The organism is Luteibacter aegosomaticola, assembly GCF_023078475.1.
Lineage (GTDB): Bacteria > Pseudomonadota > Gammaproteobacteria > Xanthomonadales > Rhodanobacteraceae > Luteibacter > Luteibacter aegosomaticola.
This window is the reverse complement of the sequence record NZ_CP095741.1, coordinates 2,008,439-2,123,781: the sequence shown is the minus strand read 5'-3', so window position 1 is coordinate 2,123,781 and position 115,343 is coordinate 2,008,439. Positions and strand designations below refer to the sequence as shown.

The following is a 115,343-nucleotide window of genomic DNA, read 5'->3' as shown; positions in this document are numbered from 1 at the left end:
GGCGAAACTGCGCAGCACGCGCATGCCAACGCGGACGTCGTCGCTTCCATCGCCACCCACCACGGCGACCCGCAGCGGCGGCGCATCAGCGAGCAGCGCCTCGAGCTGGAACGCATCGCGTGCACTCAGCAGGACGAAGCCGCCTTCGGTATCGAGGGCATCGAAAACCGCCCGGCGCGTATCGCGCTGGGGCGTGAAGATCAGGACACCACTAGCATCAGGGATCGACATCATGCCTCAGACCACCCAGCGGCCATCGCGGAGGCGCGGCGCCACGGCGCGCGCTCCACGATCGGCATCCACGCGGATGATGTCGTCATCGAAGGTCGCCAGCAGGCTGGCGCTGGCTCCCAGCAGCACCACGCGGCGGACATGCCCGGTCTGCGCCTTCGCAAGTTGCCGTAAAAGTGCACCATCGGTCGCGCTCGGCACGCCAGCCGGCATGTCCAGCAGGTACACACCGAAGTGCAGGCTTTGCGAGATGTAGCGGAGCGCATCACCCAGGCGGGTGCATCCCGGCACGCGCATCTGCGCATCGCGCAGGCTGGTCAGCCCCTCGCCCCCGCGCCACAGGTACACGGCCTGCCCGGTACGCCGGGCCACCAGGCGAAACTGGTCGATCAGCGTGGCCTGCTCGTCTGCCTTGAGTGCGACGAGAGGGCCGCCGGCCGATAGGATTCGGTCGAAGACATCCGTTCCTGCGATGGGATCCACTGGCATCGGCCATCTGGCTACTTGACTGGACGCGCAGTATCGGGCCATCCGGGGTCGCGGCGCCAGATGCATGCGTCACTTCGCACATCTCCATACGGCGGGGTATCTCGCAATCGTCCCGATGGGAAGGTATGGTGATGCGCTCATTCGCCACCGCACGACCGCCATGTTCGAAGGACTCCGATTCAAGCACTGGAAGACCAGCGAAGGCGACGATGGCATCGTCGTCCTCACCCTGGACCGCGAGGGCAGCAGCGCCAATGCGCTCGCCCGCGAGGTCCTGGACGAACTGGGCACCCTGGTGGAACGCCTGGCCATCGAAGGCCCGAAGGGTGTGGTGATCCACTCCGCCAAGCCGTCGGGCTTCGCGGTGGGCGCCGACATCCGGGAATTCGTGGAATACGCGCATACCGGCACCGTCCTCGAGAACATCGAGAACGGCCAGCGCATATTCGAATCCCTGGCACGCCTGCCCTTCCCCACCGTGGCCGCGATCCACGGCGCATGCATGGGCGGTGGCGCGGAACTGGCGCTCGCGTGCCGCTATCGCATCGCGGCCGACGACGACAGCACGAAGATCGGGCTGCCCGAAGTCATGCTGGGCATCCACCCGGGCTGGGGCGGCAGCGCTCGCCTGCCGCGCCTCATCGGCGCACCGGATGCGCTCCCGGCCATGCTCACCGGCAAACCGTTCAACGCACGCCGCGCCAAGGCCGTCGGCCTGGTTGATCGCGTCGCCCGCCCGGATGAACTTCTCGCCGAAGCCCGCCACCTCGCCAAGCGACCCTCTCCGCGCCCGTTCACGCAGCGCGCGAAGGCCTGGGCCACGAATACCCTGCCCGCACGCCTGATCCTTGCCCCGATGGTGCGCAAGCAGACCGCGGCCAAGGTGCGCAAAGAGCACTACCCCGCGCCCTTCGCACTGATCGATGTCTGGGCGAACGGCGGCAGCAATATTCAGCAGCGACTCAAGCTGGAAGCCCGGTCGGTCGCGAAGCTTGCGACGACGTCCACGGCACGCAACCTCATCCGCATTTTCTTCCTGCAAGAGCGCCTCAAGGGCCTCGGCGGCGGCGTCGACCACGGCATCAAGCATGTCCACGTCGTCGGTGCCGGCACCATGGGTGGCGATATCGCCGCCTGGTCGGCCCTGAAGGGCTTCGACGTAACCCTGCAGGACCGCGAACTGCGCTTCATCGAGCCGGCCATCAAGCGTGCGCGGGCCATGTTCGAGAAGAAGCTCAAGGCGCCGGCCAAGGTCGAGGCAGCCAACGCACGCCTGCGCGCCGACGTCGAAGGCAAGGGCGTGGCCGACGCCGACCTCGCCATCGAAGCTATTTACGAGAACCCCGAGGCCAAGCACGCGCTCTATGCGGCCATCGAGCCGCAGTTCCAGTCCGACGAGATCCTCGCGAGCAACACGTCGTCCATTCCGCTCGACGAACTTCGCCAGGGCCTCAGCGCGCCGCAGCGCTTCCTCGGCTTGCACTTCTTCAACCCGGTCGCGCAGATGCCGCTGGTGGAAGTGGTGCGCCACGACCAGCTCGACCCTGCCATCGAAAAGCGCGCCCTCGCCTTCTGCAAGGCGATCGGCAAGCTGCCGGTGCCGGTCAAGGGCACGCCGGGCTTCCTCGTCAACCGCATCCTCATGCCTTACCTGATGGAAGCGATGCGCCTCTACAACGAAGGGGTACCGGGCCCGGTGCTCGACCGTGAGGCCAAGAAGTTCGGCATGCCGATGGGCCCGATCGAACTGGCCGACACCGTCGGCCTCGATGTGTGCGCCTCGGTCGGCAAGGAACTCGCGCCCTTCCTCGGCCTGGAAGTGCCGGCCGGCCTGGAAGAGAAGCTTGCCGCCAACAAACGCGGCAAGAAGGATGGCGAAGGCCTGTACGTGTGGAAGGAAGGCAAGCCGGATAAGCCGGATGTCGATCCGGACTACGTGCCGCCGGGCGATCTCCAGGACCGCATGATCCTGCCCATGGTGAACGAGGCCGTGGCGTGCCTGATCGAAGGTGTGGTCGACGATGCCGACCTGCTCGACGCTGGCGTCATCTTCGGCACGGGCTTCGCCCCGTTCCGCGGCGGTCCCATCCAGTACCTGCGCACCGAAGGCGTAGCCGTGGTGCGCGAGCGCCTGGCCAAGCTGGAACAGAAGCACGGCGCGCGCTTCGCGAAGAAGGAAGGCTGGGACAACCCCGAGCTCGCCACGCCGCCGGCGTAAGCCACGGCGCGGCGTGCTTTTTCGGTGCGCCGCGCCGCATGCTGTGCCGCACCGGCGCTCGCTTCTGCGCGGCGCGCTGTACCCGCTCTTGTAGGAGCGCGCTCCTACAATGTCAGCGGGTCACCACATCAGATCGTCGGGCACGCCGTCATCGGATTCGTTCGGTGCATTCGGGTCGACCATGAGCGCGATGAACTCCGGCGCGATCTCGCGCAGGCCATCGATCACCGCCTTCTCAACCACGAGATAGCGGCCACCCTGCTGCACGACACCGAGCTCACCCGCATTGATCGCGGCAAGCTGCTTCGCATCGACGTGCACGCGGCGGATCTTCTCGCCGTACGGAAAGTGGCGAACGAGGTCAGCCTCGGCCAGGTTGAGTGACTTACCCTTAAGCAATTCCTCGACCTTGCGCTTCTTTTCCTTGCGCAAGCGAGCTACCTCAGCCGCCTCGGCCTCGGCCTTGCGACGCTCACCTGCCTCGGTCTGCGCGCGCATGGCGTAGGCCTTCGCCAGATCCATCTCGCCATCCTTGCGCGGCGGACGCTGTGCGTTGCCCTGGTTGCCGCCCTGGCCGCCGTGCGGGCGACCGCCCTGCGGCCGACCGTTGTTGCCCTGGGGACGGCCACCGCCGCCCTGACCAGGCCGATTACCGCCCTGGCTGCCCTGCCCGCCCTTGCCAGCGCCCTGGCCGGACCGATTGCCGCCTTGCGGCCGCTGGCCGTCCTTGCCGCCCTGACGCGGCGGCGCGGATTTGCGCGGCTCCTCGCGAACCTCCTTAACGAGGCCGCTCTTCAACAACTGGTCACGCAGGGACTCTGCCATGGTCAATAAGGCTCTTTAAGCTGGATCAGTAGTGCGGCGGCGGCGGTTCGATAGCCGTGTCGCCGCCGGCACCGGTGCGCATGGTGGCGAGATCGGAGCGCATTTCGCGCACGGCGCGCTCAAGCGCATCGAGTCGGCGCGATATGTCGGCGTCCGCCGATGAGAGGCCGTTTACGGTGTCATCGATGAAGGCGAGGCGTACCTCGAGCTCCATCAGGCGGTCGTCGGCGTCAGACACGGCGCGGGCTTTTCATGGGAATCCTCAGGAACACGGGCGCAAGCGCCGCAGCCGCCGATTGTAATCTCCCGCGCCCGGGGAGCAAACCGGGGTGGGCTTGCAGGTCTCTACGGCTCGCCTTCGGCTTCGCTCTGGGCGGGCTCGCCTTCGGCATCGCGTTAGCGCTCGGACGTCTCCGGAAAGAGCCCTTGGCGCCCACCCTCGCTGCTCAGACAAGTCTCCAACGTTCGACAGGGATGCCCCTCCGGGGCCATGTATCTGATTGGCCTACGGCCGCGAACCGGCGTGCGGACGGGGGTTTGAAACTCGCCTTCCCTGGCTCGGTTTCAAACGACCGGCCCTCCATGGCCGGCCCCGCCTGCGGCGGCTGTTCCCGTCCGCCCGCCTCGTCTCCGACAACTCGCCTCGAGGGTGGGCGCCAAGGGCTCTCGGACACACTGAGGCTGATCGGTGGGAAAGCCACCGCCACCAACACGGCCGACCTCGCGGCGCCCCACACCTGACAAACGGCCGTAGGAGCCCACCCTGTGGGCGACATCTTTCGCCCAAACGCTCAGGCCCTCTCGTACGGCACGATCGATCAAGGGCCAGACGCCGCAAGATCCGAAGGCTGCCGCGAACGGCGTCGCCCACAGGGTGGGCTCCTACGGGGGTGGGCGTTGGTTTGTCGGTGGGTTTGTACCTCGGGCGACAAGGCCGGCCGCCACGACCCTGTTGCCGGCTCTCCCATCACACGCCCTCAGTGCCTCGGAGAGCCCTCGGCGCCCACCCTCGAGGCGAGTTTCGCAGGCGAGGCAGTCGGGCGGGAATAGCCCCGCAGGGGGGACGCACATGGATGTGCGTTCCTTTTCGACGAGACAGGGACGTCTCGTCGAAAAGCCCCGCCTGGCTGCCGGTTCGCGGCCGTAGGCCAAATAAGTACATTTGCCGCGTTAGCGGCACTCCCTTTCGAACGACGAGGACCTGTCTGAGCAGCGAGGGTGGGCGCCGAGGGCTCTCCTGCGACCACGTCCGAGCGCTAACGCGATGGCCAAAGGCCGAGCCAGCCCAACGCGATGCCAAAGGCGAGCCGTATCGAGCGGGCAACAAAAAAGGCCGCGATTGCTCGCGGCCTTTTTTGATTGCTAGGCGTTGCGGCTTTGCCGCTTCGCCTGGCGTTTCGCGTAAGCCGCTTGCGGCTTACTTGCCGCCCGGAGCCGGGGCGCCAGCGCCCGGGCCCTGGCCAGCCGGGGTCGGGCCGGTCTTCAGCAGTTCGACGTCGAAGATGATCGTCGCATTCGGCGGGAAACCGTTTTCCGGCTTGGCGCCGTAAGCGATGTTCGACGGAATGAACAGCTTGTACTTACCGCCGGTCTGCATCAGCTGCAGGCCCTCGCGGAAGCCCGGGATCACCGCGGCGAGCGGGATCTGGGCCGGACCAGCCGGCTGGTGGTCAGCCGACGAATCGAACTTCTCGCCGTTCACGAACGTACCGGTGTAGTTGATCGTGACCGTATCATTCGGGCCCGGACGCTGGCCGGTACCGGCCTGGACGACCGTGTACTGCAGGCCCGACGCCGTGACCTTCACGCCAGCCGCCGACTTGTTCTTCGCCAGGAAGGCATCGCCTTCGGTCTTGTTCTGCGTGGCAACCTTGTTGTACTCAGCTTCGGCCTTGACCTTCAGCTGGGCCACGAAGGCTTCACGCGTGGACTTGGCTTCCGCCTCGGTCATGGTCGGCTTCTGGCCCGACAGGGCAGCCTGCAGGGCCTTGGCGACGGTCGCCGGATCCACTTCGCGCGCGACGAGCGGCGGAAGCGAGCTGGCAAGGTCCCAACCCACGACATAGCTGGCCTTCTGCTTATCGACGCCGCCCGCAGGGGCAGCTGCCGGCTTGGCAGCCTGGGCGGATGCGCCCGCGGCCGCACCCAGCGAAACCGCCAGGGCGACGGCCATCATCGTGGGACGCAAAAAGTGCTTCATTCGTTACTCCCTCTCTTTGGAGAAAATCGGCGAGGCCGCCGTGGTACCTCCGTGTGGAGGCGAATCGCCATTGTGCTGTGGTTCGCGCCCGGCTTGCAATGACGGGGGCAGAGACAAGGTTTCATACAAAAAGTTCATGGACCTTTCGTGAATTCGTCCAGTTCACTCCTCGTGACCCTGCCCCGGCTTATCCAGAGTATCCCGCAGAGCCGCCTGCAAACGGGCGTGCACCTGTACCAAAACGCGCCAAAGAAGCCATGTCAGGCCGATGCCGATCAGTATCAGCACCGCTGCGACCTCGCGCGGCGGCAGGATCGTCGAGGCCAGCGCCGCCACCAGCAGGCCAAGGATCAGCATGACCACCAGCGGAATGATCCGGCCCAGGACGGCACGGATCCGATAGGTTCGCGCCCCGAACCGGTCAGGAATGCTTAGCTCGGCCAGCAGCATGCCGAGCGCCCCCGCCTTACGGTAGGCCGCCACGATCATCGGCAGCGAGACCAGCGCCGCGGCCGACCAGGCCAGGCTGCGCCTCACCACCGAGTTGTCGCTGAAGAGATCCAGGTGCATGAAGCCGCGGCGATAGGCGAAGGCCGTGATGATGAACACGGCGATGACCAGGACCATGTTGATGATCACGTGCCAGACCAGGCGCCGGATCATCTTCATGACGATCGCGCCCTGCCCCTGCAGCCCCAGGTTACCCATCCACTCCGTATAGGCGCCGAACACGCCCGTGACCCGCGCAGGCAGCGCCCGCCCCAGGCCGGTGGCCAGCGGATCGGACAGCCGGATGAGATACGGGGTCAGGAAGGTGGTGATCGCCGAGACCGCCACCGCTACGGGATACAGGAAGTTGCTCGTTACCTTCAGGCTGAGACCCAGCGTGGCGATGACAAACGAAAATTCGCCGATCTGGGCCAGGCCCATGCCAACCCGCAACGAGGTGCGGCCGTCGTTGCCCGCCACGAAACTGCCGAAACTGCAGGTCACCACCTTGCCCACGACCACGGCGATCGTGACGATCGTGATGGGCCATGCGTACTCCGCCAGCAGCGCTGGATCGATCAACATGCCGATAGCCACGAAGAAGATGGCACTGAACATGTCGCGCACCGGCATGATGATGCGCTCGATCCGGGCGACGCTTTCCGACTCAGCGACGATCGCGCCGATCATGAAGGCGCCCAGCGCCACGCTATAGCCCAGCTCCGTCACCAGCAGGCAGAAGCCGAAACAGATGCCCAGCACCGCGATCAGCAGCACATCGTTGCGGCTGACCTTCGCGATGTAGTCGACGACGCGCGGCACCAGCAGCAGGCCCACGACGAGCGAAACCGCCATGAAAAGCCCTAGCCTGCCGACGGCGGCCAGCGCCTGGTCGGCCTCGAGGCCGCCGGTCTTCGCGATACCCGTGAGCAACGCCATCAGCACGATGGCCAGCAGGTCCTCGACGATCAGGATCCCGAACATCAGTTGCGCGAACCGCTCGCGCTTGAGATTCAGATCCTCCAGCGCCTTCATGATGATCGTGGTGGACGAGATCGAAAGCATGGCGCCCAGGAAGAGCGAATCCATGGCGGTCCAGCCAAAGAAACGGCCAATCTCATAGCCGATCCACACCATCAGCACGATTTCCGCGAACGCGGCCACCAGCGCGGCTCCACCGACGGCGCGCAGCTTCTTCAGGCTGAACTCGAGGCCGAGCGCGAAGAGCAGCAGGATCATGCCCAGCTCGGAGAGCGTGCGGATCGTGTCTTCGTCGTGGATGAAGATGAAGGGGAACGTGTGCGGGCCGATCAGCAGGCCAGCGATGATGTAGCCCAGCACGACCGGCTGGCGCAGGCGCTGGAAAAGCACCGTGGTGAGACCCGCGACCAGCATCACGGTGGCCAGGTCCTGGATGAAAACGATGCCGTGCATGCCTGTCCCTGTGATTTTGAGCTGACAGGTTAACCCGCACGAACTCGCGAAAACATCGCCGCGTCTACTCAGTGGTCAAACAGTGACCAGACCCCTGAAATCCAGATGTCACGCAAGTCCGCGTCATTCATCATTATTCTGAATTTGTCGAAAATAAATTCAAAAAAACTGTAATGAACGCTTGACGGAATCGGGGTTCGGCCCTAATCTTTGCGGCTTCCAGCAGGGGGCCATAGCTCAGCTGGGAGAGCGCCTGCATGGCATGCAGGAGGTCGCCGGTTCGATCCCGGCTGGCTCCACCAACTTCTAGTACGTCCCCATCGTCTAGAGGCCTAGGACATCACCCTTTCACGGTGGCGACCGGGGTTCGAATCCCCGTGGGGACGCCACTTTCCGGATTGCCGGATAGTGTAATGGATGTAGAAGTTGGTAGTTGTTGGAAGAGTTGGAAAACTAGTGTGGAGCGGTAGTTCAGTCGGTTAGAATGCTGGCCTGTCACGCCGGAGGTCGCGGGTTCGAGTCCCGTCCGCTCCGCCACTTTCCAAAAAGAATCCGCCATATGGCGGATTTTTTTTGCCCGGAATTTGCCGCCTCCGGTAGGAGCCCACCCTGTGGGCGACATCTTTCGCCTCAAAGCATCAGGTCCTGCGGCGTTATCGCGAACGGCGTCGCCCACAGGGTGGGCTCCTACCGAGCGCGGTCAGGTGCCTTCGACCCTCACCAATGTTCCGATCGAATGGCCCTGCTCCGCCAGGTATTCCAGCCAGCGGGTGAGGAAGCCGTTCATGCGCAGGCGATGCTGCAGCACCGTATCCGCCGGCGGAAAAGGGCCGAGCACCTGCCAGAGCTTGCGGCCAGGATGGCAATGCAGGGCCTCCGCCACATGGGCATCGGTGTACATGCGCAGCTGCGCCGAAGGCGACGGCTGCCCGGTCGCCTCATCCACGAAATCGTAGGTGAGCTCCAGCTCCAGCGTGTACGGGTGCTTCTCCTGGATTTCCAGGCGCACGTTCAATCCATCGTCGATATCGGACAGGTACACGCCCGGCGCCAGCCGCTGCGGTGCGAACAGGCGCGCGAGCCGGTGGTAGTTCTCCGAATACAGCCCCATCAGGAATTCGAAGCGTCCCGGAATGAGCGAGGCTGGGCGTTCGAGAATGGCAGTCATGGGTCGCGTCGGTCTCCGTAAACGTTCTCGTACTAATACATGTGCCGCTCGATACCGAGGTACTCGAAGATTTTGCTCGAGATTTCCTCGATCGAGGTGTGCGTTGTGTTGAGGACCGGGATGTTTTCCCGGCGCATCAGGCGATCCGCCTGCTCCAGCTCCCATCGGCACTGCTTCAGCGTGGCGTAGCGGCTACCGGGACGGCGCTGCTCACGGATCTGGGCGAGGCGGATGGGGTCGATCGTCAGGCCGAACAGCCTGCTGCGGTAAGGGCGAAGGCGCATCGGCAGCTCAAGCTTGTCGAGGTCATCGTCCGTGAGGGGGTAATTGGCGGCGCACACACCGTAATGCAAGGCCATGTACAGGCAGGTCGGTGTCTTGCCGGATCGGGACACGCCCACCAGGACCACGTCGGACTGGTTGTAGTCCACGTCCAGGCCATCGTCATGGGCCAGCGCGTAGTTCGTCGCCTCGATGCGGGCTTCGTAACGCGCCGAATCCACCAGGCCATGGGAGCGGTTCACGGCACCCGATTGCTTCACTCCCAGCTCGTGCTCGAGCGGGTCGATGAATGGCGCGAACACGTCAAGCATCAGGGCCCCGCTGCCCGCGACGATATCGCACAGGGCCTTCGAGGTCATGGTGTTCACCACGATCGGGCGCTGGCCGTCTTGGGCGTATTTGGTCTTGATCCTCAGCGCGGCCGCCTCGGCCTTGGCCGGGTTATCGATAAACGGCAGGCGATGGGTATCGAACTCCACCCCGTCAAACTGGGTGAGCATGCTGTTACCGATGGTTTCCGCGGTGATGCCGGTGGAATCGGAAATAAAGAAGACGGTGCGCCGCATCGGACGTTTCCCTGAGGTTGGTTCCATGACTCCCACCTTAAGACCAATACGCCGTCATAACCATCCACCCCCCATTATCACGAGGGAATTGATGCATCACCCCTTGTGCATCGACCATACCACCGCGACAATGCGCCGGTTTTTATACCAGCGCGGCCCGCCGCCCAACCGATGTGAGGATCTTCCTTTGAGCGACCTGGTACTTTGGCTCGACGCGCTACGCATGACCGACCTTGGCAAGGTAGGCGGCAAGAATGCCTCCCTTGGCGAAATGATCGGCAACCTGGCGAAACTGGGTGTCTCCGTCCCGGGTGGCTTTGCCACCACGGCCGATGCCTTCCAGACCTACCTTGAAAAGAGCGGCCTCGCGAAGCGGATCCAGGAGCGCCTGGCCACGCTCGACGTGGATGACGTGGATGAACTGACCCGCGGCGGCAAGGAAATCCGTGGCTGGATCGTGGATACCGCCCTGCCCGCCGACCTCGAGCAGGCCATCCGCGACGCGTACATCAAGCTCTGCAAGGATGCCGGCGCCACCGATATCGCGGTGGCCGTGCGTTCTTCCGCCACCGCCGAAGACCTGCCGGACGCCTCGTTCGCCGGCCAGCAGGAAACTTTCCTCAATGTCGTCGGCATCGACGATGTGCTGCACAAGGTGAAGGAAGTCTTCGCCTCGCTGTACAACGACCGCGCCATCGCCTATCGCGTCCACCAGGGCTTCAAGCACGAGGACGTGTTCCTCTCCGCCGGCGTGCAGCTCATGGTCCGTTCGGACGTGGGCGCCTCGGGCGTGCTGTTCACCCTCGACACCGAATCCGGCTTCCGCGATGTGGTGTTCGTCACCGGTTCGTACGGCCTTGGCGAAATGGTCGTCCAGGGTGCCGTGAACCCGGATGAGTTCTACGTGTTCAAGCCGACGCTGCGCGACGGCAAGCCGGCGGTGCTTCGCCGCAGCCTCGGCGCCAAGCAGCAGCGCATGGTCTATTCCGACCAGCCGGGCGAGCGCGTGCGTATCGAGGAAACCCCGTCCGCCCTGCGCCACCAGTTCTGCATCGTCGATGCGGACGTGGAAGAACTCTCGCGCCAGGCTCTCATCATCGAGAAGCACTACGGCCGCCCGATGGATATCGAGTGGGCGAAGGATGGCAACACCGGCAAGCTGTATATCGTGCAGGCTCGCCCGGAAACGGTGAAGTCGCGCTCGCACGCCACCACGCTCGAGCGTTTCCAGCTCAATGAAAAGGGCAAGGTGCTCACCGAAGGCCGCGCCATCGGCCAGAAGATCGGCTCGGGCAAAGCCCGCGTCATCAAGTCGCTGGCCGATATGAACAAGGTGCAGCCGGGCGACGTGCTCGTCGCCGACATGACCGACCCCGACTGGGAGCCGGTGATGAAGCGTGCCGCGGCGATCGTCACCAACCGTGGCGGCCGCACCTGCCACGCGGCGATCATCGCCCGCGAGCTGGGCGTGCCGGCCGTCGTCGGCTGCGGTAACGCGCTGCAGACCATCCCCGATGGCGCCGACGTCACCGTCTCGTGCGCCGAGGGCGATACCGGCACGATCTACGAAGGCATCCTGAAGTTCGACCGCATCACCGCCGACCTCGGTGCGATGCCCGAAGCCCCGCTCAAGATCATGATGAACGTGGCCAACCCCGAGCGCGCTTTCGATTTCGGCATGCTGCCGAACGGCGGCATCGGCCTGGCCCGCCTCGAGATGATCATCGCCAGCCACATCGGCGTGCACCCGAAGGCCTTGCTGGAATACGACAAGCAGGATCCGGAAACGAAGGCGCGCATCGATGCCCGCATCGCCGGCTACAAGGATCCGGTGTCGTTCTACACCGATCGCCTGGGTGAAGGCATCGCCACCATCGCCGCATCGGTGTACCCGAAGCCGGTGATCGTGCGCCTGTCCGACTTCAAGTCGAACGAGTACGCCGGCCTGCTCGGCGGTTCGCGCTACGAGCCGCACGAAGAAAACCCGATGATCGGCTACCGCGGCGCCAGCCGTTACGTCTCGGCGGATTTCGCCGAATCGTTCGCGCTGGAATGCAAGGCGGTGAAGTACGTGCGCGAGACCATGGGCCTCGACAACGTATGGGTCATGATCCCGTTCGTCCGTACCCTGGACGAAGGCCGCAAGGTCATCGAGGTGCTGCGCAAGAACGGCCTCGTGCAGGGCGAGAACGACCTGAAGGTCATCATGATGTGCGAGGTTCCGTCCAACGCGCTGCTGGCGGATGAGTTCCTCGATATCTTCGACGGCTTCTCGATCGGTTCGAACGACCTCACCCAGCTCACCCTGGGCCTGGATCGCGATTCGAGCATCGTGGCCAACCTGTTCGACGAGCGCGACCCGGCGGTGAAGAAGCTGCTGGCGCTGGCCATCAAAACGGCCCGCGAAAAGGGCAAGTACGTCGGCATCTGCGGCCAGGGCCCGTCCGACCACCCGGATCTTGCCGAGTGGCTGATGGAGCAAGGCATCGAATCGGTATCGCTGAACCCGGATACGGTCGTCGATACCTGGCTGCGCCTGGCAAAGAAAAAGGCGGGCTAAAGTCCAAGGCGCCGGCCCGTGCCGGCGCCTTCTTGTAGGAGCCCACCCTGTGGGCGACATCTTTCGCGATAACGCACAGGACCTGTGGCCGTGCCGCGAAAGGCGTCGCCCACAGGGTGGGCTCCTACAGGTGTACGGCTACTCCGGCGGCCTTGTATCGGGTGATCGTCATTTGATCCGTATCAGCGGGCACCACCAGGTGGGTGATCGCCGTGATCGGCACCGTGTGGTGCGTGGCCGATGCCACCAGCTTGTCGGGCGTGGCGATGGCGACGGTTTCACCGCTCGCCTCGATGATCGCCTGCTTGAACATCGTTTCTTCCTCGTCGATGGTCCACAACCCGCTACGCGGGTCGATGGCGCATACGCCGGGAAAGCAGAAATCAGCGCGGATATCCTGCGCCTGGCGCAAGGTACGCGAACCGATGGCGCCGCCGATGCGCGGATCGAGCTTGCCGCCGAGCAGCACCACATCGAAACCCGGGCGTCCCAACACGGCCAGCGCCACGTCAGGCGCGTTCGTCACCACGGTCAGGCCACGATGATCCGGCAGTGCCTTCGCCAGCGCCGTGTTGGTGGAGCCGGCATCGAGGAAGAGGATCTGCCCCTCCCCCACCAGCGATGCCGCGACGCGACCCAGGTTGCGCTTCAGTTCCACGCGTTCGTTGTGGCGCTCGCCCAGCGGCGCCACGTGCGGGGCCAGCAAGGCACCACCGTATACACGGCGGCATAAGCCCTGCGAGGCCAGGTCACGCAGGTCGCGACGGATCGAATCCTCCGAGACCTTGAACTCCTGGGCGAGATCGGCAGCCACGACCTTTCCCTCCCGCTGCAGGCGCTCAAGGATCAGCTGCTGGCGCTCACGCGGCAGCGTGGTATCCGGCAGGTTCATTTCGGCAGGAAGCCCAACGCCACCAGCTCGCTGCGCAACTGCGCCGGCGAATGGAAATGGATGCCATGGATGCCGAGGGCTTCCGCCGCATCGACGTTCGCCTTGTTGTCATCGATGAACACCGCGCGCTTCGGGTCGATGTCGTAGCGCTCGAGCAGCGTTTCGTACAACTTCGGATCCGGCTTGATCATGCCCTCGTCGCCAGAAACCACGATGCCGTCGAACCAGTTGAAGAAATCGTAGCGCGCGCGGGCGATCGGGAAGGTTTCACCCGACCAGTTGGTAAGCCCGTACAGCGGATGCCCGGCCTGCTTCAGATCGTGCAGGATGGTGATGCTGTCGTCGATCGGACCTTTCAGGGTTTCGTCCCAGCGTTCATGGAACGCGGTAATGAGATCGACCTGGCTCGGATGCGCCGCCGTGAGTTCGGCGACAGCCTCCTTCCACGGGCGCCCGGCGTCCTGGCGAAGATTCCATTCCGGGGTGGTGACCTCGGCGAGGAAACGCTCCATGCCCGCCTCGTCATCGCCGAACAGCTTGCGGTACAGATGGCGGGGGTTCCAGTCGACGATGACGCCACCGAAATCGAAGATCACCACATCACGCTTGGCATACATAAGGAAAGCTCCGGATCAGCGACGCGCGATGGAAGCGCAGAGGGAAACAACGACGAGCAGGCCGGCAACGCCGGTCAGTGCGATGGAAAGCGTGCTCAGGTGGGCGACAAAGCCGATCCCTGCCGGGCCGGCGAGCATACCGGCGTAGCCCAGCGCGGTGACGATAGCGATGCCCACACCAGGCGAGGCGCCGCCCAGCCGGCCCGCCGCACTGAACAGCACGGGCACGATGTTGGATGCGCCGATACCGACCAGGACAAAACCCAGCAACGCCGCGGGCCCCCACGGAATGAGCGTGGCGGCAAGGAAACCCGCCGCGGCGATCAGGCTGCCGCCGCGCACGATGGCGACCGGGCCGACGTGCGCGGTGATGCGATCGCCCATGAGACGGCACACCGCCATGGCGATGGAGAACGCTGCGTAGCCCAGGCCCGCCGACGATGCGTCGAACCCGCGCGAGAAACGCAGGAACACGGCGCTCCAGTCGAGCATGGAGCCCTCGGCCAGGAACACCACCATGCACAGGAAGCCCAGCAGGAAGATGGCGCCACCAGGCATGCGGAACGGTGCATGGGCTTCGGCGTGCGCGTCTTCGTGACGTACGAGGAAATGCTTCCACTGGGTTAGCACGATAACGAGCAGGCCCAGCGATACCGCGATGGCACTCCCCGTAAGCGGTGCACCCGCCTTGAGCAGTGCCGCCATGCCGGCGGAACCGACGAGGCCACCGACGCTGAAGAGGCCATGGAAGCCCGACATCATCGGCTTGCCACGCAGCTTTTCCACATCCACGGCGTGGGCATTCATGGAAACGTCGATCACGCCGAGCGATGCACCGAAGAACAGCAGCGCGCCCGCGAGTGCCCACGCATCCGGAGCCAGGGTGAGCAGCGGCAGCGCAAGGCAAACCAGCAAGCCACTGACACCAATGACATCGCGATTGCCGAAGCGATGGGTAAGAAAGCCGGCCAGCGGCATGGCCGCAGCGGCGCCACAGCCCATGCACAGCAGAATGAGGCCCAGCGTGCCGTCATCGAGCCCCAGGCGAGCCTTGGCGTACGGCACCATCGGCGCCCAGCTGGCCATGCCGATGCCGGATAAAAGAAAAATCAGCCGGGTGGCTCGCGTGGGGTTCATGCACATTCCATGGGGAGGGGGAATGAGCACCAATGTACGGAAACGTGCACAAACGTGCAAGCCATGCAGGATCGTGCATTAAATCCAGTGGAAGCCCTTGGCCATCATGCCGGCCAGACCAAGGCCAAACGTAATCAAGGTGCCGAGCAGAAACCGGAAATCGGTCCGTAGCTCGCGAATCTCCACGCGAAATTCCGCACGTAGATCCTTTAGCTCGAGCCGAAGGTTACGGATATCTTCCCGGATGAATTCCATAGCGGTTTCAAGCCTGCTGACGCGCATTTCGAGCGCGACATACTGACTGGCCGGGGTATCGGGTGCAATTTCGCTCGCCGAGTCAGGCGATGCGGGAGCATGGTGGACCGTGAAGTTCATATGGCGAGGGCCTCCCTAAGCGTTGGATGGCCTTAGGATTGCGCGTTGTCGAGCACAAGGCGATTGGCCCCAGCCCACTTTGTTGCGTAGGAAAATCCCTTCAATCTCAGCGACTTTGTAAGGCTTCTTCACCTGAGAAACCTCGTAAGCGCACAAGCCACTTGCACCCCGGCCCGGCCTTCTGTACAAATGTACACATGACGACGCCGAACCTCACCGAGCGACAGCAGAAGACCCTGGACTTCCTGCGGGAGTACCTGCAGACCCAGGGCCTGCCGCCTACCCTGCGCGAGATCGCGGATGCCCTCGGCTTCCCGAGCCACAGCTCCGCGCAGGCCTGCGTGGAGTCACTGGTGCGCAAGGGTGTGCTGGAGCGTTCGCCGCAGCATCGCGGCCTGCGCCTGCCGTCGGGTAACGCCGCCGCCATCCGTGCCGCCCTGCTCAACGAGCTGCCGCTCATCGGCCGCGTCGCCGCCGGTTCGCCCATCCTCGCCGAGGAAAACATCGAATCGCAACTGGAGATCGACCCGGCCATGTTCCACCCCCGCGCGGACTACCTCCTGCGCGTGGTGGGCATGAGCATGCGGGATGTCGGCATCCTCGATGGCGACCTGCTTGCCGTGCACCGCACGGCTACCGCCAACGATGGCCAGATCGTCGTGGCCCGCCTGGATGACGAAGTGACGGTGAAGCGCCTGAAGCATGAGCGCGATCGCCTGCTGCTGCTTCCCGAGAACCCGGACTTCAGCCCGATCGAAGTCGACCCACGCCGCCACGCCTTCGCCATCGAAGGTCGTTACGTCGGCATCATCCGCAGGACCTGAGCCATGAATGCCATCGCCTCCGCTTCGCACAATCTGGCCCAGGTCCTGGATCATCCCGGTATCTGGCGCCGTTCCGCCGACCGTCAGCCGCGTGTCCGCGCGCTGTCCACTGGCTGGACTTCGCTCGATGCCCGCCTGCCCGGTGGTGGCTGGCCGCAAGGTGCCGTCAGCGAAATCCTTTTCGAACACGATGGTCTGGGCGAGCTCGACCTGGTGATGCCTGCGCTTGCCGCGCTCACCCAGGAGCACCGCCGCGTCATCTTCGTGGCGCCGCCCTACCAGCCGTACGCGCCGGCGCTGGCCGCCGCCGGTGTCGACCTGCGTTTCCTGCATGAGATTCATGCCGGCTCCACCGAGGCAGCGTGGAGCATGGAGCAGTGCCTGCGCTCGGGTTGCTGCGGCGCTGTCGTTGGCTGGCTTCCGGATATCGACTACCGCAGCCTGCGCCGCCTGCAGCTGGCCGCCGAAAGCGGCGATGCCTGCGCCATGATCTTCCGTTCCGCCGAACACGCTGCACAAAACAGCCCGGCGGCACTCCGTCTCAAGGTCAGCAATAGCGATGAGGCCACCTACGTGGATGTCCTCAAATCACGCGGTTTGCTGACCACCACCGCTCCGCTGCTCCGCATGCGGGCCTGAGGTCTGTCCGGCATGGTGTTGTCCTCATCCGCCGCCATGCCGGACGCCTCTTTTTTGCCCCGTTATCGCAGCCATGCTTTGGGCCTGCCTCCGTTTTCCCGGCCTGGCGTTCTCCGCCGCCTTCGCCGCGATACCGGAGGCAGGCCCGTCTGCCCTCCTCGATAGCCACGCTCGCCAGCGGCTGATCGCCAGCGCCAATGATGAAGCGCGCGCCCACGGCATTCGCCGCGGGCAAAGCGTGGCTGCCGCACGGGCGTTATGCCCGGCACTGGAAGTCCGCCCGCGCGATCGCGAGGCCGAGAAGCGCCTGCTCGCCGAGTTGGCCGCCTGGTGCTACCAGTTCAGTGGCCACGTCAGCCTGGTACCGCCCAACGCCATCCTCATGGAGGTAGGTGCCAGCCTGCGCCTGTTCGAAGGCTGGCCCCCACTGGCCGAGCGGGTAAGCTCGGGCCTGCGTGAGCAGGGCCACGCGCATACGCTGGCCGCCACCCCCTTCGCCTCCGCGTCATGGGTCTTCGCCGCCACGGCGGATGGCATGGTGCTGCCCACGCGCGAAGGCGTCATACGCATGCTGGGGGCATTGCCGCTCACGCAGAGCGGCCTGCCTGGCACGGCCATCGCCGCACTGCATGCCATGGGCTTCCGCCGGCTGGACGAGATCTTCCGGCTGCCGCGCCCCGAACTCACCCGGCGTATCGGCAAGGCGGGCGTGAACTGGCTGGATCGTCTCCGCGGGCAGGCCTCGGATGCCCTCCCCGCCTGGCAACCTCCCGCCAGCTTCCAGCAAAAGATCGAATTCGATGCCGAACTGGATGGCAGCCAGCCACTCCTGTTTCCGTTGCGCCGGCTTACCCGTGCGCTGGCCAACCTGCTGGCGGCGCGCGATGGGGGCGTACAGCGCTTCACCCTCACGCTGGAACACGCCCGCGGTGAAACCACGCGCATCGTGGTGGCCATGGCCGCACCGCAACGCGATGCCGAGCGCCTGTTCGAACTGGCCCGTACACGGCTCGAACGCGCCACGCTGCCCGCCCCCGCGCGCACGCTGGAACTGCATGCCGATGAGCTCCCCATGTTCCGGCCACCGGTGCGTGATCTGTTCGAACCGATCCGCGGCGATGGCCTCGACTGGCCCACGCTGGATGAGCGCCTGCGCGCCCGCCTGGGCGATGCCGCGTTGCGCCAGCTCATGGTGGTGAACGACCACCGGCCCGAACGCGCTTCCCGCTACGGCGCACCGGCTGGCGCGGTATCGCTACCGCGTGGGCGGCGCCCGTTGTGGCTGCTGCCACGCCCCCTCCCCATGCGCCCCGATCCCGTGGCCGTACTGGCCGGCCCCGAGCGCATCGAAAGCGGCTGGTGGGATGGCGCCGATGCGCGCCGCGACTATTACATCGTACGTACGGTGCACGGCCAGCAGGCATGGGCTTACCTGCCGCCGGGCACGCTGGATGGGTGGATGCTGCATGGCTGGTTTGCCTGACCTTTCGGCGAACGACGGTGATATCGAACCTCCCGCCTACGCCGAGCTGCACGCGCTAAGTGATTTCAGCTTCCAGCGCGGAGCATCGAGCGCGCGCGAGCTTTTCGAACGCGCGAAGGAGCTGGGTTATGGCGCGCTGGCCATCACCGACGAGTGCTCGCTATCCGGCATCGTGCGTGCGCTCGAAGCTTCGCTGGAAATGGAGCTGCCACTCATCGTGGGCAGCGAATTCCGCCTTGCCGATGGCACCACCCTCGTCCTGCTGGTGGAGAACCAGGCGGGCTATACCGAATTGTGCCGGCTGATCACGCTGGGGCGTCGGCGCGCCCGCAAGGGCCATTACGAACTGCATCGCGGCGATATCGAAACCCTGGGCGAAGGCCTGTGCCTGCTGTGGGCACCCGGCCCCTGGCTGGCGGCGAGCCGCGCCACGCACGACGAACGCGCCGCCTGGGTGGCCCGGCATTTCACCGGCCGCGCCTGGCTGGCCGTGGAACTGCACCGCGGCCAGCACGACGAGGCCGAGCTGACCGAGCTTCGCGAACTGGGCGCGCGCCACGCACTCCCCTGCGTCGCCGCCGGTGATGTGCACATGCACCTGCGCCGCCGCCGCGCCCTGCAGGATGTGATGACCGCCATCCGCGTGAACCGCCCGCTCGCCGACGCGGGCGCCGCCCTGTTCCCGAATGGCGAGCGCCACCTGCGCCAGCGCGAAACCCTGGCGCGCATCTACCCACGCGACCTGCTCGATGAAACCCAGGTAGTGGCCGCACGCTGCACCGGCTTCGATATCCGCGGCATCAACTATGTCTACCCACGCGAGCTGGTACCCGAAGGCATGGACGCCGCGGCGCATCTTCGCCAGCTCACCTGGGAGGGCGCCGCCACGCGCTGGCCGGAGGGCATCGACGACGAACAGCGCGAGCGCATCGAAAAAGAGCTATCCCTCGTCGCCACCATGAAATACGAGGCGTTCTTCCTCACCGTGCACGATATCGTCCGCTTCGCACGCTCACGGCAGATCCTTTGCCAGGGGCGCGGCTCCGCGGCCAACTCGGTGGTGTGCTTCTGCCTGGGCATCACCGAGGTGAACCCGGTTCAGATCAATACCCTGTTCGAACGGTTCATTTCCGTCGAGCGCGATGAGCCGCCGGATATCGACGTGGATTTCGAACACGAACGGCGCGAGGAAGTACTGCAATACGTCTTCAACAAGTACGGCCGCGAACGCGCCGCGCTAGCCGCCACCGTCATCAGTTACCGGCGCAAGAGTGCCGCACGCGATATCGGCCGCGCACTGAGCCTTTCCGAGGACCAGCTCGATCAGCTGAGCCGCGCCTATTCGCATGCCCATGGTGAAGTGCCCATCACCGTGCGCCTGGCGGAACGGGGTTTCGATATCACTAGCCGCACCATCCGCCAGCTCGTCGTGCTGGTGGAAGAACTCAACGGCATGCCCCGGCACCTTTCCCAGCACGTGGGTGGCTTCGTCATTTCCGATACACCACTGCACCACCTGGTGCCGGTGGAGAACGCGGCCATGGATGAGCGCACCATCATCCAGTGGGACAAGGACGACCTGGAAACCATGAAGCTGCTGAAGGTGGATTGCCTGGCGCTGGGCATGCTCACCTGCATGCAAAAAGCGATGGATCTCCTGCGGGAACATGAGATCAGGGATTACCCGCGCCTGGCCGACATCCCCATGGATGACGAGGCCACGTACGCGATGATCCAGGAGGCCGATACCGTCGGCGTGTTCCAGATCGAATCGCGCGCGCAGATGTCGATGCTGCCTCGCCTGCGGCCCGCGTGTTACTACGACCTGGTGATCCAGGTAGCCATCGTGCGCCCCGGCCCGATCCAGGGCGGCATGGTGCACCCCTACCTGCAACGGCGAAAACTCCCGCCTGAAGAAATCACCTACGAACACAACGTGCGTCCGGTGCTGGAACGCACACTCGGCGTGCCGATCTTCCAGGAACAGGTGATGCATATCCTGCAGGTCGTAGCCGATTTCTCCCCTGGCGAATCCGATGAACTACGCCGCTCCATGGCGGCGTGGAAGCGCCGCGGCGGCCTGCAGAAGTTCGAACCGAAGATCCGCCGCAACATGTCGAAAAACGGCTATTCGGCCGAGTTCACCCAGCAGATCATCGACCAGATCCAGGGCTTCGGCAGCTATGGCTTCCCGGAATCGCATGCGGCGGGCTTCGCGCTCATCGCCTACGCCTCCTCTTACCTCAAGCGGCACTACCCGGAAGCGTTTACCTGCGCACTGCTCAACAGCCAGCCGATGGGTTTCTACGCCCCCGCGCAACTGGTCGCGGATGTCCGCCGGCACGGCGTGGAAGTGCGCCCACCCGATGTCACCGCCAGCGCCTGGGATTGCACGCTGGAACCCCTGGCGAACAAACCCCGCGCCCATGCCCTGAGGCTGGGCCTGCGCATGATCGGCGGCCTGTCGGCTGACCTGGGCGCACGCATCCGCGCCGCTCGCGAACAGGCGCCGTTACGTGACCTCGCCGACCTTGCCGCGCGTGCGCACCTCAACAGGTTTGAACGCGAGCGCCTTGCCGATGCCGGCGCCTTGCGCACGCTCAGCGGCCATCGCCATCGTGCGCGATGGGAGAGCGCGGGCATCGAACGCTCACTCCCCTTGCTCGATGCCGTGACGGAAGAGCGCACGACGTTGCGACCACCCACGCAGGCAGAAAACGTTTTCGCCGATTACGCGACGCACGGGTTATCGCTAAGCGGCCATCCACTCTCGCTGGTTCGCAAGAACTTGCTATCGCGCCGCGTACGGCGCGCACGCGATCTTGCCTCTGTCCGAAACGGTGCATGGCTACGCCATGCGGGTCTGGTTACCGTGCGCCAGCGCCCGCAAACCGCCAGCGGTATCACCTTCGTCACACTGGAAGACGAAACCGGCCAGGTCAACGTCATCGTGCGCCCCAAGGTGGCCGAAGCCTGCCGCCAGGCCTTGCTCGATGCCGTGTTATTAGCCGTGGATGGGCAGTGGCAATCCATTGATGGCGTACGCCATCTGGTGGCGCACCGGCTACTCGATTTCAGTGACCTGCTTCCGGCTTTTGGATCGGTATCGCGCGATTTCCAGTAGGCCATGCACCCCATCACTTAACGAGTTGTAATTTCCACCTGAACGAATGCCTAGGAACCGCAGAAGCAGATTCACTTTATTCATGCAAAAAGGAATAGCTTCTGCACCGACCGCACCATTCCGGTCTGAAGCGAGCCACGCCGCCGCGCCCGGCGTTGCCGCCAAGAAGCCCAAGGCGCTCACTAAAGTTCCAAGGAGAGATTCGTCATGCGCAACACGAAACTGATCCTCGCCCTGCTCGCCGGCTGCACCATCATGAGCGGCGCCGCCTTCGCGCAGGATGCTGCTTCGAAGAGCTCGGCTGACCCGGCCGCCGCATCGACGTCGGCCAGCAAGGCGGGCAGCGAGAACGGCTCGATGAAGTCGACCCACAAGAAGCACAAGGCCAAGAAGAGCACCGAGACCTCGGGTACCGAGACGGCTCCGGCCAAGTCCTCCTCCGCCGGCGGCATGTAATCGCCAGCGCATGAACGAAAAAAGCCGGTGCCGCGAGGCACCGGCTTTTTCTTTGCCCGAAGGGCGGCGGGTTCAGACGACGCGGATCACTTCATCGTCGATGGACACCACCTGCCCCGCGCGGATCTTGCAGGTCTTGCGCAGCTCCACCACGCCATCCACGCTCACCAGGCCGTCGGCCACCAGATGCTTGCCTTCGCCACCACTGGCGGCGATGCCGGCAAGCTTCAGCAGCTGGTTGAGTTCAACGTACTCGCCTTCGAGTTCAAACGTTTGCGCGGGCATGGGCGGGGTATTCACGAACGAGGGGCGCACATTAAAGCGCAATCCGGCCGCCGATGTTCAAAAGCATGAATTCATCGGCCGACATGCCATGCTCCGCCAGCGCCTCGCCGAGCAGCCGCGGCGGCTCGTCCAGCTGGTCGTCGGCCAGTTCGAAGACGCCCCAGTGGATGGCAATCGAACGGCGCACGCCGATCTCCCGATGCAACTGCACCGCCTGGGCCGGGTCCACATGCTGGCCATGCATGAACCAGCGCGGCGCATAAGCACCGATGGGCACCGCCGCCAGATCGATCGGCCCCGCCCGGCGGCCGATCTCGGCCAGCTTCTCCGAGTAGCCGGTATCGCCCGCGAACCAGAACCGGTAGCCCTGCTGATCCATGACCCAGCCGCCCCACAGGGAACGGTTGCGATCCCATAGCGTGCGCGCACTCCAGTGCCGCGCCGGGACAAAGGTAAACACCGAGCCACCCACTTCCGTGGAAGCCCACCAGTCGAGTTCACGCACGTTGCCGATGCGTTCCTTGTCAAACCAGCGCTTCAGCCCCAGCGGCACCAGGAACACCGCCTTGGGAAAGCGGCGTGCGATCGCGTGCACGCTGGCGCTGTCCAGGTGGTCGTAATGGTTATGCGAGATCACCACCACATCGATATGCGGCAGCGCGGCTACCTCAGCCGGCGTGGGCGTGCGCCGTAGCGGCCCGGCAAAGGAGAGGGGCGAAGCGCGCTTGCCCAGCACCGGATCGGTAATGACGGTAAGGCCGCGGCGGCGCACGAGTACCGTGGCATGGCCCAGCCACCAGGCGGCGTCATCGCTGCCGGCAAAGTCGGCCGGCTGCCACCAGCGGCGGGCGAATGCTTCGTAGCCTTCGGTGGGTGGACGAGGGAGTTGTTGTTCCTTGCGCTCGCGTCGCCAGCGCTTCAGGCCGCCGGGTTCGCGTGTTTCGGGCTCGAGGTTGCGGAAGCCCTCGGGCGCGTGGTGAGCCTTCGTGGCGTCGAAATACGGGTTGGTCCAGGCCATGCCTTGCCTTGGTGGTGGGGGTCACGGGAAGACCTGCGGCCCCACCACCTCCGGTTCAAGGTCAGTCGACGTCGATACGACGCACCTGGGCCAGCCAGTCCTCGAGGTTGTAGTAGTTGCTGACGCGGGTGATCTTGCCACCGGCCACGTCGAAGAAGGCACCGCCCGGCAGCACGTAGGTCTGGCCCTGGGCCAGCGGCAGGCCGTCGTCGGTGGCTTTGTATTCGCCGTGCACGACGTACTCGGCCGCCGCGCGGTCACCCTTCTCGTTCGCCATGATCACGATGTTCTTCAGCTGCTCGCTGTAGCTCACGTTCATGCGATCCAGGAAGGCGGCGAAGCGGGCACGGCCGGTTTCGCGGCCGCCCTGGTTCACGTCGTGGGCCACATGCTCATCCAGCAGGTCGAGCATGCCGGCCCAGTCGCCGCGGTTGAAGGCGTCGTAGTAACGGCGGATCAGGTCGATCGTTTCGTTCATCGGGGCACTCAGTAGAGAATGACGGAACGGATGGCCTTGCCTTCGTGCATCAGGTCGAAGGCGCGATTGATGTCATCCAGCCCCATCGTATACGTGATCATGGGGTCGATCTTGATTTCTCCACCCATGTAGCGGTCGACGTAACCCGGCAATTCCGTGCGGCCCTTCACACCACCGAATGCCGAACCGCGCCAGACGCGACCGGTCACCAGCTGGAAGGGACGCGTGCGGATCTCCTGGCCGGCACCGGCCACGCCAATGATGATCGACTCGCCCCAGCCCTTGTGGCAGCACTCCAGCGCCGAACGCATCACATCGACGTTGCCGATGCATTCGAAGGAATAATCGACACCGCCATCGGTCAGGTCGACGATGACCTGCTGGATCGGCGTATCCGGGTAATCACGCGGGTTCACGAAATCCGTGGCGCCCAGCATCTTCGCCATCTCGAACTTGGCCGGGTTGGTATCCACGCAGATGATGCGGCTGGCCCTGGCCATTACCGCACCCTGCACGACCGACAGACCGATACCGCCCATGCCGAAGACCGCGACGGTCGCGCCCGGCTCCACCTTGGCCGTGTTCAGCACCGCACCGATGCCGGTAGTGACGCCACAACCGAGCAGGCACACCTTGTCCAGCGGCGCATCCTTGTTGATCTTGGCCAGCGAGATCTCCGGCAGCACGGTGTATTCGCTGAAGGTGCTGGTGCCCATGTAATGCAGCAGCGACTTGCCGCCCATCGAGAAGCGCGAGGTGCCGTCCGGCATCACGCCCTTGCCCTGGGTGACACGGATCTTCTGGCAGAGGTTGGTCTTGCCCGAGCGGCAGAACGAACACTCGCCACATTCCGGCGTGTACAGCGGAATGACGTGGTCGCCGACCTTGAGCGAGGTCACGCCCTCGCCCACTTCCTCGACGATGCCGCCGCCTTCGTGGCCAAGGATCACCGGGAACGCACCTTCCGGGTCCGCGCCCGAGAGGGTGAAGGCGTCGGTATGGCAAACGCCCGTGGCGACGATGCGCACGAGCACTTCGCCCGCCTTCGGGCCCTGGACGTCGATTTCTTCGATGGACAGGGGCTTTCCTGCTTCCCAGGCAACAGCGGCGCGCGACTTCATGCTCGGTCATTCCTCTTACAATGGCGATCGATACCGGCCCAGGGCCGGGTGGATCGTGGATTCTAGCCAGCCTTGCCGTCGCCGATTAGTCACGCGTACCGACAAGCATCTTTTACCGGGAGCAATAATCGATGCGCGCATGGGACGGGATGGACGCCTTCGTCGAGGTGGTCCGGCTGGGGAGCTTCTCCGCGGCGGCCCGCCATCTTGGGCTTTCCACCGCCTTCGTCAGCCGTGCGGTCAGCAGCCTCGAGCAGCGCCTCGGCACCCAGCTCCTGCACCGGACCACCCGCAAGCTGGGCCTGACCGATGCCGGCCGCCTTTACTACGAGCACGCTCGCCACCTGCTCGAAGGCTTCGATGCCGCCGAGCAGGCCATCGCCGATTTCCAGGAAGGCCTGCAGGGCAGCCTGCGGATCAGCATGGCGACCACCTATGGTGAACGCTACGTCGCACCGCTTATCAATGAGTTCCTGGCCATGCACCCGCAGCTGGGCGTGGACATGGATTTCTCCAACCGCACGGTGGACCTGATCGAGGAAGGCTACGACCTGACCGTGCGCACCGGCCTGCTGGCCGATTCCAACCTGGTGGCCCGCCGCCTGGGCGAGCGCCGGCTGTTCGTAGTGGCCTCCCCAGCCTACCTGGCCGGCCGGACGGCACCTCGCACGCCGGAGGAGCTGGTCGACCACCAGCTCCTGCTGGGCTCGGCCAACCACTGGATCTTCCTCGAGGACGGGCAACCGCGGCAGCGCCCCGTCCGCGGCCGTTACCGGGCCAGTTCGGGGCAGGCGCTCCTGGACGCGGCCCTGCGCGGGCTGGGCATGGCCCAACTGCCCGACTTCTACGTGGAGGCCGATCTGGCGGCTGGCCGACTGGTCTCCCTGCTGGACGCCTGGCGCGATGAGAACGGCGCCGTCTGGCTCGTGTACCCACGCAGCCGGCACTTGTCTCCCAAGGTCCGCCAGCTCGCGGACTTCTTATATGAACGGTTGCAAACACCGCCGTGGCAGTTACCTGCCGGTTGAGTTAAACTATGGTTAACGGATCGGCTCACTCAGGTGAACGAAAGCCGGATGAAGGTCCCAGGCAGGCAACGCCTCTGAGACTTTTCGGAAAAAAAGATTGAACCTTTTCCTTACATCCGCGGTCCAAGTTTTTAATCATTGCAGCCCTTGAAAGGGCTCGATGGGCCCCTACTAAGGGAATACGAAACTCAGCGGTTCAGTAATGTGGTACAATCACCTCATTACGAAAGCCTAACGAGTCGATTGTTCACCAAACGATACGTATTCCCCACCACGCAAGAGACCGGCGGCGTGGCTTGATGGAACCAACCGGTCACACAAGAAGACTGGGAGACACAACCATGAACGAACTTCGCAACGATTACGGCATTACCACTTTCGAATACACCGCCGGCCGCATGTCGGATGGCAACGGTCTCGACCTCTTCGGCGGCGAGATGGATGGCTACGACTGGCTGGGCGAAGTCGCCAGCCGCCTCAGCGCTGACGCCTGATCCGCGCCTCGCCGTAGGGGCGCACCTGGGCGCGGCCGCATCGGGCGGCTAACCACCCAGTCCACGCTTCCCCAAGGCTGCGGCCCTCCGTCCGCTCCTACTTCGAGATAGCGCCACAGAAAAGGCCCGCGATCGCGGGCCTTTTTGTTGTTCACGCATTCCGGGTTCGCCCGCTGTACCACGCACCGCGATCGGTTCATTCGCGGTCGCGAATGCATGTGTTGAGCGGCTTGCGCCGCCTTAGGCTGGATGTCCTCGGCGGTCGGAGGCGGTCAGGCCCTGGGGGCCGCCAGTCGCGGACCTTCGGACCGGGCCGTAGCTCCCTTGCCGCAAAACGCATGGCGCTCGGCGGCCCTCCGCTCATGTCGGCCCCCAGGGCCTGACCGCCTCCGAGTCCATACGTCCCGTTGCGTGTCGCACAAGCCGGGCCGCCGATGCCTCGCTCTTGTAGGAGCGCGCTTGCGCGCGATCACTGCGGGGCACTGAGCCGTGTCGGTCGCAAAGACCATGCGCCGGATCGCGCGAAGAAGATGAAGGTCTGCCGCATCACCGCTTCGTAGGCTGATCGCGCGCAAGCGCGCTCCTACAACCCACCTCACCGCTGGTTGCCGGGTGGGCAGGCCCTTGGGGCCGACATGAGCGGAGGGCCGCCCGGCGCAACGCTTTTCGCGAAGAGGCGCTACGGCCCGGTCCGAAGGTCCGCGACTGGCGGCCCCAAGGGCCTGCCCACCCGGCGTCTCCTCGACCCACCAAGGGCACGGCGGCGAATGCCGCTAGATACACGCATTCGCGCAAGCGAATGAACCGCCTGCACGGCACGGTGCAGCGGCTCCCGGAAAGGCGCGAAGACCTTTTTCGTCAGGCCAGCCCAACCACCTGCGCGACCAGCCACGCATTGGCGGCGGAGATCGCCACGAACAGGGCCCACGCGCTGACCGATACCAGTCGGCTGTTGGCGAACGCCCCCATCAGGCCGCGATCATCGGTAAACCGGATCAGCGGATACATGGCAAACGGAAGCTGCACGCTCAACACGACCTGGCTGGCCACCAGCAGCGTGCCGATCGCCCGGTCTCCCATGACGCAGACGCCAATGAATGCCGGGATGATGGCCAACCCACGCGTGATCAGCCGCCGCTGCCAGCACGGGATCTTCATCTGCAGGAAGCCATCCATGATCACCTGCCCCGCGATGGTGCCGGTGAACGTGGAGCTCTGGCCGGACGCGAACAGGCCGATGGCGAACGCGATCGATGCCACCGTCGTACCCGCGATCGGCGCCAGCAACTGGTAGGCATCGCCGATGTCGGCGACATCGCGCCGGCCGCTCGCGTGGAACGCGCCAGCGGCTACGATGAGGATCGCGGCATTGATGAGCAGGGCCAGGCTCAGCGAGCAGATCGTATCCACCCGGGTAAGCCGGATCGCCGACCACTTGCCCTGCTCGCCGGCGACGGCGCGCGTCTGCACGATGGACGAGTGCAGATAGAGGTTGTGCGGCATGATCGTCGCACCGAGGATGCCGATCGCCAGATACAGCGGCTCGCGGCTATCCAGCGCGTGCAGCGACGGGACAAAGCCCGCGGCCACGGCATGCCAGTCCGGTCCCACCAGGAAAAGCTGCACCACGAAGCAGATACCGATGGTGCCGACCAGGCCCAGGATGATCGACTCCACGCGGCGGAAGCCCTGGCCCTGCAAGCCCAGCACGATGAAGGTATCGAGCGCGGTCAGCGCCACGCCCACGGGTAACGACACCCCGAACAGCAATTTGAACGCAAGCGCGCTGCCCAGCACCTCGGCCAGGTCGCAGGAAATGATGGAAATTTCCGCCAGCACCCACTGTGCACGCCCCAGTGCTTTCGGATAGCGCTGGCTGGAGAGCTGCGCAAGATCCTGGCGCGTGGCGATGCCTAGGCGTGCCGCAAGGCATTGCAACAACATGGCCGCCAGGCTGGAGAGCAACACGACGAACAGCAGCTGGTAGCCGAAGCGTGAGCCTGCTTCGATATCCGTGGCCCAGTTGCCCGGATCCATGTAACCCACGGAAACCAGCAGGCCCGGGCCCGCGAAGCGCAGGGCTTTCTTCCACCAGGGCAAGGCCTCGGCCACGACGATGGAGCCGGCGACTTCGGAAGGGCAGAACGGCGCCGTGGCCGTCTTCGGTAACGGAAAGAACATGCGGCCATCGTACCGCCTGGCGGGGCCATGGTGAACGCTGCCTCGCATGCGCTTCACGCACCTGTAATGCCAGAAAACGGTACACCGTGTGCGCTGCGAATGGCGCAGAGCGACGAGGGATCCACCATGGACAAGAACCGTACCGAAGGCATGAAACACGAGGTAAAGGGTGCCATGAAGGAAGCCGCCGGCAAGCTCACCGGCAACCACGCCAAACAAGCCGCCGGCAACATCGAGAAAAACGCGGGCAAGGTGCAGAAGGAAGTAGGCAAGGCCGCTGACCAGATGCGCGATCGCGACCGTCACCATTAAGCAAGGATGGGCGGGGCCCCCTGGGGCTCCGCCCCTTTGGCATGCGCTTTCGACGCTGGTTCGAACTGACGAAAACATCGGTCGTTACCGCGACCAACGGCTTCAGCGATGACGAGCTGATGACCCGCGCTGCCGCCCTGTCGTTCTACTCCGCGCTGTCTTTCGCACCACTGCTGGTGCTCCTGCTATGGATACTTTCCGCGCTGGGCGACCAGTGGCAGGCGCAGTTGGTGGAGAGCCTTACCAACGTGATCGGCCAGCAAGGCGCGGCGGCGGTGAAGCTGGTGATCGACAACGCGCAGCAACGGCCCAAGTTGGGCAACGTGGTCGGCATCATCGGCCTGTGCGTGACGATCTTCAGCGCGTCGGCCGTCTTCGCCCAACTCCAGTCCACGATCAACCGCGTCTGGAAGATCCGCGCCAAGCCAGGCGAGGCTGTCGCCGGCTGGCTCAGCACGCGGGCACGGGCGTTCGGCCTGCTTATCGGCATCGCCTTCCTGCTGATCATCTCGTTCGTGGTGAGCAGCCTGATCCAGGCGCTGATTCCCGGCGACACCGTCACGTGGCAAGTCGTCGAGGCGGTCATTTCATTCGGCGTGTTCGTCATCGCCTTCGGCGCGATGTACCGGATCCTGCCGGATGCCGAGATCGCCTGGCGCGATGCCGCGCGCGGCGGGATCCTCACCGCCCTGCTCTTCGTCGCCGGCAAATTCCTGATCAGCCTGTACATCGACCGCGCCAGCATCGGCGGAGCCTACGGGCCCGCCGGCGCGATCGTGGTCCTGCTCACCTGGGTCTACTACGCATCGATCATCGTCCTGCTCGGCGCGGAACTCACCCACGGCCTGGCCGTGGCGCGCGGCGCGAAGATCCGCCCTGCCGAGCACGCCGAGAGCTTCGCGGAAGCGGTACCCGCTACGCCGCAGGCGCCGTCGCGGAAGCAGGCCTGAGCAAACGCCGGCGCAACGCGCGGTTGGCGGGCTCGGAAAAATACACCGACACCAGATGCCCCAGCGCCCACGCAAGCAACACGGCCGGTGCATACCACAGCCACCCCCATGCCTTGTCCGTCGCGGTCATGCGGGCGATGCCGACCAGCGTAAACACCACGAACATATGCGTGAGGTAGATCTCGTAGCTGGCTCGGCCCATCGCTTGCAGCCATCCCGTATAAGGCACCGCGCGGCCATCTTCGGGCGATGCGACGACCAGGGCCACGGCCGCGCCGATCAGGATCAGCATGTAGCCCTCGTGGACCGCCCGCCATAGCCAGCCGCCGGAAAACATCACCAGCACGAGGCCGGCGATGCCTGCCGCCGCGAGCGCCCAGCGGGCACCGCGGCAAGGGACACCGGACCGTGCACGCGCCAGCGCCGCCAGCACGCCTGCGGCGATCGCGCCCATGCCCGGCAGATAGGCCTTCTCCTGCCAGATCTCGTTATCTGTGATCGCTGCGCGCGTGAACGGTACCGACAGCACCAGCAGTGCCAGCGCAGGCACCAGCCAGCGGGTGCGCCCCAGGGTCAGGCAGACCAGGGGAAACGCGAGGTAGAACACCTCCTCCACCGACAGCGACCACAGCACGTCCCAGCCACCCGGGAGCCAATCGGTGCGCCCCTCGTACACGTTGAGCGTGAAGGTAAGCGCGGAAACGGTCGCGCCCAGCGGCGATTGCCCGGGCTTGTCGATCACGTAGTTCGGCACGCCCATCGCGTGGCAGGCCAGCAACACCCCGATAAGGCCAAGCAGGCAGGGCGCGATGCGCGCGACGCGGCGTTTGTAAAACGCGCGCCAGTCCACCGTCGGAAGCGCGCCATCGCGCTCGAGCACGTGCCGGGTAATCAGGAACCCGGATATCACGAAGAAAAGAAAAACGGCCTCGTAGCCGTTGTAGATGAACCCTTTGAGCAGGAACACCGGCAGCCAGAGCGCGGCATCCGTCTTGTGCAAGGGCAGACGCAGGCCAAGGTGGTGGACCACCACGAGGAGGATGCTGGCGCCACGCAGCAGGTCGATGCCAGGGCTGCGCGGGAGGGTGCTATGCGACACGGGGCGGCTTCCATCCGGGAAGCCGCCAGCTTAGCCGCCTCAGGTACAGCCGCGCACCAGCGCGATGAGGATAAGCACGGGGATCGGTACGCCCAGGATCCACAGCAGTACGTAACCGATGCCGCCCTTCTGCTTATCCGCGACCGGGGTCTTCTGTTCGTCCATCGCACACCTCCGCACCTGTGGGTGTGACCAGCGTCCGGTGCCCGGCGTGCAGCAGGCGTGACAATGGCGCCAGTAACGCATTCGCAACCACATGCCCTTCGCGGATCGTGCATTATCCGTAACGGGCTACCCGACGCTTTAAAGGATGTCCCCATGGCTTTCCACCGACCGCTGCTCCTCGCCACCGCCCTGCTCGCCGCCGCGACGGGGGCCCAGGCCGCCACCGTCATCCGCGGGGCCCGGGTGATCGATGGCACGGGCGCGCCGCCACGGGATGACGTGACCCTCGTGGTCGATGGCGACCACTTCTCGATCGTGGGTCCCGGCCTGCGGGTGAAGATGCCGGACGGCACCCGGGTCGTCGACTACACCGGCAAGACGATCATCCCGGGCCTCGTTTCCGACCACGGCCACATCGGCCTCGTCGATGGCACGAAGAGTGGCCAGCCTGCCCTCTATAACCGCGACAACGCGCTGCGCCAGCTTCGCCAGTGGCGCGCGTACGGGGTCACCACGGTGACGTCCCTGGGGCTGAACAACGCCGATGTGTTCTACCCGCTGCGCACCGACCTGCATGCCGGCAAGGCCGAGGGCGCCGATCTGTTCGGGGCGGACCACGGCATCGGCGTCCCCAACGGCGCCCCGCCGGCGAAAATGATGCAGGCCGGTACCAACCAGCTCGACCGCCCCGCCACGCCCGACGAAGCGCGCGCCGCCGTGGATGCCGCCGCGGCCCGCGGCACCGATCTCATCAAGGTATGGGTGGACGACTTCAATGGCAGCCTGCCGGTGAAGATGAAGCCGGAGATCTGGCGCGCGGTCATCGCCGAGGCACACTCGAAGCACCTGCGTGTCGCCGCCCACATCTACTACCTCGCCGACGCGCGCCAGCTCGTGGACGATGGCGTCGATATCCTGGCCCATGGCGTACGCGACAAGCCCGTGGACCAGGGCTTCATCGACGCGATGAAGCAGCACGGCACCTGGTACATCGCAACGCTGGATCTCAACGAGGCCGCCTTCATCTATGCCCGGCACCCGGCCTGGATGGACCAGCCGTTCTTCGCCCATGCGGTGCAGCCCGCGCTGGCTACGCAGTTCGCCGACGGCGCATGGCGCGACAAGGTGCAGAACGATGGCTCCACGCCGGTCAACGAGGCGGCACTGAAGACCAACGAACAGAACCTCAAGGCGCTCTACGACGCGGGCGTGAAGATCGGCTTCGGCACCGACGCCGGCGCCACGCCGCTCCGCATCCCGGGCTTCGCGGAGCATCGCGAACTGGCGCTCATGGTGGACGCCGGGCTTACCCCGCTGCAGTCGATCCAGGTAGCCACCCAGCGCGCGGCCGAACTGCTCGGCCTGGAGGATCGCGGCGTCATCGCCAACGGCAAGCGCGCGGATTTCATCGTGCTCGACGGCGACCCGTCCAGGGACATCGAAGCGACCACGCATATCCGGGCTGTCTGGCAACGCGGTGTGCAGGTATCCGGTAGCGTGGACACCTTCACGCCCTGAGCCGCCCATGACCGCCCACGCCGATCGCTACGCATTCCTGCCGGACGGTTCGCAAACCGCCGCGGAAATCCGCGCGTTCGACTGGACCCGCACCGCGCTGGGGCCGGTTGAAGATTGGCCACGCGCGCTCAAGGTCATGCTCGCCACCATGCTCGATACGCCGCGGCCGATGTTCCTCGCCGTGGCTTCGACAAAGCTGTTCTTCTTCAACGACCTTTACCGCGACATGCTCGGCCGGCGCGTGCAGGGCGCCATCGGCAAGACCTTCCCCGAACTGTGGCCGGAGGTCTGGGATGACGTGGTCGCCACCGTCGAGCGCGCGCTCGCCGGTGAAGGCACGCTGCACGTCGACATGCCACTGCGGATGACCCGGCACGGTTTCGATGAAGAAACCTGGTGGACCTTCTCGTATGCCCCGCTGCGCGACGAGCACGGCGAGGTGTACGGCATGTATGCCATCACCAACGAGACGACGCGAGCCGTGCGCACCACGCAAGCCCTGCGCGAGCTCAATGCGTCGCTGGAAGTGGAAATCGACCAGCGTACCCGCGAACGCGACCAGGTCTGGGCCATCGCTCGCGACCTGTATGTCGTGATGACCCGCGATGGCCACTACCGCGATCTCAACCCGGCGTGGCGTACGGAGCTGGGTTATGAGCCGAACGAACTGGTTGGCGTGGGCTTCGAAGAGCTCATCCACCCCGAGGACCTCGACCGCGCACGCGATGCCGTCAGCCAGATGGTCGAGGGCGAAGTGGTGGAAGACCTCGAGCTGCGCCTGCGCGGCAAGGATGGCAGCTACCGCTGGTTCGCCTGGACCGGCGTGCCCGATGGCGACGTGATCTACGGCATGGGCCGCGATACGCAGCGGCGCCGGCACATGGACGATCAGTTGCGCCACGCGCAGAAGCTCGAAGCACTCGGCCGCCTCACCGGCGGCATCGCCCACGATTTCAACAATATCCTGGGCGGCATCGGCGGCGCGATCGAAGTGGTGACCGAGCGGATCGAACAAGGCCGTGTGGAAGGCTCGCGGCGCCTGCTCGATGCCGCGAGCGGCGCCGTGCAGCGCGCCGCGGGGCTCACCCACCGCCTGCTCGCCTACTCGCGCCAGCAAGCGCTCTCGCTTTCGGACGTCGATGCGAACGCCATCGTCCACGGGCTCGACCTGCTGCTGCGACCGCTACTCGGCGAACAGGTACGCCTCGATGTGCGGATGATGGACGGCTTGTGGCGCACGCTATCGGATGCCAGCCAGCTGGAAAGCGCCATCCTCAATCTTGCGATCAATGGCCGCGATGCCATGCCGCACGGGGGCAACCTCACCATCGCCACGCGCAACGCCGCCCGCACCGACATCGGCAAGGGCCCGGCGGATTACGTCGTCGTCGAGGTCACCGATACGGGCACGGGGATGTCCGCCGCCGTGGTCGAGAAAGCGTTCGATCCCTTCTTCACAACCAAAGCAATCGGCCAGGGCACCGGCCTTGGCTTGTCCATGGTGGATGGCTTCGCCCGGCAGACCGGGGGGCGCGCCATCATCACCTCGGCCCCGGGGCGCGGCACCACCGTAAGCCTGTGGTTGCCCCGCCATGTGGGTGCACCGGCCGCACGGCATTCGCATATCGAAAACCCGGCGCGACGCGGCGGCGGCGAGCACGTGCTGCTGGTGGAAGACGAAGACATGCTGCGCTCGCTGACCCGCGAAGTGCTCGAAGAGGCCGGCTATACCGTCAGCGATTGCGCCGAGGGCGACGAGGCGCTCCTGTTGCTGGCAGCCGACGACCGGCCCGACGTGCTCGTCACCGACGTGGGCTTGCCAGGCATGGATGGCCGGCGTCTCGCGCAGGCTGCGCGCGAGCGCCAGCCCGGCTTGCCGGTGCTGTTCATTACCGGCTACGCGTGGGAGGCGTTTTCGGATAGCCCGGTGCTACCCGAAGGCTGCGCGATCCTCAGCAAGCCGTTTTCGGTGCATGCGCTGGTGGATGCCGTGGCCGATCTGCTGGACGGCACGCCGGCGTAACGCGCGCATTCCATTTCCTTGACCCGCGCGCGCGGACACTGCGCGCATGAAGACCGAAGAGCCCATGAAGCGCACGCGCTATTACGCCCTCATCGCGTTGATCGTGGCGATGCTCGCGATCTTCGTCATCGGCGCCATCCGCAAGGGCGGCCCGGCGGGCGACGTACCCGACGACGGCCGCGCACCCGCGACACAGCCCGCCGCTCGCTAGCCAGTCGGCCGCCTTCTCGGCTTACCGCGCATTTTTCGGTCATCCCCTGCACCACGCCCGGTGATCGGTTCATTCGCTATTGCGAATGCGTGTGGCGAGCGGCTTGCGCCGCCTTAGGCTGGATGTCCTCGGCGGTCGGAGACGGTCAGGCCCTGGGGGCCGCCAGTCGCGGACCTTCGGACCGGGCCGTAGCTCCCTTGTCGCGATTAGCGCTGCGTTCGGCGGCCCTCCGCTCATGTCGGCCCCCAGGGCCTGACCGCCTCCGAGCCCACACGTCCCGTTGCGTGTCGCACAAGCCCGCACGCCGATGCCCCGCTCTTGTAGGAGCGTGCTTGCGCGCGATCAGCCGACGAAGAACGGAAGCCGTGTCGGTTGGGTGTAAAGACCACGCGCCCGACCCGCGCGAGCAAAATGGTCTGCCGCATCACCGCTTCGTGGGCTGATCGCGCGCAAGCGCGCTCCTACAGGTGGGCCGAACCTCACCGCTGGTTGCCGGGTGGGCAGGCCCTTGGGGCCGACATGAGCGGAGGGCCGCCAAGCGCCACGATTTTCGCGAAGGGGTGCTACGGCCCGGTCCGAAGGTCCGCGACTGGCGGCCCCAAGGGACTGCCCACCCGGCGTCCCCTCGGCCCACCAAGGACAAGGCGGCGAACGCCGCTGGATACACGCATTCGCGCAAGCGAATGAACCGCCTGCACGACACGGTGCAGCGGTTCCCGAAAATGATGCGAGGAGAACCTCTAAGTCAGGCCGGTTCGGCTTCTTCCGCGGCGCGCGTGTTGGCCTTCGGGCCGGCGGCGCGCTGCATGGCGACTAGGAAATCCACGCCATAGCGCATCACGAACGGTGCGACATGCCCTGGCATACAGCCATCCGGCAGTGCCTGAGCGTGGGTGGTATCAAGGTGATCGGACAGCGACGAACGACTTGCCATGGCCTTGGCGGCCCCCTTTACTGGTATTCCCCCGCTGCCTTGTTAGCGGAAATCCAACAATTCGTCAATACAGCCCGCCCCTGCGGCATTTGGGCGCACCCACCTGACCGTCCCGATGGCGCAGATACCTGCGACCTAAAATAGGGCCTGCGCGCCCGAAGCGGGCGGGAGGTTCATCCGTGTTGCATTACGCCCCCGATGTCGCCCTGCCCCCGCCGGCCCTGCGCCGTGGCGCGGCCTGCTGCAATGATTCGTGCCGGCACGCCCACGCCTGCCAGGCCACCCGCGGCGGCGCTGCGGAACTGCTGGCCATGCGCGATATCGTCGAGCGCGTCGGGCCGTTCTCCGATGGCGACCGCCTGGTGCAACCCGATGCGCCACACCTTGCTTCGTATGCCGTGCTTTCCGGCCTGGCCATGACCGTGGCTGGCGGCCGCGTGCTTGCTTTCCACCTGCCCGGCGAACTGTTCGCGCTGGATACCAACCGCCAGGGACAGCACACCGCCTCGGTCGTCGCAGTGGGCAAGACGTGGTTCTGCCGCTTCCCGCGCGCGGCCACGGACGCCTTGTGCGAGCACGACGACGCCATCGCAAACCACCTGCGCGGCCTGCGTCGGCAGGAACGCCGCGCGGCCACGCCGGGCGGTGATGCGCCTGCCCTTGCCCGCGTCGCATCCTTCCTGGCCGAACTGCTCACGCGGCGCCGCCAGGTCGAACCCGATACCACCTTCCTGCCCCTGCCGATGTCGCGCGATGACATCGGCTCGTACCTGGGCATGAGCGCGGCCACGGTGACGCGCATGCTGGCCCGCCTGCGCGCCGATGGCTGCCTGGCGGTAAGGAACGACGGCGTCGAAGTCACCGACGCCGCCGCCCTCGCCGCGCACGGCCTTACAGCTTGACCTTGACGCCCACGGTGAAGAAGCGCCCCACCACGCCCGCCTGCGACCAGGTCGGGTTGTAGTTGAACGAGGCGTAGTTAAGCGGATCGAACGGCGCCTTGCGGTCGAACGCATTCAACACCGACGCCGTGATAGCCACCTTGTCGTTGATGTCGTAACGCCCGGTGAAATCCACCTGCGTATACGACGACATGCGGCAGGATGCGGGGAAATCTGCCCCCGTCAGCGTGTTGGTGGACTGGCACCCCGGCCCGACATCCGGCTCGGTCAGCTTCAGCCCGCTGGTGTAGTAGATGGTGCTGGTGATGTTGAGCTTGCCCATCTGCAGGCTGTTCGCCCACGAGCCACGGTAGCGCGGCGTGCCCGCGCCCGACGACACGCCATACGGCCCATGCGTGCCGACGAACTCCTCGTTCGTACCATCCTGCAGGGTGAGCACCCACGAGATGATCTTCGTGAGGTTGATCTCGCTCGTGAACCGCGTGTTCTCGGTGAGGTTGAAGCCACCCTTCACGTCGAGATCGATACCCTTCGTCTCCAGCGCGTTCTGGTTCACGTACGGCGCTACGACCACAAGGGGACGGGCCAGCGCACCGGGCGCTGCCGGGTCAGGTACGTCCGCCACGATGCTCGATGCCTGCGGCAGCGGCTCGCCCGCGTAGTACGCGGCCAGCACCGCCGCCGGGTCCTGCTGGCTGATCACGCCCGTCTTCTTGATCCGGTAGTAATCCAGCGTGGCGCTGATGTCCTGGGTGGGCTGGAACAGGATGCCGAACGTCCAGCTCTTCGAGCGCTCCGGCTTCACCTTCGGATTGGCTGCGGTGAGGTAGGCGATCGGGTACGGCTGTACATAGCCGCTGTTGTTATGCGCCGCCTGGAAATCCGCAGGGGGCGTATACGTCGCAAACCCTTCCGACTCGCTCGAACCATTCTCCGAGAAGCTCGGCGCACGGAACCCTTTCGAGAACGTGCCACGGAACGCCAGCTCATCGATGGGTTTCCACTTCAGGCCGATCTTCGGCGAGAAGCTCTTGCCGAAATCCGAGTAGTGGTCGTAGCGGCCAGACACATCCGCTTCCAGCGATTCAAGGAACGGCGCATCGAGTTCGACGTACGCGCCGGTCACGGTGCGATTACCCCGCGTATGTGCGACACCCAGACCCTGCGCCGCGAGGTTCGGATTGAGATCCGGGTCATACTGCTCTTCGTGGCGCACGTCGATACCTGTGGCGAGACCCAGCGAACCACCAGGCAGATCCATCAGCGGGCGGCTCACCCTGAAATCCAAGGATTGAAGATCACTGGTCGAGGTCTTCTTCAGCGTGGGCCCGAGCGCACGGATCAGCTCCGGCGAATTCGCCGACGGATTGAGGAAGTTGTACGTGCCATTGGTGACCGCCGCGATCAGCGCATCGTAGTTGAGCAGGCCAGGGATGCTCACATCCAGCGAGTCGTGGCTGAAAACGAGCGCCGTGTCATACGACCAATCGCCCCACGTGCCGGTGACGCCGCCCGTGATCCGCAGGTTGTGGTTCTTGTTGTCGCCGCCGCCCGGAATGCCGGGGAACGTGTAGTTGATCAGGGCCGCCTTGCCTTCCGCCGCGAACGGGTTGTTCGGGTTGAGCGAACCATCGGGCAAGGTCGCCGGCAGCGCGATCGCATTGGTGTTGTTCGGCGTGCTCGCCTGGATCTGCGGAGGTGGCCCGCGGAACTCCGTGCGCACCTGGTAGTAGCTCGCGTCGATATAGGCCGTCGCGCTATCGCTTATCTTGAGGTTGAAGCGGCCATAGAGGCCCTGCCGCTCCATCAGCGGCGCGATGTCGAAGTAACGCGTGCGGTTGAACGCGCAATAGCTGCCTGGATTGCTCGGGTCGTTGGTCACCAGCGAACTGCCGGCCCCGCACGAACTGAGCGGCTGCGACAGTGCACCTGCGTCGGCGACGCCCGAGGTCACGTCACCCGGACGGCTCAGGGTGCCCGGCGTGACATTACCGTACGGCGAGCCGGAGTTCTGCGAAGGCTGGCCACCGATCAGGTTATTGCCGCCGCTGCGCGTGGTGTCGGTGGTGTTGTACGGATAGCCGCGGTCGCCCACCTTGATCCGCTCATCCTTCTGGTACTCCGCACTGAAGTACGCGTTCCAGCCATCTTTCTTCAGATCGCCACCACCGAACAACACCGTAGCGCGCTTCGTCGTGCCGCCGCCGTGCTGCGACGTACCCAGGTCGGCACTGAGTTCGGTGCCCTGGTAGCTCGGCCGCAGGATGATGTTGACGACACCAGCGATCGCATCCGCACCGTACAGCGACGATGCGCCATCCTTCAGCACTTCGATACGCTCAATCGCGTTCGACGGAATGGTGTTGAGATCGACGAACGCGCGCTGACCGTCATCCGCCAACGGATAGTTGGCCGCGCGCCGGCCGTTGATCAGCACCAGGGTCGAATTGACCGTGAGGCCGCGCAGCGCCACGCCCGAGGAACCGGCGGCGAAACCACCGGTGAATGCGGGCGGGATGGAACCACTGTTATCGGCCGACACGGCGCGAATCACGTCGGACACGGTGGTGAGGCCGCTCTTCTGGATCTGCTCCGCCGTGATAGTCGTTACGGGCGACGGCGTCTCCACATCGATGCGCGGCAAGGCCGAACCGGTGACGGTGATCGCCGCAAGTTCCGTGGTGCCCTTCTGGTCACCCTGGGCGGGAGGCGGTGGTGGAGGCGCGCCCTGCGCCGGTTGCGGCGGGGCGTTCTGCGCGTGGAGGGTGCCGCAGGCGCAAGCGAGTGCGGCGGCGATGGACAAAGCGAGCCCGTGGCGCCTAAGCGCCCTGTGTGCGTGCGTTCTCATTGTGAGTCTCCGAAGCCTTTAGGGGAGTGGGGCTGGGACTGGCGGCAGGGAGAACATGCGAAAAACGCAACATTCACGGGGCCGCAATGAAAACCTACGCCGTGTAAACGGCGGGCACCATCGGCCATTCGGAATAGTTTGCGCCGCGTTGCGCGGCGCTTTGTGGCACGAGCTATGCAGCGCCGGGCGGGGAGCTACTCATCTTCACCCGGGTCAAACCCTTCGCGCTCTTTCATCAACTGGCGCGCGGCGGCGATACCGAGGCGCATGCCTTCGGCGCACGCATCCTCTTCATTATCGTGCAGGGTGACGCACAGCTTTTCCTTCAGCTCGTCGCCGTCTTCGCTGATGACATATTTGCCGCGCCAACGGCCGGGCTTGGCCACGTAGCACGAGCCTTCGACGTCGAAATAACCGATTTTGCGATGTGCCATAGTCGGGTGGATCCTCCTCGATCCTCCCCATCGTATGCATCGCGCATCAACGCTATGTGGAGCGCCTACTGAAGGCTTTGCACCGGGCGCTTGGCGTTCGACTCGAATTCACGCCAGACACCATCCGCGCCTTCGACGGAAACCAGCACCTGGACCTGACCCTGCCCCTGCGTGCCCAGCAGCTTCGATTGCTGCACCGCATAAGCGATAGCCGCCACGCGGGAATCGAAATTTTCCGTCGGCACACCGTTCAACTGGACGTGCCACAGGCCGGCCAGGTCGGGATTGAACGGGATGTCGTAGATCACCAGGGCCATGGGGACGCGAATGCTCCAGCGCGCGTGTTATGCCGCCGGCCCCATGTCGTTGGGTTCTTACGGTCGGACGGCAAAGCTTAGCGTTCCCGCAACGGCTCCACAACGGAAGAACGCTTGTCAAAACCTTCACGGCGCGTCGACGTGAATGCGAGGCGAGTAGGGTTCCTTGCGGTCATCATCCCTCCCCCTGCGCTCGGCTAGACTTCGCGCATGACCCGACGCCTACGCCTCCCCCTGCTGGCCTTCGCTTCCGCCCTGATCATCGCCCCTGCCCTCGCCTTTGGCGGCACGAGCGCCGATCCCCAGGTTCCACCGCCGGCGACGAGCATCCCCACGCTCGATGCGGTGACGGTCAGCGGCGTGCAACCCGGCCCCGGCCTGTGGAAGGCAACCCGTGGCGACCATGTGCTGCTGATCCTCGGCACGCTCTCGCCCATTCCCGGCAACATCACCTGGAAAACGGACGACCTCGACGACGCGCTCGCCCATGCCGGGGCGCTTATCCTGCCGCCGCACACGGAGATCAAACCCAACGTCGGCTTCTTCGGCAAGCTCGCGTTGCTGCCCTCGCTCATTGGCGTGCGCAATTCGCCCGATGGCAAGACGCTCGAGGAAAGCGTGCCGCCGGATGTCTACGCACGCTGGCTCGTAGTGAAAGCGCGCTACATCGGCGACGAACGCAAGGTAGAAAAATACCGCCCCATCTTCGCGGCCATCGAACTTTACAAACAGGCGGTGAAGAAATCGGGCCTGCGCAAATCGGGCTACATCACCGATACCGTCGTGGCGATGGCCAAGGCACACAACGTGAAGCAGGTGCCGGTGGAATACACGCTGATGGTGGACGATCCCCGCTCGGTGGTGAAGGAGTTCAAGCGCTCGACGCTGGATGATCTCTCGTGCTTCACACAAAGCGTCGACAACATCGAGCCGCAGCTGGCGGCCATGCGGGAACGCGCCAACGCATGGGCTACCGGCGATGTCGCCGCCCTGCGTGACGAGCGCCGTGCGAAGCAGATTTCCACCTGCCTGGATGCCGCCACCGAAAGTGGCCTCGCCCAGCGCATTGGCCTCACCGACGTGCCCGCGCAGGTACGCACGCGCTGGCTCGCCGCCGTCGATACCGAGGTAGCCGCCAATCCGCAGACCGTGGCGATCGTGCCGCTGGATGACCTGTTAGGCGCCCAGGGCTATCTGTCGGCGCTCGCGGCGAAGGGTTTCAAGGTGGAATCCCCGGATGACGGCGATGCCTCCGATGGCGGCGCGTCCGGCAACAGCACCGCCGGTGGCACACCCTGACGGATCACCGCGGAGAAATCGTCGCCCGGCTGGCTTGCCCGGGCGCGGTCGGTGATACGCCCCAGCCGGCGCCATTCGTCCACGGGCATGCGGTTATCCAGCGCACCGTTATCCATGAGGTATTCGGGCAGGTAGCCGGTGAGCAGCAGGCGGATATCCATCGGTAGGCCGGTATCGATGCGGCGCGCCATGCGGTACACGATCGTGGTGCAGTTCGAGGTAATCGTGTTGTAGAAGCGCGGTTCGTCGACCAGCCGGTTGGCGGCCTGCACGTACGACACGAACAGCGAACGCATCGCCTCGGGCGGCATGCGCAGCGGGAACAGGTAATCGTCTTCGCCGCGGACATTGGTCCGTACGCGGATGATGTCGCGCTCGTCGGCGGCGATCAGCACGAGTTCGAATTGCTTGAAGAAACCGCCCACCTCGGAAAACGCCTCACCCTTCTCGCGGCGGATCTCCATCGAGAACACCACGTGCCGTCCGTCCGCAAAGCCAAACGAGAGCATGGCGTGCGCAATCGCCTCGCTCGACCAATACGAAAGCACGGCGTCGGCCGAAACAAGCTGGCTCAGGTCGTACTCACGGGTTTCCCAGTGCGCATCGGCGTCGTCATCGGTGCGCCAGGTGAAGTCGCGCACGTTGTGCAGGGTGACCCGGTCGCCATGGATCTCACCCGAAAGCAGGCGGGCCACGTCGGGCGCCCAGACCCGGTCGTTGCGCGGCTGGATGGTGGTCCACCATGCGATCAACACGCCAAGCATGGCGACGAGAACCATGGGCGCCCACGCCACGCGCCAGCCAAGGAAGGCCACGAGTAGCGCGAGATACACCGCCGACCACACCACCGCGCCCGTCACCCGGACACCCGGCGGCCCCGGCAACTGGTAACTGAGTGCCAGGGCACCCCATGCCCCCGAAAGGAACAGCAGCAGGCCGGCAGCACCACCAGCCAGGGTACGGGCAAGCATCCGACGTTTTCTCATCATTCCCCTAGCGTGGACGGACACCGCCCCGCTTGCAATCCATGCCCGCCAGCGGCTGGCCTAACAGGGCCGCCCGGCGCTGGCCTCGCGAATCGCCTGCTCAAGCTGTTGCGCGCTGTACGGCTTGCGCACCATGGGTGCCCGGTACCGGCTGGGGATATCCATGGGCCAGGTGCCCGTGGCGATCACATAGGGGATACCGCGCCGCTGCAGCTCATCCAGTGCGGGGTACGCCATCACCCCCTGCAGATCCAGGTCCACGACCGCCACGTCACAACGCTCGACGTGCGCGACGCGCAAGGCTTCTTCGATACAACCCGCACACGCCGCCACGTCGTAACCCAGCCGCGCCTGCAGCAGGTCGGCCAATGCGGACGCCAGCCCGCCGTGGTCTTCAAAAACGATGGCTCGCGGAGCGATGGAAGTTGTGGCCATAGCCAAGCTCACGTCAGTGGTTTCGGACTCCCCGCGGCCGAAACTACTACCGAATTTGCATGGTTGCCATATCCCAACAGGCCGATGGCAAGCCTTTACGCCTGCGTAGTTTCACGCAGGTGAAAGGCCGCTCATGGGTGGTCATCCGGCTCGACGATGAAAGGCGGCGCGCCACCATCGCCCTTGCTGCGCGTACCGACGTCATCGGCCACGCGCGAGAGGCGCTGGGCGATGCGCGCGCTGTCACGACGCAAGGCATCACCGGGCTTGCCGGCCTCAGCGCTGGCGATCATGGCAGCCTGCGCCTGCTTGAGCCTGACGACGCCCAGGTTGTACTGCGCTTGCGCATAGCCGGGCCGCACCTGGATCGCGCGGCCATACGCCACCACGGCTTCGTCCGGCTTCTGCAGGCGGAAGCGCGCATTGCCGAGGTGGAACCACGCATCGGCGTTGTCGGGCTCGGCATCGACAATGGCCTCGTACAACCCGGCGGCGTGCTCCATGTCCCCCTTCGCGTAGGCTTGCCGCGCCTCCTGGGTGTCGCGGGCCACATCGATCGTGGGTTTGGGCGGTGGGAGGGTGCCGTGGCCGGCGCAGCCGGCGAGCATCGCCACCGCCACACCCAGGGACCAACCGGACATCACACGCTGCATAGGACGCACTCCTCGGGTGCAGGTTCATTCCACCGACATTGCCCGCCTCGAAGCCCCTCGTCAAATATCACAAAAGGTCGAAGTCCTTCAGGGCATTGCGCAAACGGCTTGAGACGAGGTCGAGAAGTTTGCGGCGCAGGTAGAAACGCCACGCCAGCCACGTGGCAAAGCGGCCGCCGAACGTCGCGGTAGCCGCCTTGTAGAGTCGCTGCATCCGGCTCTCCACCTGCGGCATGAGCGATTCCACCGCGAACGTGCCGCGAGGCCACGCCGGCACAGGCTCGTGCAACGCCTGGCACCCACCGACGAGCGGGATCACCGGGGCGAAAAGCTCGCCATCGATCTCGCGCACGTAGTCTTTCAGGGCCGGATCATCGATCCACCCCGCAAAGATCGGGTTGGCCGCGGGCACCAGCAGGCGCTCCGCGAGAAAGCGCTGGCAGTTGCGCCGCCCCAGCAGGAAGTCATGGTGGCGGTAGGCCTCGGCGAGGAAGCCGGAAAAGCCGCCCAGCGCACCGGCCGCGAGGGCACGACCACCAATCCAGCGCGGCCCGTTATCCACCCCGGGACGACTGGGCGCGATCATGAAGCGGCTGTACACCGTGGTATCCAGCGCCAGGGCGACTTCTTCGGGCTTGAAGCGCGCCTGCTGCTTCCATGCACCAAACAGCGAGGCCATCGATTCGATCAGGTTGGTCGTGGCCGCCTCGGCAGGCCCTGGCGCCTCCGCTTCGGGGAACGGATCCAGCATGATCACGATGCGATTCACCTTGCCGCCTTCGCGCGGGTTCCGGCCCAACGTGCCTGCCAGCTCCGTGCGCGCCAGTTCAAACGGCTCGTTGTCCATGGCCCCGCCATCCACGGCCACGAAGCGGTAATCGCCCTGCTCGCCGTCGCCCTCCGCCCAGGCCGGCGGCAGCGGCACCGGCGTCGCCATGCCGTCCTTGCCGGGCACGATCACGACGCGCTGGTCGTAGTCCGTCCATGGCCGGGCTACCTCGCGAAAACGCAGGCCAGCGGGAAACGCCGACGAGGCGAGCGCGCCTTCCATGAAGGCCTGCCAGGCCGGACCGCCGGCATGGCTGGGGCCGGCGACGACGCGCTCATCGGGAAACATCCACTCGCCGTCGCGATCACCCTGCCCCGAATCCACCGCGAAGCGCAGCCAGTCGGCGTGCGCCATCATGCCGTGGCCCGGAATCTCCGGGTTGCCCTTGAACTGCACCATGTAGGGCACGCCACGCAGGTTGGTGACGGTGAACACGCACTTCAGCGGGTTGGCCACATAGGGGCGAGTCGCCGGTGCCCCCGTGAACCCAAGCATGTCCTTCGCGATCGTATCCAGGCAGGTGGAATCGAGCAGCGAAGCGATCGGTTGCGCCGGGTCGGCCAGGTCGGCGCTGCCCAGCAATTCGCGCACATCGATGCGCTTCACCCACGCGTCGTAGAACGGGTTACCCGTGACCTGCGCCGGTGGTGGGCCCGCGTGCACATGGGGAAAGTGGTACGGCAAGGCGATGCCGGACAGCACGCCGTTGATACTGCCCGCCGAGGCGCCGGAGATGACCCGAAGCAACACATCGTGTCGCGGCACGGGCAGGCCTTTCGCCCTGGCGTCGTACCAGTGGTCCAGCGCTTCGTAGAGGAAATCGAGCACGCCAGCGGCATACGCGCCGCCCGATACGGCACCGGCCAGGGCCAGGCCCAGTTCGAAAGTGGCAGGACGGCACGCAGGGGTCTCCCTTGGCCGCGCCAGGGGCAACTCGTTATCAGCCATCAATGGATCCCGTCAGGTCGCAGGACCGCGCCGCCCCCTCGGCACGTCTCGTGGAACGTTGCGACCTTACCGTGCCATCCATTGCGCGACGAAGGCAAGCGCAGCGGGCAAGGCCTGCACATAGAGGATCCGGCGGCTAGCGGTGAAACCACCCCAGAGCCCGGCCACCACCACGCAACCCAACCCATAGAAGAGGAAGGCCGTGGCATACGGCTCGGCCATCAGCAGGCCAAGCAGCAAGGCCACGACCAGAAAGCCGTTGTACAGGCCCTGGTTCGAGGCGAGCGCCGCGCTTTCCTGCGCGAAGGCCGGTGTGATGCCAAACACCTTCGGCCCGCGCGAGCGCCACAACACCATCTCGAGCACCACGATATAGACATGGATCAGCAAGACGATGGCGGTCAGTACGGTAGCAAGCAGGCTCATGGCGGTCCTTCGTTAGTGGGCGTCTCGCGCAGCATAGCGACGGACGGCCAAATGTGAAGAGCCGTGGGTTTACGTAGGCCGATAGGTGGATTGCGCGGGCGCGCCCAGCCGGGTCTTATCATGCGATGCGTAATGTCATGGCAGCCCAGGAGATATCGCTGGAGGCCCTCGGGCTTCTCCAGGCGCTGCTGCACCACGATTATGACGAGGCGCACTTTCGGGCCGGCCATGTCGCGCGGCACGCCACGCTGCACGAGCACCTCCCCGTCGCTGACGCCGCCGAACGCATCGAATCCCTGCTACAGACCGGCACGCCCGATACCGACGCCTTGCACGTCGCGCTGCGCACCCTTGCACATTCGGTCGATCGTATGCAGCTGGTTGCCCTCCGTCGCGCCGGCATGCTGTTCTGAGGATGGTGCTCGGGTAGGATCGGGAGAGACCTCCCGGAGCCACGCCCCATGAGCCATTCGTCCGAATTCATCAACCCCGCCGTGCCGCCCAGTGGCGCCGGCTGTGCGGAGTGCACGGCTAGCGGCGACTGGTGGTTTCACCTGCGCCGCTGCGCCCAGTGCGGGCACGTCGGGTGTTGTGACGATTCACTCAACCGCCACGCCCGCAAGCATTACGAAGAGACCGGCCACGAAATCATCCAGAGCTTCGAGCCTGGCGAAGGCTGGTTCTACGATTACCGCACCGATGAAGAAATCCGCGGCGCTCCCCGCCTCGCCGATCCCCAGGCCCATCCGCACGATCAGCCCGTCCCCGGACCGAGGGGTGTTGTTCCGCGCAACTGGCAGGCGATACTGATGGCACGAAATGAGCGGGAACAGCTGGAACGCAATGACCGAACTGATTGAGTGGGATGACTTCACCAAGGTGGTGATGGTGGCCGGCACGGTGACCCGCGCCGAAGCCTTTCCCGAGGCAAAGCGCCCGGCCTACCGCATCTGGGTGGACTTTGGCCCGCTGGGCGAGCGTAAGACCAGCGCAAAGGTCACCGGCGTCTACGCGCCCGAAGATCTCGTGGGCAAGCAGATCATCGGCGTCGTCAATTTCCCCGAGAAACAGATCGGCCCCGTCCGTTCGCAGTTCCTGCTGACCGGCTTCCACACCGACGAGGGCGTCGTCATCGCCACGACGGAACGCACCGTGCCCAACGGCACGCGGCTGGCGTGAGGCACTAAGGCATGAATATCTGGGTCGATGCCGACGCCTGCCCCAACGTCATCAAGGACATCCTGTTCCGCGCCGCGGAGCGCGAACAGGTCGAGGTCACCCTGGTCGCGAACCAGTGGATCCGCACGCCTGCCTCGAAGTTCATCCGCTCCATCCAGGTGCCGGGGGGCTTCGACGTCGCCGATGATGAAATCGTCCGGCGCGTGCAGCCGGGCGACCTCGTGGTCACGCAGGACATCCCGCTGGCCTCGTTCGCGATCGAGAAAGGCGCCCTCGCCCTGCACCCTCGCGGCGAGCTGTTCACCCGCGACACCATCGCGGCGCGGCTTTCCATGCGCAACTTTATGGAAGAACTGCGCGGCGCGGGCGTGGACACCGGTGGCCCGGCGGCCATGCATCCGCGCGACCGGCAGAACTTCGCCAACGAGCTCGATAAGTGGCTGGCGCGGCGGCGCAGCCAGGCCGGTAGCCGGTAGCCGGTAGCCGGTCAGGCTGCCGTGGGCAACGTCGGCACTGGCGGCACCGTGCGCGGCAGCTCGGCGGCCGACACAGGGCTACCGAGCAGGAAGCCCTGCAAGGCATTGCAGCCGAGCCGGGTCAGCAGCTCTTGCTGCTCGACGGTTTCGACACCCTCGGCGACGATCTTCAGGCCCAGCGTTTTGCCGAGCGCGATGATCGCGGCGACGATCGCTTCGTCATCGTTGCCCTGGGCGAGTTCGGTCACGAAACCGCGATCGATCTTGAGCTCATCCGCCGGCAGCTGCTTCAGGTAAAGCAGGCTGGAGTACCCGGTACCGAAATCGTCGATCGAAATACCCACGCCCAGCGCGGCCACCTGGTTGAGGATGGCGAGGCTCGTCTCCGCATCGCGCATGGCGGTGGATTCGGTGACTTCCACGGTGAGATGGCGCGGCTCCACGCCGTGCCGGGCGAGCGCATCGCGCAGCGTATCCACCAGGCCGGCGTGGTTGAGCTGGGCGGTCGAGACGTTCACGGCCACCGTCCATTCGTCATGCCCGGCATCGCGCCATGCACGCATCTGCCGGCAAGCCTCGTCGATCACCCAGTTACCGATGGGCACGATCAAACCGGTGCGTTCGGCCACCGGCAGGAACTGATCCGGGGGCACCAGGCCTTCGCCCGGCTTGTTCCAGCGCAGCAGCGCCTCGACACCGACCATCGGGCCGTTCGGCGAGACCAGCTTGGGCTGGTAATGCAGGATGAATTCGTCACGATCGAGCGCGCGGCGCAGGTCCTGCTGCAGCTTCAGCTGCTGGTGGACGTTTGCGTTCATCGCGGTTTCAAAGAAGCGGAAGCCACGACGGCCCTGCTCCTTCGCGTGATACATGGCCGCATCGGCATTGATCATCAGATCGTGGCGGCTGCGGCCATTTTCGGGATACAGCGCAATGCCGACGCTCGCCGAGACATGCGCCGTCACACCGTTGATCAGGTACGGCTCGCTGAGCAGGTCGACCAGTTCTTCGGCCAGCATGGCCGCATCTTCCGGGCCATGGATATCGACCACTACGACGAACTCATCGCCACCGAGACGGGCCACCGTCTCATCATCCCGTTTGCATGCGAGGATGCGGCGCGACACATCACGCAGCAATTCGTCGCCGACATGGTGGCCGTAAACATCGTTGACCGCCTTGAAACCATCCAGATCGAGGAACAGCACGGCGAAGCGACGGCCGCTTTTCGACGCGTTGTGGATGGATTGGTCGAGACGATCCTCGAGCAGGACGCGATTGGGCAAGCGGGTAAGGTTGTCGTGCATCGCCAGCTGGAGGAGTTCGCTATTCGCGCGATCCAACGAATTCGCCAGCATGCTCGCGCGGGCATCCAGCATGGCCACCGCGAGGGCAATCGCGAACACGGACAGGGTCACGACGATCACCACGACGGCGAGGTATTTCACGTCGATCCCGCCGGCAACGGCCGCGCCACACCAGCTACCTTCGGGGAAATTCGCCGCGGCCATGCCGGTGTAATGCATGCCCACGATGGCGCAGCCCATGACCAGCGACGCGCCGAAACGGGCCACCCACACCCGGCTGGTATCGCGACGCAGGCGGAAGGCAATCCACAATGCCGCGCCGGAGGCGAGCACCGCGAACACAATGGAAAGCGAAAAGAGCAGCGGATCGTAGACAACGCCCGGCATCATCCGCATCGCGGCCATGCCGGTGTAATGCATGGCGGAAATGCCCGCCCCCATCAGCAGCGCGCCCACCGCGAGGCGCCGCCGCGGCAGTTCGTTCTGGCAGACCAGCCATAGCGCGAATGCCGAAGAGCCCACGGCAATCACCAGCGACAGGATGGTCAGGTCGATGTCGTAGCCCAGCGTGATCGGCAGGCTGAAAGCCAGCATGCCCACGAAGTGCATGGCCCAGATACCCAGGCCCATGGCGAACGAGCCGCCCACCAGCCACAGCAACGAAGCCCGCCCCCGCGTACCCGCGACGCGACCAGCCATGTTCAGCGCCGTATACGAGGCCAGGATAGCCACGACGAACGAGAACACGACGAGGACATTGCTGTAACTGCTTACAAGCATTGAAAAACCACCTACAGAAGAGGAGCAGGCCGGGGATGCCCACACGGCAGCCCAACCCCTGACGACGAGCGGTTCGCCGCATCATATGAAACGGTTTCGGTATTTTCGTCGATTTCTTAAGCCGTCTGGCCGGATCTGCTTCAGCTACGTTTCATCCGGGCGATACGACAGGCACAAAAAAACCCGCTTTCGCGGGTTCCTTTGCGATCCGGTTGAGGTTGTCCGGATCTATGTTGGTGCCCAAGGGGGGACTCGAACCCCCACGACCTAAGCCGCTACCACCTCAAGGTAGTGCGTCTACCAATTCCGCCACCTGGGCATAACTTTGAAAACTAGGGTGTTGCTCTTACTTCTTGGCCGTCGAAGCGGGTGCCGGGTTGGCTGCCTGCTGCGGGGCCGGAACTTCGTTGTTTGCCGCCGGAGCCGTGGCTGCCGGGACATCGGTGGCCGGAGCCGCCGTATTGGCCGCCGGCGTTGCCGGAGCCGTGGCGCCTGACATCACGCCGAGATCTGCCGCTGGCTGGGGATTACCCGTACGGCCCAGGTAGATACCCATGCCGAGGCTCAACAGGAAGAACAACGTGGCGAGGACCGCCGTCGCACGGGTCATGAAGCTCGACGAACCGCGTGCACCAAACACGGTAGCGGACGCGCCACCACCGAAGCCGGAACCTGCCTCCGCACCTGCACCGCGCTGCATAAGAATCAGCACGATCATCGCTGCGGCGATCAGGATATAGAAAACGCTGAAGAGAATGAACATATCTTCTTGTTTTTGCCGTGTCGCGAATTATCGACGCGCCGCGGCGCATATATCCAGGAAATCGGATGCCACGAGAGCCGCGCCACCGATCAGTCCCCCGTCTACATCCGGCTGGGCGAAAAGTTCGGCTGCATTAGCCGGCTTGACGCTCCCGCCGTAAAGCACCCGGGTCAGGAGCGAGATATTAGCATCCTTTTTTGCCAATTGGCTACGGATGAATGAATGAATTTTTTGGACCTTGTCTGGCGTGGCCGTCAGGCCGGTGCCAATCGCCCAAACGGGCTCATACGCAATGACTGCTTCGCGAAAGGCCTCGATCCCGTTGTGGTCGAGGACAGCGGCCAGCTGGCGGCCGATCACCGCTTCGGCCTGCCCGGCTTCGTGCTCTTCCTTCGTTTCGCCAACGCACAGGATCGGGGTAAGCCCGGCCTGGCGGGCCGATTCGAACTTCTTCGCCAGCAGCGCGTCGGTTTCATGCTGGTACTGGCGGCGCTCGGAATGACCGACCAGCACCCAGGTGGCACCCACGTCGCGCAGCATGGCGCCCGAGATTTCGCCGGTAAACGCGCCCTGCACGTGGTGTTCGGAAAGGTTCTGCGCGCCGAAACCCAGCCCGCGATCGCCATAGCGCTCGGCGAGCTCGCCCAGATAGACATCCGGGGGGAATACCAGCACGTCCGTGCCGTCCGGCAGGTCTTCCACGATGTCGCGGACGAGCTTGTCGGCCATGGCACGCGAGCCATGCATTTTCCAGTTTCCGGCGACGAGCTTCTTGCGCATGGCGGGCTTCCAGGCGGTAGTAACGGGGCGGCAGGATAACGGCGGGCTGGTGAAGGGCAAAGCTGCAATGCCGCATCGTGGCCGCCGCATGCGGCGTTCACCGAGGGTAACGCATGCTACGGGCCATCGAGCTTGTCGGTTCCGACCTATCATTGCCCCATGCGCATACTGAGAATCCTCTTAATCTCCCTGCTCCTCGTGGCCACGGGCACCGCCTTCGGCCAGGACGGGGACGCCGCCGCCACGCCGGCCCAACAGCTGGACGATCTGCGAGGCCAGCTCGATAGCGTCGAGAAGGCCATGAAGGCTGCGGACGTCACCGACGGCCAGATCGACGACCTGCGTGCCCAGGCCAACGACGTCGGCAGCAAATCCCAGAAAGTCTCCAGCTCGCTGCAGAGCGGCCGCGACGCCGCCAAGGCCCGTGTCGACCAGCTTGGCCCCGTGCCCACCGGCGGCGCGAAGGAGCCGCCGGAGGTCGTTCAGGCCCGCAAGGACGCGCAGAAGGCCTTTGATGCCGTCGATGGCCAGATCAAGCAAGCCGACGCCATGGCCCTCGAAGCCACGCAAACGGCCAACGCGCTATCCGACCTGCGCCGCACGCGCTTCCAGGAACGGATCTCCCGTCAGAGCTATTCGCCACTGTCCCGCCCCTTCTGGTCGGAACCCGCCAAGGCGTTTCCGCGCGACTCGGCCAACGTGCGCGATTTCGCCAGCCAGGCCCAGGCGGATATCGCGAACAGCTGGACGAACGGCAACCGTGCGGCACTGATCAGCTGCATCCTCGTCGGCCTGCTGCTGATGACCGCGGTGCGCTACTGGATCGAGTCGCGCGTACGCAGCCTTACAGCGAACCGCATGCCGCCCGGGCGCCTGCGTCGTTCGGCGCTCATTGTCGGCATCACGCTCACGTCGGCGCTCACCACCGGCATTGGCACACAGTTGTTCTATGTGGGCCTGAACTGGCGAGACACCTTCAGCGATGAAACCAACGAGGTGGCGAAGGCCATCGTGCACCTGGTGTTCTTCGGCGCGTTCATCGCCGGGCTCGGCCGCGCGCTGATTTCGGCAAAGCGGCCTTCGTGGCGCTTGCCGGCGATCTCTGACGAAACCGCACTGAGCCTGCGCCGCTTCCCCATGCTGTTCTCGCTGGCGGTGGTGGTCTTCTACTTCCTGCGCGTGCTTAACCGCGTCATCGGTACCAGCCTGGCTGCGGAAGTACTGACCAGCAGCCTGCAGGCCGTCGTACTCACCTTGCTCACCGCCCTCGCCCTCATCCGTCTCAGCCGCACGCACGAAGCGCCGGAGGAAGGCAGCACCGAACCGCCGCGCCCGGTGTGGGCCAGCCTGTTCATTGCCGCCGCATGGGTTGCCATCGTCGCCTCGTGGATCGGCCTGCTCAGCGGGTTCATCGCGTTCGCCTCGTGGATGGCCGGCCAGGTCGTATGGACCCTGATCGTGATCTCCGCGACGTATCTCGCCATGCGTCTGGTGGACGATCTCTTCGAGACCCTGCTTTCGGAAAAGGGCCCGATGAGCGCGCGGGCGCAAGCCCTCTTCGGCACCCATCCCAAGCTGCTCGACCAGGCCGGCGTGCTGTTGTCCGGCGTGTCGCGTCTGGCGTTGTTCCTGTTCGGCCTGACCGCCGTCATTTCCGGATTCGGCGCCGGCACCTCGGACATCATCGATCTCGCCAGCAAGGTGCAGCAGCTGAAGATCGCGGGCGTCACGCTGCAGCCGGCACAGATCCTCGGCGGCATCGGCGTGTTCTTCGCCGGCCTGCTCGCGGTGCGCATCGTGAAGAGCTGGATGGCCGAGCAATACCTGCCGCGCACCAGCCTCGACCCGGGCATGCGCACCTCGCTTACCACGCTGCTCGGCTACGTCGGCATCGTCATCGTGGTGTCCATCGCCCTGCTCTCGCTGGGCCTGTCACTGCAGAACATCGCGTGGGTCGCGTCCGCCCTCTCCGTGGGTATCGGTTTCGGTTTGCAGGCGATCGTGCAGAACTTCATCTCCGGCCTGATCCTGCTCGCGGAGCGGCCGGTGAAGGTGGGCGACTGGGTGGTGCTAGACGATGCGGAGGGTGATATCCGCCGGATCAACGTGCGCGCCACGGAAATCCAGGTGGCCGACCGCTCCACGATCATCGTGCCGAACTCGTCGTTCATCACGAAGCCCGTGCGCAACATGACCATGGCCAACCCGCAGGGCCGCGTGCTGATCAAGCTGCCGATGCCGCTGGATTCGGACCCGGTAGCCATTCGCGACCATGTCCTCGATGCGATGAGAGAGCACCAGGGCGTGGCAGAGACGCCTGCGCCTTCCGTCACGCTCGATAGCATCGACCGCGCGGCCATGACGTTCTCGATCACCTGTTACGTGGGCAGCCCACGTGATGTGGGCGGCGTGAAGAGTGACCTGCTGTTCGAGATCATCGCCCGCCTGCGTGGCGCGGATATTCCGCTGCTGCGGCCGCAGGATCTGGTGCTGCGTTCGGGCGGGAACATGGGGGACCTGATCGGGCCGACCGGGGCCGGGGCGCCCAAGGCGTCGACGGATCCCGAGAGCTGAGGCAAAGCCTGCCCCGGTAGGAGCCCACCCTGTGGGCGACGCCGTTCGCGATAGAGCCGCAGGGTCTGTGGCGCTTTCGCGAAAGATGTCGCCCACAGGGTGGGCTCCTACGCTGGGGGTCTCTTAGTTCTTGACCGGCGCCAGGCGCAGGTCCTGGAAGTCGAAGCTGAAATCGGTGAGCGGCGAGACCGGCTCCATGCGCACTTCGCGCACCTTGCCATCCGGATCCAGCGCGAAGTTCACGAACGCATCGCCATTGAGCGAGCGGTCATTCCAGTGCGCGATGAACGTATCGTGCTGCCACGGCTCGAGCGTGCCGGTGAGCTGCGCGGTCTTCGAAAAGCTCATCACCAGCTTGCCACCCTGCTTCGCCACCTTGACGTCGCCGTACCAGGGATCGCGATACGTGCCGACGTAGCCGTCCAGCGGCAACGACGGCTTCGCGCCCTTCATGCGATCGGCCTCGTGCTTCTTCATGCTGTCGTCGGCATTGCCTTCAGCCTTCTTCACCGACGCGGCGTAAGCGGCGATCCAGTCCGTCTTCGGCGCATCCATGAAGGCATCGAGCGCGCGCATGGTCACAGCCTGAAACGCGGCACCGCTCTCCTGGTTGGTCAGCACCACGATACCCAGGTGCAGATCGGGCACCATCGTCAGGCGCGAGACCATGCCCGGCCAGCCGCCGGTGTGCCACACGAGCTTGTGCCCGCGGTAATCGGAGACGAACCAGCCCTCGCCGTAGCCGGAGAAGTTCGGCACGGCCGCCTTCAACTCGGGCACGCTCGGCTCGCCGATACGGATGGGCGTGATCAGCGACCACATCTCTTTCTGCCGCGCGGACGAGAACAGGCGCTGCTCCTTGCCGCTCGCATCGGTGTACACGCCACCGGCAAGCTGCATGTTCATCCACTTGGAAAGGTCATGCACGCTGGAGTAGATACCGCCCGCGGACGGGTTGTTATTCCAGGACATCGGCTCGACCGGCTTCAGGTCCTTGAAGTCGAACTTGGCGTGGCCGATCGCCGTGTCGTCGCCCGGGTTGATATGGTCGGGCGCGCTGGTGATCGATTCACTCATGCCCAGCGGCTGGAAGATGCGATCGCGAACGAAGTCGGCCCAGGGCTTCCCGGAGACCTGCTCGATGACCAGGCCGGCCACGGCGAACAGGATGTTGTCGTAGTTGTACTCGGCGCGGAAGCTGTTGGTCAGCGGCACGTAACGCAGGCGCTCGACCACTTCCTTCGTGGTGTAGGTGGTGGCCGGCCAGTACAGCAGGTCACCCGCGCCCAGGCTCAGGCCGCTGCGATGGGCCAGCAGGTCGCGCACGCGCATTTCGCGGGTCACGTAGGGGTCCGACATCTGGAACCACGGAAGGCGGTCAACCACGCGGTCGTTCATGTCGAGCTTCTTCTCGTCCGCCAGGATGGCGAGCGAGGCAGCAGTGAACGCCTTGGTGTTCGAGGCAATAGCGAAGCGCGTATGCGCATCGACCTTGGCGGGATCGCCCAGCTTGCGCACGCCCGAGCCCATCTCGAGCACGATCTTGCCGTCCTTCACGATAGCCACCGCGATACCCGGCACATCGAACTGCTTGCGGGTGGCGTCGACGTAAGCGTCGAAATCGGCCAGTGCGACCGGGCGCGCTTCGGCGCTGGTGGCGCCCGGGGCGGGCGTAGCATCCTGCGCCTGCGCGGCGAGCGCAAACACGAACGAAGTGACCCCGAAAGCGAGGAGAGGACGAAGGCGCGACATGGGAAACCCCTGCTGGAAAAACGGTGTTCCAGACTATGCCGCGCCCGGGGCGCAGAAGGAAGGGACCGCTTAGGCCTTGCTTTTCTGGCTGAAGATGACGCTGCCCAGGATGATCGCGCCCGCCAGCGCCATGGTCGGGGTGAGCGGCTCACCCAGGAACATCCACGCCCAGGCCACGCCGAATAGGGGGACGAGGTAGGTGGAAGTGGCCGCACGGGGTGCGCCGATCTTCTGGATCAGGCGGAAGTAGAACGCATAGGCCAGGCCCGTCGACAGCACGCCCAGCGCGATCACGCAGGCCCACGACTTCGCCGGGATCGCCGCTTCCGGCCAGGTAGCCCATGCGAGCGGCGCGGTGAGCACCGTGGCGCCGAGCAAGCATCCTGCAGCCACCGCGGTAGGCGCGATGTCCGAGAGGAATTTCTTGATGAGGTTGGCTGCCAGGCCATAGCAGAACGAAGCCGTGGCACCGGCCAGCGCCGCCAGGCCTACGTTCTCGCCAGCCGTCTTGCCGCTGGCCAGGATCACCACGCCAACAAAGCCGGCGACGAGGGCGATCGCCTTGCGCGTGCCGATCTTCTCGCCGAAGCCCACGAAGGCCACCAGCGCAGCGAACAGCACGGTCATGCTGTTGGCGATGGCGCCGATACCTGCGGGCGCGCGTTCCGCACCCCAGGCGAACAGCGTGAACGGGATAGCCGCGCTCAGGCCGCCGAGCAGGAGCATCTTCCACAGGTGTGAGAAGCGGATCGTGGCGCGGGCGCGCCATAGCAGGGGCAACAGGATCAGCGAGCCAAACGCGAGCCGCGTGCCCACCAGCGGGAACGGACCAAAGTCCTTCGCCGCGATGCGCATGAAGAGGAACGAGCCACCCCAGACGGCGCCCAGTGCCACCAGTTCGGCGCCGGTGCGCCAGTCGCGCTCCGTGGCAGGGGCGATGGGATCGATGGGGGCATCGGCAGCGGCGGACATAGGAACCTCTCGGGGCTGTGGCTCCCTATTGTCGCCGGAACCTCGCCGCCCACAAGCGCAATGTTTACACCCTAGCCTACAAAATCCTTCAACCCAGCCACCGTAGGAGCCCACCCTGTGGGCGACATCTTTCGCGATAACGCTACAGGCCCTGTGGCGTCATCGCGAACGGCGTCGCCCACAGGGTGGGCTCCTACAGGGGGGGACGGAGTCAGTCGACGCCGACGAAGCCGCCGGTCTGGTGCGCCCAGAGGCGGGCGTAGAGGCCTCCGTGGGCGATCAGCTCGGCATGGGTGCCGGTTTCCACGATGGCGCCCTTCTCCATCACCACCAGGCGATCCATGCGGGCGATGGTCGAGAGGCGGTGGGCGATAGCGATGACCGTCTTGCCCTGCATCAGGGTTTCCAGGCTTTCCTGGATCGCGGCTTCCGCTTCGGAATCCAGCGCCGAGGTCGCCTCGTCCATGATCAGGATGGGCGCATCCTTCAGCAGCACCCGCGCGATGGCGATGCGCTGGCGCTGGCCACCCGAGAGCTTCACGCCACGCTCGCCGGCGTGCGCGTCGTAACCCGTGCGCCCTTCCCCATCGGAAAGCAGCGGAATGAACTCGTCCGCACGCGCCTTGCGTACGGCCTCGGCCATCTCCGCCTCGGTGGCGTCCGGCCGACCGTAAAGGAGGTTGTCGCGGATCGAGCGATGCAGCAGCGACGTATCCTGCGTGACCACCCCGATATGCGAACGCAGGGACTCCTGGGTGACCCGCGCAATGTCCTGGCCGTCGATCGAAATGTGGCCCTCTTCGAGGTCGTACAGGCGTAGCAGCACGTTCACCAGCGTGGACTTGCCTGCACCCGACGGGCCAACCAGGCCAATTTTTTCGCCCGGCCGCACGATCAGATCGAGCCCGCTGATGATGCCGCCGGCCTTGCCGTAGTGGAAATGGATGTCGTCGAAGCGCACCTCGCCGCGTGTCACACGCAGCGGCAACGCATCGGCGCGATCGACCACCGTGCGCTCCTGCGAGATGGTGGTGATGCCATCCTGCACGGTACCCACGTTATCGAAGATGCCGTTCACCACCCACATGATCCAGCCGGACATGTTGTTGATGCGGATGACCAGGCCCACGGCCAGCGCCACCTGGCCGGTGGAAACGCTGCCGCGCGTCCACAGCAGCAGCGCCAGCGCACTGGTACCGGCGATCAGGAGACCGTTGATCGAGGTAATGGAGAAATCCATGGCCGTGACCATGCGGTTCTGCGCGCGCAGCTTGTCGGTCTGCTCGTTCAGCGCTTCCTTCGCATAGAGTTCTTCGCGGTTGGTATGGGCGAAGAGCTTCAGGGTCATGATGTTGCTATAGCCGTCGACGATACGGCCCATGAGCTTGGAGCGTGCCTCGGAGGCATGCCACGAACGGTCTTTCACCCGCGGCACGAAGTACACGAGCATGCCGATATACGCGGCGATCCACAGGACCAGCGGCAACGCCAGCAACAGGTCCGCCTTGGCGAACAGGTACACCGACGTGCCCGCGTAAACGGTCACGTACCACATGGCGTCCGCCACCTGCATGGCGGATTCGCGCAACGATGGCGCGGTGGTCATGATGCGGTTCGCCACGCGGCCGGCGAAATCGTTCTGGAAGAACGACAGGCTCTGCTTAAGCACGTAACGATGATGCTGCCAGCGCATCATGGCGGTCATGCCGGGGTTGATCGCCTGGTTCACCAGCAGATCGTGCAAGCCCAGGAACAACGGGCGCAGGATGACCACCACAAAGGCCATCCACAGCAGTGTCTGCCAGTGGGTCTGGAAGAACACCGCCGCCGGCGTCTTCTGCGCCATGTCGACGACGCGGCCGAGGAAATCGAACAGCGCGACCTCGATCAGCGCCACGATCAGGCCCACGAGCAGCGCCACCACGAATAGCTTCCACACCTGACGCAGGTAGTAGATGTAAAAGCGCGTAACAGTCTTCGGCGGCGCGCTGTCAGGCGCGTCGCGGAAGATATCGATAAGGGATTCGAACCAGCGGAAGATCATGCGGGAAGTGTACTCCCTGCCGCGAAGGGATCACGCAGTAGGAGCCCACCCTGTGGGCGACATCTTTCGCCTCATGGCCACAGGCCCTGCAGCGTTGTCGCGAACGGCGTCGCCCACAGGGTGGGCTCCTACGCCAGGCGGCGGTCTATCGCGACGTAAATCAGGCCGAGGATCAGGAACAAACCACCGACGATGCCGGTATTGAGCAGCACCTGGCCGTAGCCGAGGTGATCCACATTCATGAAGAGATACGGGTATTCATGGACCACCGCCCCGCGCAGGAACGTCCAGGCGGCGAACAGGCCAGGAAAAACGAGCCAGCGGAGGGCGTCGGACCAGCGCAACTCCCCGTGTGGCAGCAGGGCCAGCCACCAGAACACATACAACGCCGGCACGACGTAATGCACCGCGCGGTCGGCGATCAACTGCGGGCCCTGGGGGTGCCATTGGCCCTGCAGCACCGTGGCGTAGACCAGGCAGGTCACCGTGATCGAAAGCGCCGCCAGCCCACGGATGCGCGGGCTGCGCCATAAGCGCAGGAAACGCCAGTTACCGCCCGTGGCCGCCGAACCGGCGACCAGGGCGACAAGCAGGTTGGACAGGATGGTGAAGAAGCTGAGGAACCGGACCGTGGCCCAGAGCGCCGGCCCGGACCACAGGATCAGCCAGTACTGCAGCAACAGCCCCGACCAGGCGACGGCCGCCACGATCACGGCGAACAGGTTGGCAAGGGCGGCACGCGAAGGCATGCCGCGCAGTATCAACGAGGCCAGCTGTTATTGGAACGGTCGCGATCGGGCACCTTGTGGTCCGGATCGATCACCGCCGCCACCACCTTGTGGCTACCCGGCACGGTCACGTCAAAGCTCTTGTGCTGTTGCCAGGTTTCCACCGGGATGCGGATGTCCTTCGTGGATTTGTCATCCAGCGTGACCCGCAGCGTCGCCGGCATCACCAGCTGGTCACGGTTTTCGATCGTAACGACCTGGCCATTCACCTTGGTCACCGCCAGGTCCAGCTGCCAGTTGTTGGCGTACCAGCCGCGCCAGAACCAGCCGAGATCCTCACCCGACTCGCTTTCCATCAGGCGGAAGAAATCCGACGGCGACGGGTGCTTATAGGCCCACGTGGCGATGTACTTGCGGAACGCCGGGTCGAAACGCTCCGGCCCGATGATCTCCTCACGCAGCAGTACCAGACCCAGTGCCGCCTTGTAATAGGTCGCGGGGTGGCGGTACTTCTCCTTCACCATGTCCGCACCGATCAGCAGGTTCGGTGCGTCCGGATCGGCCAGCAGCGGCAGGATGCCATCCACCGGGTTGCCACCCTTCGGCGCGTACTCACCATCGCGCTTCGGGCCGAACTCACCGTGATTGAACGCGTCCATTTCGTAAACGTCGATGAAGGTATTGAAGCCCTCATCCATCCACGCGTTGCGCCGTTCATCGCTGCCCACGATCATCGGGAACCAGGTGTGGCCGATCTCGTGCGCGGTCACCATGTGCAGCGGCTTGGCCGGTGCTTCCGCCGGGTCGAAGACGATGCCCGGGTATTCCATGCCGCTCGCGGCGCTACCACCCTCATTGATCGCCACCGGGTACGGGTACGGGTACCACTTGGTCGAGAAGTACTCGACCGACGCCTTCATGAACTCCGTGGAGCGACCCCACAGCTTCGCCGTGGCGCTTTCCACCGGGTACACCGACATGGCCAGGGCCTTCTTGCCCTCCGGCAGATTGATCCGCGCGGCATCCCACACGTACGCCGTCGACGCGCCGAAGGCCACGTCGCGCGTGTTATGCATGCGGAACTTCCAGGTCAGCGTACCGCCCTGCTTCGGCCGGCTCGCCGGGTCCGTCACCTCTTCCGGGGTGCGGATCATCACCGTGGTATCGCTCTCGCGCGCCTTGGCCAGGCGCTGCTGCTGGGTCTTCGTGAGCACGTCTTCCGGGTTCACCAGTTCACCGGAGCCCGCCACGATCATGTTGGAGGGCACGGTGATCGCGTAGTTGAAATCGCCGTACTCGAGGTAGAACTCGCTATTGAGGTACGGCGCGGTATCCCAGCCGCGCTGGTCGTCGTACACGCACATGCGCGGGTACCACTGGGCCATCTCGTAGATGTTGCCGTTCTTCGACGGATCGAAACCGGTGCGGCCGCCGAAATCACCCGGCAGGTCGTAGGAATATTCGATCGTGACATCGACCTTGCCACCCTTGGCAGCCAGCGTCTCCGGCAGGCGCACCTGCATGCGGGTATCGGCCACGACATACTGCGCCTTCTGCGCCTTGCCGCCCTGGCTCACCGTGACCGATGCGATCCGGTAACCGTCCGTGTGCTGCTTCGGCATCTTGTCGCCGGTGAAGTTGCCACGAGCGTCCTCCGTGAAGCGGTTCTCGTCCATCTGCACCCACAGCACGTCCAGCGCGTCAGGGCTGTTATTCGTGTAGTGGATGGTGGCCTTGCCCACCATGGTGTTCTTCACCGGGTCGAGCGTCGCGGCCAGGTCGTAATCGGCGCGGTTCTGCCAGAACAACGGGCCCGGCATGCCGCTGCCCGATCGGTAGCCGTTCACCGGCTGCGGGTAGGTAAACGGGGCGAAGGTCTCGCGGGGGTCGAAGGTGCCGGCGGCGGCACCCAGCGTGGTGGCCATGGCAAGGCCAGCCAGGGTAAGGCGGATCGTGGGGTTCATGGAAACGCTCGTGGGACGACCCATGGAGACTACCCGTGGGCGCCACATGCCCCCAACCGTGCCGAAAGTCAGGGGTACGGCCCCTCACATGACGAAATCTTCCCACCTGCCCCGGCATCATGGGCGGATATCCGGAACAAGCCTTCCATGGTCGATCGTTTACAATAAAACGAGCCATCCCCGCGGGATCATCGGTGTCATCCGTTTGTATACCTTGCATCCCGCCCGGGCAGCCGCATATTCCCCACGTTGTTTTTCCACGAGGACCCCACGCATGAAAATCGGTTTGATCGGTCTGGGCCGCATGGGCGGCAATATCGCCCGCCGCCTGATGAGGGATGGTCACGAAACGGTCGTGTTCGACGTCAGCGCCGACGCCCGTGCCACCCTGGCAAAGGATGGCTCGCAGGCCGTCGATTCCGTCGAAGCCCTGGTCCAGGCCCTGCCTTCGCCGAAGGCTGTGTGGGTGATGCTGCCCGCCGGTGAGATCACTGAAGCCACCATCCAGCAGCTGGCTGGCCTGATGGGTAAGGACGACATCATCATCGACGGCGGCAACACGTTCTATAAGGACGATGCGCGCCGCGGTAAGGAACTGGCCCAGAAGGGTATCCACTACGTGGACGTCGGCACCTCCGGCGGCGTGTGGGGCCTCGATCGCGGCTACTGCATGATGATCGGTGGCGACAAGCCCACGGTCGACCACCTCGATCCGATCTTCAAGACCCTCGCCCCGGGCGCCGGTGATATCCCGCGTACCGAAGACCGCGAAGGCCGCGATCCGCGCGTCGAGAACGGCTACATGCATGCCGGCCCCGCCGGTGCCGGCCACTTCGTCAAGATGATCCACAACGGCATCGAGTACGGCATGATGCAGTCGTTCGCGGAAGGCTTCGATATCCTGAAGAACCGCAACGCTTCGTTCCTGCCGGAACACGAGCGCTACGACCTCGACATGGCCGATATCGCCGAAGTCTGGCGCCGTGGCAGCGTCGTGTCGTCGTGGCTGCTCGACCTCACGGCCAGCGCGCTGGCGAAGGGTTCGGAGCTGGATAACTACTCCGGCTACGTCAACGATTCGGGCGAAGGCCGCTGGACGGTCAACGCGGCGATCGAAGAGGCCGTGCCGGCCGAGGTGCTCACCTCCGCCCTGTTCGCCCGCTTCCGCTCGCGCCAGGACCACACCTACGCCGAGCGCCTGCTCTCGGCGATGCGCATGGGCTTCGGCGGCCACATCGAAGGCCGCGGTACCCCGCCCAAAGAAGGCGAGCACTCGTAAGCAACACAAAAAACGCCCCGAACAACGGGGCGTTTTTTTGCCCCCGTAGGAGCCCACCCTGTGGGCGACGCCGTTCGCGAAAACGCCACAGGACCTGCCACGTCATCGCGAAGAGATGTCGCCCACAGGGTGGGCTCCTACGAGGCCGGCGTCAGAGTGTCTGCCAGTCGCCACTATCCAGGCGATTCTCGCGATCCTTCCACTGCTCGGGCGTCTGCGGCTTGACGAACAGCGCCACGATCGGCAGCTCTGCATCGCGTGTCGCGGCTTCCATGCGGCGCACGCACTCCTCGATCTGCACGGTCGTCAGGCCGTCCTCGAACTCCGTGGACAGCGCCGCCATCACCTGGTCCGGCCCGAGCTGCAGCGTCAGCACGCCGTTGACCTTGCGTACGCCCGGCACCGTCGCGGTGATCCGGCACACCTTGTCGAGCAGATGCGGGGTGGCCGATTCGCCAATGAGCAACGCCTTGCTCTCACGCGCCAGCAAGGCCGAGGCCAGCGCCAGTACTACCGCAATGCCGATCGAAGCCCAGCCGTCCATGCGCGGATCGTTCAAGGCATGCGAGAGGTAGATCCCGAGCCCGGCAATCGCCAGGCCCAGCAGCGCCGCACTATCTTCGAACAGCACGGTGAACGTCGTCGGATCCTTGGAGCCGCGGAAGGCTTCGAAGTAACCCATGCGCCCCTTTCGGCGTTGCACGCTCTTGAGTGAGAGGTACCACGAGCTGCCTTCGAACAAAGCAGCGATGCCAAGGACGAGATAACTGGCCTTCGCGTCGCGCAACGGCTCGGGTTGCAGGATGTGGTTCACGCCTTCGTACAGCGAGAAGCCGGCACCCAACGCCAGCACGAGCAGCGCGACGATGAAACTCCAGAAATACAGCTCGCGTCCGTAGCCCAGCGGATGCTCGCGATCGGGCGGCTTACGCGAGCGGCGCAGCCCGTAGAGAAGAAGGATTTCGTTGACGCTATCGACGAGGGAGTGAACACCCTCGGAGAGCATCGCGGCGCTGCCGGTCAGGGCGGCGGCGATGAACTTGGCCACGGCGATGCCGACATTGGCGGCCAGCGCGGCGTAGACGATGAGCTTGTTATCGGTGGCCATAAGGGATGCTGGCCAGCATGGCGTGTGCGCCATGTAAAAACTTGCACGAACCCATTCCCCGGGCGACACCCGTAGGAACCCACCTGTGGGCGACACCCGTAGGAGCCCACCCTGTGGGCGACATCTTTCGCGAAAGAACAACAAGACAGGACCCCACCCCGTGAGCGACACCGCTAACAGTAGGAGCCCACCCTGTGGGCGACATCATTCGCGAAGAAGCAACAGGAATAAGAGCCCACCCCGTGCAGCAACATCTCCCGCGAAAGAGCAACAGAACCTGTTGCCCCAACGCAAAAAGATGTCGCCCACAGGGTGGGCTCCTACGAACGCCTTACTTGGCGAACAGGTGCTCGACGCCGGCGCGCTCTTCGCGCAGTTCCTTTTCGGTCGCGTCGATGCGCGCCTGCGAGAACGCGTTGATCGCCAGGCCCCGGACGATGGCGTACTTGCCATCCTTCACGGTGACCGGGTAGCCGAAGATCACGCCCGGCTCGACGCCGTACGAACCATCCGACGGGATCGCCATGGAGACCCAGTCGCCTTCGGCGGTGCCGAGGGTCCAGTCACGCATGTGGTCGATGGCGGCCGAGGCAGCCGAAGCAGCCGAGGAAGCGCCGCGCGCCTTGATGATCGCCGCGCCGCGCTGCTGCACGGTCGGGATGAAGTCGGCTTCGTACCAGGCCTGGTCGACCTGCTCCAGCGCCGGCTTGCCCTTCACCGTGGTGGTGTGCAGGTCCGGGTACTGGGTGGAGCTGTGGTTGCCCCAGATGGTGAGCTTCTTGATGTCGGTCGAGTGCGAACCGGTCTTCTCGGCCAGCTGCGACAGGGCGCGGTTGTGGTCCAGGCGCACCATGGCGGTGAAGCACTTCGGATCGAGGTCCGGAGCGTTCTGCTGCGCGATCAGCGCATTGGTGTTGGCCGGGTTACCGACGACCAGGACGCGCACGTCGCGCTTGGCGTGATCGTTCAGGGCCTTGCCCTGCGGGCCGAAGATGGCGCCGTTGGCTTCGAGCAGGTCCTTGCGCTCCATGCCCGGGCCACGCGGACGCGCGCCGACGAGCAGGGCGTAATCGACGTCCTTGAAGGCGACGTTGAGGTCATCGGTGGCGACCACGCCCGCGAGGGTCGGGAACGCGCAATCGTTGAGCTCCATCACCACACCCTGCAGGGCCGGGAGGGCCGGGGTGATTTCGAGGAGGTGCAGGATCACCGGCTGGTCCGGGCCCAGCATGTCGCCAGCGGCGATACGGAACAGGAGGGCATAGCCGATCTGGCCGGCTGCGCCGGTCACGGCAACGCGAACGGGTGCTTTCATCTTTCGACTCCTCAGGAATACTGCTTGGAACGGACGATTACTTCAGCTCGGCAAAGAACTCGACGATGCGGGCCATGCCCTTGTCGAGTGCTTCATCCGGGCACGAATAAGAGATGCGCAGCGCACGCGGCTCGCCGAACGCCGAGCCCGGCACGCAGGCCACGCCCTTCGCTTCGAGCAGCACGGCGCAGAAGCTGACGTCGTCGGTGATGGCGACGCCGTTATGCGATTTGCCAAAGGCCACCGAGATATCCGGGAACGCGTAGAACGCGCCCTGCGGACGGGGGCAGACCACGCCGGGGATCGAGACCAGCGCGTTGTAGACACGGTCGCGCTTGGCGGCGAACTCCACGCACTTCTGTTCCGGCACATCCTGCGGGCCGCTGAGCGCGGCGACGGCAGCGGCGGTGACCACTTCCGGCAGGCTGGTGATGTGGTTCGAGTTGAGCGTGGTGACGGCCTTGGCCACCACTTCCGGCGCGGCGATGAAGCCCACGCGCCAGCCGGGCATGCCGTACGTCTTCGACAGCGAATCGACGAAGATCACGCGGTCCTTCAGCTCCGGACGCACGTGCACGAAGTTGTGGTAACCCACGCCGTCGAACACCATGGTGTTGTAGATGTCGTCGGTGATGACCCAGGTTTCCGGGTACTTCACGATGACATCGGCCAGCGCAGCGATTTCATCGCGCGTGTAGACCATGCCGGTGGGGTTCGAGGGGTTGTTGAAGAGGAACACGCGCGGCTTGCGCTTAAGGGCCTCTTCGAGCTGTGCCGGGGTGAGCTTGTAGTGCTGCTCGGGCGGGCACGGCAGGATGTTGATCTTCGCGCCGACGATCTCGGCGATATCGAGGTAGCTGGTCCAGTACGGGGCCGGGAAAGCGATTTCATCGCCTTCATCCAGCAGGGCCTCGGCCAGGTTGTACAAGATCTGCTTTGCACCGACGCCCGTGCTGACGTTCTCCGGCTTGTAGCCGGTGAGGCCGAGGGCTTCAATGTGCTTGAGGAAGGCATTGACCAGCGCATCGGCGCCGCGATTGCTGCCGTACTGGCCCGAGTCCTTCGCCAGCGCCTCGCGGGCGGCGGCGTAGACGTGCTCGCCGGGGAGGAAGTTGGGAACGCCGATCGAGAAGCTGACGATGTCGCGCCCCTCGGCTTTCAGACGCTTGGCCTTCTCGGCAATGACCATGATCGCACTGGGCTTGGCGCGACCCATACGCGTAGCGAGCTGCGGCATCGTTTCCTCGTCTCGGGGACAGAACAAAGGCCGCCATTCTACCACGCCAAATCGGAGCCCACCCGCCGTAGGAGGCCACCCTGTGGGCGGCACCTTTCGCCTCACCGCTACAGGCCCTGTGGCGTTATCGCGAACGGCGTCGCCCACAGGGTGGGCTCCTACGCAAAAGAAAACCCCGCCCCGGAGGGCGGCGTTTTCGGCATCGAGGCTAGTCCGCAGGAATTAGCGGGCGTCGAGCACTTCGTTCCATTCCTTGACCTTGGCGGCCTGCTTCTCGAGCAGCGCGTCCACGTCGCCGGAGACTTCCACCTTCTCGATGGTGTCGTCCTGGCGGACGGCGTCGACCACGGCCTGGTCGGCCGGGCCCACGATCTCACCGAAGACGCTGTGCTTGCCGTCCAGCCACGGGGTCGGGCCGTGGGTGATGAAGAACTGCGAGCCGTTGGTGCCCGGGCCGGCATTGGCCATGGACAGGATGCCCGGCTTGTCGTGCTTCAGGCTGCTGTCGAACTCGTCGCCAAAACGGTAGCCCGGGCCGCCACGACCCGAACCTTCCGGGCAGCCGCCCTGGACCATGAAATCGGCGATGACGCGGTGGAACGACAGACCGTCGTAGTAACCACGCTTGGCCAGGTTCACGAAGTTGGCCACCGTCATCGGGGTCTTGTCGTCGTGCAGGCGCAGGTGGATGTCGCCCTTGTTGGTCTTCATGGTGACGTTAATGGTCATCGTTTTTCCTGTAACTCGTTGATAGTCTGGGCTAAACGCTCAATGCGCCCAACCCGGGGGGATGCAAAGGCTAACGAAGATGGCGCCCGCGGCCCAATAACTCAAGCGGCACTGCGTGATGAAAGGATTAGCCCGGCGGCAAGGCCAGTGTCTTGGCGGTGAGCGCCCCGGGGCCACGGGGCTGGGTATCGCGGACCAATGCATCTTCGGGCAATGGCCGGCCGGAGGCGATATGGGCCCACGCCCGGTCCAGCGCCGCGTAGCCAAAAGGCAGCAGTGGCACGTGGCGGTCGCCGAAATCCGGGAAGGCCAGGAAGGCATCGAAGTGCTGGGCGTGCGGCACTTTCCAGAACACCGGCGAGCGGCCGGAAGCGCGCAGCCACGCCACGTAGGGCTCGGAACTGAAGGCGGCCGGGATCAGGCCATCCTCCGCGCCATGGACTACGAAGACCGGAAGGCCCTCCCGAGGAAGCGCCGCCGCCGTTGCCGCAATGCCCTCACGCAGCCGCGCGTTGTCCGTACCTTCGTCGTTATCGCCCTGCGTCCAGAGATCCCGTAACGACAGGCACCCCGGCAGGGTCGGGTCCAGCGAGAGATCGATCCCACCCTCCAGGGCGATACCAGCATGCGGCGGCACGCCCGAGCCGTCGGCCCACCAGGCGGCACGGAGCACAGCATCGACCGGCGCGGGCACGCCGGCGGGGTGCTGGATCCGGTACGAGAACCCACAGGGCATGTGCCCCGCCTCGCGACGGAGGTAGGCCGAGGCGTAGGCCACCGAAACGGTGCGCCAGAGGTCGAGCGAGGTGGACGATGCGGCGACCTTCAACGCCTCGTCGCGCCAGCCACCCGCACGGAGCATGGCCAACGCCTCAGCGGCCTGCGCCTGCGGCGTGTTGCCGGAGAGCTTGCCGTGCGCGCGCAGCGACGCGCCGCGCAGCACCCAGGCAGGCGGCGCCGCGATGCCGACACGGGCGAAGGGGACGCCATCGAACTCAGGGGCAGCGAGTGCGGCGGGCAGCAGGAGCGCCGCCTCGGTCGCATAGTCGAAGAAGGGCCTGCCGTGGCCTTCCACGTGGATATTGGGTTCGAGGGCAACGACCGCATCGAGGATGCCATCGACGTCATCGCCGGCCGCGCGCAGCACCGCGCCGCCGCCGTTGGAAATGCCGGTCGCGATGATGCGCGTGTTCTGCGCGGTGAACGGTGCTTCGTCCGGGAACGCGCGATCAAGCATCGCGAGGCCGAAGCGCGCAGCCTGCAAAACGTGCCTTCCCCAATCGGCTTCAGGGTTATCACCAGAGTGCGCGTGCTTCGTGGCGATGCCTGCATCGGCGCGCACACCCCTGGGCCCGAATTCGAGCAGCGCATCGCCCACCTTCGCACGCGAGCCATCAAGCGCGACACCCGTACCATCCGCCGTATCGAAGTACCCTGCCCCCGTGCCTTTATCGGTGTATGCAACAGCGCAACCGCGAGACAGGCCCCACGCCCCCGCCAGCGCGATCGAGCCATAAATCCCACGCGAACCGGAAGACGCCGTTACAACGAGGCAGCGCTTCGTGCGATCGAATGTATCCGGCACCTGCGCAAGCACGCGATGCGGCTGCCGTGCACCGGGCAGCCACGCGAACGTGGTGAACTCACGCCCCGGCACATCGGGCACATCGCCATACACCGTGCCGTAGCCGCCACGCGGCCCGAGATCGGCGATACCACGCCAGCTGCTCTGGATCGCACGCCGGCGCAACTCGGATGTCGTCGGTGCCGCGGGATTCACGAACTTCGCCGGCGCACCCGCAAGCGCACGCAAGCCAAGACCCGCACTCAGCAGGTCATCGCCCTCGCGATGCTCCGTCACCCGCACGTCGCCAAACGTATCCATAGCCCTCAAACCCGAATCCGCGATGCCCCACCATAACCCGCAGACCGCTCCTACAGGGTGCTGTTACTCGCCGAAGGCGCAGAGATCGACGCAATCGGTGCCCATGAAGGCCCGGTCGATCTTCTGGAGTGTTCCCTGGTCTTCCGGCGCCGCCAGCACGCGCGCCTGGAATGCCTGCCGCCAGACCTCCTTACGTTCCGTGGTCGTCAGCGAACCTGCGATGACCGGCGCCGCATCGACGGCGGCGTGCAGGATGGCCTGACGGGCCTTTTCGTCGGCACCCTCCACGGGCCAGGTCATGCCGAACACTTCCGAGAGCAACCTGATCGCGCCACTGCGGATGGTGCGCACCACGGGCATCTTCGCCGCGCGCTGATCCTGCGGGACCGTTTCCAGCAACGTCGTGAAGCCGGCAACACTTCGCGCCATCGTTGTTAGCGAGAAGGCAAACAATGGGCCGGACACGCCGTGATACTTGTTTCCGTTAGCGACAGCCCTGGCCATGATATTCGCCGGCGGAGGCGTGGCTGCCGGTGGTGGCAGATAGCCGCCGAGCACCTCCGCCGTCTTGGTAGCGACATCGGCCACACGGATCACATCTTCGCCCGACAACGACTTGCTATCAGCGATCGATGAACGGCCAAACACTTTGCGATCCGACGCCATGGCGACCAGCGCCTGCACGCGCGGATCCGACTCAGGTAACGGCGCGCCCGCCTCGTTCCGTGCAGCAATGACCACATCCACAAGGCGCAGGTACTCGTCGACGCCAGGCAATTCGCCCGCGGCGGCACACCCGGGTGCGCTGACGATCGCCAGCGCGCCCAGGAAAAGATTTCGTGTGAAACGCATGAACATCCCCTGTAGTGCGACCGCAAACTATACGGCAATGGCGTCGGCGCTCGAGCGGATGCCCCCTGTAGGAGCGCGCTTGCGCGCAAGCGCGCTCCTGCAGGGTGTTTTGCACCACAGCGCGCGCTGCGCACGCTATGCTCCGGTTCCCCGGCAGGAGCCGGACGAACCCAGGGGATACCGAGCAATGATTGCCCGTCGTACCGTGCTGCTTTCCGCAGCCATTTCCGCCGCGCTGGGCCTGGCGGCCTGCCACAAGAGTGATGAAGCGCCCAAGGCCGATCCGCAGGCCGTGGCCGCAGCGCAGACCGCGCTTTCGGCACCGGCGTGGCTGCGCCAGCACCTCCCGGCGCAGACCGTCGCCTACGTTCGCATCCCCTCGCCCTGGGGCATGCTCAATGCAGTGCCGAATGGCCGCCCGCTCGATGCCGCGCTCTCGGCCAAGGCCCACCTTGATGCGATCGCCAAGGTTCGCGATGCCATCGCCAAGGACAAGCTGCTGGCCGACCTGAAGGCGGCCCCGCTGCTCAACCTGCTGCTGGGCGACCTGCGCTCCACCGTGGAAGTGGCCGTGGTCGACCCCCTGGGCATCCCTTCGCCCGCTTCGCACGGGTTGATCACCGCCGTACTCGATTTCCCGAGCATCGCGGCTTTCAACGCGCGCCTTGCGTCGCTGTCGCCGGATGAACCGCTGCTCGCTGCACCGCTGGATGCCCAGGGCAACGGCCGCACCGCGAACGGCATGGGCGTCGTCCACTACGACCTTGCCCAGCACCGCCTGTGGATCGCCCTGTCCATCGGCAAGGCGCCCATGGATAACGCGGCCCTTGCCGCCCAGGTCGCCGATATCGCAAAGGCCACCGCTGCCACGGCGCCGCCCCTGCTGGCGCCGCTCGAAGCGCGCATCGACACCACCGGCGAAGGCCTGTTCGGCTGGATCGCCATGCGCGGCGTGGGCGCGGTAGCCGCCGCGCAGGCGGGCGATTCCCCGTTGGGCAAGCTGCCGGCCGATTTTGCCTCGAAGGCCGACGCCATCGCCTTCGGCGCCGGCACGGTCAACGGCCGCGGCCAGTTCCAGATCCTGGTGCACGCCCCGCAGGCCCGCGCGCTGCAGTACCTCGCACCCACCTCGTTCGCCCCGAACATCAAGACCGTGGGCGAGCCGCACTGGGCCTTCACCCTGGCCCTGCCGACCGATGCCGCCTGGAAGACCTTCGAAGGCAACCTCAACCTGGATTTCGGGCCCGATGGCGCTCGCAAGTACCAGGAAGGCATGGCATCGATCCAGAAGAAGTTCCATTTCGACCCGCGCCAGTACATGGCATGGTTTGGCCCGGAGTCGATCGCGTTCGCCGACGATGCCGGCCTGTACTTCGCCATCCGCATGCGCGACCTCAAGGCCTGGCACGCTTACATCGAGCAAAACAAGGTCAACGGCTGGAAGGCCGGCACGGCCACGGTCGATGGCACCGAGGTGCACTGGCTGCAGATCCCGGGGCAATCGGCCAAGGACCTGCCGGCCGACACCACGCCGGCCATGCGGTCGTTCATGCAGGTCGTGGACCGCTTCGGCGGCCGTACCTGGTGGACCGAGGAAGGCGATTGGGTGGTCACGGCCAAGGTGCCGCAGGCGCTCTCCGACCGCGCGGCCGCTGGCCCGGATACCTCGCTGGATGAATGGCTGAAGGCCCGTTCGTACCCGGGCCAGCGCACCTTCGCCGGGTTCACCGCCACCACCCACGGCGCCCAGCGCGACGCGTACTACTTCTACCTTTCCATGCTGCAGTTCATCGCCGGGGCAGCCGGCTCGGATGCCGACATCAGCACCCTGCCCTCGGCCCACACCCTGGGCCTGCCGGACAAGGGCGTGGTCGGCGCCGCGCTGGAGATGGATACGGAAACGGTCGGCCTCTCGCTCACCTACGAGCAATCGCCGATGGAGCTGATCAGCCAGGGCAGCGGCGCCTCGGTCATGGCGGTGACGGCGATCCTTGCAGCCATCGCCGTGCCCCAGTACCAGGAATACACGATCCGCTCGCAGGTCAGCGCCGCTGAAACCGAGATGGAGGGGGTGAAGACCGCCGTGGCCGAGCACCGCCTCACCACCGGCAAGTTCCCGGCCACCAACGCCGCCGCCGGCCTGGACGAGCCCGAGACCCTGGGCGGTGATTACCTGAATAGCATCGCCATCGGCCCGGGCGGCCAGATCGTTGGCTCGTTCAGCCAGATCCCGCCACACAAGGCCAATGTGAAGCTCGATGGCGGCCAGCTGATCCTCACACCGGTGGTCGATGGCAAGCAGATCACCTGGCGCTGCTCGGCCGAGGCGATCGAGCCGAAGTACCTGCCAGTGGCCTGCCGGGACGAGCCAATCGGCCCCTGAACGGGCGGTCGCGCCGGGGCCCGAGACCGGGCCCCGGCGCCGTCATGCGAAAGTTTGAAAAAGTCTTTATAATCGGCGGCTTCCCATCCCAAAGAGGCCGCCCGGCTAAAAAGCCGGTGCACGACGCATGTCCATCGAATTCCTGCGCAATATCGCCATCGTCGCCCACGTCGACCATGGCAAGACCACCCTCGTCGACCAGCTGCTGAAGCAGTCGGGCACGCTCAACGAGCGTACCGTGCTCGCCGACCGCGTCATGGATTCGAATGACCAGGAAAAGGAGCGTGGCATCACGATCCTGGCCAAGAACACGGCCATCACCTGGGAAGACAAGAAGAAGGGCGTCAAGAACCGCATCAACATCGTCGACACCCCGGGGCATGCTGACTTCGGTGGCGAAGTCGAGCGCGTGCTGTCGATGGTCGACACCGTGCTGATCCTCGTCGACGCGATGGACGGCCCGATGCCGCAGACCCGCTTCGTCACCCAGAAGGCCTTCGCCATGGGCTTCAAGCCCATCGTCGTGGTCAACAAGGTTGACCGTCCGGGTGCGCGTCCGGAGTGGGTTGTCGAGCAGGTGTGGGATCTCTTCGCCAAGCTCGGCGCCACCGATGAGCAGATGGATTTCCCGATCGTTTACGCCTCGGCGCTGAACGGTTACGCCTCGCTGGACGAGAACGCCCGCGAAGGCGACATGACCCCGCTGTACGAAGCGATCATGCAGCACGCGCCGAAGCCGGACGTGGATCCGGAAGGTGCCTTCCAGATGCGCATCAGCCAGCTCGACTACAACAACTTCGTCGGCGTCATCGGCATCGGCCGCATCCAGCGCGGCACCCTGAAGAAGGGCATGCCGGTCGCCGTGATCGACCGCGAAGGCAAGAAGCGCCAGGGCAAGGTCGTGCAGGTGCTCGGCTTCCTGGGCCTCGAGCGCATCGAGCAGGATTCGGCCGAAGCCGGCGACATCGTCGCTATCTCGGGCATCCCCGAGCTGACCATTTCGGATACCGTCACCGCGCTGGATTCGCCGGAAGCACTGCCGGCGCTGAGCGTCGACGAGCCGATGATCAGCATGACCTTCCAGGTCAACAACTCGCCGTTCGTCGGCAACAAGGATCTCTCGGGCGGCAAGTTCCTCACCAGCCGCCAGCTGCGTGAGCGCCTCGATCGCGAAAAGGTCCACAACGTGGCCCTGCGCGTGGAAGACGGTTCCGACGCCGACAAGTTCCTGGTCTCGGGCCGCGGCGAACTGCACCTCTCGGTGCTGATCGAAAACATGCGTCGCGAAGGCTACGAGCTGGCCGTGTCGCGTCCGGAAGTCATCATCAAGGAAATCGACGGCCAGAAGATGGAGCCGATCGAAGAGCTGGTGATCGACGTGGAAGAAATCCACCAGGGCGGCGTCATGGAGCGTCTGGGCATCCGTAAGGGTGACCTGAAGAACATGGTGTCCGACGGCAACGGCCGCGTGCGCCTCGAGTATGAAATCCCGGCGCGTGGCCTCATCGGCTTCCAGAACCAGTTCAAGACCCTCACCCAGGGTTCGGGCCTGCTGTTCCACGTGTTCAAGCACTACGGTCCGTACACCCCGGCTCCGATCGCCAAGCGCCAGAACGGCGTGATGATCGCGAACGCGGGCGGCACCACCCCGGCTTACTCGCTTGGGCCGCTCCAGGAGCGTGGCAAGCTGTTCGCCGCCGAAGGTGATTCGGTGTACGAAGGCCAGCTGATCGGTATCCACGCGAAGGACAACGACCTGACCGTGAACGCGATCAAGCCGAAGCCGCTGACCAACATGCGCGCTTCCGGTAAGGACGACGCGATCCAGCTGACCCCGGCGACGAAGTTCACCCTGGAGCAGGCGCTGGACTTCATCGACGATGACGAGCTGGTCGAAGTCACGCCGAAGGAAATCCGCATGCGCAAGAAGCACCTGACGGAACAGGACCGCAAGAAGGCTTCTCGCGGTTAAGTAATCCAGAAAAAACCCGGCGAAAGCCGGGTTTTTTTTTGCACCTGAAAAACCCGTCAATCGCCCCGCTCGCGCACGAGCTTCAACAGCAGATCAATCTGCTCCTGCTGTTTCATCAGCATGAGCTGCAGCTGGTCATTGCGCATCTGGTCCAGCTTCTCATGCAGGCCCATGATCTCGATCTCGGCTTTCAGGTTCACCTTGTAATCGTTCGTCGCATCCATCCGATCCTTCTCCGCCTGGCGGTTCTGGCTCATCATGATCACCGGCGCCTGGATCGCTGCCAGCATCGACAGCAGCAGGTTGAGGAAGATGTACGGGTACGGATCGAACGGCCGGTGCAGCAGGAATGAATTCAGCAGCGTCCACGCCACCAGTACACCGATGAACACCAGGATGAAGGTCCACGAGCCACCGAAGCGCGAGACCTTGTCGGCCAGGCGCTCGCCAAAGCTCATGTCCTCGACGTAAACCTCGTTCACATCCTTAGCCACCACCTTGCGCTGCATCAGGTGGTCGATGAGGTGACGCTCCGTGTGGCTCAGGTTATCGAAGGGTTTTTCGAACCAGCGGTGGGCGGCTTGTTCGGGGCTGGGCATGTCATGGGCCATGGCGTGGTTCCGGGCAGTCGATCTTGTCGCGAAACTATCACGCCAAACGCCCCGCCCGCTCTTGTAGGAACCGGGTAGCCCTACCTCGCGGCGCGGCGGGCGGTGAAGGGGACGGGGGCGTCTTCGACGCCGCGCAGCTGGTTTTCCAGGTCGCCGCGCAGGCGTGGCAGGTAGGCAGGGTATTCGCGCTTGACGAAGGCGATCAGGCCTTCGCGGACCTTGCAGCGCAGATCGAACGACTTGCCGGAGTTCGACGAGCTCATCAGCGCGCGGACCTGCATCGCCTTGTCGTTGCTGTCGACGACCTGCATCACCATCACCCGGCTATCCCACTCAGGCGCTGCCTTGCAGATGCGCTCCATCTCGGCGCGCAGCGGCTCCAGCGGCAGACCGTAATCAAACCACAGCAGCACCGAACCCAGGATCTGCGAAGAGGTCCGCGTCCAGTTCTGGAACGGGGTTTCGATGAAGTACTGCAGCGGCACGATCATCCGCCGCTCGTCCCAGATCTTCACCACCACGTAGGTGCTGGTGATCTCTTCCACCCTGCCCCATTCGCCCTCGATGATCACGACGTCATCGATACGGATGGGCTGGGTCAGTGCGATCTGGATGCCGGCGATGAGGTTGCCAAGGACGGGCTTGGCCGCGAGGCCCACGGCAATGCCGGCGATGCCGGCCGAAGCCAGCAGGCTCGCGCCGAACTGGCGTACCGCCGGAAAGGTCATCAGCGCCACGCCAATACCGAGCACCACGGTGACGACCATGCCGGTGCGCGCGAGCACCCGCGATTGCGTCTGCAGGCGGCGGGCACGCAGGTTGTCTTCCAGGTCGATCGGGTTGAAGCGCGATACCGTGGCTTCGACGGCGCCGATGCAGCGCACGAGGAACCACGTGCAGGCGCCGATCAGGCAGACGCCCAGCAAGTGCTCCAGTCCATCGATCAGTCGCGCCGGCTCGTCCGGCGCGACACGGAAGGCGAGCAGCACCATCGCCAGTGGCACGATCGCCTCGAGCGGCGTATTCGCCCTGGCAACGATGCTCGCGCCCATGGGGTGGCGAATCGCGAAGCGGCGCAGAAACACATCCGCCGCGCGGTGGACGATACCCGCGACGGCCAGCGCGATGATGATCACCAGCGCAAAACGCGTCCACGGATGCGTGATATCGGGCATCCAGTCAGAGGAGTTCATGGGCGCCTACCTTAAGACCCCGGATGTCGATACTTCGTTGTGGCCTCCCTTGTAGGAGCGCAGCGGTAAACTGGCTGCATGAGCGATGCCGATTCCGCGCAACACATCCTGCCTGACGTGCTCGAACCGGGCCTGCGCCTGGTGTTCTGCGGCACGGCGGCAGGTACGCGCTCGGCGCGTGACGGCGCGTATTACGCTCACCCCGGCAACATGTTCTGGCGCGCCGTGCATGCGGTGGGCCTGACGCCACGCCTGTTCGCGCCCACCGAATACCCGCTGATGCCGGGCCTTGGCATCGGTTTTACGGACGTCGCGAAATTCCATCACGGTAACGATAATCAGCTTCCGCGCGATGCGTACGACGCACAAACGCTGCGTTCGAAGATCGAACGCCACGCGCCATGCGTCATCGCCTTCACCAGCAAGCAGGCTGGCATGGCAGCGCTTGGCAACAGGCGGATCCCGATCGGCCGGCAAGCCGAGCGGTTCGGTGGCGCCATCGCCTGGGTACTGCCCTCACCCTCCGGCCAGGCGCGAGGCTCATGGAACCTCGCGGTGTGGCAAGCGATGGCGGATGAAGTCCGTCAGGTCCCCGGCGTCGAGCGATAAGCGCGCACATCGTTGGGCGATACCGATGAAGCGCGGTTCGACCACGCGTGGCGGATATAGGTCACCACGGCGGCGGCGTCATCGTCGCTGAGCACCTGCGAGAACGGCGGCATTGAATACGGCCGTGCGTTGCCCGCGGTCGCGGGTGCAAAGCCGCCGGATAGCACCACGCGAATCGCGTTGATGCCCGTCGGCTCACGCACCGAAATATTCCCGTCCAGCGCGGGATACACCTCGCCCTTGCCGCGACCGTCTGCACCATGGCATTCAGCGCAGTGTTTTGCGTACACCCCCTGCCCCGCCTTCGCCACGGTTTCAGCATCGACGGCGTTGCCACGCTGCTGCACCGGCGGTCGTTCCGGCAGTGACTTGAGGTAGACGGCGATGGCCGCCGCATCGGCATCGGTAAGGTGCTGCGTGCTTTTCAGCACCACTTCGGCCATGGGACCGAGCGCGCTGCCCTTCGCCGAGCGACCGGTCTTCAGCAACGCCACCACATCGCCTTCGCTCCAGCCCGCCAGGCCACCTTGCGGGCCCATCGAGAGATCCGGCGCGTACCAGTTCTGTACGGGGATCAGGCCGCCTGCCAGGAACGGGTCCGTATTCATCGCGCCGAAGCTGTTCCGGCTCGCGTGGCATTCATTGCAGTGGCCAAGACCCTGGACGAGGTAGGCGCCGCGATTCCACTGCGCACCCTGTTTCGGGTCCGCGGCGTACTCGCCTTCATCGAAATACATCAGTCGCCAGGTCGCCATCAGCGACCGCCAGCGGTAGGGCCAGCGCAGGGTGTCGGGTGTATTCGGGTTGCGTACCGCGGGCAGCGAGCGGAGGTAGGCGAACATGGCGTCGCTATCGGCGCGAGTGACCCTGGTGTACGAGGTAAACGGGAACGCCGGGTAAAGCGACGTGCCGTCGTGCGCCTTGCCGCTGTGCAGAGCCTGGTAGAAATCGTCAGCGGTCCAGTCGCCCAGGCCGGTTTCACGGTCGTGCGTGAGGTTGGGTGACGGGACGGCGCCGAAGGGGGTTGGGACCACACGGCCACCGGCCATGGGCTTGCCGTTGCGGGCGGTGTGACAGGAGGCGCAGTCGCCTATCGTCGTGAGGTATTGGCCTTCGGTGACGGGGTCGCGCGCAAGCGCGCTCCTACAGGAGCTGGCCGCGATGATGAGGATGGCGAGGTGGAAGGCGAGCTTCATCGGGTCAGCCTCCCAGTACGCCGCAGTGGAGCGGTGGCGTGACGCTGCCGGGTGGCTCGGCGTGGGCCTCGGGTGGCACGGGGCGTGAGGCCAGCCACGCCGAGACGGCGCTGATGTCGGCATCGGTGAGGCGGCTGACGACCGTGGCCATACAGTCGGGCGCGGTGGTGCTGCGTGTATTGGTGCGCCACGAGCCGAGCTGCGCACTGATGTAGTCGTACGGCAGGCCGACGAGGCCGGGGATGTCCGGCTGCACGCCGGTGAGGTTGGGTCCGTGGCAGGCCATGCAGGCCGGCACGCCCTTCGCCGCATCGCCCTTCGTCACCAGCTGCTCGCCGCGCGCGACCGCGGCGGGCGACATGGCGGGTGTCGGATGCTTCTCGTACGGTACATCCTGGCTGGCGAAGTATTCGGCGATCTCGCGCATGTACGCTTCATCGAGCGGCGCGACCATGTACTCCATGATCTCGTAATGGCGCAGGCCCTTCTGGAAATCCTGCAGCTGCCGCACGAGGTAGCCCGCCGGCTTGCCGGCCAGGCGCGGGTTGAAGCCGTTATCGCCGCCCTCGCCGTGCGGGCCGTGGCAGCTCGTGCACGCCGCGATGCGCTGCTGCAGGGTATCGGGAACCGGCGGCGAATCCTGCGCCTGGACCGTAAGAGCAAACACTGCCAGCACGAGCCATCCTAACGAACGTCGCATCGCTTGGTTCCCCTGGGATCCGCCTTGGGTGTGTCCTGAGTATAGCCACACGGCACTCACCTGCTGGGCTACCATCGGCCGACACTCGGGGGAGACACCTTATGCCGCAGCACCGCCACGCGCTCGCCGCCGCGCTCGCGCTCATGCTTCCGCTCGCCGCCCAGGCGCGCGATACGACGGAAGATGACGCCTACGCCTCCATCGCCACCCTGAGGCAGGCCTACGCCAAGGGCGAGCTCACCCCAACCGGCGTCACCCAACTCTTCCTCGATCGCATTGCACGGATCGACAAGGCGGGGCCAAAGGTCAACGCCGTACTCGAAACCAATCCGGATGCGCTCACGATCGCGGGCAAGGCGAAGGGCAAAGGCCCACTCGCCGGCATCCCGATCTTGCTCAAAGACAATATCGACACCGGTGACCGCATGCAGACCACCGCCGGCTCGCTGGCGCTGGCGGGGTCCACGGCACCGAAGGATTCCGCCATCGCGGCGAAGCTGCGCAAGGCCGGGGCCATCATCCTCGGCAAGGCCAACCTGAGCGAGTGGGCGAACATCCGCTCCAACCACGCGACGAGCGGCTGGACCGGTCGCGGCGGCCTCACGCTCAACCCGTACGTGCTCGATCGCAACGCCTGCGGCTCCAGCGCGGGCTCCGGCTCGGCGGTCGCCGCCGGCCTGGCCACGGTCGCGATCGGCAGCGAAACCGATGGCTCGATCATCTGCCCGGCCTCGATGACCGGCCTCGTCGGCATCAAGCCCACGGTCGGCCTCGTCAGCCGCACCGGCATCATTCCGATCTCGCACAGCCAGGACACCGCCGGCCCCATGGCGCGCAGCGTCGCCGACGCCGCTGCCGTGCTTGGCGCTATCGCCGGCAGCGACGCCGCGGACCCAGCCACGAAAGACGCCGACAAGCACGCCACCGACTACACGAAGTACCTCGACTCGAACGCCCTGCGCGGCAAGCGCATCGGCGTCGTCCGCCAGCTTGCAGGCATCGAGCCCAACGCCGATGCCGCGCTCGAAAAGACCATCGCGCTACTGAAGGCGCAAGGCGCCACCGTCGTCGACAACGTCGAGATCCCGCACCTCAAGGAACTCAGCGAAAACGAACTCGACGTCATGCTCTACGAGTTCAAGCACGACATCGCCGCCTACCTCGCCACGCGCCCGAACCAGCCGATGAAGACGCTCGCCGACCTCATCGCGTTCAACAACGCGCACAAAGAGCAGGAAATGCCGTGGTTCGGCCAGGAGCTGTTCCTCATGGCCGAACAGAAAGGCGGCCTCGACGATCCGAAATACAAAACCATCGTTGAGAAGAACAAACGCCTCGCCGGCCCTGAAGGCATCGACGCCGCCCTGGCAAAAGACCACCTCGACGCCCTGCTCGCCCCCAGCTGGGGCCCGGCGTTCGTCAACGATCTTGTCCTCGGCGACCACGTCGTCAGCGGCGACCCGACCGTAGGTGGCGTATCGGCACCAGCAGCCATCGCGGGCTATCCGTCGATCACCCTACCCGTCGATTTCGCCCACGAGCTTCCGGTGGGCGTGGTGTTCTTCGGTGCGAAATGGAGCGAGCCGACGTTGATCGGCATCGCGTATGGCGTCGAACAGAAGGCCAATGCATTCCGCCGGCCGAAGTTCCTCGCAACCTTGCCGGTGCGCTGATCGTAGGAGCCCACCCTGTGGGCGACGCCGTTCGCGGGGAAGCCGCAAGACTTGCGGCGGTTTCGCGAAAGATGTCGCCCACAGGGTGGGCTCCTACGTAAAAAAAAGCCCCGGACTGTGCCGGGGCTTTTTTTTACTTCTCCGCGTACTCGCGGACGATGGGTGCGAGCTTGGGATCTTCCAAAGCCATCGCCAACGTCGCTCGGACCAGGCCGGCCTTGTTGCCGCAATCGAAGCGTGTGCCTTCGAACTTGTACGACAGCACCTGGCCCTTGTCCTTCAGCAGGTTCTCGATCGCGTCGGTGAGCTGGATCTCGCCACCGGCGCCAGCACGGGTGCGCTCCAGGAAACCGAAGATCTCACGCGGCAGCACATAGCGGCCGACCACGGCGAGGTTCGACGGCGCATCGGCCGGCTTCGGCTTCTCCACCATGTGCTCGATGCGGCCGGAGCGATCATTGATCTCGGCGCTGAGCTTCACCACACCGTACTTGTCGGTGTCCTGCGGCGGCACTTCCTCAACGGCGATGACGCCGGCGTGCTCCTTGTAAGCCAGGTCGGACATCTGGCCCAGGGCACCACGGCCCTTCGTCCAGATCAGATCGTCCGGCAGCATCACGCCGAAGTATTCCTCGTTCACCACGGCCTTTGCGCGCAGCACCGCGTCGCCCAGGCCAAGGGCCTCCGGCTGGGTGACGAACACGCAACGGACGCGCGGCGGCAGGATGCCGCGAAGGATGCCCAGGAGCTCTTCCTTGTTCTTCTCCGCGAGCTTTTCTTCCAGCTCGTACGCCTTGTCGAAGTAATCGGCAATGGCGTGCTTGTAGCGGTTGGTGACAAACACCAGCGTATCGGCACCGGCGTCGACAGCTTCATCCACGGCGTACTGGATAAGCGGGCGATCCAGCACCGGGAGCATTTCCTTGGCCACCACCTTGGTCGCAGGAAGGAAGCGCGTACCGAGGCCAGCTACCGGAAATACTACCGTGCGCAGGGGTTGGGTCATGCGATGTCTCCACTTTCGTTACGGCGAAGCGGCAGCACGTTATCCACCTGGGGCTCGCTCCAGCGGAACGAAGGCAACAGCTGGGACACGCACCGACGCAGGGTTTCTTCATCAAACGCCCCCACCGCTTCTTCGGCACGGGCGATCTGCGTTTGCAGAAGGTCCCACGACACCTGGCGGTGCTGGGCCTGGAAGATTTTGGCGTGGGTGGTGCTGGTGTAATTCTCCAACGGGTGGAAGAGTTCTTCGAACAGCTTCTCGCCCGACCGCAAACCTGTGTAGACGATCTGTATGTCAGATCCGGGACGCTTACCCGCCAGCCGGATCATCTGTTCAGCGAGGTCACGGATCTTCACCGGATCACCCATGTCCAGCGCAAAGATCTCGCCACCCTTGCCCAGCGTGGCCGCCTGCAGGATCAGCTGGCAGGCCTCCGGGATGGTCATGAAGTAGCGCGAAATCTCGGGATGCGTAATCGTGACCGGGCCGCCCTGGCGGATCTGGCGGCGGAACAACGGCACGACCGAACCTGCTGAATCCAGGACGTTACCGAAGCGCACGGTGATAAAACGTGTCGCCGTATGCGCTGCGAGGTTCTGGCACCAGATCTCCGCCATGCGCTTGCAGGCGCCCATCACCGAGGTCGGGTTCACCGCCTTGTCGGTGGAGATCAGCACGAACGCTTCAGCGCCGCAGCGCACGGCGGCATCGGCCACGACGCGCGTACCGAGCACGTTGTTGCGGAAGGCTTCGCGCAGCTGGCCCTGCAGCATCGGCACGTGCTTGTAGGCCGCCGCGTGGAACACGATCTGCGGCTGGGTTTCCTCGAACAGGCGGTTCACCGCGACCGATTCGCGGGCATCGGTAAGCACGCCATTGAAGATCAGCTCGGGATACGCCGAGGTGAGCTCCTGGCCGATCCGGTACAGGTTGTACTCGGACATCTCGACGACGGTGAGCGACGAGGCACCCAACCGGGCAACCTGGCGGCAGAGTTCCGAACCGATGGAGCCGCCACCGCCCGTCACCAGGACGCGGCGGCCGCTGATCGTCTCGCGGATGGCCGTCCAGTCGAGCTCCACGGCATCGCGGCCGAGCAGATCCTCGATGGCGACTTCCTTGATCTCGTTGAACTGCGCACGGCCAGCAACGACATCCTCGAGGCGCGGCACCGTGCGGAACGGCAGGCCCGTGCTTTCGCAAAATGCCACGATCCGGCGCATCTGCGAGGTGCTTGCCCCCGGGACGGCAATGAGCAGCATCTGCACCGCCACGGCCTTGGATAGCTCGGCCAGCTGGTCGACAGTGCCCAGCACCGGAACGCCACCGATCTGCGCGCCGCGCAGCGCGAGGTTGTCGTCAACGAAGCCGATGACGCTGTAGCGGCTGTCGCGGCGAAGGTCGCGCGCCAGGGCGTCGCCCGCGCGGTCCGCGCCGACGATGAGCACACGCTTGGTGGGCGTCGACTGGAACAGGTCGATGCGGCTGTCTTTCCAGAACCGGTAACTGAGCCGGGGCAAGCCCAGCAACACGACCAGTACCACTGGGTAAACCAGCAGGACCGAGCGCGGCACGCCATCGAGGCGCGCGTACATCACCATGGCCAGGCCGATGATGAGCGAGCCGATGACCGTGGCCTTGATGATGTTCCACAGGTCAGGGAGGCTCGCGAAGCGCCATACGCCCTTGTAGAGGCCCGTCCAGTTGAACACCGCGCCCTGCACCAGCAGGACGAGGGGGAATTCCATCGGCAGGTAGGACACCGGCGCCGACTCCGGCATCAGTGCGTAGCGCAGCGATTTCGCGATCCACCAGGCAAAGGCCGCCATCGCCAGGTCGTGTGCGACCACGGCGGTACGCGGGTGGATGATGCCAATGAACTTACGCAACAACATGTCGCTCCCTTCGACGCAAGCACGACCGCTTGCCAGTACGCCAGACCGCCGCCCCCAACAGGTAGGCTACCCCGCAGCAGGCAGGCGCCACCGCCGGATGGCGGAGCGCGATCCATGCGCCGGGCACACTAATGGCGAGGTTCCACACCAGATAGCCCCCGGCCACCCGTGAATGGGTATTCCCCCGCCTCACGAGCCACTGATAGAGGTGCTCGCGGTGTGGAGTGTACCAGCGTGCACCTCGCAGCATTCGCACGAGCAACGTCAAAGTCGCGTCGATAACGAAGGCCGACGACAGGATCAGTTCAGGCCAGAGCAGGTCGGTGCGCCAGGCCCAGAGCATGGCCGTAAGCGCGAAGACGATGAAACCGACCGTCGCGCTACCGACGTCGCCCATGAAAATTCGCGCCGGGGAACGGTTGAAGAACCAGAAGCCAAGGGCCGCCAGGTCGAGGCAGCCGGCGGCGATGCCGATGCCGAAGGCGCCGGCATCGACCGCGATGATGCCCGTGGCCGCCCCGAACACGACCACCTGCAAGGCGGCGATGCCGTCGATGCCGTCCATGAAGTTATGCAGGTTGATGCACCATACCCCCGCGAGCACCAGGGGGGCGGCCCACCAGAGGCTGGCGGTATGCGCCGACACGGCCAGGCAGAACAACAGGGTCGCGCCCAGCTGGATCGCGAGGCGCGGCTTGATCGGCAACGAACCATGGTCATCGAGCCAGCCGATCGCGGCGATGGCTATGACACCCACGGTAAAGGCACCCACGATCGCTACGCCAGGGGACGGCGGGAGCAGCCAGAGCGCGGCGGGCATGCTTACCAGCACGCCGATGACGATACCGATGCCGCCACCGCGCGGGGTGGGAATGGTATGCGAGCGCCGCTGCCCCGGGGCGTCGAGCATGCCCCGGCGATGGGCATAGGCAATGGCCGCCCTCACGCAGGCAAACGAGACCAGGAAGGCAGCGACCATGCACCCGAGTGCGATGGCCATGGGGCTCGGGAACGACAGGCTCATTCGTTCGCGACACCATGGATGGGCCGCACAGTACCCCAGTTCTTGCAGCTGGGGCACTGCCAGTGGTGCGCCTTGGCGCCGAAGCCACAGCGGCTGCAGCGATACATCGCCTGCCCTTCGAGCAGCTTGCGGGTGAGGTCACGCAGGATCAGGTAGTTCTCGCGCGCCTCACCGGACACCTTGTCCATCGTGGCGTCGATAAGCGCCATCAGGCCACGCACCGACGGCCGCTTGCGCAGCTGCCCGGTAAGGAAATCGATCGCCGTGCGCTCACCGTCACGCCCCTCGTACAGGCGCGTGAGCGCAAGCACCGGCGAGATACCGTGGTAACGGACCATGATCTCGCGCAGGAAGCTCTCCGCGCGATCCATCTGCTGCGAACGGGCGTAGCAATGCAGCAACGGCGGAAGGATCTCGGGCACGAAGGCGATATCAGCCGCGATAGCCGCCTCGTACGAGGCGATCGCCGCCGGCATGTTGTCTTCTTCCGAGGAAAGCCGCCCGGCGATCATGTGCGCGCGAACGCAATCGGCCTGGCACGCGAACGCTTCGCGGATGTAATCACGAGCCTCGGTGCGTGCACCGTGCTGACGTGATTGTTCGGCCAGCTCGCAGTAGAACTGGGCGATCATTGCCGCTTCGTCTTCGCCGGTCATGGCTTCCAGCCGGCGCGCGTGATCGATGGCTTTGTGCCACTCACGCTCGTGCTGGTAAATCGCGATGAGGTGGCGCAGGGCCGAGGGCGCCAGCGCATCCATGGCCACCAGGTCGGAAAAGAGGGTTTCGGCGCGGTCAAGCAAGCCAGCGCGCATGTAATCCTCGCCCAGCTCGAGCAGCGCCACGGTCTTCATTTCGTCGGAAAGACCCTGGCGAGAAACCAGATGCTGGTGCAGCCGGATGGCGCGATCCACCTCGCCGCGCTTGCGAAACAGGTTGCCGAGCGCCAGGTGGGTTTCCACCGTGTCACGGTTGTATTCCGCCAGGCGCAGGAACACCTCCAGGGCCTTGTCCTGCTCTTCGTTGAGCAGGTAGTTCAGACCACGGAAGTAATCGGAGGAAAGCTCGTTGACCCGGGCTCCCGAGCGCTTGGCATCGGTACGGCGGGCCAGCCACCAACCGCAGGCAAACGCGATGGGAGGTACGAGCGCCAACAACCAGATAGGGTTCATGCGGGCTTTGCGCTGGCTACCTTGCTACCACCGCGGAGAGCCCGGCGGCGCTTGCGCTGCTGGGCAAACGAGGTGCCTACCCATGCGGTGAACCCACCGAGCACCCAGCCGACCAGCAGGAAGGCCAGCATGGCGCCACCCTTGGGGAGGGCCAGGCGGGCAAAGCCCAGGTCGAACGGTACGAGGTCGGCGTTGAGCGCGCCGAAGACGACCCCGGCGACAGCGAACAACAGCAGGAAAAGGATGACAATCAGACGCATCCGACGACTGTACCCGAATCATGAATAGGTTGGGGTGGAACGGTTTGGAATTTGTACAGTTTTAGGGCCCAAAGGTTGCGCCCAAAAAAACGCCGCTTAGGAAGCGGCGTCTTCGAGGGCGAGATTTACGCGTTCGCGTAGCTCTTTGCCCGGCTTGAAATGTGGCACGTGCTTGCCCGGCAGGGCTACCGCCTCACCGGTCTTGGGGTTGCGCCCCATGCGCGGCGGGCGGAAATGCAGCGCAAAGCTGCCGAAGCCGCGGATCTCGATGCGCTCGCCCGTGGACAGGGCATGGCTCATCTGTTCGAGCACGCTCTTGACGGCAAGTTCCACATCGCTGAAGGCAAGGTGGGTCTGGCGCCGCGCCAGCGCCTCGATCAGTTCCGACTTGGTCATGGGTCCCCTGGTTCTTCGATAAAGCTGACGCAAACAACAGGTTACAACAAAACGAGGGGCGGGTTACCCGCCCCTCGCTCCGACTTTAGTCGGCCTTGTTCAACTGCTCCTTGAGGAGCGCGCCAAGCTTCGTCGTACCACCGGCAGCGGACTGGTAGTCGGCCATGGTATCGGCCAGCTCTTCCTCGTCCTTCGCGCGGATCGACAGCTGCAGCTGACGGCCCTTGCGATCCATGCCCGTGAACTTCGCTTCGACAGCGTCACCCACCTTGAGGTGCAGGGTGGCATCGTCAACGCGTTCCTTGGCGATGTCGTTCGCGCGGATGTAGCCCTCGACGCCTTCGCCCAGGTCAACCAGCGCACCCTTGGCGTCCACTTCCTTGACCGTACCGGTCAGGACCGTGCCGCGCGGGTTCGTGGCCATGAACTGGCCGAACGGATCCTGCTCCATCTGCTTGATGCCGAGCGAGATGCGCTCACGCTCCGGATCAACGGCGAGCACGACGGCTTCGACTTCGTCGCCCTTCTTGAAGTTACGGACGAGGTCTTCACCCGAGGCCTGCCACGAGATGTCGGACAGGTGGACGAGACCATCGATACCGCCTTCGAGGCCGATGAAGATGCCGAAGTCGGTGATCGACTTGATCTGGCCGGAGACCTTGTCGCCCTTCTTGTGCATGGCGGCGAAAGCTTCCCACGGGTTCGAGCGGGTCTGCTTGATACCCAGCGAGATGCGGCGACGCTCTTCATCCACGTCCAGGACCATGACCTCGGTCTCGTCACCGACCTGAACCACCTTGGCCGGGTTGACGTTCTTGTTGGTCCAATCCATTTCGGAGACGTGCACCAGGCCTTCGACGCCCGGCTCGATCTCAACGAAGCAACCGTAATCGGTGACGTTGGAGACCTTGCCGAACAGACGGCTACCGACCGGGTAACGACGGGCGATGGCAACCCACGGATCGTCGCCGAGCTGCTTCAGGCCGAGCGAAACGCGGTTGCGCTCGCGGTCGTACTTCAGCACGCGGACGTCGAGCTCGTCGCCGACATTGACGACTTCCGACGGGTGACGGACGCGCTTCCACGCCATATCCGTGATGTGCAGCAGGCCATCGATGCCGCCGAGGTCGACGAACGCGCCGTAATCGGTGAGGTTCTTGACCACACCCTTGACGACCGCGCCCTCGGTGAGGCGCTCGAGCAGCTTCTCGCGCTCTTCGGAGAACTCGGTCTCGACGACGGCGCGACGGCTGACAACCACGTTGTTACGCTTGCGGTCGAGCTTGATGATCTTGAACTCGAGGTCCTTGCCCTCGAGGTAGACCGGGTCACGGACCGGACGCACGTCGACGAGGGAGCCCGGCAGGAACGCGCGGACATCCTTGATATCGACCGTGAAGCCGCCCTTGACCTTGCCGGAGATCTTGCCGGTGATGGTCTCTTCCTTGTCGAACGCCTGCTCGAGGTCGTCCCACACCATCGAACGCTTGGCCTTCTCGCGGGAGAGCTTGGTCTCGCCGAAGCCGTCTTCGAGCGCGTCGAGCGCGACCTTGACTTCGTCACCAACCTCTACTTCGAGGGCGCCGTTCTCGTCCTTGAACTGCTCGATCGGAACAATGCCTTCGCTCTTGAGGCCAGCGTTGATCACCACGACGTCGTTGCGGATTTCCACAACGATACCGGTGACGATCGAGCCGGGCTTCAGCTTCGAAATAGCCTGCTGGCTTTGTTCAAACAGTTCGGCAAAACTTTCAGTCATGTTGATTCCAGGGTTATGAAAGGCCGTACCCGGCGCAGGCGTTCATCAGTGACGCGAGCGGACGGGGGACCCACCGGTTGTGGGTGCTTACGGAGGGGCTCACATACATGGCGCCCCCGGGCACCGTTGCCAATAACCCACGCGCAACTGCGTGGGCGATGTGCCGAATGCGCCCTTACGGACGCACCACAGCGAATACTTTTGCCACCACCACCTCGATGGGCATGCCGGTCGTATCAATGACGACAGCGCCCTCGGCGGGCTTCAACGGGGCGACCGGCCGGGACGCATCTCTCGCGTCGCGTGCCTCGATTTCCCGTTGCAGGCCTGCAAGTGTAACGCTGAGCCCCTTATCCTTCAACTGCTTATAGCGCCTTTTCGCGCGCTCGGAGGCGCTGGCGGTCAGGAACACCTTGAAGGGGGCGTCCGGAAAAATGACGGTGCCCATGTCCCGGCCGTCGGCCACCAGCCCCGGAGCCTTGCGGAAAGCCAGCTGGAGGTCGACCAGGGCCTGGCGGACCGCGGGGATCACGGCGATGGCCGAGGCGGCCGCACCTGCCGTTTCCGTGCGTAGTTCGTCGGTGGCGTCGTGGCCGTTCACGAGCACATGGGTCTCACCGCCATCGGGACTGGCCTGGAACCGGATCTTGATGTGCTGGGCGCAGCGGGTGACCGCGGCCTCATCCGACAGATCGATGCCCTCGGCGCCCGCGGCATAGCCCACGGCGCGGTACAGCGCGCCCGAATCGAGCATCCGCCAACCCAGCTTCTCGGCCACAAGGCGGCTGATGGTGCCCTTGCCGGAGCCCGAGGGGCCGTCGATGGTGAGGACGGGGACGGGCGTGGGGGCCATGGGATACCTCGGTCGCGAAACCGGCATGATACCTGAGCGGCGCCGCGCCATCGCCCGATAGACAGTGTCCGGCACGCGTGCTACAAGCCCCCAACATCCCGCACCACGCAAGCGCGCTCGTATGCCTGACGATCTCCAGAGCCAGTTCGAACAGGCATCGCTGGACATCACCCGGCTTGGCCACCGGCCGGACAACGACACCCTCCTGCGACTCTATGCCCTCTACAAGCAGGGCGCCGAGGGCGATGTCCACGGCCGTAAGCCGGGCTTTTTCGATTTTGTCGGCACCGCCAAGTACGAGGCCTGGGCCAGGCTAACCGGTACGACGCGCGAGCAAGCCATGCGCGACTACATCAAGCTGGTCCGTGACCTGGGCGGCTAAGCGCTGCGCGTCGCTATTTCGAGGAAAGCCAGGCGGCGACGGGCAGCTCGCCGAAGAGTTCGGCGACCGGCACGCTGCCCCCTTCCCCCTTGCCAATGTCCAGCAGGCTGGCCCAGCGGCCCGAAGGGAGGTCCAGATGGGTCCCCTCCCAACGCTCGGCAGGGATGGCAGGCGCCGACAGGCCGGCCAGCCAGGGCGCCAGGTGCCGCCCCACGGCGACCACCAGCCGCTGGCCGCGATGTTCGCGGATAAAGGCCACGATCTTCCCGGCCGCCGGGCCGGATGCCTCCAGGACGCGATAGGTACCGCGGGCGAACAGCTCGGGGTGGCTCTTGCGGGCACATAGCAAGCGCATGATCACCGCCTGCTTCAGGGCCCCGTCCCGCCAGGCGCACAAGGCTTCCACGGGGGACGGCTCGCGCTCGAGGGACGCCGAGCGCGCGAGGAAATCCACCGGCCGCCGGTTATCCGGGTCCACGAGGCTGAAATCCCAGTACTCGGTGCCCTGGTACAGATCGGGCACGCCCGGGGTCGTTAGCCTGAGCACCGCCTGGGCCAGTCCGTTGGCCGCCCCCGGGGTCGCGATGTACTCGGCGAACGCCTGCAACTCTTCCGCCGCACCAGCCGAGAGCATGGCGCGGAGAAAATCCTCGCAAGCGTCCTCGTAGGGTTCGTTCGGCGACGTCCAGCGAGTCCAGCGCTTGGCCTCGCGCAGGGCCTTGCGCTGCCAGGCCGCGATCCGCGTGGCGAACCGCTCGATGCCGTCATCGTCATCCGGCGCCAGACCCAACGGCCACGCGCCAACCAGCATCTGGTAAAGCATCACCTCGTCGGACGCGGAGGGTGCCATGCGGCCTTCGGCGCGCTGGCGCAGGCCCTCGTGGCGCGTGCGCCAGCGTTCCACGGTGATCACCCAGCGCTCGGCCACCTCGGAAAGCACCGCGAGCCGCGCGCGCAGGTCTTCACCACGCTTGTGGTCATGCGTGGCCGTGGCCAGCAGCGCGTGCGGAAAGCGCGCGTGGCGTTCCGCGCAATGCGCATGGAACAACTCGGGCGATATCGCCAGCCGGGCGGCATCGACGCCGACCTCGTTGCGCGAAAGCAAACGCCCATAGCGATAGCCCGCCGTATCTTCGACCGCCTTGGCAGCCACCGGCGAGGTCGCCTGCTGGAATACCGCGATGGCGCGCTCACGCGCCCGGCGAACGGTGCCCGGCGGCAACAGGCGCGGCGCATCACCACCCAGCCAGCGCGACACGAGATGCAGCAATTCGGCGTCTTCGACACGCAACGTGCGCAAGGCGCCTTCCACCGCACGCGCGAATACCGCCTCATCGAACGCATCGCGCCCTGCGCCGCCCGCGTACGTGCGGTACACGGGAAAGTGCACAAGCAGCTCGACCAGCACGCGGCGGATGGCTGCTTGCGACACATCCCGCGTGGCAATGTCGGCGCGCGCAGCCGCGAAGAGCGCGCGCGCCGTTCGGTCCAGTTCGGCCTCGAAGCTATCGACAAGAATCTGGCGCCGCGCACGCACCGCTTGCGTGGCGAAATCCGCCGCATCCCCAGTGAGCTTGCGCCACAGTTCGGTGAGCGGCGCCTCGCCCCGTTCGTCATGCAGCAGGGCCGAGACCTGGTCCATGAATTCGTACCCGGTCGTGCCGTCCGTTCGCCAGTCGGCGCGCAGCACCTCATCCTCGGCAAGGATCTTCTCCACCACGAGATAGGCGCCATCGCGCGGTGAACCTGCCGGCCGTTGCGGACGCAAGCGCTCGAGACGATGGCGCAGCTGGCGGCAATAACGGCGGGGATCGGCAAGGCCATCGACGTGGTCACAGCGAACGCCGTCGATCAGGCCTTCGGCGTACAGGCGGAAGATCGTGCGGTGCGTGTCTTCGAAGACCGCGGTCCGCTCGATCCGCATGCCGGCAAGCTCGTTGATATCGAAGAAGCGGCGATAGTTCACCATGTCGCTGGCGAGCTTCCAGAACGCAAGGCGATAGTGCTGCTTCTCGATAAGCGCATGCAGGCGCGCCCTGCCCTCGTCGGTTCGCGGATCATGCGTGTGCTCCGCATCGTCCGCGAGTGCCGCCACCGAAGCCGGCGATAGAGGCAGGTAGTCGTCGTATAGGCGCAGTACCCAACCACCGTCGCGCCTGCCCACGCGCAGATGCCCCTGGTGCAACACGAGATCGTAGCCGTCACCAAGGATCGGCAGCAGGACACGGCCGCGCACGAGCGGATCGGGCGCGAGCCAGTCGATGTCGAAATGGCCGGCGTAGCGGCTATCACGGCCGTGCCGCAGCACATCCATCCACCAGGCGTTTTCGCTGCCCACGCCCATGTGGTTCGGCACGATATCGATGATGATGCCCATGCCATGCTCGCGCAGTGCGGCCACGAGGCGACGCAGCGCTACCTCACCGCCGATCTCGGGATTCACTTCATTGCAATCCACCACGTCGTAGCCATGGGTGGAACCGCGCCGCGCGCGCAGGATCGGCGAGGTGTACAGATGGCTTACGCCCATCCGCGCGTAGTAGCCCACAACCGCCACCGCGTCGTCGAGCGTGAAGCCCGCATGGAACTGCAGGCGGGCTAGCGACCGCGGCGGGCTCACGTCCGGTTCCGGGTCTGGTCGATGGCCGCACTGACGGCGTGGGCGATAGGGCCATCGAACAGCCGTGATGATGAATCAGGCATGCGCCGCCGCCAGTTCGGGTGCACGGCATCCGTCGGACCCGGGAGGTTGGGCTGCTCGTGCAAGCCCAGCACATCTTCCACGGGGAAGATGGCGATGGGCGCGGGTGCCTGCGACACGTGCTTCGCGGCCGCCACGACGACCGGCGAGATGTCATCTGGCGCGGGCGGTGCTTCCTCGTTATACGCAGAGTTCGATGCGTACATCGCACTCCATAGCCGATGGCGGTCCACGTCACGCTGGGCCGCCTCGTCGATGGAAGGATCATCGAGGCCGGTACGCTTGCGCCATTCGATATCGCGGCCACTCCACCAGCCAGCGACCGTCGGCACATCGTGGGTACTGGTCGTCGCCATCGCGGTGTTCGACCACTCGCGTGGCGACACGAAGCCGCCGTCCGCGGCGCGCTCAAACCACAACACGCGGATACCGAGCACGCACTTCTCGCCGATCGCCTGGCGGAAGTCGGCCGGCACGGTGCCGAGATCTTCGCCGATGATGACCGCGCGATGCAGGTGGCTCTCCAGCGCGATCAGACGCAGCAAGTCCTGCAGCGGGTAGCGCACGTACGCGCCCTCGGTGGCACCGGCGCCATGCGGCACCATCCACAGGCGCTTCAGGCCGAGGATATGGTCGATGCGCACACCGCCTGCATAGGCCAGCGCGGCACGCAGCATGCCGATAAAGCCGCGGAAGCCGGTCTCACGCAAACCGCGCGGCGAGAACGTGGTGAGACCCCAATCCTGGCCGAGCCGGTTCAGCGCATCGGGCGGCGCGCCCACGGAAAGCCCCTTCAGGACCTCGGCCTGATGAGCCCAGGCATGGCTACCGCCGGAGTCCGCGCCCACGGCGAGGTCGGCGATGAGTCCGATCTTCATGCCCGCATCGCGTGCCGCTTTCTGCGCGCCCGACAAGCCTTGCGCCGCCAGCCACTGCAGCCAGGCGTGGAAGCCCACTTCGCGCGCATGTTCGCGGGCGAACGAGGCTACCTCCGGGCTCGCCGGGTCATGGAACCCGGCAGGCCAGCCTTGCCAGCCGCCCGGCCGGCCATGCGCGGTGAAATCGGCATGCAAGGCTTCGAAGCGGGCGTGCCGCTCGAGCGCTTCGCCGTGTTCGCGGCGGAACGCCGCAAAGCGATCGGCATGGGCCAGGTCGACGGAAGCCCACTCATACACCGAGCGCAGGATCGTCATGCGCGCACGCGCTGCGCGCGGCCAGTCGATCAGCTCGAGCCACTCCAGTTCCGCCAGCTCCTGGCGCAGGTTGTGCGTATCGATCACGGCACGTACGGTGGGCTCGCCGCTGGTCTGCACCGGATCGATATACAAGCCGTTGAGGAACAGCCTGCTCGATGGCGCATAAGGGCTGTACCGTTCCGGTGCCGCTGCGAACAAGGCGTGCACCGGACTGATCGCCAGCGCATCGGCGCCCTTCTCCGCCGAGGCACGGGCGCATAGCGATAGCGCGGTGAAATCGCCGATGCCGCCGTCACCCGGCCGGCGCAAGCCAGAGACCTGGACGGCCATGCCCCAGGGGCGGCGCGCACCTTCAATGTCCGCGACGCTGAACGCGCGCGGCGGCGCCACGGCCACCGCGACCTCGGCATCGTCGAGGAACAGGGTGTAGTAGCCCGGCTTGGCGGGCCCGGGGATCCGCGTCTCGCTCGAGGGCAGTTCGCCCTCGCCGATAAGCACATCGCCCTCACCGAGCAGTTTCCACGCCCTGCCCCGTGGCGCGGGCGGCAGGTCGATGGGGGTGCCGATATCCGCCGTAATCATCCGAGGCAGGACGCTGCCCGAGCGCTCCTGGGCAATGCGTTGCAAGCTTTCTTCCACATCATCGGCGTTGTCTGCCGGCAAGCCGAGGGCGCGCAGTACCGCGCGCAAGGTGTCCTCGGGCACCGTCTGGGGACGATCCAGCGCATCGCGCCAATGCACATCCACGCCCGCTTGTTCGGCCAGCTGTGCGAGACGATCGTCGAGGGGGGCGTTCACGGTCAGGACTCCAGGCAGGCAAGGGCACGGCGCGCCGGCAACAGCCCGCGCGCGAGGGAAGCGATATCGGCGGCATCGCCATGCAGCCAGGCGGCGGCCGGCGAAGGTGGCGGCTCGATGGGCACATCGGCATCGCCCAGGTTCACGAAGAGCGACAACGTGCCGCCGCCCAGCGCCCAGCGAGCGACAAGGGCCCTGTCACCGAGCGCATCGGCACCCTTGGTGGTGGCGGTATCGATATGCGGCGCGATGTGCTTTGCGCGCAGGGTGATCAGCCGCTTGACCAGGGCGTGCCGCGCATCGCCCAACTCCGCGTCGCGTTCAGGGGTTGAGCCGAGGAAGGTCTCCTCCGCACCCGGATCCGGGATCGCATCCCCGCCGAAGTGCGTGAACGCCGCGAACTCCTTGCGCCGCCCTTCGCGCACGGCCGTGCGCAGGGCTTCGTCGGGAAAATCGGTGAAGAACTGGAAAGGCGTGCGGCTACCCCACTCCTCGCCCATGAAGAGCATCGGGACGAACGGTGCGAGCAACAACAGCACAAGCGCTGCCTCGATCTGCGCCGGTTCGAGCAGCGACGTGAGCCGGTCGCCAAAGGCGCGGTTGCCGATCTGGTCGTGGTTCTGCAGGAAGTTCACGAAGCGCGAGGGCGGCAGGTGCCCACTGGGCTCCCCGCGCCGGCGGCCCGCGAACGCCTCACCCTGGAATGCGAAGCCTTCGCGCAACGAGCGCAGCAACTTCGCCATCGGCGCATCCGCGTAGTGCGCGTAATAGCCTTCGTTCTCACCCGTCAGAAGCACATGCAGTGCGTTGTGGAAATCGTCATTCCATTGGGCATCGAAACGGCCGCGGCCGAGCAGGCCCGCCTGGTTCGCTTCATTCTCGAGCACCAGATGGACATGACGTCGATTCCCCACCGCCGCATGCACCCGTGCCGCCAACGCCGAGAGCCAGCCCGGATTGCCGATGGCATGCACGGCGTCGAAACGCAGGCCGTCGACCTGGAACTCGTCGATCCAGTACAGCGCGTTGTGCACGAAGAAATCGCCGACCTGCGGCGTGGAGACGCCGATCGCCGAACCCCACGGGGTGTCGGCAGCCTGGTCGAAGAAGCCCGACGCATAGGCGTGCAGGTAATTGCCCTCGGGGCCGAAGTGGTTATAGACCACGTCAAGGAACACCATGAGGCCCAGCCCATGTGCCGTATCGACGAGCGACTTCAGTTCGTCCGGCGTGCCATAGGCGGCCGCGGGTGCATACGGCAGCACGCCGTCGTAACCCCAGTTGCGTGCACCTGCGAACTCGGCGACCGGCATCAGCTCCACGGCGGTCACGCCCAGCCCGGCGAGCTGAGGCAGCAGCGCTTCGACGCCGGCGAAGCCACCCAGGGCACCCACATGCAGTTCGTACAACACGGTCTCGCGCCAGGGCCGGCCTTGCCATCCGTCGTTTTTCCATGCGTAAGCGGAAGGGTCCACCACCACGCTGAAGCCGTGGACATCGCCTCCGCGCTGCTGCCGCGAAGCCGGGTCGGGCACGGCGAGCTCCTCGCCCAGGCGGAAGCGATACGCACAACCCACGCCGCGCGGGCAGATGCATTCGAACCAGCCGTCATCCAACGCACGCATCGCCGCGGTATGCCCGTCCTCGCACTCCAGCGTCACCGCCTCCACATCGGGTGCCCACAGGCGGAAGCGCGTGCTCCCATCGCCCATGAGGCGCGCACCGTACGGCATCGCGTGGGCGAAACGTGCGCTCATGCAGGCTCCACCCTCGCCGTCGCGGCAAGCAGCACCACGCTACGCCCTTCCACCTCGATCGTCGGCTCGGTCCAGGCCGCTTCGGCCGCGTTCGGCTCAGCACTGTTGCAGCGCCGGCGCCAGGCGACACCCGGCTGCGGCAGGTGGAAGACATGCATTTCGGGCGTCGCGTTGATCATGACCAGGGTCACGTCCGCGCGTTTCTCGCCATAGGACTGGGCCCGGCGCAGCGCGAGCAGGCGCCCTTCGGTGTAGCCCCAGGTCTCCTGGGTCATCTCCGCACCGCTCTCGTCGAACCACGCAACCTCCCGGATGCCCGGCAGCACGTCGGTATCGCCGCGCAGGAAGTGCGCAGCGCGCAAGGTCGGGTGTTGCTCACGCAGGCGGACGAGGCGGCCGACGAAGTCGGTCAGATCCTTGCCCCGCTCGGAGGTCGCCAGCTTCCAGTCGAACCACGAAAGCTCGTTATCCTGGCAGTACGCATTATTGTTGCCATCCTGCGTGCGGCCAAACTCATCGCCACCCAGAAGCATCGGCGTGCCATGCGAAAAAAACATCGTGGACAGCATCGCGCGCTTCACCCGGTCACGCGCCAGCCGGATCGCCGGATCGTCGGTCGGGCCTTCCACGCCGTAGTTATAACTTTCGTTGTCATTGCCGCCGTCGCGGTTCTCCTCGCCGTTGGCCATGTTGTGCTTATCGTTGTAGCTGACCAGGTCTTCCAGCGTGAAGCCATCATGCGCGGTGAGGAAGTTCACCGACGCCCACGGCTTGCGCCGCTGGTGATCGAACAGCTCGCCCGACGCCTGTAGCCTTCCGGCCAAAATGCCGCGCATGTTCGAATCGCCCTTCCAGAACTTGCGCACGTCATCGCGGAACTTGCCGTTCCACTCCGCGAAACCTGGCGGATGGTTGCCCAGCTGGTAGCCGCCCGGGCCAATATCCCAGGGCTCGGAGATCAGCTTCACATTGGCGAGCACCGGATCCTGGCGCATGGCATCGAACAGGCCGCAGTTCGGGTCGAACCCGTTTTCCTCGCGACCCAGGCTTACGCCAAGGTCAAAGCGGAAGCCGTCCACGTGGAACGTATTCGTCCAATAGCGCAGCGAATCCATCACCAGCTGGAGCACCCGCGGGTGCGCGGTATTCACGGTATTTCCGGTGCCGGTGTCGTTGATGCAGTAGCGCGGGTTATCCGGCATGAGCCGGTAGTAGCTCGCGTTATCGAGGCCGCGGAACGACATGGTCGTGCCCAGCTCGCTCCCCTCGCAGGTGTGGTTGTAGACCACGTCGAGGATCACCTCGATGCCCGCCGCGTGCAGCGCCTGCACCGCGGCACGAATCTCGTTGAGCGCACCCTCCGCGAGGTAGGCCGGCTCCGGGGCGAAGAATGCCAGCGTGTTGTAGCCCCAGTAGTTACGCAGCTTCATTTCAGTGAGCCGGCGATCCTGCAGGAACGCGTGCACCGGAAGCAGTTCCACTGCGGTGACGCCGAGCTTGACCAGGTAATCGATGACATACGGGTCGGCCAGCGCGATGAAGGTGCCGCGCTCATGCTGGCGGATGCGCTTGAGGTTGCGGGTAAAGCCCTTCAGGTGGGTCTCGTACACCACCGTTTCGTTCCACGGCGTATGCGGCCGGTTGCCCTGGGTCCAGTGCATGGGCTCATCGACCACCACGGCCTTGGGCATCGCCGCCGCGCTATCGCGGCGGTCGAACGAGAGATCGGCTCGCGGGGAGGCCACGCGGTAGCCGTGCAAGGCATCGGACCAGCGCACCTGGCCGTGCAGCAGCCGCGCGTAGGGATCCAGGAGCAGCTTGTTCGGGTTGAACCGGTGGCCCTCTTCCGGCGCGTAGGGGCCATGGGCGCGGAATCCATAAAGTGCGCCGCCACGGACGCGCGGCAGGTAACCGTGCCAGACCTCGTCGGTGCACTCAGGCAGGTCGTAACGGGCGATCTCACGCTTACCGGAAGGGTCGAACAGGCAGAGCTCCATGCGTTCCGCGTGGGCGGAGAACACGGCGAAGTTCGTTCCCATGCCATCGCACGTGGCGCCCAGCGGATACGGCGATCCGGATTGCATACGTTCGGGTAGTGCGGGCATCGCGTTCCTCGTCAATCAGCCACGAACATCAGCGTGGCAAGCGGTGGCAGGCTTAGGACCAGCGAGCGATCAAAGCCGTGGGCGGGCACATCCTGCGCATGGCGCTCCCCTTCGTTGCCCACGCCTGATCCACCGTACTCGCTGGCATCGGTATTGATCGCCTCGCGCCAGCGGCCGCCTTCGGGTACGCCAATGCGGAAGCTGTGCTTCGGCGACGGGGTCATGTTGCTTATGACCAGCACGGGGCGGCCGTGCTCAGCGATGCGCAACCACGCAAACACGCTCTGGTCGGCGTCGTCGCCGATCACCCAGCGGAAGCCACGCGGGTCGGTATCCCACGCATGCAGGGCTGGCGTGGAACCAAAGAAGCGATTGAGATCGCGCACCAGCTTCTGCATGCCGAGATGCAGCGGCGCATCCAGCAGTTCCCAGGCGATCTGCGCATCATGGTTCCACTCGTGCGGCTGGGCGATCTCGCCACCGGTGAACAGCAGTTTCTTCCCGGGGTGGCCCCACATGAAACCGTAATAGGCGCGCAGGTTGGCGAAGCGCTGCCACTCATCGCCCGGCATGCGGCCAAGCAGCGATCGCTTGCCGTGCACCACTTCATCGTGGGACAGCGGCAGGACGTACTTCTCCGAGTACGCGTAGATCATGCTGAAGGTCATCTCGCCGTGGTGCCAGCGGCGGTGGATCGGGTCGCGCGACATGTACTCGAGCGAGTCGTGCATCCAGCCCATGTTCCACTTGAAGGTGAAGCCCAGACCGCCCTCGCCCACCGGCCTGGTCACGCCGGGCCACGCCGTGGATTCCTCGGCGATGGTCATGCAATCCGGGTGGCGCTCGGCAACAAGCTGGTTCACCCGGCGCAGGAACGCGATCGATTCCAGGTTTTCGCGACCACCGTGGACGTTGGGCACCCACTCGCCGTGCTTGCGCGAATAGTCGCGGTAGAGCATCGAGGCCACGGCATCAACGCGCAGGCCGTCGATATGGAAACGCTCCAGCCACGCCAGCGCGCTGGCGATCAGGAACGCCGACACCTCGTTGCGGCCGAGGTTGTAGATCAGCGTGTTCCAGTCCTGGTGGAAGCCTTCGCGCGGGTCGGCGTGTTCGTAGAGTGGCGTGCCATCGAAGTGCGCGAGGCCATGGATATCGGTCGGGAAATGCGCAGGCACCCAGTCGACGATGACGCCAACGCCGGCTTCATGGCAGCGATCGACGAAGCGAGCAAACGCTTCGGGCGTACCGAAGCGCGACGTGGGCGCGAACTGACCTAGTGGCTGGTAGCCCCACGACCCGCCAAACGGGTGCTCCGAGACCGGTAACAACTCGATATGCGAAAAGCCCATGCCGGCCACATAGGGGATCAGGCGCTCGCCGATCTCGTCCCAGTGCAGGTCCGCGCCATCCTTGCCGCGCAGCCACGAGCCCGGGTGCAGCTCGTAGATCGAAATCGGTGAACCCGCGTGATGCAGCGCGCCGCGCTTGCGCAGCCACTCATCGTCGGTCCAGCGAAAGGCCTGGGGGTCGGCAACGATCGACGCCGTCGCGGGCGGCAGCTCGGCCGCGAGCGCGACCGGGTCGGCTCGCTGGGTCAACGAGCCATCGGCGCCCCACACCTCGTACTTGTAGCGCGCACCCGGCAGCAGGCCGGGAACGAACAGTTCCCACACGCCGGCCGGAACACGCTTGCGCATGGGATGGCGCCGGCCATCCCAGCTATTGAAGTCGCCGACAACGCTTACGCGCTGTGCGTTGGGTGCCCATACCGCGAAGCGTACGCCGTGCACGCCATCCACATCGATGGGGTGCGCGCCCAGGCAGCGGAACAGCTCGATATGCGTGCCATCCGACAGGCGGCCAAGGTCGTCCTCGCCCAGCAGCATGCCGACGCCGTAAGGGTCGTGCATGTCGTGCGCCGCCGCCGGCCAGCGGACGCGCAGGCGGTATGGCACGCTGCCATCGACAAAGCCGGCGAACAGGCCGCCGTCGTGCACCTTGTGCAGCTCGGCGAGCACGCGTCCATCCGCATCGATGGCCTCGACGCCGAGCGCGCCCGGTTGCAGGGTGCGCACGCTACGCCGGCCATCGACGTCATGCGGGCCCAGCAACGCGAAGGGATCGCCGTGACGCCCTTCGACGAGTGCGTCAACGGCGGCACGATCGGCCAGGCCATGGGTGCGTGGATCGATCACGTATCCTCCTCGAGTTCCGTGGCGGTGTCGCCCTGGGCGGCATGCAGCAGGCCGCGTAGCGGCACATCCAGCCAGCCCGGGCGGTTGGCCGCCTCGTAATTCACTTCGTAAGCCGCCTTCTCGATCACGAACAACTCGATCAGCGGTGCGAGCGCCTCGGCACTCACCCAGCGCGACGGCGCGGCATCGAGCACATCGCGATAGGCCTGCAGGAACACGCGCGACGCGCGCTCGCGGAAGTCAGCGAGGTATTCGCCGAAGCCGGGGTCTTCCACCGGCGCGAAGCCGTCTTCACCGCGGCGTGCCATGGCGGCCGCGTAATCGAGCGAGCGCAGGAAACCGGCTACGTCGCGCAACGGCGTACCCTTCGCGCGGCGCTCTTCCAGGCTCCGTGCCGGCTCGCCCTCGAAGTCGATGATGTACGCGTCATCCTGCACGACCAGGATCTGGCCGAGGTGGAAATCGCCGTGCATCCGGGTGAGCACCGCGCCGGGGCCCGCCTTGGCCAGGCGGCCGATGCGGTCGTCGAGCGCGCCAGCCAGGCCACGCAGCGCTTCGATATCGCTGCGCAGGCTGTCCGGCATCTCGGCGACGTTATCGACGGCAAGCAGCGCACGCCCGACCTGGGCGCGAACGCCGTCGCGCCAGCCATCGGCAGCCGCCGCGCTTGCGCTCTCGGGATCGAACGCTGGCAACCCGGAAGGTGTGGCCAGCAAGGCATGCAGTTCACCCAGCCGGGTGCCCACGGCCGCGGCAAACGCATCGTAGCCGCCCTCGATTTCCGCCTTGCGATCGTCATCCACCGAGTGGCTGAACTCGTCGTAGCTACGGCGCAGGAAATCCAGCGTCCAGCGCCAGGCGTCGCCCTGGTTGCGCAGGAAACCCTGCAGCACGGCCAGCGTCGTGCGCTCACCATGCTCGCCTTCGCGCACCACCTCACCCAGCAACGGCGCGGTATTCGCGTAGCCATGCTCGGTAAGGAAGCGGCTCATCTCCACTTCCGGATTGATCCCCGCGGACGTGCGGCGGAACAGCTTCAGCACACCCGCGTCATGCAGGATCATCGAACTGTTCGATTGCTCACCGGCCAGCCAGCGGCTTTCGATGCCGGTATCGAATTCGGTCTCGTCGAACACGGCCGTCTTCTCGAAACGCACGGTCCCGCCATTCACCGGGATCTCGGTGCTGTTACGCAGGCCGATCAACAGCCCCGAGGCGAACTCAGGTAGCGAGAAGCCATCGGTAAGCAAACCGATGCGGCGGCCGCGGCGCACGCGAGCCAGCGCCAGCTGCTGCGCGCGGGCCAGGGGGCTGTCGTCTTCCCAGGCGATACCCACCGGCAGGCTGTAACGCTCCTTGCCGCCATCGGCGAGGGTCGCTTCCACCTCGGTCAGGATCAGGTCGTCGCCGCGATCGGGCCATGGCGCCGCATAGAGCACATGGACGGATTCGATCCCACGATCCTTCGCGGCGAACCAGCGGCGCACGCCGAGATAGCCCGGCAGCACCTGCTTCTCGATGACGCCACGGTGGTGCTCCATGACGGGGCCCTCGACCAGCGCACCGCGGACGACGAGCGTTTCGTAGTCGGGCAGCGGCTCGGCCGGCACCTCGTGCCATTCCGGCATCTGCGCGTTCGGGCAGAGCTGGAACGCGTAGAAGCCATACGGCGGCACGGTCAGCAGGTAAGGCAGCTGCCCCACCGGTGGGAACGACGTGCCGCCCACGATGTCGACCGGCACCTGCCCATCGAACGCCGCGAGATCGAGTTCCACGGCCTGCAGCGTACGCGACATATTGGCGACGCACAGCACGTGCTCACCGCCGAACTCGCGCAGGTAGGCCAGCACCTTGCGGTTACCGGGATAGAGGAACTTGAGCGTGCCGCGGCCGAAGGCCTTGTAGCGGTTGCGCACGGAAAGCATGCGCCGCGTCCAGTTCAGCAGCGAATGCGGATCGCGCTGCTGGGCCTCCACGTTGATCGCCTGGAAACCGTAGAGCGGATCCATGATCGGCGGCAGCACGAGGCTGGCTGGATCGGCGCGCGAGAAGCCGCCGTTGCGGTCGACCGACCACTGCATGGGCGTGCGCACGCCGTCGCGGTCACCGAGATGGATGTTGTCACCCATGCCGATCTCGTCGCCGTAATACAGCACCGGCGTGCCAGGCATGGTGAGCAGCAACGAGTTCATGAGCTCGATGCGGCGGCGATCACGCTCCAGCAGCGGCGCCAGGCGGCGGCGGATGCCCAGGTTGATACGGGCGCGGCGGTCGGCGGCATAGGTCTGCCACAGGTAGTCGCGCTCGTTATCGGTCACCATCTCGAGCGTGAGCTCATCGTGGTTGCGCAGGAAGATCGCCCACTGGCAGTTTTCCGGGATCGCCGGGGTCTGCCGCATGATGTCGGTGATAGGGAAGCGATCCTCACGCGCGATGGCCATGTACATGCGCGGCATCAGCGGGAAGTGGAACGCCATGTGGCATTCATCACCCTCGCCGAAGTAATCCTGAGTGTCTTCGGGCCACTGGTTCGCCTCGGCCAACAGCATGCGATCCGGGTAATGCTGGTCGATCTCCGCCCGCATCAGCTTCAGGATGCCGTGGGTTTCGGGCAGGTTTTCGTTGTTGGTCCCTTCCCGCTCGATCAGGTACGGCACGGCATCGAGGCGCAGGCCGTCCACGCCCATATCCAGCCAGAAGCGCATCACTTCCATCACCGCCTTCAACACGGCGGGGTTATCGAAGTTCAGGTCGGGCTGGTGCGAGAAGAAGCGATGCCAGAAGTACTGGCCGGCCACCGGATCCCAGGTCCAGTTCGACTTCTCGGTGTCCAGGAAGATGATGCGCGTACCGTCGTAAGCCTGGTCGGTGTCCGACCAGACATAGAAGTTGCGCGCCGCCGAGCCCTTCTTTGCGTGGCGCGCACGCTGGAACCACGGATGCTGGTCACTGGTATGGTTGATGACCAGCTCGGTGATCACGCGCAGGCCGCGCTTGTGCGCCTCGGCGATGAAGCGCCTGGCGTCGCCGAGCTTGCCGTAATCTTCGTGAACCGCCTTGTACTCGGCGATGTCGTAGCCATCGTCGCGCCGCGGGCTGGGATAGAACGGAAGCAGCCACAGCGTATTCACGCCGAGGTCCGCGATGTAATCGAGCTTGTCGATCAGGCCCTGGAAATCACCCACGCCGTCATCGTTGGAATCGAAGTACGACTTCAGGTGCACCTGGTAGATGATCGCGTCCTTGTACCAGAGCGGATCCTTGTTGAACTCAGGTGCCTTGGCCTGCTTCTGTGCTTTGCCGCGTGTTGCCATGGATCAGACTCCGGGTAGCCGCACATGCCACACCGCATACGGCTGGCCGAGGCCGAGCCACACATGCTGGTTGGGCCCGCGCCAGGCGAGGGGTTGGGTGTGGAGAAGGTCGTGGATATCGAGCGCATCGCCAGGGCCGTAGCCCCAGTCACCTAGCGGAAGGGTCAGGTCGGCCGCCTGCGGGTTGTGCGGGTCCATGCTGATCGCGACCAGCACGACGTCATCACCTGAGCGCTTTTCGAAGAACAGCACCTGGTCGTTGTTCGCCGGCAGGAAGCGCACGCCGAGATGCGACTGCAGGGCCGGATGGGCGCGGCGGATGTGGTTGAGCTGGGTGATCTCGGCGACGATGTTGCCGGGCGCGTTGAAGTCGCGGATGCGGATCTCGTACTTCTCCGAGTCCAGGTACTCTTCTTTCCCCGGCATCGGCGCGGCTTCGCAGATCTCGAAACCGGAATACATGCCCCACAAGCCGGAAAGCGTGGTCGCCAGCGCCGTGCGGATCAGGAAGCCCGGGCGCCCCGAGGTTTGCAGGAAGTACGGATCGATATCCGGCGTGTTGACGAAGAAGTTGGGCCGGAAGAAATCCTTCGGCGGCGTGGTCGTCAGCTCGGTCAGGTAGTCGATGAATTCCTGTTTCGAGTTGCGCCAGGTGAAGTAGGTGTACGACTGGCTGTAGCCCACCTTGGCCAACCGGTACATCGGCTTCGGCCGGGTGAACGCCTCGGAAAGGAACAGTGCGTCGGGATACTTCGCACGCACCTTCGCGATCATCCATTCCCAGAAGGGGAACGGCTTGGTATGCGGGTTATCGACACGGAAGGTGCGTACGCCCTCCCCTGCCCAGAACAGCACTGCATCGCAGAGTGCCTGCCACAGCGACGGGACGGCGCCGTCGGCGTAGAAATCGACGTTGACGATGTCCTGGTATTTCTTCGGCGGATTTTCGGCGTACTTGATGCTGCCGTCCGGCCGCCAGTCGAACCACTCGGGGTGCTCCTTCAACCACGGATGGTCGGGCGAGCACTGGATGGCGAAGTCGAGCGCGAGCTCAAGACCATGCGCATGGGCGGCATCGCGCAACGCGCGGAAATCCTCGATCGTGCCCAGCTGCGGATGGATCGCCGTATGGCCGCCCTCGGACGAACCAATCGCATAGGGGCTGCCGGGATCATCGGGACCCGGGGTCAACGTGTTGTTCGGGCCCTTGCGGAAGGCCTTGCCGATCGGATGGATCGGCGGGAAATACAACACGTCGAAACCCATGTCGCGAATAGCGGGCAGCCGCGCGATCGTGTTGCGGAAGGTGCCGTGCTTCGCCTTGTCGTCGGTCATCGAGCGTGGAAACAGCTCGTACCAGCTGGCGAACATCGCTTCACGACGATCGACTTCAAGCAGATAGGCTGGGGTGATCGTCGATCGCGTCCTCGGGTCGGTCACCGCCATCAGTTCCACGGTGGTTTCCGCCAGCAGGAGCTCGATGCGCTCGGCACCCTCGGCCTTCGCGACCGCGGCAGCGAGGTTGCGCAGCGCCTTCGCCTTCGGCCCGGTGGCGTCCTTCGCCCTGCCCTCCACCTGCAACCGCCCTTCTTCCAGTTCGAGCGCCACGTCGACGCCGGCGGCATGCTTCACCTCGAGTTCGTGGTGGTAGCTGCCGTAGGGATCGTGCCAGGCCTCGATCTGGAATTCGTGACGGCCGATGCGCGTGGGCGTGAACGTCGCCGTATGGATGTCATTGTTCACCGGCACCAGCTCGACTTCATGCCAGGCCTTTTCATCGACGGCGCGATAGCGCATACGCGCGGCCAGCACTTCGTGGCCATCCACGTAGACATCCGCGGTCACCACGACGGGCTGCCCGACGATGCGTTTGGCCGGGAACTGGCCACCGTCGACGGTAGGCTGGACGTTTTCCACGACGACGCGCGGCGCCCTGGTCGCGCTGGCCAGCGCTTCTTTCTGCACTGACGCGCCGAGCTTGCGCTTCACCGGCGTACCCGGCGTGCCTGTAAGGGTGAGTACCGCACCTGGATCAAGAACCACGCTGTCTCCCTGGTCGAATACCTTGCGCCCGTCCGGAGTGGTCCAGGGCGTGAAATGGCTGGCGGCGCCGGCCAGTGCTTCGCCTGCCGTCACCAGCGCTTCGCGATCGAGCGATGCGTTGACGAGGGTGAGCGTGGCGTGCGGGGCCGTGCGGGGATCAGCACCATCTACCGTGAGGAAGGTGGCGATACCGCCGTGCGTTGTAATGCGCGGGGTAGCCGGGACGTCTTCGCCCACGGCCTGATTGGCGGCCTTTACCGTGTCGGTGAGGTTGGCCGCAGCCTTTGCTGCGAGATCCTTGGGTGTGACGGGCGTGCCTCGGCGTGGATCCAGCGCGTCGTGCACGGCATATTCAAAGCCCATGGGCATGAGCCAGCCTGCCGGCGCGGTCGCCGCGAACGCAATCGCGCGGCGGTAGGCATGGTCCAGCTGGTTCTCTTCGCCAAGCTCGTCGCCGAGGCGGGTGGCGAAAGGTTCTTCCGTGCATGCCATAGCCGGCGCGACGGCCTGAAGGCGCGCGGCCTCTTCGGCGAACCACGGTGCGCGGAAATCCCACCATGCCGAGGAATTCACGACGGCGTCGAAGCCGCTCCCCGCCAATGCCGCCAGCTCATCGGGCGTATCACCTGGTGTCCACGCAACAAAGCTGACGCCGGGCGATACCGCGTGCACGGCTTCGATCAGCGATTGCCAGAGCGTGGCGCGCAACCGCTGCGGGTGCATGATGCGGAAGCCAAGGACGCCGACCTGGGCCCAGCGGGACAGGCGCTCCACCCACCAGCGCGTCGCTGCCTGGGCCACGTCCGGATCGTTCAATCGCCAGCGTGCGCTATCGCTCTCGCTCGGTGTCCAGCGGGGATCGGGGGTACCGTGCTCCGTCGCGACCGCACGGAACCACTCGGGATGTTGTGCACGCACCGGTGCGTCGGACGCAAGTTCATCGAGCGGCAGGTCGATCCACAGTTCGAGATTTCTTGCACGGCAAGCTTTCGCCAGTTGTTCGAGCCGCGTGGTCGCGTCGCCATCCACGCCGAGCGCGGGGTTCATACGATCGAAATCACGCGTGACGAAGACGTCGCCCGCAGGTGATGTCTCGAACGGAGGCGCTATCAGCAGTTGCCGGAAGCCAAGGCTAGCGGCGTGATCGATCCACGCATTCCAACCCGTCATCGGGCCGGCGAGCAGCGGATGGAGGTAGTAGATGCAAAAGGGCGCACGCATGCTGGCCGACATTGCCTCGTGTTCCGCTAGGGATTGGACACAAGCATGCCGGGCCAAATGTGTGCATCGTGCCAATACACCCGGACACGCGAAGCACTGACATTGGCGCAGATGGGTGTTGCTATTTCGTGAATGTGGGTTTCGGGGTTGGTGGTGCTACAGGGGCGGGAACCCATCCTGTGGCGTTGTCGCGAGAAGATGTCGCCCACAGGGTGGGCTCCTACAACGTTGTCGCGAGGAGATGTCGCCCACGGGGTGGGCTCCTACAACGTTGTCGCGTGGGGATGTCGCCCACGGGGTGGGCTCCTGCGCAGTTCGGCCTATTGGCCGAACTTTATTTCTTCGCCTTCGTGGCCGCGGTCCCAGCCGCGCAGTTCGTCGCGGATGTGGGCGATGCGCTGGCGGCCGAGGGCGTTGCGCTCTTCGTCGAGCACCAGGCCATCGAGCAGCTCGGCGAGGCGCTGTGCCGTGGGGAGCATCGCATCCCAGGCGTCGAGCGCATTCACCGGACCCGGCAGGGCCATGAAGAAGGAAAGGCCCGGGGTCTGCATGGTGGCCACGCGGGACATATCGAAGTTACCCGGCTTCACCAGGTTGGCGACGCTGAAGATCGGGCCCTTTTCCGGATGGCCATCCACCAGGCGGTGGTAGATGCCCATGTCGCCGAATTCGAGGCCGGCCTTCTCGGCGGCCACCACGAGATCGGAACCCTGGAAGCGCTGGCCTTCGCGCGAGACCACGTAAAGGCTGACGATGCGCTCGACCGGCGCGTTCGTCGGCCGACGGCCCAGGTCGGAGCGCGGCGGGGCCTTGGGCGGCGGCACAGGCGCGGGGGCCGGTGCCGGTGCCGGCACGGGCGCGGGCGCCGGCGGCGGAGTCGGTGCGGCGGCGGCGGGGCGCGGCGGTGCCGGCTCATCCAGGTCGAAAGGCAGGTCGAGGTCGATCCGCGGCTCGGTGCGCTGCGGGCGCTGGGCGGCCGGGGCCGGAGCCTCGGGATCCACGGGTGCCTGGGCCGCCGACTTGCGTTCACCGGCGAGCGAGGCGCCCAGGCGCTCGAGTTCGGCGCGCAGGTCGACATCCAGCTCGCCCTGCTTCGGCGACGGACGGAACAGCGGATCGTTGGCGTCGTCATCGCGCAGGTCGGCCGGCGGCGCGTCCTGGGCCTCGAAGCGGTCGTCGAAACGCTCGTTATCGCGCGCGCTGAACGAGAGGTCGTCCTGCGCCTCGGGCTCGTTGCCCCCGAACACCGGCTCGCGGCGCTCGCGGCCGCGCTCGGGCTGCTCCGGCGCCGGCTTACGCCGGCCCTGCTCCTTGCGCGGCTGGCCGAACAGCCAGATCAGCACGAGCACAACGATGCCGACGAACAGCATCGGGATGCCGACGGCAGGGTTCCAGGCGAGGCCGATGGCGGGATTCATGTCGCGGTAATTCCTTAGGTAATGCTCAGGCGACGCCGGCGAGCTTCGACGCTTCGGCCAGGTCGACCTGGACGAGACGCGAAACGCCCGGCTCGCGCATGGTAACGCCACACAGCTGGTGCGCGGCCTCCATCGTGGCCTTGTTATGGCTGACGAAGATGAACTGCACCTTTTCGCTCATTTCGCGGACCATCGCCGAGAAACGCCCCACGTTGGCCTCATCGAGCGGCGCGTCCACCTCGTCCAGCAGGCAGAACGGGGCCGGGTTGAGGCCGAAGATAGCGAAGACGAGTGAGACTGCCGTGAGTGCCTTCTCACCGCCGGAAAGCAGCGTGATGTTGGAGACGCGCTTGCCCGGCGGGCGCGCCATGATGGCGACGCCGGTATCCAGCAGGTCTTCGCCGGTGAGTTCGAGGTAGGCATGACCACCACCGAACAGGCGCGGGAACAGCTCCTGGACGCCGGCGTTGACGCGATCAAAGGTTTCCTTGAAGCGCTGGCGGGTTTCGCGGTCGATCTTCTTGATCGCGCCTTCCAGCGTTTCCATCGCGCTCGTGAGGTCGGTGAGCTGCGAATCGAGGTATTCCTTGCGCTGCGACTGCTCGGCATGCTCCTGGATCGCGGCGAGGTTCACCGGTTCCAGGCGGGCGATCTTGCCGGCCAAGTCGGCCAGCTGCGATTGCCAGTGCGCGGGCTCGGCATCTTCGGCCAGCTCGGCCAGCAGCGGCTCGAGCTCGAGACCCGATGCCGTGATGGCCTGGGCAAGCTGTTCGGCACGTAGCTGCAGCGCCTGCGCGGCGAGGCGCTTCTCGGCGACGTTCTCGCGCACCTGGCCGAGCACGTGTTCGATGCGCTGGCGGTCCTGTTCGAGGCGGCGGAACTCCGCATCGCAGTCTTCCAGGGCGCGGCGTGCGTCCACGAGCTGCTTATCCACCAGCAAGCGCTGGTCGAGGTAGGTCTGGCGTTCTTCTTCGAGCTCGGTGATCGGATCGCTGCCGGCGGCCAGCTGCTCGTCGATCTCGTCGCGGCGCATGGTGACCTGGCGCAGTTGCGTATCGAGACGGGCAAGCGCCTGCTCGAGCGAGGTGAGCGCGGCACGCTTGGATTCCATGCTGAGCGCGAGCTGGTGGGCCTGGTCGGCCGCCTCGCGCGCATTCATGCGCGCTTCTTCGCGCGCCTCCAGCAGTTCGCGGCGCTCGTTTTCCAGCCCGCGGCGTTCGTCTTCGCGATCACCCATGTGGCCGACGGCTTCGTCGAGGCGGCCACGCGCTTCGCGGGTCTGGCCTTCCAGTTCATCCAGCTGCTCGACCAGGGTGCTGATCTCGCCGCCGATCTTCTCGGCGCGGGCGCGCGCGGTTTCCATCTTGCCGCGCTGGCTCTGCAACTGGCCGGCAAGTTCGGAAAGACGGCGGTGCGCCGCGTAGAGATCGCGCTGGGCGTCATCGCGCAGGCGCTCGGTTTCAAATTTGTTCGTGCGCAGCTCTTCAAGCTGTTCAGTGCGCTCTTCGATGGTCGCTTCGAGCGCTTCGATCTGTTCGGCGAGCTGGCGGATATCGCGCTCGCGGGCGAGCACGCCCACCTGGTTGCCCTGCGCACGCAGCACGCGGGTCCAGCCCGGGCCCATCCACGCGCCGTCGCGCGTGATGACCGACTGACCGGCCGAGAGCGAACCCACGCGGGCCGCGGCGGCTTCCACCGAATCGGCGACAAAGACATTCGATAGCAGGCCGACGGCGGCAGCGGGGCCACGCACGTGGCCAGCCAGCGTGCCGGCGGTGCCCGGGCCACCCTTCTCGCTCGCGAACAAGGCCACGTCGGCCTCGCCCAGCGCGCCGAATTCACCGACGAGAGCCGCCGGCGTATCGACCAGCACGCCATCAAGGACGCCAGCGAGCACGGTTTCCACCGCGGATTCGTAGCCGGCATCCACCTGGAGCGATTCGCCGAGGCGGCGCGCATCGGCCAGGCCCAGGCGCTTCAGCCAGCCGGTGGCGGCCGATTCTTCCTGGCCCAGCGCAGCGGTCTGCAAGGCTTCCAGCGAGGCCTGGCGGCCGCGTGCGGTCTGCAACTGCTGGCGGGCATCGTTGAGCGCCGACTGCACCTGGCGTTCGTCGTCGAGCACGCGCTCGTAGGCGACCTTGTGCTGGTCGAGCACGCCGCCCAGCTGCTCCACGCGCTCGCGCTGCGTATCGTGTTCGACATCGAGCTGTTCGGCGGCGGCGTCGAGTGCGGCGACGTCGGTGGCCTTTTGTTCGGTTTCCAGCGCTTCGCGACGGCGTGCGAGATCCACGGCCTGACGGTCGAGGTAGGCCAGCTTGGTGCGCTCCACTTCCGCCGCACGGGTGGATTCGGAAGCGCCGCGGGTATGCGTATCCCAGCGCTGCTGCCAGTCGGCCAGGCGCGATTCGGTCGAGCGCTGGGCTTCGCCGGTGTCGTCCTGGATCTGCTGCAGCGATTCGAGCTTGGGCTCACCTTCGGCCAGCGCCATGCGCAGGGTTTCCACCTGCTCGCGGTCGGCGTCGATATGGCCCTGGAGTTCGCCCAGTTCGCGGTCGGTCTCGGCCTTCGAACGGGTGAGCCGCTCGGCGAGGTCGCGGTTGTGCCGCACCTGTTGTTCGACGCGGGCGATCTCGGCGCCCACCTTGTACACCTCGGCCTGCACCTGGTTCAGGTGCTCGCTGGCGCCCTGATGGCGCTCGCGCACCGTCTCCATCTGCGCCTCGATCTGGCGCTGGGTGGCGGTGTGTTTTTCGATCTCGATTTCGTATTCGCGCAGGCCCGAGCCTTCGCCCTGGCGCTGGCGGTCGAGCGTGCGGTATTCGAGTGCGCGCAGCTCAGCTTCGCGGCGGGTCTGCTCTTCCTTGAACGCCTTCCAGCGCTCGGCGGCGCGGGCCTGGCGGTTCAGGTGGTCGAGCTGCTTTTCCACCTCGTCGCGCACGTCGCGCACGCGGTCGAGGTTCTCGCGGGTGGACTTGATGCGGCTCTCGGTTTCCTTGCGGCGCTCCTTGTACTTGGAGATGCCGGCGGCTTCTTCCAGGTGGGTGCGCAGCTCTTCCGGGGCCGCTTCGATGATCTGGCTGATCATGCCCTGCTCGATGATCGAGTAGGAACGCGGGCCCAGGCCGGTGCCGAGGAACAGATCGGTGATGTCGCGGCGGCGGCAGCGCGCGCCATTCAGATGGTACGAGGACTGGCCGTCACGGCTGACGATGCGCTTGACTGAGATCTCGGCGAAGCTGGCGTACTCGCCCTGGATGGTGCCGTCGCTGTTGTCGAAGATGAGTTCGACCGCGGCCTGGCCCACCGGCTTGCGGGCGCTGGAGCCGGAGAAGATCACGTCGGTGAGCGAATCACCACGCAGGCGGCTGGCGGCCGATTCACCCATCACCCAGCGGATCGCGTCGATGATGTTCGACTTGCCACAGCCGTTCGGACCGACGACGCCGGTCATATTGGTGGGCAGGTGCAGCGTGGTGGGGTCCACGAAGGACTTAAACCCCGCCAGCTTGATCGTGGTCAGACGCATGTTTGGTTCCGTTGGGACGCGGGCTTTCAGCCACCCCTTGGCTGATCGATCACTTTGCCAAAGGGGTCACCCCGGCGCAATACGCGAACTTACGCGAAGATAATAGCGTAAATGCTTGATTGTAGGAGCCCACCCTGTGGGCGACATCTTTCGCCTCACCGCGCAGGCCCTGTGGCGTTGTCGCGAACGGCGTCGCCCACAGGGTGGGCTCCTACAGCCGTGGCCTTATTCGCCGGGGGCCTTGGCGTCGATCGAGAGGGCGTGGATGCCGTCGGGCATCATGTCGCCCAGGGCCTGGTAGACCAGGCGGTGGCGCTGGATCGGGTTCTTGCCGGCAAAGGCGGGGCTGACAATGCGGGCGAAGAAGTGGCCCTTGCCCTCACCCGAGTGGCCCGCATGCTTGTGGCCTTCATCGATCACGTCCAGCTCGACCGGGGCCAGGGCCTCGGTCAGCAGCTGGCGGATGCGCTCGACTTTCTCGACGGTCACGGCAGCACGACGCGGAAGGGACGCACGGTCACTTCCTTGTAGACGCCGGCGGCCACGTACGGATCGGCATCGGCCCAGGCCTTGGCGGCTTCGAGGCTTTCGAACTCCGCCACGATCAGGCTGCCGGTGAAACCGGCCTGGCCCGGGTCCTCGGCGTCGATGGCCGGGAACGGGCCTGCCAGCTTCAGGCGGCCCTCTTCCTTCAGCGCGGAGAGGCGGGCCACGTGCGCCGGACGCACCGACAGGCGGTTTTCCAGCGAATTCGGGTGATCAATACCGGTGATGGCGTAGAACATGGGATCAGGCCTCGGGGCGCATGGTCGGGAACAGCAGCACGTCGCGGATGGACGACGAGCCGGTAAGCAGCATCACCAGGCGGTCGATGCCGACGCCCAGGCCACCGGTGGGCGGCAGGCCCACTTCAAGCGCGCGGATGTAGTCGGCGTCGAAATGCATGGCCTCGTCGTCACCGGCGTCCTTCGCGTCCACCTGGGCCTGGAAGCGCGCGGCCTGGTCTTCCGAGTCGTTGAGCTCGGAGAAGCCATTAGCGATTTCCTTGCCGTTGATGAACAGCTCGAAGCGATCGGTGATGCCCTTGTCGGTATCGCTCTCGCGGGCGAGCGGCGACACCTCGACCGGGTGGTCGGTGATGAAGGTGGGCTGCACCAGGGTGTGTTCCACCGTGGCCTCGAAGATCTCGAGCAGCAGCTTGCCCCAACCGTACGACGGCTTGACCTGGATGCCCAGACGCTTCGCGTGCGCCGCCATGGCTTCGCGATCGCGCAGGTCGCCGGCCTTGATCTCGGGGTTGAGCTCGAGCACGGCGTCTTCCATGCGCCAGCGGCGGAAGGCCGGGCCCACGTCGACGGTGGCGCCATCCCACTCAATGGCCGTGTTGCCGATGACATCGGTGGCGGCCGAGCGGATCAGGCCCTCGGTCAGGTCCATGATCTCGTGGTACGTGGCGTAAGCCTGGTACAGCTCGAGCATGGTGAACTCGGGGTTGTGCCGGGTGGACACGCCCTCGTTACGGAAATTGCGGTTGATCTCGTACACGCGATCGAAGCCGCCTACGGTGAGGCGCTTCAGGTAGAGCTCCGGCGCCACGCGCAGGAACAGCGGGATATCGAGTGCGTTGTGGTGCGTCGTGAACGGACGCGCCGTGGCGCCACCCGGGATCACGTGCATCATGGGGGTTTCGACCTCCATGAAGCGGCGCGGCTTGTCCTCGAGCCAGCGGCGGATGTGGCTGACGATCTTCGAGCGCAGCTGGAAGGTACGGCGGGCCTCTTCGGTGACGATGAGGTCGACGTAGCGCTGGCGGTAGCGCTGCTCCACGTCGGCCATGCCGTGGTGCTTGTCCGGCAGGCCACGCAGCGACTTGGTCAGCAGGCGCAGGCCCTCGACCTTCACCGACAACTCGCCGGTCTTGGTGCGCATCAGGGTGCCGGTGGCACCCACGATGTCGCCGAGATCCCAGCGCTTGAACGCGTTATAGGTTTCCTCACCCACCGTACCCTGGTGGATGAACAGCTGGATGCGGCCGGTGCCGTCCTGCAGGGTGACGAAGCTGACCTTGCCCTGCCCGCGGCTGAGCAGGATGCGGCCGGCGACAGCGACCTGGCGCGGCGCGGCCTCGATGGCCTCGGCGGTCCAGGCTTCCTTATCCTCGAACTCGGCCTGCAGGTCGCCCGCGAAGCTATCGACCTTGAAGTCGTTCGGGTAGGCGATGCCCTGCTCGCGCAGCGCTTTGAGTTTCTCGCGGCGCTCGGCAATCAGGCGGTTTTCGTCAACAGTGCCGGTGGTGTCGTCGCGGGTTTCGTCAGTCATGGCTTCGCTTGGGTCGTGTTCGGGAAACGGGGGCGCCCATGCGCCCCCGGCTGTGGCGGTATTACGCGTCGACGCGCTTGGAGCCGGCCTCGAGGCCGGCCTTCAGGCTGGCTTCGACGAATTCGTCGAGGTCGCCGTCGAGCACCTTCTGCGTATCGGAACGTTCGATGCCGGTGCGCAGATCCTTGATGCGCGACTGGTCGAGCACGTAGTTGCGGATCTGGCTACCCCAGCCGATATCAGACTTGGTGGCTTCCAGGGCATCCTTCTCCGCGTTGCGCTTCTGCACTTCCAGCTCATAGAGCTTGGCTTTCAGCATCTTCATCGCGCGGTCGCGGTTGGCGTGCTGGCTGCGTTCGGTCTGGCAGGCCACGACCGTATTGGTCGGGATATGCGTGATACGCACGGCCGATTCGGTCTTGTTGACGTGCTGGCCACCGGCGCCCGACGAACGGTAGACGTCCGTGCGCAGGTCGGCCGGGTTGATGTCGATCTCGATGTCGTCATCGACTTCGGGCGACACGAACACCGAAGTGAAGCTGGTGTGGCGGCGGTTGTCCGAATCAAACGGGCTCTTGCGGACCAGGCGGTGCACGCCGATCTCGGTCTTGAGCCAGCCGTAGGCGTAATCGCCTTCCACGCGGAACGTGGCGGATTTGATACCGGCGACTTCGCCACCGGACACTTCCATCAGCTCGGCCTTCCAGCCACGCGACTCCGCCCAGCGCAGGTACATGCGCAGGAGGATTTCCGCCCAGTCCTGGGCCTCGGTACCACCGGCACCGGCCTGGATATCGACGAACGCGGGAGCGGCATCGAGCTTGCCCGAGAACATGCGCTGGAATTCCAGCTTGCTGATGCGGGCGTCGACCTTGTTCACGTCGTCGGCCACGGACTGCACGGTGTCCTCGTCGCCATCGGCGGCGGCCATCTCGAGCAGTTCCTTCGCGTCTTCCAGCGAGGACGACATCTCTTCGATGCCGGTGACGATGGTGTCGAGCTGGGCGCGTTCGCGGCCAAGCTCCTGCGCGCGCTTCGGATCATCCCAGACGGTGGGGCTCTCGAGCTCGCGGTTGACTTCCTCTAGCCGTTCTTTCTTGACGGCGTAGTCAAAGATACCCCCTAAGCGACTCGACGCGGCCCTTGAGGTCCGCGATCTGCGCAAGGATCGGATTGGTCTCGATCATGGTCGGTTTGCCTGCTAAAGAGGTCAATCGTACCAAATCCCGACCCACCCTTGGGGCACCCCCTGTAGGAGCGCGCTTGCGCGCGATGGGTGCTCGCGGCAAGCCCCATCGCGCGCAAGCGCGCTCCCACAACTGCCCCGCGGGCCTCAGGCCGGCAGGGCCTCGTGGTGCACGCCGCGGACGGCGCGGCCCGAGGGGTCGGCCGCGTTGGCGAAGGCAGGGTCCCAGGCCAGCGCCGCCGGGGAGCTGCAGGCGATGGACTTGCCACCCGGCACCGTGGCCGCCGGGGCCTCGCCCGGGAAGTGCCGCTCAAAGAGGGTCCGGTAAAAGAAGGCTTCCTTCGTGGCCGGGGTGTTGTGCGGGAAGCGGGCAGCCGCGGCGGCGAACTCGCGATCACTCACCATGGCTTCGGCGTGCGCCTTCAGCCCATCGATCCAACCGTACCCTACCCCGTCGCTGAACTGCTCCTTCTGCCGCCACAGGATCGATTCCGGCAGCGCGCCCTCAAAGGCTTCGCGCAGGATCCCCTTCTCGATTCCCTTGCGGGCCACCATCTTGGCTTCCGCATCGAAGGCCATGGCCGTCTCTAGGAACTCGGTATCGAGGAACGGCACGCGGGCCTCGACACCCCAGGCCGCCATGGATTTGTTGGCACGCAGGCAATCGTAATAGTGGAGCGCGTCGAGCTTGCGCACCGTTTCCGCGTGGAATTCTCGGGCGTTCGGCGCCTTGTGGAAGTACAGGTAGCCGCCGAACACCTCATCCGAGCCCTCGCCGGACAGCACCATCTTCACGCCCATGGCCTTGATCCTTCGTGCCAGCAGGAACATCGGCGTGGAGGCGCGGATGGTG

Annotated in this window: 96 protein-coding genes and 4 tRNA genes (2 of these 100 running past the window's edge); 31 read left to right on the top strand and 69 right to left on the bottom strand. The window is 65.4% G+C overall.

What is annotated here, in order from left to right; translation table 11 throughout:
- Nucleotides 1-234: the start of a putative bifunctional diguanylate cyclase/phosphodiesterase gene (locus tag L2Y96_RS09265; protein ID WP_247335982.1), read on the bottom strand. The gene continues 2,307 nt to the left of window position 1, outside the view; 234 of the gene's 2,541 nt are visible here — the first part of the coding sequence; its start codon is at nt 232-234; its stop codon lies off the left edge, out of view.
- A gap of 3 nt (nt 235-237) precedes the next feature.
- Nucleotides 238-720, bottom strand: a complete 483-nt coding sequence (locus L2Y96_RS09260) for a hypothetical protein (RefSeq protein WP_247335981.1) — start codon at nt 718-720, stop codon at nt 238-240.
- 160 nt (nt 721-880) lie between these two features.
- Here L2Y96_RS09260 and L2Y96_RS09255 point away from each other — a divergent pair, with 160 nt between their 5' ends.
- Nucleotides 881-2,938 carry a 3-hydroxyacyl-CoA dehydrogenase NAD-binding domain-containing protein gene (locus L2Y96_RS09255; RefSeq protein ID WP_247335979.1) on the top strand — a complete coding sequence of 686 codons (2,058 nt, stop codon included), beginning with the start codon at nt 881-883 and terminating at the stop codon, nt 2,936-2,938.
- Between the two features lie 120 nt (nt 2,939-3,058).
- On the opposite strand, the gene L2Y96_RS09250 is transcribed toward L2Y96_RS09255, so the two are convergent.
- From L2Y96_RS09250 to L2Y96_RS09235, 4 genes are all read right to left on the bottom strand, one after another.
- Nucleotides 3,059-3,763 carry a DUF2058 family protein gene (locus L2Y96_RS09250; protein ID WP_247335978.1) on the bottom strand — a complete coding sequence of 235 codons (705 nt, stop codon included), beginning with the start codon at nt 3,761-3,763 and terminating at the stop codon, nt 3,059-3,061.
- Between the two features lie 25 nt (nt 3,764-3,788).
- The gene (locus L2Y96_RS09245; RefSeq protein WP_247335976.1) at nt 3,789-4,001 is read right to left on the bottom strand and encodes a SlyX family protein; all 213 of its coding nucleotides are present in this window, start codon (nt 3,999-4,001) and stop codon (nt 3,789-3,791) included.
- Between the two features lie 1,179 nt (nt 4,002-5,180).
- Nucleotides 5,181-5,963: an FKBP-type peptidyl-prolyl cis-trans isomerase gene (locus tag L2Y96_RS09240; RefSeq protein ID WP_247335975.1), complete on the bottom strand. Its 783-nt coding sequence runs from the start codon at nt 5,961-5,963 to the stop codon at nt 5,181-5,183.
- A gap of 162 nt (nt 5,964-6,125) precedes the next feature.
- A complete protein-coding gene (locus L2Y96_RS09235) occupies nt 6,126-7,886 on the bottom strand; it encodes a cation:proton antiporter (protein WP_247335973.1) in 1,761 nt (586 codons plus the stop codon).
- 226 nt (nt 7,887-8,112) lie between these two features.
- Between L2Y96_RS09235 and L2Y96_RS09230 the strand changes: the two genes are divergently transcribed.
- From L2Y96_RS09230 to L2Y96_RS09220, 3 genes are all read left to right on the top strand, one after another.
- Nucleotides 8,113-8,188 (top strand) — tRNA-Ala (locus tag L2Y96_RS09230).
- Between the two features lie 11 nt (nt 8,189-8,199).
- A tRNA-Glu gene (locus tag L2Y96_RS09225) sits at nt 8,200-8,275 on the top strand.
- Between the two features lie 71 nt (nt 8,276-8,346).
- Nucleotides 8,347-8,423: transfer RNA gene (locus tag L2Y96_RS09220), tRNA-Asp, on the top strand.
- Nucleotides 8,424-8,586: 163 nt separating this feature from the next.
- On the opposite strand, the gene L2Y96_RS09215 is transcribed toward L2Y96_RS09220, so the two are convergent.
- Nucleotides 8,587-9,054 (bottom strand): DUF1249 domain-containing protein, encoded by a 468-nt coding sequence (locus L2Y96_RS09215; protein ID WP_247335971.1) that lies wholly within the window; start codon nt 9,052-9,054, stop codon nt 8,587-8,589.
- A 32-nt stretch (nt 9,055-9,086) separates the two neighbouring features.
- On the bottom strand, nt 9,087-9,902 hold the full coding sequence (gene ppsR, locus L2Y96_RS09210; RefSeq protein ID WP_247335968.1) for a posphoenolpyruvate synthetase regulatory kinase/phosphorylase PpsR: 816 nt from the start codon (nt 9,900-9,902) through the stop codon (nt 9,087-9,089).
- 187 nt (nt 9,903-10,089) lie between these two features.
- Between ppsR and ppsA the strand changes: the two genes are divergently transcribed.
- Nucleotides 10,090-12,462 carry a phosphoenolpyruvate synthase gene (gene ppsA / locus L2Y96_RS09205; protein WP_247335966.1) on the top strand — a complete coding sequence of 791 codons (2,373 nt, stop codon included), beginning with the start codon at nt 10,090-10,092 and terminating at the stop codon, nt 12,460-12,462.
- A gap of 124 nt (nt 12,463-12,586) precedes the next feature.
- Here ppsA and L2Y96_RS09200 read toward each other — a convergent pair whose 3' ends face one another.
- The 4 genes from L2Y96_RS09200 to L2Y96_RS09185 all read right to left on the bottom strand — a co-directional run bounded on the left by L2Y96_RS09200 (nt 12,587) and on the right by L2Y96_RS09185 (nt 15,483).
- Nucleotides 12,587-13,354: a DeoR/GlpR family DNA-binding transcription regulator gene (locus L2Y96_RS09200; RefSeq protein ID WP_247335963.1), complete on the bottom strand. Its 768-nt coding sequence runs from the start codon at nt 13,352-13,354 to the stop codon at nt 12,587-12,589.
- The gene (locus L2Y96_RS09195) at nt 13,351-13,971 is read right to left on the bottom strand and encodes an HAD family hydrolase (protein WP_247335961.1); all 621 of its coding nucleotides are present in this window, start codon (nt 13,969-13,971) and stop codon (nt 13,351-13,353) included. Before L2Y96_RS09195 ends, L2Y96_RS09200 begins: the two co-directional genes overlap by 4 nt.
- A 15-nt stretch (nt 13,972-13,986) precedes the next feature.
- A complete protein-coding gene (locus L2Y96_RS09190) occupies nt 13,987-15,108 on the bottom strand; it encodes an MFS transporter (RefSeq protein ID WP_247335959.1) in 1,122 nt (373 codons plus the stop codon).
- Nucleotides 15,109-15,186: 78 nt separating this feature from the next.
- On the bottom strand, nt 15,187-15,483 hold the full coding sequence (locus tag L2Y96_RS09185; protein WP_247335956.1) for a hypothetical protein: 297 nt from the start codon (nt 15,481-15,483) through the stop codon (nt 15,187-15,189).
- Nucleotides 15,484-15,680: 197 nt separating this feature from the next.
- Here L2Y96_RS09185 and lexA point away from each other — a divergent pair, with 197 nt between their 5' ends.
- The 5 genes from lexA (at nt 15,681) to L2Y96_RS09160 (ending at nt 22,009) form a co-directional block, all read left to right on the top strand.
- Complete coding sequence (lexA, locus tag L2Y96_RS09180; RefSeq protein ID WP_247335954.1) at nt 15,681-16,307, top strand: transcriptional repressor LexA; 627 nt, start codon at nt 15,681-15,683, stop codon at nt 16,305-16,307.
- Nucleotides 16,308-16,310: 3 nt separating this feature from the next.
- A complete protein-coding gene (gene imuA, locus L2Y96_RS09175; RefSeq protein ID WP_247335951.1) occupies nt 16,311-16,946 on the top strand; it encodes a translesion DNA synthesis-associated protein ImuA in 636 nt (211 codons plus the stop codon).
- A 73-nt stretch (nt 16,947-17,019) separates the two neighbouring features.
- Complete coding sequence (locus L2Y96_RS09170; protein WP_247335950.1) at nt 17,020-18,429, top strand: Y-family DNA polymerase; 1,410 nt, start codon at nt 17,020-17,022, stop codon at nt 18,427-18,429.
- Nucleotides 18,413-21,553: an error-prone DNA polymerase gene (locus L2Y96_RS09165; protein ID WP_247335948.1), complete on the top strand. Its 3,141-nt coding sequence runs from the start codon at nt 18,413-18,415 to the stop codon at nt 21,551-21,553. The genes L2Y96_RS09170 and L2Y96_RS09165 overlap by 17 nt, the downstream gene beginning before the upstream one ends.
- Before the next feature lie 207 nt (nt 21,554-21,760).
- Entirely contained in the window at nt 21,761-22,009 is a 249-nt protein-coding gene (locus L2Y96_RS09160; RefSeq protein WP_247335946.1) for a hypothetical protein, read from the top strand.
- A 72-nt stretch (nt 22,010-22,081) separates the two neighbouring features.
- Here L2Y96_RS09160 and L2Y96_RS09155 read toward each other — a convergent pair whose 3' ends face one another.
- The 4 genes from L2Y96_RS09155 to L2Y96_RS09140 all read right to left on the bottom strand — a co-directional run bounded on the left by L2Y96_RS09155 (nt 22,082) and on the right by L2Y96_RS09140 (nt 24,911).
- Nucleotides 22,082-22,294 carry an RNA-binding S4 domain-containing protein gene (locus L2Y96_RS09155; protein ID WP_247335944.1) on the bottom strand — a complete coding sequence of 71 codons (213 nt, stop codon included), beginning with the start codon at nt 22,292-22,294 and terminating at the stop codon, nt 22,082-22,084.
- Nucleotides 22,295-22,325: 31 nt separating this feature from the next.
- Nucleotides 22,326-23,312 (bottom strand): MBL fold metallo-hydrolase, encoded by a 987-nt coding sequence (locus L2Y96_RS09150; RefSeq protein WP_247335942.1) that lies wholly within the window; start codon nt 23,310-23,312, stop codon nt 22,326-22,328.
- 61 nt (nt 23,313-23,373) lie between these two features.
- A complete protein-coding gene (locus tag L2Y96_RS09145; RefSeq protein ID WP_247335940.1) occupies nt 23,374-23,790 on the bottom strand; it encodes a ketosteroid isomerase-related protein in 417 nt (138 codons plus the stop codon).
- An 8-nt stretch (nt 23,791-23,798) separates the two neighbouring features.
- Entirely contained in the window at nt 23,799-24,911 is a 1,113-nt protein-coding gene (locus tag L2Y96_RS09140; protein WP_247335938.1) for an S-(hydroxymethyl)glutathione dehydrogenase/class III alcohol dehydrogenase, read from the bottom strand.
- A gap of 131 nt (nt 24,912-25,042) precedes the next feature.
- Here L2Y96_RS09140 and L2Y96_RS09135 point away from each other — a divergent pair, with 131 nt between their 5' ends.
- Together L2Y96_RS09135 and L2Y96_RS09130 are read left to right on the top strand one after the other, a co-directional pair.
- The gene (locus L2Y96_RS09135; protein ID WP_247335936.1) at nt 25,043-25,939 is read left to right on the top strand and encodes a LysR family transcriptional regulator; all 897 of its coding nucleotides are present in this window, start codon (nt 25,043-25,045) and stop codon (nt 25,937-25,939) included.
- Between the two features lie 341 nt (nt 25,940-26,280).
- Entirely contained in the window at nt 26,281-26,433 is a 153-nt protein-coding gene (locus L2Y96_RS09130) for a hypothetical protein (RefSeq protein WP_247335935.1), read from the top strand.
- Nucleotides 26,434-27,291: 858 nt separating this feature from the next.
- On the opposite strand, the gene L2Y96_RS09125 is transcribed toward L2Y96_RS09130, so the two are convergent.
- Nucleotides 27,292-28,614 (bottom strand): Nramp family divalent metal transporter, encoded by a 1,323-nt coding sequence (locus tag L2Y96_RS09125; RefSeq protein ID WP_247335932.1) that lies wholly within the window; start codon nt 28,612-28,614, stop codon nt 27,292-27,294.
- Nucleotides 28,615-28,740: 126 nt separating this feature from the next.
- On the opposite strand from L2Y96_RS09125, the gene L2Y96_RS09120 reads away from it, so the two are divergent.
- The gene (locus L2Y96_RS09120) at nt 28,741-28,926 is read left to right on the top strand and encodes a CsbD family protein (protein ID WP_247335929.1); all 186 of its coding nucleotides are present in this window, start codon (nt 28,741-28,743) and stop codon (nt 28,924-28,926) included.
- Between the two features lie 41 nt (nt 28,927-28,967).
- Nucleotides 28,968-29,876: a YihY/virulence factor BrkB family protein gene (locus L2Y96_RS09115; protein ID WP_247335927.1), complete on the top strand. Its 909-nt coding sequence runs from the start codon at nt 28,968-28,970 to the stop codon at nt 29,874-29,876.
- Here the strand turns inward: L2Y96_RS09115 and L2Y96_RS09110 are convergent.
- Both L2Y96_RS09110 and L2Y96_RS22900 read right to left on the bottom strand, forming a co-directional pair.
- Nucleotides 29,842-30,975 (bottom strand): acyltransferase family protein, encoded by a 1,134-nt coding sequence (locus L2Y96_RS09110; RefSeq protein ID WP_247335924.1) that lies wholly within the window; start codon nt 30,973-30,975, stop codon nt 29,842-29,844. The two genes, L2Y96_RS09115 and L2Y96_RS09110, sit on opposite strands and share 35 nt — an antisense overlap.
- A gap of 39 nt (nt 30,976-31,014) precedes the next feature.
- Nucleotides 31,015-31,140, bottom strand: coding sequence for a hypothetical protein (locus L2Y96_RS22900; protein WP_256452202.1), 126 nt, complete (start codon nt 31,138-31,140; stop codon nt 31,015-31,017).
- 153 nt (nt 31,141-31,293) lie between these two features.
- On the opposite strand from L2Y96_RS22900, the gene L2Y96_RS09105 reads away from it, so the two are divergent.
- Genes L2Y96_RS09105 through L2Y96_RS09095 form a run of 3 tightly spaced genes read left to right on the top strand, consistent with a single transcriptional unit; the run spans nt 31,294 to nt 34,892 of the window.
- Nucleotides 31,294-32,658, top strand: a complete 1,365-nt coding sequence (locus tag L2Y96_RS09105) for an amidohydrolase family protein (protein WP_247335922.1) — start codon at nt 31,294-31,296, stop codon at nt 32,656-32,658.
- A 7-nt stretch (nt 32,659-32,665) separates the two neighbouring features.
- A complete protein-coding gene (locus tag L2Y96_RS09100; protein ID WP_247335920.1) occupies nt 32,666-34,681 on the top strand; it encodes a hybrid sensor histidine kinase/response regulator in 2,016 nt (671 codons plus the stop codon).
- Nucleotides 34,682-34,727: 46 nt separating this feature from the next.
- Nucleotides 34,728-34,892 carry a hypothetical protein gene (locus L2Y96_RS09095; protein ID WP_247335917.1) on the top strand — a complete coding sequence of 55 codons (165 nt, stop codon included), beginning with the start codon at nt 34,728-34,730 and terminating at the stop codon, nt 34,890-34,892.
- Nucleotides 34,893-35,637: 745 nt separating this feature from the next.
- Here the strand turns inward: L2Y96_RS09095 and L2Y96_RS09090 are convergent.
- Nucleotides 35,638-35,826 carry a hypothetical protein gene (locus L2Y96_RS09090; protein ID WP_247335914.1) on the bottom strand — a complete coding sequence of 63 codons (189 nt, stop codon included), beginning with the start codon at nt 35,824-35,826 and terminating at the stop codon, nt 35,638-35,640.
- Nucleotides 35,827-36,005: 179 nt separating this feature from the next.
- On the opposite strand from L2Y96_RS09090, the gene L2Y96_RS09085 reads away from it, so the two are divergent.
- On the top strand, nt 36,006-36,728 hold the full coding sequence (locus L2Y96_RS09085) for a Crp/Fnr family transcriptional regulator (protein WP_247335911.1): 723 nt from the start codon (nt 36,006-36,008) through the stop codon (nt 36,726-36,728).
- Here the strand turns inward: L2Y96_RS09085 and L2Y96_RS09080 are convergent.
- The 3 genes from L2Y96_RS09080 to L2Y96_RS09070 all read right to left on the bottom strand — a co-directional run bounded on the left by L2Y96_RS09080 (nt 36,718) and on the right by L2Y96_RS09070 (nt 40,327).
- On the bottom strand, nt 36,718-39,531 hold the full coding sequence (locus L2Y96_RS09080; protein WP_247335908.1) for a TonB-dependent receptor: 2,814 nt from the start codon (nt 39,529-39,531) through the stop codon (nt 36,718-36,720). The genes L2Y96_RS09085 and L2Y96_RS09080 overlap by 11 nt on opposite strands.
- 239 nt (nt 39,532-39,770) lie before the next feature.
- Nucleotides 39,771-40,010, bottom strand: a complete 240-nt coding sequence (locus L2Y96_RS09075; RefSeq protein ID WP_247335905.1) for a hypothetical protein — start codon at nt 40,008-40,010, stop codon at nt 39,771-39,773.
- Nucleotides 40,011-40,075: 65 nt separating this feature from the next.
- Complete coding sequence (locus L2Y96_RS09070; protein ID WP_247335902.1) at nt 40,076-40,327, bottom strand: DUF2188 domain-containing protein; 252 nt, start codon at nt 40,325-40,327, stop codon at nt 40,076-40,078.
- Nucleotides 40,328-40,537: 210 nt separating this feature from the next.
- On the opposite strand from L2Y96_RS09070, the gene L2Y96_RS09065 reads away from it, so the two are divergent.
- Nucleotides 40,538-41,626 (top strand): TraB/GumN family protein, encoded by a 1,089-nt coding sequence (locus L2Y96_RS09065; RefSeq protein ID WP_247335898.1) that lies wholly within the window; start codon nt 40,538-40,540, stop codon nt 41,624-41,626.
- Here the strand turns inward: L2Y96_RS09065 and L2Y96_RS09060 are convergent.
- From L2Y96_RS09060 to L2Y96_RS09040, 5 genes are all read right to left on the bottom strand, one after another.
- Nucleotides 41,518-42,597 carry an Lnb N-terminal periplasmic domain-containing protein gene (locus tag L2Y96_RS09060; RefSeq protein WP_247335895.1) on the bottom strand — a complete coding sequence of 360 codons (1,080 nt, stop codon included), beginning with the start codon at nt 42,595-42,597 and terminating at the stop codon, nt 41,518-41,520. The two genes, L2Y96_RS09065 and L2Y96_RS09060, sit on opposite strands and share 109 nt — an antisense overlap.
- 75 nt (nt 42,598-42,672) lie before the next feature.
- Complete coding sequence (locus L2Y96_RS09055; RefSeq protein WP_247335893.1) at nt 42,673-43,047, bottom strand: response regulator; 375 nt, start codon at nt 43,045-43,047, stop codon at nt 42,673-42,675.
- 131 nt (nt 43,048-43,178) lie between these two features.
- A complete protein-coding gene (locus L2Y96_RS09050; protein ID WP_247335891.1) occupies nt 43,179-43,688 on the bottom strand; it encodes a tetratricopeptide repeat protein in 510 nt (169 codons plus the stop codon).
- 79 nt (nt 43,689-43,767) lie between these two features.
- Nucleotides 43,768-45,477, bottom strand: a complete 1,710-nt coding sequence (locus tag L2Y96_RS09045; RefSeq protein ID WP_247335889.1) for a patatin-like phospholipase family protein — start codon at nt 45,475-45,477, stop codon at nt 43,768-43,770.
- A gap of 66 nt (nt 45,478-45,543) precedes the next feature.
- The gene (locus L2Y96_RS09040) at nt 45,544-45,903 is read right to left on the bottom strand and encodes a DUF1304 domain-containing protein (protein ID WP_247335887.1); all 360 of its coding nucleotides are present in this window, start codon (nt 45,901-45,903) and stop codon (nt 45,544-45,546) included.
- A gap of 125 nt (nt 45,904-46,028) precedes the next feature.
- Between L2Y96_RS09040 and L2Y96_RS09035 the strand changes: the two genes are divergently transcribed.
- From L2Y96_RS09035 to L2Y96_RS09020, 4 genes are read left to right on the top strand one after another with little or no spacing between them, the layout of a single operon-like run.
- Nucleotides 46,029-46,316: a hypothetical protein gene (locus tag L2Y96_RS09035; protein WP_247335885.1), complete on the top strand. Its 288-nt coding sequence runs from the start codon at nt 46,029-46,031 to the stop codon at nt 46,314-46,316.
- Between the two features lie 48 nt (nt 46,317-46,364).
- Nucleotides 46,365-46,763, top strand: a complete 399-nt coding sequence (locus L2Y96_RS09030; protein ID WP_247335883.1) for a UBP-type zinc finger domain-containing protein — start codon at nt 46,365-46,367, stop codon at nt 46,761-46,763.
- Nucleotides 46,747-47,082: a tRNA-binding protein gene (locus tag L2Y96_RS09025; RefSeq protein ID WP_247335881.1), complete on the top strand. Its 336-nt coding sequence runs from the start codon at nt 46,747-46,749 to the stop codon at nt 47,080-47,082. The genes L2Y96_RS09030 and L2Y96_RS09025 overlap by 17 nt, the downstream gene beginning before the upstream one ends.
- A gap of 11 nt (nt 47,083-47,093) precedes the next feature.
- Entirely contained in the window at nt 47,094-47,558 is a 465-nt protein-coding gene (locus tag L2Y96_RS09020; protein ID WP_247335879.1) for a YaiI/YqxD family protein, read from the top strand.
- Between the two features lie 11 nt (nt 47,559-47,569).
- Here the strand turns inward: L2Y96_RS09020 and L2Y96_RS09015 are convergent, their stop codons facing one another.
- The 4 genes from L2Y96_RS09015 to tpiA all read right to left on the bottom strand — a co-directional run bounded on the left by L2Y96_RS09015 (nt 47,570) and on the right by tpiA (nt 51,188).
- Complete coding sequence (locus tag L2Y96_RS09015) at nt 47,570-49,645, bottom strand: putative bifunctional diguanylate cyclase/phosphodiesterase (protein ID WP_247335877.1); 2,076 nt, start codon at nt 49,643-49,645, stop codon at nt 47,570-47,572.
- Between the two features lie 234 nt (nt 49,646-49,879).
- Nucleotides 49,880-49,964: transfer RNA gene (locus L2Y96_RS09010), tRNA-Leu, on the bottom strand.
- Nucleotides 49,965-49,991: 27 nt separating this feature from the next.
- Nucleotides 49,992-50,408 carry a preprotein translocase subunit SecG gene (gene secG / locus L2Y96_RS09005; RefSeq protein ID WP_247335874.1) on the bottom strand — a complete coding sequence of 139 codons (417 nt, stop codon included), beginning with the start codon at nt 50,406-50,408 and terminating at the stop codon, nt 49,992-49,994.
- A 27-nt stretch (nt 50,409-50,435) separates the two neighbouring features.
- Nucleotides 50,436-51,188 (bottom strand): triose-phosphate isomerase, encoded by a 753-nt coding sequence (gene tpiA, locus L2Y96_RS09000; RefSeq protein ID WP_247335873.1) that lies wholly within the window; start codon nt 51,186-51,188, stop codon nt 50,436-50,438.
- A 159-nt stretch (nt 51,189-51,347) separates the two neighbouring features.
- On the opposite strand from tpiA, the gene L2Y96_RS08995 reads away from it, so the two are divergent.
- Entirely contained in the window at nt 51,348-53,762 is a 2,415-nt protein-coding gene (locus tag L2Y96_RS08995) for a DUF3772 domain-containing protein (protein ID WP_247335870.1), read from the top strand.
- Nucleotides 53,763-53,885: 123 nt separating this feature from the next.
- Here the strand turns inward: L2Y96_RS08995 and L2Y96_RS08990 are convergent, their stop codons facing one another.
- The 3 genes from L2Y96_RS08990 to L2Y96_RS08980 all read right to left on the bottom strand — a co-directional run bounded on the left by L2Y96_RS08990 (nt 53,886) and on the right by L2Y96_RS08980 (nt 58,530).
- Entirely contained in the window at nt 53,886-55,514 is a 1,629-nt protein-coding gene (locus L2Y96_RS08990) for a serine hydrolase (RefSeq protein ID WP_247335868.1), read from the bottom strand.
- A gap of 69 nt (nt 55,515-55,583) precedes the next feature.
- Nucleotides 55,584-56,486: a DMT family transporter gene (locus tag L2Y96_RS08985; protein WP_247335866.1), complete on the bottom strand. Its 903-nt coding sequence runs from the start codon at nt 56,484-56,486 to the stop codon at nt 55,584-55,586.
- Between the two features lie 211 nt (nt 56,487-56,697).
- Complete coding sequence (locus L2Y96_RS08980; RefSeq protein ID WP_283248878.1) at nt 56,698-58,530, bottom strand: ABC transporter ATP-binding protein; 1,833 nt, start codon at nt 58,528-58,530, stop codon at nt 56,698-56,700.
- Between L2Y96_RS08980 and L2Y96_RS23070 the strand changes: the two genes are divergently transcribed.
- Nucleotides 58,509-58,571: an NADH-ubiquinone oxidoreductase-F iron-sulfur binding region domain-containing protein gene (locus L2Y96_RS23070; RefSeq protein WP_425492619.1), complete on the top strand. Its 63-nt coding sequence runs from the start codon at nt 58,509-58,511 to the stop codon at nt 58,569-58,571. The genes L2Y96_RS08980 and L2Y96_RS23070 overlap by 22 nt on opposite strands.
- Before the next feature lie 87 nt (nt 58,572-58,658).
- Here L2Y96_RS23070 and L2Y96_RS08975 read toward each other — a convergent pair whose 3' ends face one another.
- Both L2Y96_RS08975 and L2Y96_RS08970 read right to left on the bottom strand, forming a co-directional pair.
- Nucleotides 58,659-59,279 carry a Pr6Pr family membrane protein gene (locus tag L2Y96_RS08975; RefSeq protein WP_247335865.1) on the bottom strand — a complete coding sequence of 207 codons (621 nt, stop codon included), beginning with the start codon at nt 59,277-59,279 and terminating at the stop codon, nt 58,659-58,661.
- An 11-nt stretch (nt 59,280-59,290) separates the two neighbouring features.
- Nucleotides 59,291-61,222, bottom strand: coding sequence for a M1 family metallopeptidase (locus tag L2Y96_RS08970; protein ID WP_425492593.1), 1,932 nt, complete (start codon nt 61,220-61,222; stop codon nt 59,291-59,293).
- 274 nt (nt 61,223-61,496) lie between these two features.
- Here L2Y96_RS08970 and gnd point away from each other — a divergent pair, with 274 nt between their 5' ends.
- A complete protein-coding gene (gene gnd / locus L2Y96_RS08965) occupies nt 61,497-62,501 on the top strand; it encodes a phosphogluconate dehydrogenase (NAD(+)-dependent, decarboxylating) (protein WP_247335861.1) in 1,005 nt (334 codons plus the stop codon).
- Nucleotides 62,502-62,652: 151 nt separating this feature from the next.
- Here the strand turns inward: gnd and L2Y96_RS08960 are convergent, their stop codons facing one another.
- From L2Y96_RS08960 to L2Y96_RS08935, 6 genes are all read right to left on the bottom strand, one after another.
- The gene (locus tag L2Y96_RS08960) at nt 62,653-63,609 is read right to left on the bottom strand and encodes a cation diffusion facilitator family transporter (protein WP_247335859.1); all 957 of its coding nucleotides are present in this window, start codon (nt 63,607-63,609) and stop codon (nt 62,653-62,655) included.
- Between the two features lie 331 nt (nt 63,610-63,940).
- Nucleotides 63,941-64,924, bottom strand: coding sequence for a malate dehydrogenase (locus L2Y96_RS08955; protein WP_247335857.1), 984 nt, complete (start codon nt 64,922-64,924; stop codon nt 63,941-63,943).
- Nucleotides 64,925-64,961: 37 nt separating this feature from the next.
- Nucleotides 64,962-66,161, bottom strand: coding sequence for a pyridoxal phosphate-dependent aminotransferase (locus L2Y96_RS08950; protein WP_247335855.1), 1,200 nt, complete (start codon nt 66,159-66,161; stop codon nt 64,962-64,964).
- A 222-nt stretch (nt 66,162-66,383) separates the two neighbouring features.
- On the bottom strand, nt 66,384-66,890 hold the full coding sequence (locus L2Y96_RS08945; protein ID WP_247335853.1) for a peptidylprolyl isomerase: 507 nt from the start codon (nt 66,888-66,890) through the stop codon (nt 66,384-66,386).
- Between the two features lie 127 nt (nt 66,891-67,017).
- Nucleotides 67,018-68,775: a D-(-)-3-hydroxybutyrate oligomer hydrolase gene (locus L2Y96_RS08940; RefSeq protein ID WP_247335851.1), complete on the bottom strand. Its 1,758-nt coding sequence runs from the start codon at nt 68,773-68,775 to the stop codon at nt 67,018-67,020.
- Between the two features lie 63 nt (nt 68,776-68,838).
- A complete protein-coding gene (locus L2Y96_RS08935) occupies nt 68,839-69,627 on the bottom strand; it encodes a hypothetical protein (RefSeq protein WP_247335849.1) in 789 nt (262 codons plus the stop codon).
- A gap of 187 nt (nt 69,628-69,814) precedes the next feature.
- Between L2Y96_RS08935 and L2Y96_RS08930 the strand changes: the two genes are divergently transcribed.
- Both L2Y96_RS08930 and typA read left to right on the top strand, forming a co-directional pair.
- Complete coding sequence (locus tag L2Y96_RS08930; RefSeq protein ID WP_247335848.1) at nt 69,815-72,010, top strand: pilin; 2,196 nt, start codon at nt 69,815-69,817, stop codon at nt 72,008-72,010.
- A gap of 127 nt (nt 72,011-72,137) precedes the next feature.
- Nucleotides 72,138-73,982 carry a translational GTPase TypA gene (gene typA, locus L2Y96_RS08925; RefSeq protein ID WP_247335846.1) on the top strand — a complete coding sequence of 615 codons (1,845 nt, stop codon included), beginning with the start codon at nt 72,138-72,140 and terminating at the stop codon, nt 73,980-73,982.
- 56 nt (nt 73,983-74,038) lie between these two features.
- Here the strand turns inward: typA and L2Y96_RS08920 are convergent, their stop codons facing one another.
- Complete coding sequence (locus tag L2Y96_RS08920; RefSeq protein WP_247335844.1) at nt 74,039-74,593, bottom strand: DUF1003 domain-containing protein; 555 nt, start codon at nt 74,591-74,593, stop codon at nt 74,039-74,041.
- An 80-nt stretch (nt 74,594-74,673) separates the two neighbouring features.
- Complete coding sequence (locus tag L2Y96_RS08915; RefSeq protein WP_247335842.1) at nt 74,674-75,786, bottom strand: mechanosensitive ion channel family protein; 1,113 nt, start codon at nt 75,784-75,786, stop codon at nt 74,674-74,676.
- Between the two features lie 78 nt (nt 75,787-75,864).
- Here L2Y96_RS08915 and L2Y96_RS08910 point away from each other — a divergent pair, with 78 nt between their 5' ends.
- Nucleotides 75,865-76,395, top strand: coding sequence for a mismatch-specific DNA-glycosylase (locus L2Y96_RS08910; protein ID WP_247335841.1), 531 nt, complete (start codon nt 75,865-75,867; stop codon nt 76,393-76,395).
- Here the strand turns inward: L2Y96_RS08910 and L2Y96_RS08905 are convergent.
- Both L2Y96_RS08905 and L2Y96_RS08900 read right to left on the bottom strand, forming a co-directional pair.
- Nucleotides 76,371-77,591, bottom strand: coding sequence for a cytochrome c (locus L2Y96_RS08905; RefSeq protein WP_247335839.1), 1,221 nt, complete (start codon nt 77,589-77,591; stop codon nt 76,371-76,373). The genes L2Y96_RS08910 and L2Y96_RS08905 overlap by 25 nt on opposite strands.
- Nucleotides 77,592-77,595: 4 nt before the next feature.
- Complete coding sequence (locus L2Y96_RS08900) at nt 77,596-78,291, bottom strand: c-type cytochrome (protein ID WP_247335837.1); 696 nt, start codon at nt 78,289-78,291, stop codon at nt 77,596-77,598.
- 101 nt (nt 78,292-78,392) lie between these two features.
- On the opposite strand from L2Y96_RS08900, the gene L2Y96_RS08895 reads away from it, so the two are divergent.
- On the top strand, nt 78,393-79,964 hold the full coding sequence (locus L2Y96_RS08895; RefSeq protein WP_247335835.1) for an amidase: 1,572 nt from the start codon (nt 78,393-78,395) through the stop codon (nt 79,962-79,964).
- Between the two features lie 133 nt (nt 79,965-80,097).
- Here the strand turns inward: L2Y96_RS08895 and L2Y96_RS08890 are convergent, their stop codons facing one another.
- The 8 genes from L2Y96_RS08890 to cmk form a co-directional block, all read right to left on the bottom strand.
- The gene (locus L2Y96_RS08890) at nt 80,098-80,970 is read right to left on the bottom strand and encodes a UTP--glucose-1-phosphate uridylyltransferase (protein WP_247335833.1); all 873 of its coding nucleotides are present in this window, start codon (nt 80,968-80,970) and stop codon (nt 80,098-80,100) included.
- Complete coding sequence (locus L2Y96_RS08885; protein WP_247335831.1) at nt 80,967-82,865, bottom strand: polysaccharide biosynthesis protein; 1,899 nt, start codon at nt 82,863-82,865, stop codon at nt 80,967-80,969. The genes L2Y96_RS08890 and L2Y96_RS08885 overlap by 4 nt, the downstream gene beginning before the upstream one ends.
- Nucleotides 82,852-83,889, bottom strand: coding sequence for an MraY family glycosyltransferase (locus L2Y96_RS08880; RefSeq protein WP_247335829.1), 1,038 nt, complete (start codon nt 83,887-83,889; stop codon nt 82,852-82,854). Before L2Y96_RS08880 ends, L2Y96_RS08885 begins: the two co-directional genes overlap by 14 nt.
- Nucleotides 83,886-85,058, bottom strand: a complete 1,173-nt coding sequence (gene lapB, locus L2Y96_RS08875) for a lipopolysaccharide assembly protein LapB (protein WP_247335828.1) — start codon at nt 85,056-85,058, stop codon at nt 83,886-83,888. Before lapB ends, L2Y96_RS08880 begins: the two co-directional genes overlap by 4 nt.
- The gene (locus tag L2Y96_RS08870; protein ID WP_247335826.1) at nt 85,055-85,318 is read right to left on the bottom strand and encodes a LapA family protein; all 264 of its coding nucleotides are present in this window, start codon (nt 85,316-85,318) and stop codon (nt 85,055-85,057) included. Before L2Y96_RS08870 ends, lapB begins: the two co-directional genes overlap by 4 nt.
- Before the next feature lie 96 nt (nt 85,319-85,414).
- A complete protein-coding gene (locus L2Y96_RS08865) occupies nt 85,415-85,714 on the bottom strand; it encodes an integration host factor subunit beta (protein ID WP_247335824.1) in 300 nt (99 codons plus the stop codon).
- Between the two features lie 85 nt (nt 85,715-85,799).
- The gene (gene rpsA, locus L2Y96_RS08860) at nt 85,800-87,473 is read right to left on the bottom strand and encodes a 30S ribosomal protein S1 (RefSeq protein WP_247335822.1); all 1,674 of its coding nucleotides are present in this window, start codon (nt 87,471-87,473) and stop codon (nt 85,800-85,802) included.
- Nucleotides 87,474-87,648: 175 nt separating this feature from the next.
- The gene (gene cmk / locus L2Y96_RS08855; protein WP_247335820.1) at nt 87,649-88,326 is read right to left on the bottom strand and encodes a (d)CMP kinase; all 678 of its coding nucleotides are present in this window, start codon (nt 88,324-88,326) and stop codon (nt 87,649-87,651) included.
- Nucleotides 88,327-88,447: 121 nt separating this feature from the next.
- Here cmk and L2Y96_RS08850 point away from each other — a divergent pair, with 121 nt between their 5' ends.
- A complete protein-coding gene (locus L2Y96_RS08850) occupies nt 88,448-88,708 on the top strand; it encodes an acyl-CoA-binding protein (RefSeq protein ID WP_247335818.1) in 261 nt (86 codons plus the stop codon).
- Nucleotides 88,709-88,721: 13 nt separating this feature from the next.
- Here L2Y96_RS08850 and treY read toward each other — a convergent pair whose 3' ends face one another.
- The 14 genes from treY to asnB all read right to left on the bottom strand — a co-directional run.
- On the bottom strand, nt 88,722-91,328 hold the full coding sequence (treY, locus tag L2Y96_RS08845) for a malto-oligosyltrehalose synthase (protein WP_247335816.1): 2,607 nt from the start codon (nt 91,326-91,328) through the stop codon (nt 88,722-88,724).
- Nucleotides 91,325-93,403 carry a 4-alpha-glucanotransferase gene (gene malQ / locus L2Y96_RS08840; RefSeq protein WP_247335813.1) on the bottom strand — a complete coding sequence of 693 codons (2,079 nt, stop codon included), beginning with the start codon at nt 93,401-93,403 and terminating at the stop codon, nt 91,325-91,327. Before malQ ends, treY begins: the two co-directional genes overlap by 4 nt.
- Nucleotides 93,404-93,405: 2 nt before the next feature.
- Nucleotides 93,406-95,160, bottom strand: a complete 1,755-nt coding sequence (treZ, locus tag L2Y96_RS08835; protein WP_247335810.1) for a malto-oligosyltrehalose trehalohydrolase — start codon at nt 95,158-95,160, stop codon at nt 93,406-93,408.
- Complete coding sequence (gene glgX / locus L2Y96_RS08830) at nt 95,157-97,265, bottom strand: glycogen debranching protein GlgX (protein WP_247335808.1); 2,109 nt, start codon at nt 97,263-97,265, stop codon at nt 95,157-95,159. The genes treZ and glgX overlap by 4 nt, the downstream gene beginning before the upstream one ends.
- 11 nt (nt 97,266-97,276) lie before the next feature.
- Nucleotides 97,277-99,463: a 1,4-alpha-glucan branching protein GlgB gene (glgB, locus tag L2Y96_RS08825; RefSeq protein WP_425492592.1), complete on the bottom strand. Its 2,187-nt coding sequence runs from the start codon at nt 99,461-99,463 to the stop codon at nt 97,277-97,279.
- On the bottom strand, nt 99,460-102,777 hold the full coding sequence (treS, locus tag L2Y96_RS08820; protein WP_247335806.1) for a maltose alpha-D-glucosyltransferase: 3,318 nt from the start codon (nt 102,775-102,777) through the stop codon (nt 99,460-99,462). The genes glgB and treS overlap by 4 nt, the downstream gene beginning before the upstream one ends.
- 3 nt (nt 102,778-102,780) lie before the next feature.
- The gene (locus tag L2Y96_RS08815; RefSeq protein ID WP_247335780.1) at nt 102,781-106,041 is read right to left on the bottom strand and encodes a maltotransferase domain-containing protein; all 3,261 of its coding nucleotides are present in this window, start codon (nt 106,039-106,041) and stop codon (nt 102,781-102,783) included.
- 320 nt (nt 106,042-106,361) lie between these two features.
- On the bottom strand, nt 106,362-107,459 hold the full coding sequence (gene zipA, locus L2Y96_RS08810; RefSeq protein ID WP_247335771.1) for a cell division protein ZipA: 1,098 nt from the start codon (nt 107,457-107,459) through the stop codon (nt 106,362-106,364).
- Between the two features lie 25 nt (nt 107,460-107,484).
- A complete protein-coding gene (smc, locus tag L2Y96_RS08805; protein ID WP_247335769.1) occupies nt 107,485-110,985 on the bottom strand; it encodes a chromosome segregation protein SMC in 3,501 nt (1,166 codons plus the stop codon).
- 225 nt (nt 110,986-111,210) lie between these two features.
- On the bottom strand, nt 111,211-111,474 hold the full coding sequence (locus L2Y96_RS08800; RefSeq protein WP_247335761.1) for a BolA family protein: 264 nt from the start codon (nt 111,472-111,474) through the stop codon (nt 111,211-111,213).
- Complete coding sequence (locus L2Y96_RS08795) at nt 111,471-111,770, bottom strand: YciI family protein (protein ID WP_247335759.1); 300 nt, start codon at nt 111,768-111,770, stop codon at nt 111,471-111,473. The genes L2Y96_RS08800 and L2Y96_RS08795 overlap by 4 nt, the downstream gene beginning before the upstream one ends.
- Before the next feature lie 4 nt (nt 111,771-111,774).
- The gene (lysS, locus tag L2Y96_RS08790; RefSeq protein ID WP_247335753.1) at nt 111,775-113,304 is read right to left on the bottom strand and encodes a lysine--tRNA ligase; all 1,530 of its coding nucleotides are present in this window, start codon (nt 113,302-113,304) and stop codon (nt 111,775-111,777) included.
- A gap of 61 nt (nt 113,305-113,365) precedes the next feature.
- A protein-coding gene (gene prfB / locus L2Y96_RS08785) for a peptide chain release factor 2 (RefSeq protein ID WP_247335752.1) occupies nt 113,366-114,491 on the bottom strand; the annotation gives its coding sequence in 2 pieces (ribosomal slippage) (nt 113,366-114,415 and nt 114,417-114,491; 1,125 coding nt in all).
- Between the two features lie 146 nt (nt 114,492-114,637).
- Nucleotides 114,638-115,343, bottom strand: partial view of an asparagine synthase B gene (gene asnB, locus L2Y96_RS08780; RefSeq protein WP_247335750.1) — the 3' end only. 965 nt of this gene lie beyond the right edge of the window; 706 of the gene's 1,671 nt are visible here — the last part of the coding sequence; the start codon falls outside the window, past its right edge — the gene reads right to left on this strand; the stop codon is at nt 114,638-114,640.

Bases quoted from the DNA above. Each gene is read 5' to 3' on its own strand.
- typA (WP_247335846.1), top strand. From the start codon at position 72,138: ATGTCCATCGAATTCCTGCGCAATATCGCCATCGTCGCCCACGTCGAC.
- L2Y96_RS09040 (WP_247335887.1), bottom strand. From the start codon at position 45,903: ATGAGCCTGCTTGCTACCGTACTGACCGCCATCGTCTTGCTGATCCAT.
- smc (WP_247335769.1), bottom strand. From the start codon at position 110,985: ATGCGTCTGACCACGATCAAGCTGGCGGGGTTTAAGTCCTTCGTGGAC.
- L2Y96_RS09160 (WP_247335946.1), top strand. From the start codon at position 21,761: ATGCGCAACACGAAACTGATCCTCGCCCTGCTCGCCGGCTGCACCATC.
- L2Y96_RS08985 (WP_247335866.1), bottom strand. From the start codon at position 56,486: ATGTCCGCCGCTGCCGATGCCCCCATCGATCCCATCGCCCCTGCCACG.
- L2Y96_RS09045 (WP_247335889.1), bottom strand. From the start codon at position 45,477: ATGGCTGATAACGAGTTGCCCCTGGCGCGGCCAAGGGAGACCCCTGCG.
- L2Y96_RS09250 (WP_247335978.1), bottom strand. From the start codon at position 3,763: ATGGCAGAGTCCCTGCGTGACCAGTTGTTGAAGAGCGGCCTCGTTAAG.
- imuA (WP_247335951.1), top strand. From the start codon at position 16,311: ATGAATGCCATCGCCTCCGCTTCGCACAATCTGGCCCAGGTCCTGGAT.
- L2Y96_RS08795 (WP_247335759.1), bottom strand. From the start codon at position 111,770: ATGTTCTACGCCATCACCGGTATTGATCACCCGAATTCGCTGGAAAAC.
- L2Y96_RS08885 (WP_247335831.1), bottom strand. From the start codon at position 82,865: ATGTTGTTGCGTAAGTTCATTGGCATCATCCACCCGCGTACCGCCGTG.
- glgX (WP_247335808.1), bottom strand. From the start codon at position 97,265: ATGCCCGCACTACCCGAACGTATGCAATCCGGATCGCCGTATCCGCTG.
- gnd (WP_247335861.1), top strand. From the start codon at position 61,497: ATGAAAATCGGTTTGATCGGTCTGGGCCGCATGGGCGGCAATATCGCC.
- L2Y96_RS09240 (WP_247335975.1), bottom strand. From the start codon at position 5,963: ATGAAGCACTTTTTGCGTCCCACGATGATGGCCGTCGCCCTGGCGGTT.
- L2Y96_RS09025 (WP_247335881.1), top strand. From the start codon at position 46,747: ATGACCGAACTGATTGAGTGGGATGACTTCACCAAGGTGGTGATGGTG.
- lysS (WP_247335753.1), bottom strand. From the start codon at position 113,304: ATGACTGACGAAACCCGCGACGACACCACCGGCACTGTTGACGAAAAC.
- L2Y96_RS09035 (WP_247335885.1), top strand. From the start codon at position 46,029: ATGCGTAATGTCATGGCAGCCCAGGAGATATCGCTGGAGGCCCTCGGG.
- L2Y96_RS09135 (WP_247335936.1), top strand. From the start codon at position 25,043: ATGCGCGCATGGGACGGGATGGACGCCTTCGTCGAGGTGGTCCGGCTG.
- L2Y96_RS09125 (WP_247335932.1), bottom strand. From the start codon at position 28,614: ATGTTCTTTCCGTTACCGAAGACGGCCACGGCGCCGTTCTGCCCTTCC.
- L2Y96_RS08960 (WP_247335859.1), bottom strand. From the start codon at position 63,609: ATGGCCACCGATAACAAGCTCATCGTCTACGCCGCGCTGGCCGCCAAT.
- L2Y96_RS09140 (WP_247335938.1), bottom strand. From the start codon at position 24,911: ATGAAGTCGCGCGCCGCTGTTGCCTGGGAAGCAGGAAAGCCCCTGTCC.
- L2Y96_RS09050 (WP_247335891.1), bottom strand. From the start codon at position 43,688: ATGTCCGGTTGGTCCCTGGGTGTGGCGGTGGCGATGCTCGCCGGCTGC.
- cmk (WP_247335820.1), bottom strand. From the start codon at position 88,326: ATGGCCCCCACGCCCGTCCCCGTCCTCACCATCGACGGCCCCTCGGGC.
- L2Y96_RS08950 (WP_247335855.1), bottom strand. From the start codon at position 66,161: ATGCCGCAGCTCGCTACGCGTATGGGTCGCGCCAAGCCCAGTGCGATC.
- L2Y96_RS08930 (WP_247335848.1), top strand. From the start codon at position 69,815: ATGATTGCCCGTCGTACCGTGCTGCTTTCCGCAGCCATTTCCGCCGCG.
- L2Y96_RS09200 (WP_247335963.1), bottom strand. From the start codon at position 13,354: ATGAACCTGCCGGATACCACGCTGCCGCGTGAGCGCCAGCAGCTGATC.
- lapB (WP_247335828.1), bottom strand. From the start codon at position 85,058: ATGAACCCTATCTGGTTGTTGGCGCTCGTACCTCCCATCGCGTTTGCC.
- L2Y96_RS08910 (WP_247335841.1), top strand. From the start codon at position 75,865: ATGAGCGATGCCGATTCCGCGCAACACATCCTGCCTGACGTGCTCGAA.
- L2Y96_RS08880 (WP_247335829.1), bottom strand. From the start codon at position 83,889: ATGAGCCTGTCGTTCCCGAGCCCCATGGCCATCGCACTCGGGTGCATG.
- L2Y96_RS09190 (WP_247335959.1), bottom strand. From the start codon at position 15,108: ATGAACCCCACGCGAGCCACCCGGCTGATTTTTCTTTTATCCGGCATC.
- treZ (WP_247335810.1), bottom strand. From the start codon at position 95,160: ATGAGCGCACGTTTCGCCCACGCGATGCCGTACGGTGCGCGCCTCATG.
- L2Y96_RS08890 (WP_247335833.1), bottom strand. From the start codon at position 80,970: ATGACCCAACCCCTGCGCACGGTAGTATTTCCGGTAGCTGGCCTCGGT.
- L2Y96_RS09105 (WP_247335922.1), top strand. From the start codon at position 31,294: ATGGCTTTCCACCGACCGCTGCTCCTCGCCACCGCCCTGCTCGCCGCC.
- L2Y96_RS08895 (WP_247335835.1), top strand. From the start codon at position 78,393: ATGCCGCAGCACCGCCACGCGCTCGCCGCCGCGCTCGCGCTCATGCTT.
- treS (WP_247335806.1), bottom strand. From the start codon at position 102,777: ATGGCAACACGCGGCAAAGCACAGAAGCAGGCCAAGGCACCTGAGTTC.
- L2Y96_RS09235 (WP_247335973.1), bottom strand. From the start codon at position 7,886: ATGCACGGCATCGTTTTCATCCAGGACCTGGCCACCGTGATGCTGGTC.
- L2Y96_RS09260 (WP_247335981.1), bottom strand. From the start codon at position 720: ATGCCAGTGGATCCCATCGCAGGAACGGATGTCTTCGACCGAATCCTA.
- L2Y96_RS09155 (WP_247335944.1), bottom strand. From the start codon at position 22,294: ATGCCCGCGCAAACGTTTGAACTCGAAGGCGAGTACGTTGAACTCAAC.
- L2Y96_RS09020 (WP_247335879.1), top strand. From the start codon at position 47,094: ATGAATATCTGGGTCGATGCCGACGCCTGCCCCAACGTCATCAAGGAC.
- L2Y96_RS09215 (WP_247335971.1), bottom strand. From the start codon at position 9,054: ATGACTGCCATTCTCGAACGCCCAGCCTCGCTCATTCCGGGACGCTTC.
- L2Y96_RS09145 (WP_247335940.1), bottom strand. From the start codon at position 23,790: ATGAACGAAACGATCGACCTGATCCGCCGTTACTACGACGCCTTCAAC.
- ppsR (WP_247335968.1), bottom strand. From the start codon at position 9,902: ATGCGGCGCACCGTCTTCTTTATTTCCGATTCCACCGGCATCACCGCG.
- L2Y96_RS08945 (WP_247335853.1), bottom strand. From the start codon at position 66,890: ATGACCATTAACGTCACCATGAAGACCAACAAGGGCGACATCCACCTG.
- L2Y96_RS08940 (WP_247335851.1), bottom strand. From the start codon at position 68,775: ATGGATACGTTTGGCGACGTGCGGGTGACGGAGCATCGCGAGGGCGAT.
- tpiA (WP_247335873.1), bottom strand. From the start codon at position 51,188: ATGCGCAAGAAGCTCGTCGCCGGAAACTGGAAAATGCATGGCTCGCGT.
- secG (WP_247335874.1), bottom strand. From the start codon at position 50,408: ATGTTCATTCTCTTCAGCGTTTTCTATATCCTGATCGCCGCAGCGATG.
- L2Y96_RS08980 (WP_283248878.1), bottom strand. From the start codon at position 58,530: ATGATCTTCCGCTGGTTCGAATCCCTTATCGATATCTTCCGCGACGCG.
- L2Y96_RS09185 (WP_247335956.1), bottom strand. From the start codon at position 15,483: ATGAACTTCACGGTCCACCATGCTCCCGCATCGCCTGACTCGGCGAGC.
- L2Y96_RS09055 (WP_247335893.1), bottom strand. From the start codon at position 43,047: ATGGCCACAACTTCCATCGCTCCGCGAGCCATCGTTTTTGAAGACCAC.
- L2Y96_RS09075 (WP_247335905.1), bottom strand. From the start codon at position 40,010: ATGGCACATCGCAAAATCGGTTATTTCGACGTCGAAGGCTCGTGCTAC.
- L2Y96_RS09030 (WP_247335883.1), top strand. From the start codon at position 46,365: ATGAGCCATTCGTCCGAATTCATCAACCCCGCCGTGCCGCCCAGTGGC.
- L2Y96_RS08955 (WP_247335857.1), bottom strand. From the start codon at position 64,924: ATGAAAGCACCCGTTCGCGTTGCCGTGACCGGCGCAGCCGGCCAGATC.
- L2Y96_RS09255 (WP_247335979.1), top strand. From the start codon at position 881: ATGTTCGAAGGACTCCGATTCAAGCACTGGAAGACCAGCGAAGGCGAC.
- zipA (WP_247335771.1), bottom strand. From the start codon at position 107,459: ATGAATCCCGCCATCGGCCTCGCCTGGAACCCTGCCGTCGGCATCCCG.
- L2Y96_RS08935 (WP_247335849.1), bottom strand. From the start codon at position 69,627: ATGCGTTTCACACGAAATCTTTTCCTGGGCGCGCTGGCGATCGTCAGC.
- L2Y96_RS09090 (WP_247335914.1), bottom strand. From the start codon at position 35,826: ATGGCAAGTCGTTCGTCGCTGTCCGATCACCTTGATACCACCCACGCT.
- L2Y96_RS09070 (WP_247335902.1), bottom strand. From the start codon at position 40,327: ATGGCCCTGGTGATCTACGACATCCCGTTCAATCCCGACCTGGCCGGC.
- L2Y96_RS08990 (WP_247335868.1), bottom strand. From the start codon at position 55,514: ATGTCGCGCCTTCGTCCTCTCCTCGCTTTCGGGGTCACTTCGTTCGTG.
- L2Y96_RS09195 (WP_247335961.1), bottom strand. From the start codon at position 13,971: ATGTATGCCAAGCGTGATGTGGTGATCTTCGATTTCGGTGGCGTCATC.
- L2Y96_RS08995 (WP_247335870.1), top strand. From the start codon at position 51,348: ATGCGCATACTGAGAATCCTCTTAATCTCCCTGCTCCTCGTGGCCACG.
- rpsA (WP_247335822.1), bottom strand. From the start codon at position 87,473: ATGACTGAAAGTTTTGCCGAACTGTTTGAACAAAGCCAGCAGGCTATT.
- L2Y96_RS08975 (WP_247335865.1), bottom strand. From the start codon at position 59,279: ATGCCTTCGCGTGCCGCCCTTGCCAACCTGTTCGCCGTGATCGTGGCG.
- L2Y96_RS08920 (WP_247335844.1), bottom strand. From the start codon at position 74,593: ATGGCCCATGACATGCCCAGCCCCGAACAAGCCGCCCACCGCTGGTTC.
- L2Y96_RS22900 (WP_256452202.1), bottom strand. From the start codon at position 31,140: ATGGACGAACAGAAGACCCCGGTCGCGGATAAGCAGAAGGGCGGCATC.
- L2Y96_RS09150 (WP_247335942.1), bottom strand. From the start codon at position 23,312: ATGGCCTGGACCAACCCGTATTTCGACGCCACGAAGGCTCACCACGCG.
- L2Y96_RS09115 (WP_247335927.1), top strand. From the start codon at position 28,968: ATGCGCTTTCGACGCTGGTTCGAACTGACGAAAACATCGGTCGTTACC.
- L2Y96_RS09100 (WP_247335920.1), top strand. From the start codon at position 32,666: ATGACCGCCCACGCCGATCGCTACGCATTCCTGCCGGACGGTTCGCAA.
- L2Y96_RS08905 (WP_247335839.1), bottom strand. From the start codon at position 77,591: ATGAAGCTCGCCTTCCACCTCGCCATCCTCATCATCGCGGCCAGCTCC.
- L2Y96_RS08870 (WP_247335826.1), bottom strand. From the start codon at position 85,318: ATGCGTCTGATTGTCATCCTTTTCCTGCTGTTGTTCGCTGTCGCCGGG.
- L2Y96_RS09120 (WP_247335929.1), top strand. From the start codon at position 28,741: ATGGACAAGAACCGTACCGAAGGCATGAAACACGAGGTAAAGGGTGCC.
- L2Y96_RS08865 (WP_247335824.1), bottom strand. From the start codon at position 85,714: ATGACCAAGTCGGAACTGATCGAGGCGCTGGCGCGGCGCCAGACCCAC.
- L2Y96_RS08970 (WP_425492593.1), bottom strand. From the start codon at position 61,222: ATGAACCCCACGATCCGCCTTACCCTGGCTGGCCTTGCCATGGCCACC.
- L2Y96_RS09060 (WP_247335895.1), bottom strand. From the start codon at position 42,597: ATGCTTGCCCGTACCCTGGCTGGTGGTGCTGCCGGCCTGCTGCTGTTC.
- L2Y96_RS09065 (WP_247335898.1), top strand. From the start codon at position 40,538: ATGACCCGACGCCTACGCCTCCCCCTGCTGGCCTTCGCTTCCGCCCTG.
- L2Y96_RS08900 (WP_247335837.1), bottom strand. From the start codon at position 78,291: ATGCGACGTTCGTTAGGATGGCTCGTGCTGGCAGTGTTTGCTCTTACG.
- L2Y96_RS09130 (WP_247335935.1), top strand. From the start codon at position 26,281: ATGAACGAACTTCGCAACGATTACGGCATTACCACTTTCGAATACACC.
- L2Y96_RS08850 (WP_247335818.1), top strand. From the start codon at position 88,448: ATGCCTGACGATCTCCAGAGCCAGTTCGAACAGGCATCGCTGGACATC.
- L2Y96_RS09095 (WP_247335917.1), top strand. From the start codon at position 34,728: ATGAAGACCGAAGAGCCCATGAAGCGCACGCGCTATTACGCCCTCATC.
- L2Y96_RS09165 (WP_247335948.1), top strand. From the start codon at position 18,413: ATGGCTGGTTTGCCTGACCTTTCGGCGAACGACGGTGATATCGAACCT.
- L2Y96_RS09015 (WP_247335877.1), bottom strand. From the start codon at position 49,645: ATGCTTGTAAGCAGTTACAGCAATGTCCTCGTCGTGTTCTCGTTCGTC.
- lexA (WP_247335954.1), top strand. From the start codon at position 15,681: ATGACGACGCCGAACCTCACCGAGCGACAGCAGAAGACCCTGGACTTC.
- L2Y96_RS08815 (WP_247335780.1), bottom strand. From the start codon at position 106,041: ATGCGTGCGCCCTTTTGCATCTACTACCTCCATCCGCTGCTCGCCGGC.
- L2Y96_RS09170 (WP_247335950.1), top strand. From the start codon at position 17,020: ATGCTTTGGGCCTGCCTCCGTTTTCCCGGCCTGGCGTTCTCCGCCGCC.
- L2Y96_RS08915 (WP_247335842.1), bottom strand. From the start codon at position 75,786: ATGAACTCCTCTGACTGGATGCCCGATATCACGCATCCGTGGACGCGT.